General features: G+C 61.3%; 114 protein-coding genes and 4 tRNA genes (1 of these 118 cut by a window edge). 64 read left to right on the forward strand and 54 right to left on the reverse strand.

The window, feature by feature from the left end; genetic code table 11:
• The 6 genes from H8695_RS06990 to H8695_RS07015 form a co-directional block, all read left to right on the forward strand.
• The coding region (locus H8695_RS06990) for a TNT domain-containing protein (RefSeq protein WP_249300277.1) at positions 1-981 on the forward strand (981 nt) is incomplete at its 5' end.
• Between the two features lie 11 nt (positions 982-992).
• Positions 993-1409, forward strand: coding sequence for an Imm63 family immunity protein (locus tag H8695_RS06995; protein WP_249300278.1), 417 nt, complete (start codon positions 993-995; stop codon positions 1407-1409).
• Between the two features lie 202 nt (positions 1410-1611).
• Positions 1612-1998, forward strand: coding sequence for a hypothetical protein (locus tag H8695_RS07000; protein ID WP_249300279.1), 387 nt, complete (start codon positions 1612-1614; stop codon positions 1996-1998).
• Positions 1999-2010: 12 nt separating this feature from the next.
• Positions 2011-2406, forward strand: coding sequence for a hypothetical protein (locus H8695_RS07005; RefSeq protein WP_249300280.1), 396 nt, complete (start codon positions 2011-2013; stop codon positions 2404-2406).
• A gap of 264 nt (positions 2407-2670) precedes the next feature.
• Positions 2671-3087, forward strand: coding sequence for a hypothetical protein (locus H8695_RS07010; RefSeq protein WP_249300281.1), 417 nt, complete (start codon positions 2671-2673; stop codon positions 3085-3087).
• Positions 3084-3419, forward strand: coding sequence for a hypothetical protein (locus H8695_RS07015; RefSeq protein WP_249300282.1), 336 nt, complete (start codon positions 3084-3086; stop codon positions 3417-3419). Before H8695_RS07010 ends, H8695_RS07015 begins: the two co-directional genes overlap by 4 nt.
• Before the next feature lie 343 nt (positions 3420-3762).
• Here H8695_RS07015 and H8695_RS07020 read toward each other — a convergent pair.
• From H8695_RS07020 to H8695_RS07035, 4 genes are all read right to left on the reverse strand, one after another.
• Positions 3763-3839, reverse strand: a tRNA-Arg gene (locus tag H8695_RS07020).
• Positions 3840-3997: 158 nt separating this feature from the next.
• Positions 3998-4510, reverse strand: coding sequence for an ATP-binding protein (locus H8695_RS07025; RefSeq protein WP_249300283.1), 513 nt, complete (start codon positions 4508-4510; stop codon positions 3998-4000).
• 18 nt (positions 4511-4528) lie between these two features.
• A complete protein-coding gene (locus H8695_RS07030) occupies positions 4529-4987 on the reverse strand; it encodes a DUF3795 domain-containing protein (protein WP_249300284.1) in 459 nt (152 codons plus the stop codon).
• 209 nt (positions 4988-5196) lie between these two features.
• Positions 5197-5565, reverse strand: a complete 369-nt coding sequence (locus H8695_RS07035; protein WP_249300285.1) for a hypothetical protein — start codon at positions 5563-5565, stop codon at positions 5197-5199.
• 70 nt (positions 5566-5635) lie between these two features.
• Between H8695_RS07035 and serS the strand changes: the two genes are divergently transcribed.
• Complete coding sequence (gene serS, locus H8695_RS07040) at positions 5636-6913, forward strand: serine--tRNA ligase (protein ID WP_249300286.1); 1278 nt, start codon at positions 5636-5638, stop codon at positions 6911-6913.
• Between the two features lie 69 nt (positions 6914-6982).
• Here serS and H8695_RS07045 read toward each other — a convergent pair whose 3' ends face one another.
• The 4 genes from H8695_RS07045 to H8695_RS07060 are packed head-to-tail and all read right to left on the reverse strand — an operon-like array spanning position 6983 to position 8464.
• Positions 6983-7141 (reverse strand): hypothetical protein, encoded by a 159-nt coding sequence (locus H8695_RS07045; RefSeq protein WP_249300287.1) that lies wholly within the window; start codon positions 7139-7141, stop codon positions 6983-6985.
• A gap of 60 nt (positions 7142-7201) precedes the next feature.
• Positions 7202-7414 (reverse strand): hypothetical protein, encoded by a 213-nt coding sequence (locus H8695_RS07050; RefSeq protein ID WP_249300288.1) that lies wholly within the window; start codon positions 7412-7414, stop codon positions 7202-7204.
• Positions 7411-8079, reverse strand: a complete 669-nt coding sequence (locus H8695_RS07055) for a hypothetical protein (RefSeq protein ID WP_249300289.1) — start codon at positions 8077-8079, stop codon at positions 7411-7413. The genes H8695_RS07050 and H8695_RS07055 overlap by 4 nt, the downstream gene beginning before the upstream one ends.
• Positions 8080-8092: 13 nt before the next feature.
• Entirely contained in the window at positions 8093-8464 is a 372-nt protein-coding gene (locus H8695_RS07060) for a hypothetical protein (protein ID WP_249300290.1), read from the reverse strand.
• Between the two features lie 111 nt (positions 8465-8575).
• Between H8695_RS07060 and H8695_RS07065 the strand changes: the two genes are divergently transcribed.
• Positions 8576-9106 (forward strand): TetR/AcrR family transcriptional regulator C-terminal domain-containing protein, encoded by a 531-nt coding sequence (locus H8695_RS07065; protein ID WP_249300291.1) that lies wholly within the window; start codon positions 8576-8578, stop codon positions 9104-9106.
• A 49-nt stretch (positions 9107-9155) separates the two neighbouring features.
• Here the strand turns inward: H8695_RS07065 and H8695_RS07070 are convergent, their stop codons facing one another.
• From H8695_RS07070 to H8695_RS07085, 4 genes are read right to left on the reverse strand one after another with little or no spacing between them, the layout of a single operon-like run.
• A complete protein-coding gene (locus tag H8695_RS07070; RefSeq protein WP_249300292.1) occupies positions 9156-9590 on the reverse strand; it encodes a NifB/NifX family molybdenum-iron cluster-binding protein in 435 nt (144 codons plus the stop codon).
• Positions 9587-10042 (reverse strand): C-GCAxxG-C-C family protein, encoded by a 456-nt coding sequence (locus H8695_RS07075; protein ID WP_249300293.1) that lies wholly within the window; start codon positions 10040-10042, stop codon positions 9587-9589. The genes H8695_RS07070 and H8695_RS07075 overlap by 4 nt, the downstream gene beginning before the upstream one ends.
• Entirely contained in the window at positions 10042-10866 is an 825-nt protein-coding gene (locus H8695_RS07080) for an Mrp/NBP35 family ATP-binding protein (RefSeq protein WP_249300294.1), read from the reverse strand. Before H8695_RS07080 ends, H8695_RS07075 begins: the two co-directional genes overlap by 1 nt.
• On the reverse strand, positions 10859-11305 hold the full coding sequence (locus tag H8695_RS07085) for a DUF134 domain-containing protein (protein ID WP_249300295.1): 447 nt from the start codon (positions 11303-11305) through the stop codon (positions 10859-10861). Before H8695_RS07085 ends, H8695_RS07080 begins: the two co-directional genes overlap by 8 nt.
• Positions 11306-11433: 128 nt before the next feature.
• Here H8695_RS07085 and H8695_RS07090 point away from each other — a divergent pair, with 128 nt between their 5' ends.
• The 3 genes from H8695_RS07090 to H8695_RS07100 all read left to right on the forward strand — a co-directional run bounded on the left by H8695_RS07090 (position 11434) and on the right by H8695_RS07100 (position 13430).
• Entirely contained in the window at positions 11434-11964 is a 531-nt protein-coding gene (locus H8695_RS07090) for a dihydrofolate reductase family protein (protein WP_249300296.1), read from the forward strand.
• Positions 11965-12004: 40 nt separating this feature from the next.
• On the forward strand, positions 12005-12601 hold the full coding sequence (locus H8695_RS07095) for a GNAT family N-acetyltransferase (RefSeq protein WP_249300297.1): 597 nt from the start codon (positions 12005-12007) through the stop codon (positions 12599-12601).
• A gap of 268 nt (positions 12602-12869) precedes the next feature.
• Positions 12870-13430, forward strand: coding sequence for a hypothetical protein (locus H8695_RS07100; protein WP_249300298.1), 561 nt, complete (start codon positions 12870-12872; stop codon positions 13428-13430).
• Between the two features lie 37 nt (positions 13431-13467).
• Here H8695_RS07100 and H8695_RS07105 read toward each other — a convergent pair whose 3' ends face one another.
• A complete protein-coding gene (locus tag H8695_RS07105; protein WP_249300299.1) occupies positions 13468-14331 on the reverse strand; it encodes a LysR family transcriptional regulator in 864 nt (287 codons plus the stop codon).
• Between the two features lie 111 nt (positions 14332-14442).
• Between H8695_RS07105 and H8695_RS07110 the strand changes: the two genes are divergently transcribed.
• Both H8695_RS07110 and H8695_RS07115 read left to right on the forward strand, forming a co-directional pair.
• On the forward strand, positions 14443-15012 hold the full coding sequence (locus tag H8695_RS07110; protein WP_249300300.1) for a chromate transporter: 570 nt from the start codon (positions 14443-14445) through the stop codon (positions 15010-15012).
• Entirely contained in the window at positions 15009-15554 is a 546-nt protein-coding gene (locus H8695_RS07115) for a chromate transporter (RefSeq protein WP_249300301.1), read from the forward strand. The genes H8695_RS07110 and H8695_RS07115 overlap by 4 nt, the downstream gene beginning before the upstream one ends.
• Before the next feature lie 41 nt (positions 15555-15595).
• On the opposite strand, the gene cysK is transcribed toward H8695_RS07115, so the two are convergent.
• Positions 15596-16528: a cysteine synthase A gene (cysK, locus tag H8695_RS07120; protein WP_249300302.1), complete on the reverse strand. Its 933-nt coding sequence runs from the start codon at positions 16526-16528 to the stop codon at positions 15596-15598.
• 133 nt (positions 16529-16661) lie between these two features.
• Here cysK and epsC point away from each other — a divergent pair, with 133 nt between their 5' ends.
• The 4 genes from epsC (at position 16662) to H8695_RS07140 (ending at position 21390) form a co-directional block, all read left to right on the forward strand.
• Positions 16662-17594 (forward strand): serine O-acetyltransferase EpsC, encoded by a 933-nt coding sequence (gene epsC / locus H8695_RS07125; RefSeq protein ID WP_249300303.1) that lies wholly within the window; start codon positions 16662-16664, stop codon positions 17592-17594.
• A 161-nt stretch (positions 17595-17755) separates the two neighbouring features.
• A complete protein-coding gene (locus H8695_RS07130) occupies positions 17756-18532 on the forward strand; it encodes a ParA family protein (RefSeq protein ID WP_249300304.1) in 777 nt (258 codons plus the stop codon).
• Between the two features lie 237 nt (positions 18533-18769).
• A complete protein-coding gene (locus H8695_RS07135; protein WP_249300305.1) occupies positions 18770-19621 on the forward strand; it encodes a ParB/RepB/Spo0J family partition protein in 852 nt (283 codons plus the stop codon).
• 35 nt (positions 19622-19656) lie between these two features.
• The gene (locus tag H8695_RS07140; protein WP_249300783.1) at positions 19657-21390 is read left to right on the forward strand and encodes an ABC transporter ATP-binding protein; all 1734 of its coding nucleotides are present in this window, start codon (positions 19657-19659) and stop codon (positions 21388-21390) included.
• A 150-nt stretch (positions 21391-21540) separates the two neighbouring features.
• Here H8695_RS07140 and secG read toward each other — a convergent pair whose 3' ends face one another.
• Positions 21541-21795: a preprotein translocase subunit SecG gene (gene secG, locus H8695_RS07145; RefSeq protein ID WP_249300306.1), complete on the reverse strand. Its 255-nt coding sequence runs from the start codon at positions 21793-21795 to the stop codon at positions 21541-21543.
• A 138-nt stretch (positions 21796-21933) separates the two neighbouring features.
• The gene (locus H8695_RS07150) at positions 21934-22641 is read right to left on the reverse strand and encodes a helix-turn-helix domain-containing protein (RefSeq protein WP_249300307.1); all 708 of its coding nucleotides are present in this window, start codon (positions 22639-22641) and stop codon (positions 21934-21936) included.
• Positions 22642-22847: 206 nt separating this feature from the next.
• Between H8695_RS07150 and H8695_RS07155 the strand changes: the two genes are divergently transcribed.
• Positions 22848-24074: a MalY/PatB family protein gene (locus H8695_RS07155; RefSeq protein ID WP_283243643.1), complete on the forward strand. Its 1227-nt coding sequence runs from the start codon at positions 22848-22850 to the stop codon at positions 24072-24074.
• Positions 24075-24135: 61 nt separating this feature from the next.
• Here H8695_RS07155 and gyrA read toward each other — a convergent pair whose 3' ends face one another.
• The 7 genes from gyrA to dnaA form a co-directional block, all read right to left on the reverse strand.
• Positions 24136-26655, reverse strand: coding sequence for a DNA gyrase subunit A (gene gyrA / locus H8695_RS07160; protein WP_249300308.1), 2520 nt, complete (start codon positions 26653-26655; stop codon positions 24136-24138).
• Between the two features lie 14 nt (positions 26656-26669).
• A complete protein-coding gene (gyrB, locus tag H8695_RS07165; RefSeq protein WP_249300309.1) occupies positions 26670-28598 on the reverse strand; it encodes a DNA topoisomerase (ATP-hydrolyzing) subunit B in 1929 nt (642 codons plus the stop codon).
• A 14-nt stretch (positions 28599-28612) separates the two neighbouring features.
• Positions 28613-28885 carry an extracellular matrix regulator RemB gene (gene remB, locus H8695_RS07170; RefSeq protein ID WP_249300310.1) on the reverse strand — a complete coding sequence of 91 codons (273 nt, stop codon included), beginning with the start codon at positions 28883-28885 and terminating at the stop codon, positions 28613-28615.
• A gap of 27 nt (positions 28886-28912) precedes the next feature.
• Positions 28913-30037 carry a DNA replication/repair protein RecF gene (gene recF / locus H8695_RS07175; protein WP_249300311.1) on the reverse strand — a complete coding sequence of 375 codons (1125 nt, stop codon included), beginning with the start codon at positions 30035-30037 and terminating at the stop codon, positions 28913-28915.
• Complete coding sequence (locus H8695_RS07180; protein ID WP_249300312.1) at positions 30034-30252, reverse strand: RNA-binding S4 domain-containing protein; 219 nt, start codon at positions 30250-30252, stop codon at positions 30034-30036. The genes recF and H8695_RS07180 overlap by 4 nt, the downstream gene beginning before the upstream one ends.
• Positions 30242-31354, reverse strand: coding sequence for a DNA polymerase III subunit beta (gene dnaN / locus H8695_RS07185; protein ID WP_249300313.1), 1113 nt, complete (start codon positions 31352-31354; stop codon positions 30242-30244). The genes H8695_RS07180 and dnaN overlap by 11 nt, the downstream gene beginning before the upstream one ends.
• Before the next feature lie 292 nt (positions 31355-31646).
• A complete protein-coding gene (gene dnaA / locus H8695_RS07190; protein WP_249300314.1) occupies positions 31647-32984 on the reverse strand; it encodes a chromosomal replication initiator protein DnaA in 1338 nt (445 codons plus the stop codon).
• 211 nt (positions 32985-33195) lie between these two features.
• On the opposite strand from dnaA, the gene H8695_RS07195 reads away from it, so the two are divergent.
• The 3 genes from H8695_RS07195 (at position 33196) to H8695_RS07205 (ending at position 35486) form a co-directional block, all read left to right on the forward strand.
• Positions 33196-33933, forward strand: a complete 738-nt coding sequence (locus tag H8695_RS07195; protein ID WP_249300315.1) for an HAD family hydrolase — start codon at positions 33196-33198, stop codon at positions 33931-33933.
• 84 nt (positions 33934-34017) lie between these two features.
• On the forward strand, positions 34018-34716 hold the full coding sequence (locus H8695_RS07200; protein ID WP_249300316.1) for an RsiV family protein: 699 nt from the start codon (positions 34018-34020) through the stop codon (positions 34714-34716).
• 200 nt (positions 34717-34916) lie between these two features.
• The gene (locus H8695_RS07205; protein WP_249300317.1) at positions 34917-35486 is read left to right on the forward strand and encodes a hypothetical protein; all 570 of its coding nucleotides are present in this window, start codon (positions 34917-34919) and stop codon (positions 35484-35486) included.
• 230 nt (positions 35487-35716) lie between these two features.
• Here the strand turns inward: H8695_RS07205 and H8695_RS07210 are convergent, their stop codons facing one another.
• Positions 35717-37042 (reverse strand): PepSY1/2 domain-containing protein, encoded by a 1326-nt coding sequence (locus tag H8695_RS07210; protein WP_249300318.1) that lies wholly within the window; start codon positions 37040-37042, stop codon positions 35717-35719.
• Between the two features lie 138 nt (positions 37043-37180).
• Between H8695_RS07210 and polA the strand changes: the two genes are divergently transcribed.
• From polA to tsaD, 3 genes are read left to right on the forward strand one after another with little or no spacing between them, the layout of a single operon-like run.
• The gene (gene polA, locus H8695_RS07215; RefSeq protein WP_249300319.1) at positions 37181-39736 is read left to right on the forward strand and encodes a DNA polymerase I; all 2556 of its coding nucleotides are present in this window, start codon (positions 37181-37183) and stop codon (positions 39734-39736) included.
• Positions 39723-40187, forward strand: coding sequence for a ribosomal protein S18-alanine N-acetyltransferase (gene rimI, locus H8695_RS07220; protein WP_249300320.1), 465 nt, complete (start codon positions 39723-39725; stop codon positions 40185-40187). The genes polA and rimI overlap by 14 nt, the downstream gene beginning before the upstream one ends.
• Positions 40184-41215: a tRNA (adenosine(37)-N6)-threonylcarbamoyltransferase complex transferase subunit TsaD gene (tsaD, locus tag H8695_RS07225; RefSeq protein WP_249300321.1), complete on the forward strand. Its 1032-nt coding sequence runs from the start codon at positions 40184-40186 to the stop codon at positions 41213-41215. The genes rimI and tsaD overlap by 4 nt, the downstream gene beginning before the upstream one ends.
• 323 nt (positions 41216-41538) lie before the next feature.
• Here tsaD and H8695_RS07230 read toward each other — a convergent pair whose 3' ends face one another.
• Positions 41539-41928, reverse strand: a complete 390-nt coding sequence (locus H8695_RS07230) for a winged helix-turn-helix transcriptional regulator (RefSeq protein WP_249300322.1) — start codon at positions 41926-41928, stop codon at positions 41539-41541.
• A 169-nt stretch (positions 41929-42097) separates the two neighbouring features.
• Here H8695_RS07230 and H8695_RS07235 point away from each other — a divergent pair, with 169 nt between their 5' ends.
• Positions 42098-42388, forward strand: coding sequence for a hypothetical protein (locus tag H8695_RS07235; RefSeq protein ID WP_249300323.1), 291 nt, complete (start codon positions 42098-42100; stop codon positions 42386-42388).
• A gap of 34 nt (positions 42389-42422) precedes the next feature.
• Here the strand turns inward: H8695_RS07235 and H8695_RS07240 are convergent, their stop codons facing one another.
• The 6 genes from H8695_RS07240 to H8695_RS07265 form a co-directional block, all read right to left on the reverse strand.
• A complete protein-coding gene (locus H8695_RS07240; RefSeq protein WP_249300324.1) occupies positions 42423-43451 on the reverse strand; it encodes an anti-sigma factor family protein in 1029 nt (342 codons plus the stop codon).
• Positions 43452-43466: 15 nt separating this feature from the next.
• A complete protein-coding gene (locus tag H8695_RS07245) occupies positions 43467-44060 on the reverse strand; it encodes an RNA polymerase sigma factor (RefSeq protein WP_249300325.1) in 594 nt (197 codons plus the stop codon).
• A complete protein-coding gene (gene dusB, locus H8695_RS07250; protein WP_249300326.1) occupies positions 44053-45033 on the reverse strand; it encodes a tRNA dihydrouridine synthase DusB in 981 nt (326 codons plus the stop codon). The genes H8695_RS07245 and dusB overlap by 8 nt, the downstream gene beginning before the upstream one ends.
• Positions 45034-45156: 123 nt before the next feature.
• Positions 45157-45441, reverse strand: coding sequence for a hypothetical protein (locus H8695_RS07255; protein WP_249300327.1), 285 nt, complete (start codon positions 45439-45441; stop codon positions 45157-45159).
• An 80-nt stretch (positions 45442-45521) separates the two neighbouring features.
• Positions 45522-47873 carry a SpoIIE family protein phosphatase gene (locus tag H8695_RS07260; protein ID WP_249300328.1) on the reverse strand — a complete coding sequence of 784 codons (2352 nt, stop codon included), beginning with the start codon at positions 47871-47873 and terminating at the stop codon, positions 45522-45524.
• A 664-nt stretch (positions 47874-48537) separates the two neighbouring features.
• Positions 48538-48613, reverse strand: a tRNA-Thr gene (locus H8695_RS07265).
• Between the two features lie 238 nt (positions 48614-48851).
• Between H8695_RS07265 and H8695_RS07270 the strand changes: the two genes are divergently transcribed.
• From H8695_RS07270 to H8695_RS07300, 7 genes are all read left to right on the forward strand, one after another.
• Positions 48852-48928 (forward strand) — tRNA-Met (locus H8695_RS07270).
• Between the two features lie 4 nt (positions 48929-48932).
• Positions 48933-49007 (forward strand) — tRNA-Glu (locus tag H8695_RS07275).
• A 268-nt stretch (positions 49008-49275) separates the two neighbouring features.
• On the forward strand, positions 49276-51705 hold the full coding sequence (locus tag H8695_RS07280) for a M20/M25/M40 family metallo-hydrolase (RefSeq protein ID WP_249300329.1): 2430 nt from the start codon (positions 49276-49278) through the stop codon (positions 51703-51705).
• A gap of 114 nt (positions 51706-51819) precedes the next feature.
• A complete protein-coding gene (locus H8695_RS07285) occupies positions 51820-52509 on the forward strand; it encodes a response regulator transcription factor (RefSeq protein WP_249300330.1) in 690 nt (229 codons plus the stop codon).
• Entirely contained in the window at positions 52506-53843 is a 1338-nt protein-coding gene (locus H8695_RS07290) for a sensor histidine kinase (RefSeq protein WP_249300331.1), read from the forward strand. Before H8695_RS07285 ends, H8695_RS07290 begins: the two co-directional genes overlap by 4 nt.
• Before the next feature lie 286 nt (positions 53844-54129).
• Entirely contained in the window at positions 54130-55032 is a 903-nt protein-coding gene (locus tag H8695_RS07295) for a PepSY domain-containing protein (protein ID WP_249300332.1), read from the forward strand.
• A gap of 21 nt (positions 55033-55053) precedes the next feature.
• Entirely contained in the window at positions 55054-56133 is a 1080-nt protein-coding gene (locus H8695_RS07300) for a PepSY domain-containing protein (protein WP_249300333.1), read from the forward strand.
• A gap of 92 nt (positions 56134-56225) precedes the next feature.
• On the opposite strand, the gene H8695_RS07305 is transcribed toward H8695_RS07300, so the two are convergent.
• A complete protein-coding gene (locus tag H8695_RS07305) occupies positions 56226-56894 on the reverse strand; it encodes a hypothetical protein (protein WP_249300334.1) in 669 nt (222 codons plus the stop codon).
• Between the two features lie 29 nt (positions 56895-56923).
• On the reverse strand, positions 56924-57499 hold the full coding sequence (locus H8695_RS07310; protein ID WP_249300335.1) for a TetR/AcrR family transcriptional regulator: 576 nt from the start codon (positions 57497-57499) through the stop codon (positions 56924-56926).
• A gap of 145 nt (positions 57500-57644) precedes the next feature.
• On the opposite strand from H8695_RS07310, the gene H8695_RS11665 reads away from it, so the two are divergent.
• Both H8695_RS11665 and H8695_RS07315 read left to right on the forward strand, forming a co-directional pair.
• Positions 57645-57929, forward strand: coding sequence for a hypothetical protein (locus H8695_RS11665; RefSeq protein WP_346726802.1), 285 nt, complete (start codon positions 57645-57647; stop codon positions 57927-57929).
• Positions 57833-58522, forward strand: coding sequence for a DUF362 domain-containing protein (locus H8695_RS07315; protein WP_346726803.1), 690 nt, complete (start codon positions 57833-57835; stop codon positions 58520-58522). The genes H8695_RS11665 and H8695_RS07315 overlap by 97 nt, the downstream gene beginning before the upstream one ends.
• A 109-nt stretch (positions 58523-58631) precedes the next feature.
• Here the strand turns inward: H8695_RS07315 and H8695_RS07320 are convergent, their stop codons facing one another.
• Positions 58632-59396, reverse strand: a complete 765-nt coding sequence (locus H8695_RS07320) for a zinc ribbon domain-containing protein (RefSeq protein ID WP_249300336.1) — start codon at positions 59394-59396, stop codon at positions 58632-58634.
• 329 nt (positions 59397-59725) lie between these two features.
• On the opposite strand from H8695_RS07320, the gene H8695_RS07325 reads away from it, so the two are divergent.
• Entirely contained in the window at positions 59726-60367 is a 642-nt protein-coding gene (locus H8695_RS07325; RefSeq protein ID WP_249300337.1) for a bactofilin family protein, read from the forward strand.
• An 83-nt stretch (positions 60368-60450) separates the two neighbouring features.
• On the opposite strand, the gene pap is transcribed toward H8695_RS07325, so the two are convergent.
• The 4 genes from pap to H8695_RS07345 all read right to left on the reverse strand — a co-directional run bounded on the left by pap (position 60451) and on the right by H8695_RS07345 (position 63389).
• Positions 60451-61938, reverse strand: coding sequence for a polyphosphate:AMP phosphotransferase (gene pap / locus H8695_RS07330; protein WP_249300338.1), 1488 nt, complete (start codon positions 61936-61938; stop codon positions 60451-60453).
• Between the two features lie 15 nt (positions 61939-61953).
• On the reverse strand, positions 61954-62262 hold the full coding sequence (locus tag H8695_RS07335) for an AzlD domain-containing protein (protein ID WP_249300339.1): 309 nt from the start codon (positions 62260-62262) through the stop codon (positions 61954-61956).
• Positions 62259-62981: an AzlC family ABC transporter permease gene (locus tag H8695_RS07340; RefSeq protein ID WP_249300340.1), complete on the reverse strand. Its 723-nt coding sequence runs from the start codon at positions 62979-62981 to the stop codon at positions 62259-62261. The genes H8695_RS07335 and H8695_RS07340 overlap by 4 nt, the downstream gene beginning before the upstream one ends.
• 84 nt (positions 62982-63065) lie before the next feature.
• The gene (locus tag H8695_RS07345) at positions 63066-63389 is read right to left on the reverse strand and encodes a thioredoxin family protein (RefSeq protein WP_283243645.1); all 324 of its coding nucleotides are present in this window, start codon (positions 63387-63389) and stop codon (positions 63066-63068) included.
• A 217-nt stretch (positions 63390-63606) separates the two neighbouring features.
• Between H8695_RS07345 and H8695_RS07350 the strand changes: the two genes are divergently transcribed.
• The 6 genes from H8695_RS07350 to H8695_RS07375 all read left to right on the forward strand — a co-directional run bounded on the left by H8695_RS07350 (position 63607) and on the right by H8695_RS07375 (position 70918).
• A complete protein-coding gene (locus tag H8695_RS07350) occupies positions 63607-64404 on the forward strand; it encodes an amidohydrolase family protein (RefSeq protein WP_249300342.1) in 798 nt (265 codons plus the stop codon).
• A gap of 21 nt (positions 64405-64425) precedes the next feature.
• Positions 64426-65811, forward strand: a complete 1386-nt coding sequence (locus tag H8695_RS07355; RefSeq protein ID WP_249300343.1) for an MATE family efflux transporter — start codon at positions 64426-64428, stop codon at positions 65809-65811.
• A 91-nt stretch (positions 65812-65902) separates the two neighbouring features.
• Positions 65903-67387: a DUF1846 domain-containing protein gene (locus H8695_RS07360; protein WP_249300344.1), complete on the forward strand. Its 1485-nt coding sequence runs from the start codon at positions 65903-65905 to the stop codon at positions 67385-67387.
• Positions 67388-67480: 93 nt separating this feature from the next.
• Positions 67481-68029, forward strand: a complete 549-nt coding sequence (locus tag H8695_RS07365; RefSeq protein ID WP_249300345.1) for a pyruvate kinase alpha/beta domain-containing protein — start codon at positions 67481-67483, stop codon at positions 68027-68029.
• 33 nt (positions 68030-68062) lie between these two features.
• Entirely contained in the window at positions 68063-70093 is a 2031-nt protein-coding gene (locus H8695_RS07370) for a hypothetical protein (protein ID WP_249300346.1), read from the forward strand.
• Between the two features lie 174 nt (positions 70094-70267).
• Positions 70268-70918: a CatB-related O-acetyltransferase gene (locus H8695_RS07375; RefSeq protein ID WP_249300347.1), complete on the forward strand. Its 651-nt coding sequence runs from the start codon at positions 70268-70270 to the stop codon at positions 70916-70918.
• A gap of 83 nt (positions 70919-71001) precedes the next feature.
• On the opposite strand, the gene H8695_RS07380 is transcribed toward H8695_RS07375, so the two are convergent.
• Genes H8695_RS07380 through H8695_RS07395 form a run of 4 tightly spaced genes read right to left on the reverse strand, consistent with a single transcriptional unit; the run spans position 71002 to position 74590 of the window.
• Positions 71002-71508, reverse strand: coding sequence for a hypothetical protein (locus tag H8695_RS07380; protein WP_249300348.1), 507 nt, complete (start codon positions 71506-71508; stop codon positions 71002-71004).
• Entirely contained in the window at positions 71505-72041 is a 537-nt protein-coding gene (locus tag H8695_RS07385) for an NAD(P)H-dependent oxidoreductase subunit E (protein ID WP_249300349.1), read from the reverse strand. The genes H8695_RS07380 and H8695_RS07385 overlap by 4 nt, the downstream gene beginning before the upstream one ends.
• 21 nt (positions 72042-72062) lie before the next feature.
• The gene (locus tag H8695_RS07390; RefSeq protein WP_249300350.1) at positions 72063-72989 is read right to left on the reverse strand and encodes an RluA family pseudouridine synthase; all 927 of its coding nucleotides are present in this window, start codon (positions 72987-72989) and stop codon (positions 72063-72065) included.
• Positions 72989-74590 (reverse strand): NAD(P)/FAD-dependent oxidoreductase, encoded by a 1602-nt coding sequence (locus H8695_RS07395; RefSeq protein ID WP_249300351.1) that lies wholly within the window; start codon positions 74588-74590, stop codon positions 72989-72991. Before H8695_RS07395 ends, H8695_RS07390 begins: the two co-directional genes overlap by 1 nt.
• Positions 74591-74786: 196 nt before the next feature.
• Here H8695_RS07395 and H8695_RS07400 point away from each other — a divergent pair, with 196 nt between their 5' ends.
• Positions 74787-75452, forward strand: a complete 666-nt coding sequence (locus tag H8695_RS07400; protein WP_249300352.1) for a trimeric intracellular cation channel family protein — start codon at positions 74787-74789, stop codon at positions 75450-75452.
• Here H8695_RS07400 and H8695_RS07405 read toward each other — a convergent pair whose 3' ends face one another.
• Positions 75453-76376 (reverse strand): DMT family transporter, encoded by a 924-nt coding sequence (locus H8695_RS07405; protein ID WP_249300353.1) that lies wholly within the window; start codon positions 76374-76376, stop codon positions 75453-75455.
• A 438-nt stretch (positions 76377-76814) separates the two neighbouring features.
• Here H8695_RS07405 and rlmD point away from each other — a divergent pair, with 438 nt between their 5' ends.
• The 4 genes from rlmD (at position 76815) to H8695_RS07425 (ending at position 80758) form a co-directional block, all read left to right on the forward strand.
• Positions 76815-78206 carry a 23S rRNA (uracil(1939)-C(5))-methyltransferase RlmD gene (gene rlmD / locus H8695_RS07410; protein WP_249300354.1) on the forward strand — a complete coding sequence of 464 codons (1392 nt, stop codon included), beginning with the start codon at positions 76815-76817 and terminating at the stop codon, positions 78204-78206.
• A 78-nt stretch (positions 78207-78284) separates the two neighbouring features.
• Complete coding sequence (locus H8695_RS07415; protein ID WP_249300355.1) at positions 78285-78866, forward strand: hypothetical protein; 582 nt, start codon at positions 78285-78287, stop codon at positions 78864-78866.
• Between the two features lie 63 nt (positions 78867-78929).
• A complete protein-coding gene (locus H8695_RS07420; RefSeq protein WP_249300356.1) occupies positions 78930-80222 on the forward strand; it encodes a hypothetical protein in 1293 nt (430 codons plus the stop codon).
• Positions 80223-80368: 146 nt separating this feature from the next.
• The gene (locus H8695_RS07425; RefSeq protein ID WP_249300357.1) at positions 80369-80758 is read left to right on the forward strand and encodes a VOC family protein; all 390 of its coding nucleotides are present in this window, start codon (positions 80369-80371) and stop codon (positions 80756-80758) included.
• Between the two features lie 6 nt (positions 80759-80764).
• On the opposite strand, the gene H8695_RS07430 is transcribed toward H8695_RS07425, so the two are convergent.
• Positions 80765-81430 (reverse strand): Crp/Fnr family transcriptional regulator, encoded by a 666-nt coding sequence (locus H8695_RS07430; protein ID WP_249300358.1) that lies wholly within the window; start codon positions 81428-81430, stop codon positions 80765-80767.
• 91 nt (positions 81431-81521) lie between these two features.
• Here H8695_RS07430 and H8695_RS07435 point away from each other — a divergent pair, with 91 nt between their 5' ends.
• Entirely contained in the window at positions 81522-82223 is a 702-nt protein-coding gene (locus tag H8695_RS07435; RefSeq protein WP_249300359.1) for a 4Fe-4S binding protein, read from the forward strand.
• 80 nt (positions 82224-82303) lie between these two features.
• On the opposite strand, the gene H8695_RS07440 is transcribed toward H8695_RS07435, so the two are convergent.
• Complete coding sequence (locus H8695_RS07440; protein ID WP_249300360.1) at positions 82304-83560, reverse strand: glycosyltransferase family 2 protein; 1257 nt, start codon at positions 83558-83560, stop codon at positions 82304-82306.
• A 108-nt stretch (positions 83561-83668) separates the two neighbouring features.
• Here H8695_RS07440 and dcd point away from each other — a divergent pair, with 108 nt between their 5' ends.
• The 3 genes from dcd (at position 83669) to H8695_RS11670 (ending at position 86944) form a co-directional block, all read left to right on the forward strand.
• Positions 83669-84190, forward strand: coding sequence for a dCTP deaminase (dcd, locus tag H8695_RS07445; protein WP_249300361.1), 522 nt, complete (start codon positions 83669-83671; stop codon positions 84188-84190).
• Between the two features lie 96 nt (positions 84191-84286).
• Entirely contained in the window at positions 84287-85858 is a 1572-nt protein-coding gene (locus H8695_RS07450) for an amidohydrolase (protein WP_249300362.1), read from the forward strand.
• Between the two features lie 117 nt (positions 85859-85975).
• Positions 85976-86944, forward strand: coding sequence for a diacylglycerol kinase family protein (locus H8695_RS11670; protein ID WP_249300363.1), 969 nt, complete (start codon positions 85976-85978; stop codon positions 86942-86944).
• Positions 86945-87009: 65 nt separating this feature from the next.
• On the opposite strand, the gene H8695_RS07460 is transcribed toward H8695_RS11670, so the two are convergent.
• Entirely contained in the window at positions 87010-88155 is a 1146-nt protein-coding gene (locus H8695_RS07460; protein ID WP_249300364.1) for an aminotransferase class I/II-fold pyridoxal phosphate-dependent enzyme, read from the reverse strand.
• Positions 88156-88549: 394 nt separating this feature from the next.
• On the opposite strand from H8695_RS07460, the gene nifJ reads away from it, so the two are divergent.
• The 9 genes from nifJ to H8695_RS07505 all read left to right on the forward strand — a co-directional run bounded on the left by nifJ (position 88550) and on the right by H8695_RS07505 (position 98087).
• On the forward strand, positions 88550-92095 hold the full coding sequence (nifJ, locus tag H8695_RS07465; RefSeq protein ID WP_249300365.1) for a pyruvate:ferredoxin (flavodoxin) oxidoreductase: 3546 nt from the start codon (positions 88550-88552) through the stop codon (positions 92093-92095).
• 98 nt (positions 92096-92193) lie between these two features.
• Positions 92194-92820, forward strand: coding sequence for a flavodoxin family protein (locus H8695_RS07470; protein ID WP_249300366.1), 627 nt, complete (start codon positions 92194-92196; stop codon positions 92818-92820).
• 368 nt (positions 92821-93188) lie between these two features.
• Complete coding sequence (locus tag H8695_RS07475; RefSeq protein ID WP_249300367.1) at positions 93189-93689, forward strand: QueT transporter family protein; 501 nt, start codon at positions 93189-93191, stop codon at positions 93687-93689.
• Positions 93686-94561 (forward strand): UTP--glucose-1-phosphate uridylyltransferase, encoded by an 876-nt coding sequence (locus H8695_RS07480; RefSeq protein WP_249300368.1) that lies wholly within the window; start codon positions 93686-93688, stop codon positions 94559-94561. Before H8695_RS07475 ends, H8695_RS07480 begins: the two co-directional genes overlap by 4 nt.
• Positions 94562-94569: 8 nt before the next feature.
• Positions 94570-94761: a DUF951 family protein gene (locus tag H8695_RS07485; RefSeq protein ID WP_249300369.1), complete on the forward strand. Its 192-nt coding sequence runs from the start codon at positions 94570-94572 to the stop codon at positions 94759-94761.
• A 7-nt stretch (positions 94762-94768) separates the two neighbouring features.
• Positions 94769-95842, forward strand: coding sequence for a peptide chain release factor 1 (prfA, locus tag H8695_RS07490; protein ID WP_249300370.1), 1074 nt, complete (start codon positions 94769-94771; stop codon positions 95840-95842).
• A gap of 46 nt (positions 95843-95888) precedes the next feature.
• Positions 95889-96935, forward strand: coding sequence for an L-threonylcarbamoyladenylate synthase (locus tag H8695_RS07495; protein WP_249300371.1), 1047 nt, complete (start codon positions 95889-95891; stop codon positions 96933-96935).
• The gene (gene coaE, locus H8695_RS07500) at positions 96932-97552 is read left to right on the forward strand and encodes a dephospho-CoA kinase (RefSeq protein ID WP_249300372.1); all 621 of its coding nucleotides are present in this window, start codon (positions 96932-96934) and stop codon (positions 97550-97552) included. Before H8695_RS07495 ends, coaE begins: the two co-directional genes overlap by 4 nt.
• Positions 97536-98087, forward strand: coding sequence for a lytic transglycosylase domain-containing protein (locus H8695_RS07505; RefSeq protein ID WP_249300373.1), 552 nt, complete (start codon positions 97536-97538; stop codon positions 98085-98087). The genes coaE and H8695_RS07505 overlap by 17 nt, the downstream gene beginning before the upstream one ends.
• A gap of 131 nt (positions 98088-98218) precedes the next feature.
• Here H8695_RS07505 and mgtE read toward each other — a convergent pair whose 3' ends face one another.
• The 7 genes from mgtE to H8695_RS07540 all read right to left on the reverse strand — a co-directional run bounded on the left by mgtE (position 98219) and on the right by H8695_RS07540 (position 106811).
• Complete coding sequence (gene mgtE, locus H8695_RS07510) at positions 98219-99565, reverse strand: magnesium transporter (protein WP_249300374.1); 1347 nt, start codon at positions 99563-99565, stop codon at positions 98219-98221.
• Positions 99566-99937: 372 nt separating this feature from the next.
• Complete coding sequence (locus H8695_RS07515) at positions 99938-101209, reverse strand: peptidylprolyl isomerase (protein WP_249300375.1); 1272 nt, start codon at positions 101207-101209, stop codon at positions 99938-99940.
• Positions 101210-101310: 101 nt separating this feature from the next.
• On the reverse strand, positions 101311-101679 hold the full coding sequence (locus H8695_RS07520) for a VOC family protein (protein ID WP_249300376.1): 369 nt from the start codon (positions 101677-101679) through the stop codon (positions 101311-101313).
• Positions 101679-102527: a prephenate dehydrogenase gene (locus tag H8695_RS07525; RefSeq protein WP_249300377.1), complete on the reverse strand. Its 849-nt coding sequence runs from the start codon at positions 102525-102527 to the stop codon at positions 101679-101681. The genes H8695_RS07520 and H8695_RS07525 overlap by 1 nt, the downstream gene beginning before the upstream one ends.
• Positions 102528-102541: 14 nt before the next feature.
• Positions 102542-103384: a putative RNA methyltransferase gene (locus tag H8695_RS07530; protein WP_249300378.1), complete on the reverse strand. Its 843-nt coding sequence runs from the start codon at positions 103382-103384 to the stop codon at positions 102542-102544.
• Positions 103359-105275 carry an NAD(+) synthase gene (locus tag H8695_RS07535; RefSeq protein WP_249300379.1) on the reverse strand — a complete coding sequence of 639 codons (1917 nt, stop codon included), beginning with the start codon at positions 105273-105275 and terminating at the stop codon, positions 103359-103361. The genes H8695_RS07530 and H8695_RS07535 overlap by 26 nt, the downstream gene beginning before the upstream one ends.
• 177 nt (positions 105276-105452) lie before the next feature.
• Complete coding sequence (locus tag H8695_RS07540) at positions 105453-106811, reverse strand: MATE family efflux transporter (protein ID WP_249300380.1); 1359 nt, start codon at positions 106809-106811, stop codon at positions 105453-105455.
• 95 nt (positions 106812-106906) lie between these two features.
• On the opposite strand from H8695_RS07540, the gene H8695_RS07545 reads away from it, so the two are divergent.
• Positions 106907-107242 (forward strand): Smr/MutS family protein, encoded by a 336-nt coding sequence (locus tag H8695_RS07545; protein WP_249300787.1) that lies wholly within the window; start codon positions 106907-106909, stop codon positions 107240-107242.
• 343 nt (positions 107243-107585) lie between these two features.
• Here the strand turns inward: H8695_RS07545 and H8695_RS07550 are convergent, their stop codons facing one another.
• Positions 107586-108134, reverse strand: coding sequence for an NUDIX domain-containing protein (locus tag H8695_RS07550; RefSeq protein ID WP_249300381.1), 549 nt, complete (start codon positions 108132-108134; stop codon positions 107586-107588).
• A gap of 249 nt (positions 108135-108383) precedes the next feature.
• Between H8695_RS07550 and H8695_RS07555 the strand changes: the two genes are divergently transcribed.
• From H8695_RS07555 to H8695_RS07570, 4 genes are all read left to right on the forward strand, one after another.
• The gene (locus H8695_RS07555; protein WP_249300382.1) at positions 108384-109298 is read left to right on the forward strand and encodes a M14 family metallopeptidase; all 915 of its coding nucleotides are present in this window, start codon (positions 108384-108386) and stop codon (positions 109296-109298) included.
• Positions 109299-109473: 175 nt separating this feature from the next.
• The gene (locus H8695_RS07560; protein WP_249300383.1) at positions 109474-109929 is read left to right on the forward strand and encodes a MarR family transcriptional regulator; all 456 of its coding nucleotides are present in this window, start codon (positions 109474-109476) and stop codon (positions 109927-109929) included.
• A gap of 1 nt (position 109930) precedes the next feature.
• On the forward strand, positions 109931-112177 hold the full coding sequence (locus tag H8695_RS07565; RefSeq protein ID WP_249300384.1) for an ABC transporter transmembrane domain-containing protein: 2247 nt from the start codon (positions 109931-109933) through the stop codon (positions 112175-112177).
• Between the two features lie 35 nt (positions 112178-112212).
• On the forward strand, positions 112213-113053 hold the beginning of the coding sequence (locus tag H8695_RS07570) for an ABC transporter ATP-binding protein (RefSeq protein WP_249300385.1). 947 nt of this gene lie beyond the right edge of the window; only the first 841 of its 1788 coding nucleotides appear in the window; its start codon is at positions 112213-112215; the stop codon falls past the right edge of the window.

Consider the following 113053-nt stretch of genomic DNA (forward strand, 5'->3'; position numbering starts at 1 on the left):
GGCTTTGCCGTGGGCGGCCCCGCAGCGGCAAATGTGATCTTCTCCAGCAAAAACGCCGCGCAAACTGCCCATGAGATCGCCGGGCGCGGCGGTACTCCCGAACAGGTATTGTTGGGGGCTTCTACCGGCTTTCTGGTCGAAACCATAACCAATGCTGTGCCACTGGGACAACTCGGTAAGCTCACAACCGCAGCCAGCCAGTTGGAGTTTCAAGGGATGCTCGGCGGCATTCTCAAACAGGCAGGCCTGAGCTTCACCAGCACCAGCGCCGCAAGCGCCATGGAGCGCTTTGCCGATGACCAGATCATGGGTGGAAAATCCTATGTGAGCCAGATGGAACAGGAACTGCGCAAGCAGGGATACACCGCCGAAGAGGCACGGGACAGAGCTGCGCTGTGGAATTATATCGCCCTGCCGGCTATGAACGGAGCGTTGGGAGCGATGGGTTCGGTGGCAACTTCGATAGGGCTGATAACGATAGCGGGGCTGCGGGGCAAATATGCCCAGACCATTGCTCTCGATGACCAGCTCAACCAGATTCAACAGAACCAGCAAGACCTGCAGGACCCGCTTGCGCAGAGCCAGTCCGGTGATATAATGAAAGAAGATAAAGGGAAAAGCCCTCAAACAACTTCATGGTTCAACAACGATGGCTCTATAAACTATCCTCCAAACGATGGCGCTGTTTTAAACACAGAGCAGACAATATCTTTAAAACCGGGAACTGTTTTAGGCAGATATGGTCATATTGGTGATAACAGTAACTTTGTTACACAGGCTGGAGCAGATCCAGACAAATTATCATTACCACCTAATACTGATCCTGCGATCTATCAAGAATTTATTGTTGTAAAAGAGATACCACAAAGTGTACAGGCCGAAATAGCGGCATGGGGCAATTCTAAAGGTGGAGGATTACAATACAAGTTGCCTATGCCTATAAAGGAATTAATCAGACGAGGCTATATAGTGCCAAGATAGGAGTGAAAGATATGCTGAAAACACATCAATTGGAAAGAGAAATAAAAAATTGTATTTATGACGTGTTGCCGGGTGTCAACATGGAGCGATTTAAATTTTCTGTGGGTACAGATAATAGCCCAGAAGGAATATATATCTATAGTCAAGATGGCGCATATCATTGGATATTTACTGAGAGAGGAAAAGTGAGAGATCATAAAATTCTAAACTCTGAAGAGGATGTGCTGTGGTATGTTCTGGATGAGATTCTTTTTGATATTGCTTTAGATTTTGCAGAAAAAAATATGATAAAAGGAGAGGATTTTCGAAGACAATTATTTAAAAAAGAGATTGAATTATATTCAAAGTTTGGAGATTTTTTTAAAAAAAGAAAAATAGCTGAGATCGAGAAAATCTTAAAAAGCGATCCATATCGTGATACTCTATAAATGACTATAGGAAAAGAATAGTACTGCTATTTTTCCTTAAAAAACAAAAGAAATAATTCGTTGATTCTAAGAAAAGAGCGGCAAATCCGCTCTTTTCTGATCAATATGGCATAAAGAGAAGTGCCCCGAGTTGCGGGACTGCTATAAATGTTTTGGCATCACTACGAAGCTGTTCAGCTTAGCTTGTCACAGTAATGGTATAATGAATGGAGAGAAGTTGGATATTGGCAGTACGGCAGATGACTTAAAGCCCCCAGAACTAATGAAAGAACTAGAAAATAGCGAGGTAAAGTGTAACATTGACAAAGTAATTGCTATATCAAAAACTAGAGAAAATAAAATTATCTGGCTAGAAAAAGGAAATAGCCAATCAGGGTATACTCACATTGTGGAAAGACATTTAAACGATTTTGCAGAAAGAGGCATAGCCGATATTCCTAAATTTCTAAATAAAATACTGGAAACTGAGCCAGTAAAATCAGGGACAAATAAAAAAGGAAATTTTGCTGATTATGTTTTTAACGGTAAAAAGTTTAGACTAGCTTATGGTAATAATGGCTATATCGTTTCGTTTTATCCAATTGATTAAGGAGTGAATAAAATGTATGAGCTTTTAGAAATTTCTGAAAGTGCTGCTACACGGTTTTTAACATTAAAGAATATGGAAACAAATACAGTTGAGGAATGTTTTGACGATTCCGCACTGGTGAGCGACAAAAATTTTGAATTTATGAAAACTGGTCGGCAGTATGATTGCAAAATAAAACTGTTTGGAACGCCCGTTAATTCAAAAGTCCCCAACAGTGTAAACTGTAAGATACTCGATACCAATGTGGTGATTGGCAATACCCCCTTTGTTGAAGTTATCGTTAACAAAAACAAATATTATATAGTAAGACAAAAAGCAATGCGCTTTGAAAAAGAAGATTTTATAAGCTTTCTGTTTACACGAAAAGATCTTATTCAGGTTGACAGTGTCATTCATCCTGACCTATAGGAAAGAGAATTAACAAAAATGCAAACCGAGACTGTAATGCGTAAAAATGGATAGATGAAGTCAGGGAATTTGATGGGGAGGGATACCCCCACTAAAAGAGCTGATTCACAAGCCCATGAAAGAAAAAGATAAAAATATACAGAAAATAACATAGTTACAGAGGAGAAGGGAGCAATTTTTTGCTCCCTTCTCCTCTTTCTGAAAAACAGACAGGACCTACAGGACCAGCAAGACCTGCTTGCGTAGCATAAACCTGATGGTATAATGAATGGGGATGCAGTAGAACTCTCACCCAGATTTTTAAACAAACATGATCAGCTTTATAAAAATATCGAACAGGTCAAACCATTGGAGGGTTATCAGGATATTGTCTGCCATGGTGATGCATATGGTTTTGTAATCAGAAATGCAGATGGGGTAGAAACACATTTGACCTTAAGGGAATTCGGGGAGATTTTACAGCAGACACCCGGTTTTGAAAAAGGCAAGCCAATTCGACTGATGGCATGCGAGGCAGGAGCAGGCGACGGATTGCCAGCGCAATATATTGCTGATCTATTCGGGGTTGAGGTTCTTGCCCCAACTGATATTTTAATTGTTGCCCCAGATGGGACTATGAAGATTGGAAAAAACAACGATGGAGTATGGAAAAAATTTGAGCCGAGGAGGAAATTCCAGTGAAAGAACCGGAAAACTTCATTTGGATTGGTGAGACCAAAGAATTCGATGGGGATGGATATCCCTCGATAAAAGAGCTGATACACAAGCCTATAAAAGAGAAAGAAGCGGTTATTCAGTATTTAAAAAATGGAAAAGAGATTGGTTATGCCCCAGCTATTGTGAGAGATGTATTAAATCCGGAAGTACATCTTCCCTACTTGGAATTCATGCATGATGGGAAATATGGTTGGCGTTCTGATCTAATTTACTATGTAGAGAAATACGACATGGAGCTGCCTCAGGAGTTCATCGACCACGCACTGGCACAGATACAGGCAAAGAAAGAGAAATAAAAGAGAAAGAGAGCGGTAAAACCGCTCTCTTTTCTCTCTTATGGGTCAGCAGGCAGCAAAAACGCCGCGCAGACTGCCCATGAGATCGCCGGGCGCGGCGGTACTCCCGAACAGGTATTGCTGGGGGCCTCTACCGGCTTTCTGATCGAAACCATAACCAATGCCGTGCCGCTGGGACAACTTGGTAAGCTCACAGACGCAGCCAGTCAGCTGGAGTTTCAAGGGATGCTCAGCGGCATTCTCAAACAGGCAGGCCTGAGCCTCGCAGGGGTCATACAGCGGATGGCATTTTTTGCGCCAAAGGCAAAAAAAATGCCGGAGCAAAGTGGACTTTGCTCCGACGTGGTACGCCCAGAGGGATTCGAACCCCCGACCTTTTGGTTCGTAGCCAAACACTCTATCCAGCTGAGCTATGAGCGCGTACCGAGATAGCTCATCTATAATAACACAAAAGAATCGAAAATGCAACAGGTTGCCGCACTGTTTTTTCGGTGTGCGCAGCGAGCCGCCCCGAAGCATCCCGTCAAAGTCTATCAGTTAATCCTTTATCCCGGTTTCCCCGTGCGGGCTGCCCGCTCTCACAGCTCCAGGTTCACCTCATAGTGGTCGTCGATCCGGACACAGGGGTAGCCGTATTGCCGGCACAGCCTGTCATAGCGCGCGTTTTCGGCGAGCAGCAGCTCCACGGTGCACCACGAGTCGTCCGCGCGGCGCTCGATTGCGTGCGCGCGGCTTTTGATCTGTTCGAAGTGCTCCCGGATATAGCTCTCGCTCATCACAAGACAGCAATAGCGGATCTCGCGCAGATACTCCTGTGGGAAGTCCTCGTGCCAGCCAAAGGGAATGTAGCAGCCCTCTATGATGAGATTCTGCCCGTTCTCAATGGCCGTCTTTGCCATCTCGCGCACAATGGGCCACAGATATGCCTCGAGCTCTGCGTCCTCTTCGACCGTCAGATCGGTGTTGCCGCTTCGTATCAGCCCCATCTTCAGATGGTCGATGGAGAGATAGGGATATCCGTACCTCTCAAGGAGCTTCTGCGCCAGCAGCGTCTTGCCGGTGTGCGAAGCGCCCGTAATCAAAACAACCATACCGCGCAGTTCCCCCGGTCAGATTTGTCCGCCGCTGACGGCAGACCTCTTTTTGTACACAATGATCTGCGGGTCGCTGCCGCCGCAGCCGTACTCGCAGACCAGAAGATACTCTTCATCCGCCACCAGGCCGTAGCAGCGGTCGCTGCCCTCTCTCTCGAGCTGCCAGCCGAGATACACCCGGCTGTCGTCGAGCAGCTTGACTCTCTGGCCGTTCGCGAGCGGATACTCCAGATTGACATAGGCGCCGTTGAGCTGGCAGAGCTGTGTGACCGACGGCATATCTGCAATGCCCAGCGCGTTGAACTCCCGCAGCAGCTGTTCGCAGCACACGCGAAAGGCCTCTTCCCCGCCGGTCTTATAGCACTCGGCACAGACGCAGGCCCCGCCGAATGGGCGCCCGCCCGTCTTCGCGCAGCCGCCGCAGCTCTCCCGCAGGGCGCACGCCCCGCAGTCCGCACCGCACAAAGTCTCCATAGCCGCCCCTCCCCGATCCGTCAAAATTTTACTGAGTATGCCATGAGCGCGAAGCGATCACGGCATAAGATGTGGCCATATTTTTCAGCCGTCCCGCAGGGACTTGCCCCGCAAGGGGCGGGAGCCTGGCCTGAATTCCATATAATGGCCGCAACGCAGCTATCATATCATGAACGCAAAGCGATCATGATATGATGTGGCCATATTTTTCAGCCGTCCCGCAGGGACTTGCCCCGTAAGGGCAAGAGCACGGCCATTATATCACACGGAATCATCCGCTTCAACCGGGTGAATTTTGCCGCGTCGCCGCGCGGGCACTTGATTTTTCGCCGCCCGCCTGCTATACTGTGCATGAAATCCCGCGGGCGCATGATTATCGTCGTGCGGGGCAAGATAACCACAATCTGCGTCAGAGCGGGACTGTGGCCGCGGCGAACCGACAGAGAGCCGGTGGCTGGTGAAAACCGGCGGTGAGCGCGACCGTTCCACCCCGCGAGCAGGCGGCGATGAGCCGCAAGGGTGACGCCCTCTGCAGCGTCGGCGAGAGGCCGGGTCTGTCCCGGCAATTTGGGTGGCAACACGGAGACCTCCGTCCCATTTCGGGCGGGGGTCTCTTTTTTCACGAAAAATCAAAAGGAGGCGTTTTCCATGATTGACATCGCTCTCATCCGCACCAATCCCGAGCTCGTCAAGGAGAACATCAAAAAGAAATTTCAGGATCAAAAGCTCGTTCTGGTCGACGAGGTTGCCGAACTCGACCGGCAGTTTCGCGAGGCGCGCTCCAAAGGCGACGGCCTGCGCGCCAAACGCAACACGCTGAGCAAGCAGATCGGCGGTCTCATGGCCAGGGGCCAGCGCGAGGAGGCCGAGGCGGTCAAGGCCGAGGCTGCGGCCATCGGCCAGGAGCTCGTTGCGCTCGAGGCGCTCGAGGGCGAGCTCGAGGCAAAGATTCGCGAGCGCATGCTCGTCATCCCGAACATCATCGACGAGTCGGTGCCCATCGGCCGCGACGACAGCGAGAACGTCGAGGTCGAGCGCTTCGGCGAGCCCGCCGTGCCCGACTTCGAGGTGCCCTACCACGTCGACATCATGGAGCGCCTCAGCGGCATCGACCTCGACAGCGCGCGCAAGACCAGCGGCAACGGCTTCTACTATCTCAAGGGCGACATCGCGCGGCTGCACTCGGCGATCCTCTCCTACGCGCGCGACTTCATGATCGACCGGGGCTTCACCTACTACATCCCCCCGTTCATGATCCGCTCGGACGTGGTCACGGGCGTGATGAGCTTTGCCGAGATGGAAAACATGATGTACAAGATCGAGGGCGAGGACCTCTACCTCATCGGCACGAGCGAGCACTCGATGATCGGCAAATTCATCGACACCTTTTTGAATAAGGAGGAGCTCCCCCAGACCCTGACGAGCTACTCGCCCTGTTTCCGCAAGGAGGTCGGCGCCCACGGCATCGAAGAGCGCGGCGTCTACCGCATCCACCAGTTTGAAAAGCAGGAGATGATCGTCGTCTGCGAGCCGGAGGACAGCCCCGCCTGGTTTGTCAAGCTCTACACCAACACCGTCGACTTCTTCCGCTCGCTCGACATCCCCGTGCGCACGCTCGAGTGCTGCTCGGGAGACCTCGCGGATCTCAAGGTCAAGAGCATCGACGTCGAGGCCTGGTCGCCCCGCCAGAAGAAGTACTTTGAAGTCGGCAGCTGCTCGAACCTCGGCGACGCGCAGGCCCGCCGCCTGGGCATCCGCGTGCGCGGCGAGCGCGGCAACTACTTCGCCCACACCTTGAACAACACCGTCGTCGCCCCGCCGCGCATGCTCATCGCCTTTCTCGAGAACAACCTGCGCGCCGACGGCACTGTCGCCATCCCCGAACCGCTTCGCATGTACATGGGCGGCAAGGATCACATCGGCTAAATCGTATATTTTTGATTTAAATTTACAATATGTATACAAAAGAGCCCCCAAATGGGGGCTCTTTTGCCGTTACAGGTCGTCCGCGTCCTGCACCGGGACCTCGCGGCGGTTGACCGGCTTTCCGGTGTAGCTGCCGTTCGGGTCGGTTTCGGGGCTTCGGTTGCTCTCGACGAGCTCCTCCAGCCGCGCGGACAGTTTTTTGCCGCCTTTTTTCTTTTCGGGTTTCACAGCGATCACCTCACGGCTATTGTTCCACTGCGCGGCGGCTGTTATGCGCCGCAGACGCGCTCATTCGCGCGGCAGTCTCTGCTGTGCGGCGGCGTCTTTCAGGCGCTGTTTTGCCTGCTCCAAAGTCTCCCCGTCATGTAGGAGATAGCGCTCGACAAAGGCGTCTTCGATTTTGGTGTAGCCGCCGACTGCGGCGCGCTCGATTCTGCCGAATGTGTCGGTGACCGTCCGGGCAATTTTCTCATTTGTCTCGACAAGTTTGCTGCGCTTCACGCTCCTCCCCCCTTTCGCCCACTTCGCATCATCGCGCCGCCGAGCCCCACGACAAACAGGCAGACGGCGGCGCCGGTCAGTGTCATCATCGTGCGCGACTCGGCGCTGCTCACCGTGCCGAACGTGGCGAGCATGGACCGCTCCAGCGTCAGAACGGACACCGCGACCTCGGTGTAGCCGATGTTGCAGATCACCCGCAGCAGCGGCGAGGGATTCTTTCGCTGCTTCACGGCGCGGTTCACCGCAAGGGCGATTTTGGCAAACGTGTAGGTCGCAATGGTAATCATGACAATGGTTCCGTGCCCTGTTGCGATGCCCTGCGCCAGACTGATGTGGAGCATCCCCGCGAGCACTGCGCCCATGGGGACAAACAGCGCGCCCGACAGCCTCATCACAAACAGCTCGCCCGCGCCGCCGCGGCGCTCACACAGAATTGCGCCGAAGCGCAGCGTGCTCAGCATGACGTAGTAGACGCACATGGTGAGAAACCAGAGCGACCGCCCCATGACGCCGAGCACCCCGTTGTAGAGGGCGTACAACAGGTTGACGCCGAAGCTGATGCAGGCCGACAGCACCATTCTGCGGCGCTGCTGCACCACAAGATGCCCCCATGGCTGCCGGCTCACAGCGTTCACGGCGCGCTGCCGCAGTCCGGTGCCGCTCATCGCGCCGGACCCCTCATTCCCGGATGCCCCGCGCGAGTGCAATCAGGCCAACCAGCGCCCCAATGCCCACAAAGCCGATGAGAATGCCCACGGCCATGTTTCCCCACACCATGCAAAAGCACATGCCGACCCCGAGGGCCAGCGCGCCCGCAGCGCCGACCAGCGCGCAGAGCACGCCCCGGCCGGAGAACGAGACGGGCGGGCGGTGCTCCATCCGGCGCCAGACGAGAAGTGTGACAAGCCCGAGCACCAGCCCCGCCGCGCCCAGCGCGACGCCCGGCCGGAGGGCATTCCACTCCTCGATAAGCGCCATGCACATCCCGAGCGCGAACAGCATCCCGCTGAGCGTGCCCAGCACCATAGCTGCAAAACTGCTTTTTTTCATCAAAAACACCTCACTCAATGAATCAACACTTGTTGTTTTAATGCAAATTCAGTATACTGGTCTCACAGCACAAAAACAACCATCAATAATAAGACAGGTGTTGGATTAATCGTGAATACAAAGAACAACCGCCGCCGGCGCGAGTCGGTCGAGCGAATGGAGCGCACATTTGTCGAGCTTTTGCAGACAAGGGAGCTCGGCGAGATCACGGTCTCGGAGCTCTGTAAGAAATGCGGTCTGAACCGCAGCACGTTCTACGCCAATTTCGTGGACCTGTACGCGCTCGCCGACCACGTCCGCGAGCGCCTCGAGCAGGAGGTGAGCCGCCTGTATGAGGCGGAGGTCACGCAGGGCTTCAACAGCAACGACTATTTGAGACTGTTTCGCCACATCAGCGAGAATCAAATCTTTTACCGAACGTATTTTAAACTGGGTTATGACAATCAGTACAAAATTAAGGTGTATGACACCCGCCAGGCGCAGCGGGATTTTGACAACCGGCATGTGGCGTACCACATTGAGTTTTTCCGCAGCGGCTTCAACGCCATTGTGAAGATGTGGCTCGCCGGCGGCTGCCGGGAGACGCCCGAGGAGATGGACGAGATTCTGCGCAGCGAATACCGCGGCCGCGGGGAGCTTTAAGGCGCAAAAAAGCCGCCGGAACAGTTGTTCCGGCGGCTTTGCCGTCTCTTCAGTGGCTGCCGCACTGGCAGGTATGGCCCTCACCGTGGTCGTGGCAGTGGCCCTCGCCGTGGCCGTGGCAGTGGCCCTCGCCGTGCTCATGGCCGTGGTCGTGATGGTGGCCGCAGGTCACGCCGCCGTCTGTGAGCGTACCGGCGACATAGGCGCGCACCGCCTCGTCGGCAGGGCCCGTCACGCCGCTGACCGCCTTGATTCCCACAAAGCCGAGGCCGTTTCTCGCGCCCTCGCCCATGCCGCCGCAGAGCACAACCTGCGCGCCGTGCTCCTTGAGAAAGGGCGGCAGAGCGCTGTGGCCGTGCGCCGCGGTGACAAGCTCCTCACGGCCGGTGATGGCGCCGTCCTCCACCGTGTAGAGCAGAAAGCGCCCGCATTTTCCAAAGTGGCCGAAGACCTCTTCGGTCTCGGCTGCAACTGCAATCTTCATTTTGATTCCTCCCAATTTTCCTCCAGTATCCGCACCGCGCCAGCGACAAGCCGGGCGCAGGGGCGGCTGCTGTAATAGTGTGAATCCCGCTTTTCGGGCGTCGGCGGCTCCGCGCCGGCCCGGCCGAGAAGCTCCCGGCAGATGATGGAGCCGAACTGCGCCTCAAAGCGCTTACAGAGCGCCTGAACCCGCGCGTACTGCGCGGCTTTCCGGTCGGGGTCGGGACTGTCCGGCCCGTGGCGAAGGCCGTCGATGAGCAGCATCGATGTCACCGCCCCGCAGACCTCGCGCAGACGGCCCATGCCGGCCCCCATCGAGGAGGTCATGCGCAGCAGCGCCGAGCGCTCAAGCGGCAGATCGTCGGCAAACGCGCCCATGACCGCCTGCGCGCAGCTGTAGCCCTCGCCGAAGAGGGCAAGCGCCCGCTGCTCGCGCGCGCTCATCTCGCTCATCAGAGCGCCTCGATGGCGTCGGCGGCGGCCTCGAGGTAGTCGCCCTCGAACAGCTCGACCTCACCCGCGTCGCACTGGCGCGCGAGCGACGGGTCGATCGGAATCCGGCCGATCACGTTCAGGCCGTACTTCGCGGCATTCTCCTCCACGTGGCTGTCACCGAAGATTTTGACTTTTTTGCCGCAGTCCGGGCACTGGAAATAGCTCATGTTTTCCACAATGCCCACAATCGGGATGTTCATGATCTTCGCCATGTTCACGGCCTTGGCCACGATCATGCCCACGAGCTCCTGCGGCGACGCGACGACCACAATGCCGTCCACCGGCAGCGACTGAAACACCGTCAGCGGCACGTCGCCCGTTCCCGGCGGCATGTCGACAAACAGGTAGTCCACGTCCTGCCAGACCACGTCGGTCCAGAACTGTTTGACCGTGTTGCCGATCACGGGACCGCGCCACACGACCGGCGCGTCCTCCTGCTCGAGCAGAAGATTCACGCTCATCACGCGGATGCCGCTTTTGGTCTCCACCGGCAGAATGCCGAACTCACTGCCCTGCGCCTTTTCGTGCAGACCGAACACCTGCGGCATGGACGGGCCCGTGATATCCGCGTCGAGCACGCCGACCGACGCCTCGCGCCGGCGCATGGTCACCGCGAGCATGGCCGTCACCAGCGATTTGCCGACGCCCCCCTTGCCGCTGACCACGCCGATCACCTTTTTGATGTGGCTGTTGGCGCCCGGCTCCTCCAGAAAGCTCTGGGGCTGCTGTCTCGATTCGCAGTTCTCCCCGCAGGAGCTGCAATCGTGGGTACATTCACTCATGGTCTGATTCCTCACTTTTCCATTTCATACAGCCGCTGCACGGCCGTTTTTCACCGCATCCGCCGGTTGAGACGCTGTAGTTTCCCCCGCCGATGACGAGCGCCACACCCTGTGTGAGCGCCTGCGCCGTCTTTGCGCGCGCGCTGTAGAGCATGCGCTGAAGCGTCTGACGCGAGACCTCCATGCGCCGCGCCGCCTCATCCTGGCCGAAGCCCTCGAGATCGCACAGCCGCAGACTCTCCAGCTCCTCCACACTCATCACCAGCCCCTGCGGGGCCCCTGCGGGGCGGCTTTCCCCTGCGGGATAGCTACTCCCTGCGGGGCGGCTTTCCTCTGCGGTTCCAGTCGCTCCGGCACAGCCGGGCCCCGGCGCAGCCGGAAGAAAGCACCGGCAGACCGGCTCCATACAGACCCGTCTGCACTTTGGCACACGTGCCATCGTCTCACCTCCCAAATGGGCGTATGCCCATATTATAAGCCCGGCCGGCTGACCTGTCAAGGCCGTTTGTTGCCAAGTGTCCGCCGCTGTGCTACACTGTTTGGCAACAGCGGGAAAGGAGATTTTATATGAGACGCGTGACGCTCTATCTCGGCATCAGCCTTGACGGCTTTCTCGCCGACCGCAGCGGCGGGGTGGACTGGATGACAGGCGAAGACCCCGACGCCGGCGACGCAGGGGCCTACGACCGCTTTGTCGCCGGTGTCGACACGGTGGTAATGGGGTGGAACACCTACCGCCAGATCACGGAGGAGCTCTCCCCCGGCCGCTGGGTCTACGGGGGGCTTACAAGCTATGTCATCACGCACCGGCGCCTGCCCTCGACGCAGGAAATACACTTTGTGGACGAAGACCCCTGCGCACTGGTGCGCCGGCTTCGCTCGCAGCCCGGGCGGGACATCTGGATCTGCGGCGGCGCCGGCGTTGCCCAGCCGCTCATCGCGGGTAATCTGATTGACCGCTATCAGCTCTCGCTTCTTCCCATTGTGCTGGGCGGCGGCATTCCCCTCTTCGGCCGCACCGACGCGCCGCTGCCGCTGCGGCTCATCGGCTCAAGCAGCGTGAACGGTATTGTCGAGCTCACCTATGAGCGGCGCTGATACAGCGCGGGCGCCCCGTTTGCAAACGGAGGAAAACGCCATGAAGATCAGAGCGGCAAACCAGGCCGACCTGGAACTTCTGTGCCGGTATGACCGGCACATCTCCCGCGAGGAGCTCATCCACGCCATCGCCCGCGGCAGAGTCTATCTCGCCGAGGTGGATGGCCTCTTCGCCGGCTGGCTTCGCTACCAGTTGTTCTGGGACAACACACCCTTTCTCAATATGCTGTTTCTTCTAGAAAACCAGCGGGCGCAGGGCTATGGAAGAGCCCTTGTTTCGCACTGGGAGCAGCAGATGCGGGCACTTGGCTACACCTGCGTCATGACTTCAACCGCCTCGGACGAATATGCGCAGCACTTTTATCTGAAGCTTGGCTATCGGACCATCGGCGGATTCACGCCCGCCGGCGAATCCTATGAAATCATTCTGGCAAAGTCTCTTTACCCTCCGGCTTGCGCCGGGCCACCACATGCGGTGGAGCAGCCACCTGCGGTGGAGCAGCCACCTGCGGTGGGGCAACCACCTGCGGTGGGGCAACCACCTGCGGTGGGGCAACCACCTGCGGTGGGGCAACCACCTGCGGTGGGGCAACCACCTGCGGTGGGGCTATATGGATATTCCACAAAGCCCGAATGAAAAAACAATACTGCCGTCCCGCCAGGGCCTGCTGCCCCGCTAGGGGCCTGCCGCCCCGCTAGGGGCCTGCCGCCCCGCTAGGGGCCTGCCGCCCCGCTAGGGGCCTGCCGCCCCGCTAGGGGCCTGCCGCCCCGCTAGGGGCCTGCCGCCCCGCTAGGGGCCCTGTGAACAAATTTCAACATTTTTGTAAACAGTGGGCGGTTTTGCTTCCATTTGCCGATTCCTGCGCTACAATAGAGTCAGACACATTCCTGGAAAGGAGAATCCCATGCGAACCATGCTCCACTCAGCAGGCGCCCTTGCGCTGCTCCTGCTCATTGCCGCGCTCACCGGCTGCGCGGGTGCGGCCTCCCCGCCGGCTGCCCGCACCGAGGCCGCCATTCCGGGACAGAAGCTCGACAATCCTCTGACTCAGACCGCCGCGCAGGCGGTGGAGGGCACCTCGATCAGCGATCTGATGGCCGCTACTCTCGGCTGGCGGGAGAATGATCTCACCGCCGAGCTCGGCCCCGGAACGCCGACCGAGATCACGGTCAGCGACGAGACGGTCGTCACCGCCCGCGCCTACGAGGGCACCCTCTTCGGCTGTCGGGCCGAGTCGACTTTCTCCTTTGACGGCGACCGGAAGATTGATTTGATCACCCACGCGCTGCCCACCACGTTTGAGACACTGCGCGAGGATCTTCGTGAACTATTCGGCGGCGACGGCGAGCAGACCCCCGCCTCGGACGACGAGCCCGAAACCGTCCGCTGGCAGGTGGAAAAGGCCTGCTACACCCTGACCAACATGCAGTCGGACAATGTTCTGCTGCAGATAACGCTCAAATAGAAGAGCGCGGCGATGTTCGCCGCGCTCTGTTTCTGTCTCACAGCAGCCCGAGCAGCGTTTCAAGCGCCGGGGACAAACGCTTGTCCCTGTGCCACACAGCAAACATCTCGTTTTGCAGCGAAAGCCCACGCACCTCCACCTGCGCGAGTCTGCCCGTGCACAGCTCCCCGTCAAGCATCCCCTGCGGCAGCACAGCGATGCCAAGCCCGGCTCGGGCCGCCTCGAGCAGCGCGGCGGAGTTGACACTCTCCCACACGGGGTCTGCTGTGTAGCCAAGGCGCAGAAGCTCGCTGTCAAGCGCCTCGCGCACGGCACTGCCCGGCTCGCGCAGCAGAAGCGGCTGCTCGCAGAGCTCACCAGGATCGAGTACACGCCCGGCGAGCGGGTGGCCGGGCGCACAGACGAGCTTGAGAGCGTAGCGGGAGAATGGACGGCAGACAAACGGCCCCTGTGGGCGTGCGCCCTCGAGCAGAGCGAGATCTGCTCTCCCCTCGCGCAGTGTGGTCGTGGCCTCGCCCGCGCTCACCACCCGCACCCGCACCGGCACTGCGGGCAGGTACTGTTCAAAGCGGCGTAGCGCATGGGGAAGATGCAGCGCCGCGATGGTGATACTCGATACGATGTGTACCGGAGCACGCTGTTCAAGGTGCGGCAATCGGCTCTCGAGCGCCTCACAGGCCGCCAGAATCGGCATTGCCTCCTCGAGCAGAAGTCGCCCCTGAGGGGTCGGCTCCACACGCTTGGCATATCGGTCGAACAGCACTGTGCCCGCACTCTGCTCAAGCTCCCGTATGGTATGGGACACAGCGGACTGCGTGAGATACAGCCGCCGGGCTGCAGCGGTAAAGCTACCTGTCTCACATACGGCCCGCAGCACCGTGAGCTGACGCAGTGTGAGCATGCCCTCTCCTCCAGTCATGAATTTTATTCATGGATATTGCAAAATTATATCGCTTTTCAGATTTCTTTGCAAGTGATATGATGAACGGGCTTGTTTGAGAGGAGAGAAAACATGAGAGAAAAGTGGAAGCTCTGCTGGTGGCTTGCCAGAACCAATCTGTTTATCAGTACATTCACCTTTGGCGGGGGCTATGTGGTCGTGCCGATGGTGCGCCGGTACTTTATTGAAAAGCACCACCTGTTCACCGAGCAGGAGCTCGCCGAAATGGCGGCCATCGCCCAGTCCACCCCGGGGGCGATCGCGGTGAATCTGGTCTCGCTCGCGGGGTACCGAGTGGCTGGGCGGGTCGGCATGGTGCTCAGCTGCGTCTGCGCGGTCATCCCGCCACTGGTTATTCTCGCGGTGGTGTCACTTTGCTATGCGGCGGTCATCTCCAACACATTGGTCGCCGCAGTGCTGCGGGGTATGCAGGCGGGCGTAGCTGCTCTGATTGTGGACTTCGCCGTGGACATGACTGCCATGATACTGCGTGAACGCTCACCGCTGCTCACTGCCCTTGTCGTCGGCTCGTTTGTTGTGAGTACATTTACCCGCGTCAACATCATTCTGGTGCTGATGGCGAGTTGTCTGCTCTGTGCGGCGCGGGTCTGGACAGCGCGCAGAAAGCAGGCGCTGCGATGAAAACGCTCTTTTCTCTGCTGACCGTCTTTTTCAAAATCGGTCTGTTCAGCATCGGTGGGGGCTATGCCATCATCCCGCTGATTCAGTCGCAGGTGGTTGACCAACTTGGCTGGGTCTCCCAAAAGGTGTTTACCGACATCATCACCATCTCACAGATGACTCCCGGGCCGCTCGCCGTCAACGCCTCGACTTTCATCGGCATCCAGATTGCCGGCATTCCCGGTGCTCTGATCGCGACAGTCGGCTGTGTGGTCTCGGGCATCTGCATCTCGCTTGCACTGTATCTGCTCTTTCGGCGGTTCAACCGCTCGGCCTATGTACTGCAGGTTCTCAGCGGTCTCAAGGCGAGTTCGCTCGGGCTGATTCTCTCGGCCGCAGTTTCTCTTTTGCTGCTGGCCTTTGGCAGCCCCGTCGGGACACTGCCCTTTGACTGGGTAGCGGTGCTCGTCTTCGGCGGCGCCCTCTTTGCGTTGCGCCGGTGGAAAATCAATCCCATTCTCATGATGGCGCTCACCGGCGTCATCGGCATACTGATCTACTGAGGTAAAGGGCGCGCGGCGATGGGCCGCGCGCCCTTTTGATTCTATTCGGTGTAGAGGCCGGTTGAGAGATAGCGCTCACCTGTGTCGGGCAGCAGCGTGGCGACGACCTTGCCCCGGTTTTCCGGCCGCGCGGCGAGCGCAGCGGCGGCCGCTGCCGCGGCGCCCGACGAGATGCCGACCATCAGCCCCTCGGTTCGCATGAGCTCGCGGCTCGCCGCGCGGGCGGCAGCCGTGTCGATAGGAATGATCTCGTCGATCAGTGAGCGGTCGAGCACCTTGGGCACAAAGTTTGCGCCGATGCCCTGTATGCCGTGCGGTCCGGGCTCGCCGCCTGCGAGTACGGGAGACTCGGCGGGCTCCACCGCGATGATTTTGATCTCCGGCAGCTTCTCTTTGAGATAGCGCCCGGTCCCGGTCAGCGTACCGCCGGTGCCGACCGTGGCGACAAAGAAGTCGATCTCCCCGCCCGCGTCGCGCAGCAGCTCGGGCCCTGTGGTCTCATAGTGGGCGCGGGCATTTGCCGGGTTATCAAACTGGCGCGGGATAAATGCGTCGCCGAGCTCGTGCGCAAGCTGCTCCGCGCGCTCAATGGAGCCCGCCATGCCCTTTGCCCCCTCGGTGAGCACCACCTCGGCCCCGAGCGAGCGCAACAGGTCAACCCGCTCGCGGCTCATGGTGTCCGGCATGGTCAGAATGATGCGCCGCCCCTCGAGCGCGCAGAGAAAGGCAAGGCCGATGCCCGTGTTGCCGCTCGTCGGCTCGACAACGGCCGTGTGTGCGCCGAGCAGACCGTCTTTTTTCGCCGTCTCGAGCATAGAATAGGCTGCGCGGTCCTTGGCGCTCCGCATGGGGTTGAAACTCTCGAGCTTCGCGAGAAGCTCGGCTTTGCACCCGCGCGCCTCACCGAAGCGCGACAGGCGCAGAAGCGGCGTGTTGCCAATGAGCTGGGTCAAATTGTCCGCAATCTGTTTCATTTCATACTCCTTTTTATGGCTGTGAATCTATTCTATTCCAACCATACTCCCAAATACTCTCATTGACAAGATTTTTTCGCGGGTATACACTAACAAAGTATCAAAATACCCGGCCCCGGCCGGAGGAAAGGATGTGTTTGTCATCAGTATCCACGAGTGGCTCAAACGGGACTCCCTCTCGCTCGCCGAACAGCTTGTCGCCATCAACGATGAGCAGATTCTGCAAAACCACATCAGCGGCTTCGGCATGAAGAAGAAGATCGTCGACACCATCTTCACTCTGCGCGCGTCGCTGTTCCCCTCCATCTACGAGAAGGACACCACCAACCACGCCTTTTTGCAGACCGTCGTCAACCGCCGTCTCTGCGAGGCTGCCATCTCCCTGCGCACCAACATCGAAGAGGTGCTGCGCAACATCTGCGAACGCGAAAACAAGGGGGCGAACGACTGTACCGTCTGCAGCGACCGCGCGGATGCGATCACACAGGCCTTTATGAGTAAGCTCGGCGACATTCGCGAGAAGCTCTCCTCCGACATCGAGGCCGCCTACAACGGCGATCCCGCCGCGCGCTACTTTGAGGAGATCGTGCTCAGCTACCCCTCCATCGAGGCCGTCACCATCCAGCGCATGGCCCACGAGCTCTATCTGCTCGGCGTGCCGCTGATTCCGCGCATCATGACCGAGTACGGTCATGCCACCACCGGCATCGACATCCACCCCGGCGCGCAGATCGGCGACCACTTTTTCATCGACCACGGCACCGGCGTCGTCATCGGTGAGACCTGTGTCATCGGCAACAACGTCAAGCTCTACCAGGGCGTGACGCTCGGCGCGAAGAGCTTTGAGCTCGACGCGGACGGCAACCCCGTCAAGGGCATCAAGCGCCACCCCAACATCGAGGACCGGGTCATCGTCTACTCGGGCGCCACCATTCTCGGCGGCGACACCACCATCGGCCACGACTCGGTCATCGGCGGCAACGTCTGGCTCACCCAGTCGGTTCCCCCCTACTCCAAGGTCTACCAGCCCCCGTTTGATCCGGTCATCAAGCCCGGCTCACTCTAAACCTGCGACCCCGGTTGTTTCACGTGAAACAGCCGGGGTCTTTCTCTGTCGGGAGTGTTTCACGTGAAACACCCCTTTGAAAAAGCGGCTCGCTATAGTATAATAGAGAGAGCCACCGGCCGCCCGCCGGTGGGATCAACACAGAAATGAGAGAACAGCGAATGGGTAAAATCATCGCCATTGCCAATCAGAAAGGCGGTGTGGGCAAGACCACGACCGCCATCAACCTCTCCGCCTGCCTTGCGCAGAGCGGCAAGTCCGTGCTGCTCGTCGACATTGACCCCCAGGGCAACACCACAAGCGGCGTGGGCGTCAACAAGAAAGACCTGCCCCGCTCGAGCTACGACATGATCATCGGCCAGTGCCCGCCCGACAGCGTCGTGGTGCACACGGCGGTGAAGAATCTCGACCTCATCCCCTCCAACGTCAGTCTGGCCGGAGCCGAGATCGAGCTTGTCGATCTCGGCAGCCGCGAGGGGCAGCTCAAGCGCAGCCTCGGGCTTCTGCGCCACAAGTACGACTTTCTGTTCATCGACTGCCCGCCGTCTCTGGGGCTGCTGACCATCAACGCCCTCACCGCGGCCGACAGCATTCTCATGCCCATTCAGTGCGAGTTCTTCGCGCTCGAGGGGCTTTCCCAACTGATGAACACCGTGCGGCAGGTCAAGCGGGTCTACAACCCCGCCCTCGCAGTCGAGGGGGTTTTGCTGACCATGTTCGACGGCCGGCTGAATCTGACGCTTCAGGTCACCGAGGAGGTCAAGCGGTTCTTCCCGGGCAAGGTCTTCAAGACTGCCATACCGCGCAACGTGCGCCTGAGCGAGGCGCCGAGCCACGGCGTGCCCATCACACTCTACGACAGGTACTCGCGCGGGGCCGACGCCTATCAGGCGCTGGCCAAGGAGTTTCTCAAAAACAACAAAAAGCCCCGCCCCTAGGTGCCTGCGGCACGGCAGTGCCTGGCGGGGCGGCAATATTATTTTTTCAATCGGGCTTTGTGAGACATTCAAATTGCTCCACCGCAGGTGGTTGCCCCACCGCAGGTGGCCATCGCAGAGCCCCTGGTGGGGCGGCAATATTATCTTTTCAATCAGGCTTTGTGAGACGTTCAAATGCCCCACCGCAGGTGGTTGCTCCACCGCAGGTGGCCATCGCAGGTGGAAAAGGAGATTGTGATGAAAAAAGGACTGGGCAAGGGACTCGATTCCCTGTTTGCCGACAACACCATGGATATCAGCGTCGAGACCGGCGTCAAGACGCTGCGGCTCTCTGAGATCGAGCCGAACAAAAACCAGCCCCGCAAGGACTTTGACGAGGACGCGCTCGGCGAGCTCGCCGACTCCATCGCCGAGAACGGGGTTCTCTCCCCGCTGATCGTGCGCCCGCTCGAAAACGGCCGCTACCAGATCATCGCGGGCGAGCGCCGCTGGCGTGCGTCGCGGCTGGCGGGCCTTGCCGAGGTGCCCGTCGTCATCATGGAGGCCGACGACCGCCGCACCATGGAGCTTGCGCTCATCGAGAATCTTCAGCGCGAGGATCTCGGCCCGCTCGAGGAGAGCGAGGGCTACCAGCGGCTGGCCGCCGACTTCGGCCTGACCCAGGAGCAGATCGCAAAGCGGGTCGGCAAGTCCCGCCCGGCGGTGGCGAATGCCCTGCGTCTGCTCGCGCTGCCGCGCGAGGTACTCTCGCTTCTGCGCGAGGGCGCGCTCACGGCGGGCCACGCGCGGGCTCTTCTGGCTCTGCCCGACGACGACGCCCGCCGCGCCGCGGCCGAGCGCATCGTCAAGGGTGAGCTCAGCGTCCGCGAGGCCGAGCAGCTCGTCAAGCGGCTTTTGAAGCCCGCGCCGGCCGCCGAGCCTGCGCCGCGCGAGAACTACGCGCTCGCACTGCAGAGCAAGCTCGAGCAGAGCCTCGGGCGCAAGGTGCGCCTCGCCCCGCGCGGCAAGGCGGGCAAGCTCGAGCTCTACTACACTGACAACGACGACCTCGCGGAACTGCTCGCCCGCCTCGGCGTCGACAACGACTGAAAAGGCAGGCGATTTCTCCCTTGACCAGAGACCAGATGAAGCGCAGCGGCACTCTTCGCATCTTCGCTTCCTACTATAAGCCCCACCTGAAGCTCTTTGTTCTCGACATGGTCTGCGCGCTGTGCATCTGCGCGGTGGATCTGCTCTTCCCCGTCGTGTCCCGCTACGCCATGCAGTCCCTGCTGCCGGGGCGTCTCTTCGGCGCGTTCTTCGCCGTGATGGCCGCGCTCGCGGGGGCCTATGTGCTCAAGAGCGTGTTCTACTACGTCGTCACCTACTGGGGGCACCTGCTCGGCGTGCGCATGGAGGCCGACATCCGCCGCGACCTCTTCTCCCACATGCAGCAGCTCTCTTTCTCCTTCTACGACAAAAACCGCACCGGCCAGCTTATGAGCCGCGTCACGGGCGACCTCTTCGAGATCACCGAACTCGCCCACCACGGGCCGGAGGACCTGTTCATCTCCGCCGTGACCATCCTCGGCGCGTTCGCGATCATGCTCACCATCCAGTGGCAGCTCGCCCTTGTGGTGTTCGCGGTCATCCCGCTGTTTCTGCTCTTCACCACGCTGAGCCGCCGGCGGATGATGAGCGCCTCGACCGCCGTCAAAGAGAAGCTCTCGGGCATCAACGGCGAGGTCGAGTCCTCCCTGTCCGGCATGCGCACCGCCAAGGCCTTTGCCAACGAGGCCGCCGAGAGCCGCAAGTTCGCCGCCGCGAACGACGAGTTCCGCGGCGCCAAGCGCGGCTACTACCGCACCATGGCGCGCTACATAGCGGGCATGGAGTTCTTCATGGGCTTTCTGCCCGTGGTGGTCATTGCCGTCGGCGGCGGTCTCATCATGGCCGGCCGCATGGACTTCATTGACCTGACCACGTTCACCCTCTATGTCACCACATTCATCACGCCCGTTCGCAAGCTCTCGGCCTTTGTCGAGCAGTACATGCAGGGCATGGCGGGCTTCAAGCGCTTTGTGGAACTCATGCGCGTCGAGCCCGACATCAAGGACGCTCCCGATGCTGTGGAGCTGAAAGACGTCAGAGGCGACATCCTCGTCGACGACGTCACATTCCGCTATGACGCGGAGCCCGTGCTCGAGCATGTGACGCTCCATGTGCGCCCGGGCGAGACCGTCGCGGTTGTCGGCCCGTCGGGCGGCGGCAAGTCCACGCTCTGTCAGCTCATCCCCCGCTTCTACGACGTCACCGACGGGCGGGTCCTCGTGGACGGGCAGGACGTGCGCACGCTCACACAGCACTCTCTGCGCGGGCAGATCGGCATTGTGCAGCAGGATGTGTTCCTCTTCGCCGGCACCATCTACGACAACATCCGCTACGGCCGGCCCGACGCCACCGAGGCTGAGATCGTCGAGGCCGCCAGGCGCGCTGAGATCTACGACGACATCCTCGCCATGCCGGACGGGTTCCAGACCCAGGTCGGCGAGCGCGGCGTCATGCTCTCCGGCGGGCAGAAGCAGCGCGTATCCATCGCGCGCATTTTTTTGAAGAACCCGCCCATCCTCATTCTCGACGAGGCGACAAGCGCGCTCGACTCGGTCACCGAGGCGCGCATCCAGTCCGCTTTCGACGACCTGGCACGGGGCCGCACCACCCTCATCATCGCCCACCGGCTCTCCACCATCCGCTCGGCCTCCCGCATCGTCGTCATCGACGGCTGCTCCATCCGCGAAGAGGGCACTCACGAGGAGCTTCTGGCCCTGGGCGGCGAATACGCACAGTTGTATGAAGCTCAAAAATCAGTTTCCGTATAATATTAAGATTGAGAGAGGGCGCTCCGCCGCGGCGGAGCGCCCTCTCTGCGCAGCCGGAAGCGCCCGCATGACGGGCGGGCAGCACGAACTCCAGCTGGTTTCTCACGCAAAAAAAGAGCGGACGCCTCAGCGTCCGCTCTTCTCTCTGCTTTAGATTCCGAATTTCTCAAAGGCATCCAGCGCAAGGGTCAAGCCGACAAAAACCACACCCGCGAGAATGGTGATCTTGCCGAGCATGGCGCCCTTTGTCTTGCCCTTGTTGCGGCCAAAGAAGCTCTCACTCGAGCCGCCGGAAATCACACCGGACATGCCGCCCTCTTTGTCATCCTGCATCATCACCGCGACAATGATCGCAATGGCGCAGATGAGCTGTATAATCGAAACAATCAACTTCGGTGTGGACATAGTCACGTCTCCTTACAAAAATCAGGTAAAATCATATTACCACAGGCAAATTGCAAATGCAAGTCCTCCCTTTGCCCAAACGCCAATTTGAGGGCCTTTTTCATACGCGCAGTAATATTTTATCCTATTATAACTCTTTTATGTGACTGCCATCATGTTATAGAGCCGGCAGAGCCGGATATCCTCGCGGGAGATTTTGAGCCGTGTGATGAGATGCTCATCCTCGCGCAGCCGTTCGCGCGCAAAGAGCATCTTTGCCGCGATGGGCATCATCGGCCGCGACGAGAAGCCGTTGAAGAGCCCCCATTTCGTCTCGGCTTCCAGGTAGGGTGCGAGAATCTGCACACTCGCTTTCTCCATGGGGGTGTCGCGGTTGGTCAACTGAATATTGGTCAGCGCGTCATAGTGTTCGATGTAGCCCCAGTAGGTGTTCTCGCAGTTCTGGTAGCTGGCAAAGGAGTGGAAGTTCATATACATCAGCAGCCGGCAGCGGTTCTCCTCCACCGGTCCGACCAGGTCAAACACACAGCGGATGAGCTGATTGCTCCGCCCGTCAAAGAGATAGCTGTAAAATTGGGACACACCGTTGAAAAAGGCCGGGCTTCGGCCGCTCAGATCGGGTGTGCCGCTCTCTCTTCCCCGGCAGAGCAGCTGCTCCACATGGATGTGAAGCGCCTGCGCGACGGCATAGAGGGTCTCAATGTCCATGGCTATTTCCCCGGTCTCATACTTCGAGACGGTGGACGGACTTCGGTACAGCAGCGCCGCGAGCTGCGTGAGCGTGAGCTTTCTCATCCGGCGAAAGCTGCGCATGCGCCCGCCGATCTCCCGCGCTATCTCGCCCACTGCGGCCGCCCCCTTTCCTGAGAATCAAAAAATTGCTGGTTTTCCGCGCTCTTTTCCTCTTTTTTTCTATTTTACCATAAAAGTTGCCTGAAATTTATTTACAGTCAAAAAAATCTTTCAAAATTTTCGTCTCACGAAAACAAGACCTCTTTGACGCGGGCGGCATGGACAGTGTAAGCTGACAAAAAAGACAAGGGGGCCTTAGCTTGTACAACTTTGACGAGATCATCGACCGCCGCCACACCAACGCCATGAATACCGACGGCTTTCGAAGCTACATCTTTCACGCGGACGATAGCATGACCTTTCCCTACCGGGATGAGGAGTTCATCCGCATGTGGGTCGCGGATATGGAGTTCGCGACGCCTGACGTCGTCATCGACGGCATCCGCGAGCGGCTTGACCGGCGCATCTTCGGCTACACCAGAATCTTCGGCGACGACTACTACCGCGCCTTTTCCGGCTGGTGCCGCCGCCGCTACGGCTGGGACTTCCCCCGTGAGCAGCTCGTCACGTCAAACGGCATCATTCCCGCGCTCTACGAGCTGGTGGACTACATCTGCGCGCCCGACGAGCGCGTGCTCTTTCTCACGCCCTCCTACGCCTACTTTCAATATGCGGCCGATTTCAACCGCCGCGAGGCCGTCAAGTGTGATCTGATCTATGATGAGGGCCGCTACACCATTGATTTTGAAGATCTGGAACGCAAGGCGGCGGACCCGAAGACCACGCTGTTCATCCTGTGCAACCCGCACAATCCCACCGGGCGGGTGTGGCGCGAGCCGGAGCTGCGGCAGATGGCACAGATCATCGAGCGGCACCGGCTCTGGGTGATCTCGGATGAAATTCACTGCGATCTGCTGCGCCGGGGCGAGTCTCACACTCCGCTCGGCAAAGTCATGCCCGATTACTCCCGCCTTGTCACCTGTATGGCGCCGAGCAAGACATTCAACATGGCCGGTCTCATGTTCTCCAACGTCATCATCCGCGACGGGGCGCTGCGCCGCCGCTGGCTCGAGCGCCACTACAACTTTGACAACCCCCTGAGCGTCGCCGCGGCGCAGGCCGCCTATGAGCGCGGCGAGCCCTGGCTCGAAGAGCTGCGCGCCTATCTCGATGAAAATTTCGCCCTCACAGCGGCGACGCTGGCCGAGAAGCTTCCCCGCGCGGTCTTTCATGTCTCAGAGGCCACCTACCTCGCCTGGGTCGATCTCTCAGCCTACTTTGAGCCGGACGAGAACCTGCCGCTCTTCTTTGCCCACCGGGGCGGCGTGCTGCTCGAGGGCGGCGACATGTTTGTCCAGCACTCCGACGGCTTCATCCGGCTGAACCTCGCCTGCCCGCGCGCCACGCTCGCCGAGGGACTGCGGCGCATCTGCGAGGCGGTCAACACCAAACACAGCGAACCATTCACAGCGCCCGATCCGCAATAGGAAAAAGGAGCCTCCCCAAGGAGGCTCCTTTTTTTCCTGTTAGTATATTCTTCCCTGTAAATTACTCTTCTGCGGATTCCACGGCCTGCGCTGTGTCTGCGCTCTGGCCGTCCGGCGTCTCGTCCGGCGCGTCCCCGCCGTCCTCCTCGGGCTCCTCGTGGTCGGTGCGCGCGAGGGTCACGACGGTGACGCCCTCCTCGAGGCGCATCACGCGCACGCCCTGGGTCACACGCGAGTAGACGGGAATCTCGCTTGCCGCCATGCGGATGACCACGCCGTCGGACGAGATGAGAATGATGTCCTCCTCGTCCTCCACGACCTTGACGCCCGCGACAAGGCCGGTCTTGTCGGTGAGATTGTAGTTTGTGATGCCCTTGCCGCCGCGGTTTTGCACCTTGTACTCGCTGATCTCGGTGCGCTTGCCATAGCCGTTCTCGGTCACGGTCAGAAGCCGCCCGCCCTCGCGGCAGTTGCAGATGCCGATGACATAGTCGCCGTCGCGCAGCTCCATGCCGCGCACGCCGTGCGAGGGCCGCCCCATGCGGCGCACGTCGCTGACCTTGAAGCGGATGGCACGGCCGTTCTTCGTCGCGAGCAGAAGCGTCTCATCCTCGCCGGTGAGCTTGACGCCGACGAGCTCGTCGTCGTCCTCGAGCAGAATGCCGATGACGCCGCCCTTTCTCGCGGTGTTGTACTCCATGAGCGCGGTGCGCTTGATGGTGCCGTTTCGGGTGACCATCGTCAGATACTTGTCCTCCTCGAACTCGTCGAGGTGGATGACCGCCGAGATCTTCTCATCCTGCCGCAGCTGCAGCAGGTTTACAATGTTCGTCCCCTTGGCCGTGCGCCCGGCCTCGGGAATCATGTAGCACTTGAGCCGGTAGACCTGGCCGCGGTCGGTGAAGAAGAGGATGTAGCTGTGGGTCGAGGCCACAAAGAGCTCCTCGACAAAGTCCTCCTCGCGGGTGGTCATGGCGGTGATGCCGCGCCCGCCGCGCCGCTGGGCGCGGTAGGCCGACACCGGCTGGCGCTTGATGTAGCCGAGGTGCGTGCGGGTGATGACGCAGTCCTCCCGCTCGATCATGTCCTCGTAGTCGATGTCGTCGACAAAGGGCTCAAAGGCCGTGCGGCGCTCGTCGCCGTACCTGTCGCGGATGGCGATGAGCTCGTCTTTTACGATCTTGAGCACGAGCTGCTCGTCGCCGAGCACCTCGTTGTAGTATTTGATCTTCTCACAGAGCTCGTCATACTCGCCCTGAATCTTCTCGCGCTCGAGCCCCTGCAGGCGGGCGAGGCGCATGTCGAGAATGGCCCCCGCCTGAATGTCGGACAGATCAAAGGTCTCCATCAGGCGGGTCTTTGCGTTGTCGTAGCTCGTGCGGATGATGTGGATGACCTCGTCGATGTGGTCGAGCGCGGTCAGAAGCCCGAGCAGAATGTGCTGGCGCGCCTCGGCCTTTTTGAGGTCGTAGCGCGTGCGGCGCACGATGATCTGCTCCTGGAACTTGATGTAGTGGGTGAGAATCTGGTGCAGATTCAGAACGCGCGGCTGGGTCTGGTTGTCGACCAGCGCCAGCATGATGATGGAGAACGTGTCCTGCATCTGGGTGAACTTGTAGAGCTGATTCAAGACCACCTGGGGGTTCGCGTCGCGCTTGAGCTCGATGACGATCTTCATGCCCTCGCGGTCCGACTCGTCGCGCAGCCCCGAGATGCCCTCGATGCGCTTGTCCTTGACGTGGTCGGCGATGTTCTCAATGAGCCGGGCCTTGTTGACCTGGTAGGGGAGCTCGGTGACCACGATGCGGAACTTGTTGTCCTTCTCCTCGATCTCGGCGCGGCAGCGCACGATCAGCTTGCCGCGGCCGGTGGCGTAAGCGCTGCGGATACCGGACTTGCCCATGATGATGCCGCCCGTCGGAAAGTCCGGCCCCTTGATGTGCTCCATGAGCATCTCGAGGTCGGCCTCGGGGTTGTCGATCAGGCAGATGACGCCGTCGATCACCTCGCGCAGATTGTGCGGGGGGATGTTTGTCGCCATGCCGACCGCGATGCCCGACGAGCCGTTGACCAGCAGACTCGGAAAGCGCGACGGCAGAACGACCGGCTCCTTGAGCCGCTCGTCGAAGTTCGGCATGAAGTCGACGGTCTCCTTGTCGATGTCGGCGAGCATCTCGTTTGCCAGGCGCGACATGCGCGCCTCGGTGTAACGGTAGGCCGCGGGCGGATCGCCGTCGACCGAGCCGAAGTTGCCGTGGCCGTCGATCATCGGGTAGCGCAGCGAGAAGTCCTGCGCCATGCGCACGAGCGAGTCGTAGACCGCCGCGTCGCCGTGGGGGTGGTACCGGCCGAGCACGGCGCCGACCGTGGTGGCCGACTTGCGAAACGGCTTGTCGCTTGTGAGCCCGTCCTCGTACATGGTGTAGAGAATACGCCGGTGAACGGGCTTGAGCCCGTCGCGCACATCGGGCAGCGCACGGCCGACAATGACGCTCATCGCATAGTCGATGTAGGACTTCTTCATCTCCTTTTCGAGATCGACATTGATGATATTCTGAAGCTCCTGGTTTTCAAAAGACATCTGTCACGCCCTCCTTATATATCGAGGTTGACAACGTATTGGGCGTTGCTCTCAATAAATTCCCGTCTGGGGTCGACCTTGTCGCCCATCAGGATGGTGAAAATCTCGTCGGCCGCCACCGCGTCCTCAAGCTCCACGCGAAGCAGCGTGCGCTTGGCGGGGTCCATGGTCGTCTCCCAGAGCTCGTGCGAGTCCATCTCGCCGAGGCCCTTGTTGCGCTGGATGTCGATCACGGCGTTTTTGTCCTCGCCGCGAAGCTCGGCGCTCATCCTGTCGCGCTCGGGGTCGCTGTAGGCGTAGCGCACCTGCTTGCCGCGCACGAGCTTGTAGAGCGGCGGCTGGGCGATGTAGACATGGCCCTCGGTGATCAGCGGGCGCATGAAGCGGAAGAAGAAGGTCAGAAGCAGCGTTCGGATGTGCGAGCCGTCGACGTCGGCATCGGCCATGATGATGACCTTGCCGTAGCGCAGCTTCGACAGGTCGAACTCGTCGCCGATGCCCGCGCCGAGCGCCGTGATGACCGGCTGGAGCTTGTCGTTGCCGTAGACCCGGTCGATGCGGGCTTTCTCGACGTTGAGCATCTTGCCCCACAGCGGCAGAATCGCCTGGTATTTGCTGTCGCGGCCGCCCTTGGCCGAGCCGCCGGCCGAGTCGCCCTCGACGATGTAGATCTCGGTGTACTCGGGGTTCTTCTCGTAGCAGTCGGCGAGCTTTCCGGGCAGCGACGCGCCGTCGAGCGCGGACTTTCTGCGGGTGAGCTCGCGGGCCTTTCGCGCGGCCTCGCGCGCGCGCGACGCGGTGAGCGACTTTTCGAGAATCATCTTCGCGACCGCAGGATTCTCCTCGAGGAAGTAGCTCAGCTTCTCAGAAACCATGCTGTCGACAAGCGAGCGCATGGGAGCGTTTCCGAGCTTGGTCTTGGTCTGACCCTCAAACTGTGGCTCGTGGAGCTTGACGCTGATGATGGCCGTGAGTCCCTCGCGCACGTCCTCGCCCGAGAGGTTCTTGTCGCTGTCCTTGAGCATGTTGTGCTTGCGGGCATAGTCGTTTAACACCTTGGTCAGCGCGGCCTTGAAGCCGATCTCGTGCACGCCGCCCTCGGTGGTGTTGATGTTGTTGGCAAAGGAGAGGATGGTCTCGTCATAGCGCTCGGTGTACTGCAAGGCCACCTCGGCCTGCATGTCGTCCCTGCTGCCCGAGACATAGATCACATCCGGGTGGATGGGCTCCTTGTTCTTGTTGATGTGCTGCACGAAGCTCGTGATGCCACCCTCGTAGTGCATGGACTTCTCGACCGGCTCCTCCCCGCGGTGGTCGCGCAGCGTGATGCGAAGCCCGGCGTTGAGAAAGGCCTGCTCGCGCATGCGGTTCAAGAGCACATTGTAGTCGTACTCCACCGTGTCAAAGATGGTGTCGTCCGCGAGAAAGCTGACCGTGGTGCCCGTGCGGTCGGTCTCACCGATGATCTCGACCGGCCCTTTCGGCACACCGCGCTCAAAGCGCTGAAAGTGGATGTGCTTCCCGTCGCAGACTCTCACCTCGAGCCACCTGCTCAGGGCGTTGACCACCGAGGCGCCCACACCGTGCAGACCGCCCGAGACCTTGTAGCCGCCCGCACCGAACTTGCCGCCCGCGTGCAGAATAGTGAAGACCACCTCGAGCGTCGAGATGCCCATCTTCGGGTGGATGCCCGTCGGAATGCCGCGCCCGTCGTCCGCCACGGTGATGGAGTTGTCGGCGTTGATGTCGACCTCAATGTGGGTGCAGTAGCCCGCGAGCGCCTCGTCGATGCCGTTGTCGACAATTTCGTAGACCAGGTGGTGAAGTCCCCTCGCGGACGTTGAGCCGATGTACATGCCAGGCCGCTTGCGCACCGCCTCAAGGCCCTCGAGCACCTGAATTTGAGTTTCGTCATAGACCTGTGTTACTTTTTCTTCCGTCATACTGTCCTCCCAATTTATACCGGATTCACAAGGTTTCCCATGCTGTTTTTGCGCTTTTCGAGCGTCGCCGGGGAAATCTGTGAGATATAGACGGTCCGCTTGTCCTCTCTCTGACAGAGAATAAAGGACTTTGGCAGATCATCGAGCACGTTGACCACCTCGCCGCGCGCCTGCGCGGTATTCAGAAATTCCCGTGTGGTCTTCGAGATCGTCGTGTTCTCCAGATCAAAGATGCCGATGATGTCGCGCTCGGCGACCATGACATCCTGGCCGAGGTGCAAAAACATGTGATTCCCCCCTGTATCGTAAGGCCGTCAGAGACCCTGCTGCCGTCGGATGGTTCCGTTTTCCACCTCAAAGAGATTCTGCTGGGCGAGGCCGGCGAAACGGTCGCGGTCACAGGTGGTGATGACCACCTGCTTGCCGCTGATGTGGTGCAGGATGTAGCTCTGGCGCTGCGGGTCGAGCTCCGAGAGAATGTCGTCGAGCAGCAGCACCGGATACTCGCCGAAGACGGCGCGCGCCGCCTCGCACTCGGCGATCTTCATCGAGAGCACAGCGCTTCGCTGCTGGCCCTGCGAGCCGAAGATGCGGCAGCTCTCGCCGCCGATGAGAATGTCAAAGTCGTCGCGGTGGGGGCCGACCAGGCTCACCCCGGCGCGGATCTCCTCGCTCTCGCGCTCTTCGAGCGCGCGGCGAAAGGCCTGCGTGATGGCGCCGAGATCGCGGTAGCCGCTGTCGTCAAGCCCCTCGTGAAAGCCGAGATAGCGCAGCGACAGCTCCTCTCTGCCCTCTGAGAGATCGCGGTGAATTCCCGCCGCGAGGGTGTTGATGCGGCTGAGATACTGGTAGCGGTTCATCACGAGAAACGCGCCGTTTGCCGCGAGCTTCTCGTTCCAGACCCCGAGCGTGTCCCCGAGCTGCGGAAAGCGCGCCATGTCCTTTAACAGCGCGTTCTTCTGAGCTACGGTCTTCTGGTAGGCCGAGAGCACGGCGTAGTAGCGGGGCTTGAGCTGAGAGAGCGCAAAGTCCAGAAACCGCCGCCGCTCGCCCGGGCCCTCCTTGACGAGATTTAAATGCTCCGGCGCGAACAGCACCGAGGAGAAGCTGCCGAGCATCTCGCTGGTCTTGAGCTTGACGCCGTTGAGCGTGACCTCTTTTTTGCGGCCCTCGCGAAACAGGCGAATCTGCGCCTGCTGCTCGCGAGCCTGAAACTGAAAGCGCAGCGTCAGCGTCGCCGCGTCGCACCCGAAGCGGATGAGATCCCGCTCGCGCCCGGCGCGAAAGGACTTGCCGGTCGAGAAGAGATAGATCCCCTCGAGCAGATTCGTCTTCCCCTGGGCGTTGCTGCCGAAGAGCACGTTGCTGTGCTCACCGAGCGTCAGCGTACAGTCGGCGATGTTGCGAAAATTTTGAAGCGACAGCTCCCGAACAATCATGTCGCCGCCGTCACCACCAGGGTCTGCTCTCCGACGGTGACCTCCATGCCGGGCGTGATCTTGCGCCCACGCTGGGTGCAGACCCCGCCGTCAACGAGCACTTCCCCGCTCTGTACCAGCTCTTTCGCCTCGCCCCCTGTCATGGTGAGCCCAGCGAATTTCAAAAGCGCGTCGAGCTTGATAAAGGCCGTTGTGATTGCAATCTCAGTTCTCATCGCTCTTCAACCTCACCGGCAGCACGAGGAAGATGAAGCCCTCCCCCTCCACCGGGCGCAGCACCAGCGGCGCGAGCGGCGAGGTCAGTTCGACCATGACCTCCTCCTGCTCGCAGTAGCGAAACGCATCGAGCAGGTACTTGTTGTTGAAGCCCATCTCGAGCGATCCGCCCGAGGAGGCCGCCGCAAACTCGTCGTACACCCGTCCGAGAGGGGTCGAGCAGTTCATAACGACCGTGTCATCGTGGAACTGAATGCGAATGGGGCTTCTCTGGCGCTCGCTGATGAGAAGCGAGGCGCGCTCGATGGAGTCGACGAAGTTTTTGACCTTTGCGCGGATTTTGATGGTGGCGTTTGCAGGGATCGCCGCTTTATAATTGAGAAATTCACCCTCGAGCAGCCGCGAGACGAGCTGCTTGTTCTCGAGCTCAAAGATGATGTGCTTTCTCGACAGGCTAATGCTGATGGGGTTGTCGGTGTCGTCCATGAGCTTGACGATCTCGCTGAGCGCCCGCCCTGGCACGACGAACGAGAAAGCCTCGCCCGTCTCGGTGTCGATCTTCTCCTCGCGCAGCGCGAGGCGGTAGCCGTCGACGCCGACCACCTTGAGGCTGTCGCTCGCCACGTCGAACAGGCAGCCCGTGTGAATGGGCTTGTTCTCGTTGGTCGAGACGGCGTAGACCGTCTGGCGGATCATGTTTTTCAAGAGGTTCTGCGGGAGCTTCAGCGAGCGCTCCCGGTCGACTTTCGGCATCTCGGGAAATTCGCCCGATGAGGTGCCGAGAATGGTGAACTCCGACATGCCGCACTTGATGGTGATCTTGAGCTTGTCGTCCACTTCAATGGTGACCACATCGTGGTCCATCTTTCTGAGAATCTCCGAGAACGTGTGGGCGTTGATCACCACCGACCCGGTGCCGTCGCACTCGCAGGGAATGACCGATTCGATGCCGATCTCGAGGTTGTACCCCGTGACTTTCAGCTCCCGCCCGTACTCGAGGAGCACGCCCTCGAGCGCGGCGAGCGACGTCTTTGACGACACGGCCCGCGAGGCGCAGAGCACCGCTTCGAGCAGATCTTCGCGGTTGCACGATAAATACATGGAAATTCCTCCTTAACCAGAATTGGTTTATTCACAGTAGTAATAGTAGGGGGCGTTGAAACTGTTGAAAAGGGAAAAACCCGCGCAGACAGGCGGGTTTTCGCCGGTTTGACGCCCCGGAATGCCCGATGATGAATTGTGGACAACAGGCCCTTCTTTTTTTGTGCTGTTGAGAGTGTGGAGAGTCGGCTGTGGAAAACGGACAAGTCTGTGGAAAACTGACCGGTCTTTCGGGTTATGACAACCGCCTGTCCCCCCGGCTGTGAAAAAGCTGTCAGCGGGTGTGGATAACTCAGGCGTTGAGACTGGCCATCACGTCGGTGATCATGTTCTTCATGCGCACGTCGCGCTCGAGATGCCCCTCCACCTCGCGGATGGCGTAGAGCACGGTCGCATGGTTGCGCCCGCCGAACACGTCGCCGATGTCGGTCAGCGACAGGTCGGTCCCCTCGCGGATGATGTACATGGCCACCTGCCGCGCGAGGGCCACCTCGGCCGTGCGCTTCTTGCTGCGAAGATCGTCGGGCTCGAGATTGTAGTAGCGCGCCACGTCCTCGACGATGCGCTCAACGAGAACCGAGACCGGCACCTGGTCGGAGAGGATGTCGCGGATGGCGGTCGCCGCCAGGTCGACGGTGATCCGCTCGCCGAGCGCCACATAGGCCGAGATCTTCTTGACGGCGCCCTCGAGCTGGCGAATGTTGTTTTTGAGCTTTCCGGCGATGTAGTCGGTCACATCCGCCGGCAGGTCGAGCCCGAGAGTCTTGGCCTTGCGGATGATGATGGCGCTTCGCGTCTCGAGATCCGGCGGCTGAATGTCGGCGATCAGGCCCCACTCAAAGCGGGTGCGCAGCCGGTCGTCGAGCGTCTGAATCTCTTTCGGCGGCCGGTCGGAGGTGAGCACAATCTGCTTTTTCTCGGCGTGCAGGGTGTTGAATGTGTGGAAAAACTCCTCCTGCGTGCTCTCCTTGCCGCCGATGAACTGGATGTCGTCCATGAGCAGCACATCCGCAAAGCGGTACTTGTTGCGAAATTCCACCACCGTGGAGTTGCGGATGGACTCGATGAGCTCGTTTGTGAAGACCTCGCCGCGCAGATAGACGACTTTGAAAGCGGGGTACTTCTTTTTGATCTCGTTTGCGATGGCATAGAGCAGATGGGTCTTGCCGAGGCCCGAGCCGCCGTAGATGAACAGCGGGTTGTAGGCCGCGGCGGGCGCGTTTGCGACCGCCACCGACGCCGCGTGGGCGAACTTGTTGGCGTTGCCGACAATGAAGTTGTCAAAGGTGTACTCGCGGTCGATCTGCGCGGTGAGATTGGCGGCGGGGGCCGCCGGCTGCGCCGCCTCGGGGGCGGAGAAAGCCTCCTCCGCCTCGAGGCGGTCCTCCTCGGTTTCAATCTCGATTTCCACCGGGAAGCCGAGGGTGTCGGCCAGATAGTTCTTGATGGTGTCGAGGTAGCGCGAGACGATGATCTCTTTCTGGAAATTGGAGGGAACCAGAAACAGCGCGCGCTGCATGTTGAGTTCGAGCGGCTGCATGCAGCTGATCCAGGTCTTGACCGCCACGGCCGAGAGGTTCTCGCTCATTTGCTGGTAGGCCCTCTGCCAGACCTCTTGAAAGGAATTCATAGGCTCCTCCTGCGTTTACTTCAAAACTACCATTAAGTATATCAAAATTTCCGATCTCGTTCAATTCTTTCTTCTGATTTAAGTATATTTATTTATATTAATAATATAATATATATTTAATATATAAAAGGGCGGCGGACCCACCGGTTTTTTTCGGTGAAGTTCACGATTGATTCGCGGGTGTTTTTTCCACTATGATGAGAGTGCAAAAATGCGAAAGGAAACAACCGATATGTTTACAACCGCCCTGTTCGATCTCGACGGCACTCTTCTGCGTATGACAAACGAGGACTTCTTTGACATCATGCTCGCCTCCTATCGGCGCATGTTCGCCGACCTCATGCCGGTCGACAACATCCGCGAGGTCTTCTTCAAGGTGATCGGCGAGGTTATCAACCACATGTCCGAGCGCACAAACGAGCAGGTCTTTTACGACGGCTTTGCGCGCTACTGCGGGCAGGAGAACATCGCCGAGTTTCGCCGGCGTCTTCTCGACTACTACAAAAACGACTACGGCGAGCTGCGCGCCGCCACCCACCCGAACGCCGAGATGATCGAGGCGGTGCGCCTGCTCAAAGAAAAGGGTTTCACTCTCGTCATGGCGACAAATCCCGTCTTCCCCGACGAGGGCGTGGCGCAGCGGGTGAGCTGGGCCGGGCTCTCGCTCGACGAGTTCGACTATGTTACAAGCTTTGCAGAGGACCGCTATGCAAAGCCCCACGTCGAGTTTTTCTACGACATTTTGAAAAAGCTCGGCCGCGATGTCTCGGAGTGTCTCTACGTCGGCAACGACCGCTACGAGGACATGGCCGCGACCGGCACGGGCATCACGACCTGGCTGATCGACGGCTATGTGCGCACCCGGCCCGACCGCAATTTCGACCACAGCTACCGCGGGCGGCCCAAGGCCTTTTTGCAGTTTGTGCGCGAGCTGCCGCCTGTGCGCTGATTTTGAAAAACGCACCAAAAAAAACCTTTCTCATACCATAGAGAGAAAGGTTTTTTTGTTTTTTTGAGAAAAGGAGCGTTTTGTATGCAGACAGAACAGGCTGCGGCCCCGGCGGAAATCACGACCAAGACTCTCGAGGCGGCCCCTCTGCTCGACGGGTGCGAGCTCGTGCGCATCACGGCGGACTACCCCGCTGTGGAAAGCGGGCTGACCCGCCCGCTGCGCGAGCGCATCAACCGCTACTACCGTCGGCTCGCGGGGGACTATGTGCGCTCGGCTCAGAGACAGCTCGGCGCCGTCGCAAAGCAGCGCGCGCTCGTCTGTGCGGCGGGCGGGGAGCCGTTTGTGCCCTTTACAGCTCGCATGAGCTTTGAGGTGCTCTTTTCCGGTCGGTGCATGTGCGTGCTCTACGAGCAGCAGGAGATCTGCGGGCCGCTCGTGCGGCGCACGCGCTTTTCGGATGTGTTCGATCTCGGCACCGGCGACCGGCTGCGTCTGCGGGATCTGTTTGTGCGCGGCAGGCGGGCTCTGCGGCCGCTGCGCGCGCTTCTGCTGCGCGCGGCGGATGAGCGGTTTGACTTTGCCGGCCGGCGGGACGGCGCGGCTCTTCGCCGGCGCATCGCGGCGCTCTGGCAGCCGGAGCAGTTCTATCTGCTGCCCGACGGGCTGGTGTTCTACTACCAGCCGGGCGAGATTCTTCCCGCCGCGCGGGGCGATTTTATCATAAAGCTGTCTTACGACAGCTTTGAGAAAGCGCTGCGCCGCGTAAAACGCGGCGTCTAGCCGCCACCGAAGCGGCGGCTAAACCTACCCCGCTCCCATGAGTACCCCCCAAACGTCCAGCTATCTCCAAAGCGGCAGCGAGGCCATCCTCTCCCCCTCTGAGAGGGAAAGCTCTACGGGGTCCAGGGGTCACTGACCCACTGGCCGTTTGTGTAGGGGGTTCAAAGGGGGGAGGAATCGGAACCTCCCCCCTGCGTTCTTTGGTTACTTTCTCACGTGAGAAAGTAACATTCACCCCGTTAGGAACACCTATGATTTTGCCACCACAAGGCCGAGGCTTTGCCAACACCAAAGCGACAGCAAAGCCCAATCCCTCAAAGGCGAATCTCCGTCGTTTCGCCATGATTGAAGTGACGGCAAAGTCATTGCCTCCGCTCCTGGGAGCGAAAGCCCGTAGAGTTCAAAGTGCGCTGTTCCGTTGGCAAACAAAAGACAATAAACAACAAGGTCGAGGTTTTGCAACCCCAAAGGGTTTTGCAGGACCTCGACCTTGTTTTAGAAACAAGCGCTCAAATTTTATGTGTGCCTGTGAAAAATCATATACATATTGTAATATCTATAAATCTTTCAACAAAATTGATCTCAAGACACTCGCTGAAATAGAAAGATTTTCACAGGGAACTTTCTTGCTGTGGATAACTGCGCCGATCTTTTTCGTTTTTAAAACAGGGGCGTTGAGGGTAGGAGGCTTGGCAAAGCCTCGGCTATGTGGTGGCGAGGTCTTCGGCACGCCTAACGGGGAGATGTTACTTTCTCACGTGAGAAAGTAACCAAAGAACGCAGGGGGGAGGTTCCGATTCCTCCCCCCTTTGAACCCCCTACACAAACGGCCAGTGGGTCAGTGACCCCTGGACCCCGTGGAGCTTTCACTCCCGGGGATGGAGGGGGATGGCTTTGCCGTCGCTTCAATCGTGGCTGGACGCCGGGGATTTACTCATGGGAAGCGAGGTAGGTTTAGCTGCCGCTTCGGTGGGGGTTAAACGCTGCCGCTTGCGCGGCATCAAAACAGACCGGCGGGAAAATTCTCCTCGGTGAGAATCCTCTGCTCGCCGGCGGCGCCCTCGTAGAAGCGCATCGCCGCGCCGTCCGTATCCGTGCAGCAGGTCTCGGTGACAAGCGTCTCAAAGCCGCCCGCTGTCGGAATGACCGCATACCCCGCCGAGACGGCCGTCAGCCCCTCGGGCAGCGTCCCCTCCCCGAGCGTGCTGCTCTTGAGCCCCCGCGCGTCAATGTGGTTCATCAGATAGGCCGTCGCGTCGTAGCGTACCACATCCCCCCGGTCGAGACCGATTCCCACCTGAATCAGATCGGGGTAGCAGAGGATGTCGCCGTCGCGGTAGGCGAAGCTGTAGAGCCCCATGCCGCCCTGCTGGCGGCTTGCGGCCAGCTCCATGCCGGCGTAGCCCTGCGCCGTGAGAAAGTCCGCCGCGAGCTGTCCGCCCTGCTCGAGGGAGAGCTCTGGCTCGCCGAGCGCGCGCTCGTTTGCGCAGGTCATCACCACGCCGCCCGCTTTCGTCACACAGATCTCCCCGCTTTGAAACGTGAAGCAGTGCGCGGCGAGAGCGCCGCCGAGGTCGCTGTCGTCTGCGAGGGCCGAAGCCTCAACGCCGAGAAAGGCCGCGGCCGCCCCGCGGGCCTCGTCGCGTGTCACTTCGTTTTGCCCGGCCAGATAGACGCTCTTGCGCCCCGTGAGATGGGACGAGTAGGGCCCGTCATACAGCAGCTCCGGATAGCCCTCAAAGACGCCCATCAGCTCGCCCATCGCGTCCGCGACGTCGGGCAGAGCCGCGCGGGAAAAAATGAGTGTCGCCGTGGGGCGGCTGCCCGCGAAGTAGTCGAAGTCCATCGCGCTCGCCGCGTACTCCCCCTCGAGCTCATAGAGCCGCGCCGAGAGCTCCCGGGTGTAGCCGTAGAGCGCGTCGACCGCCTCGCGCTCGTCGGCTGCCGGGGACTGGCCCGCCGCCGCCTTTCGCGCGAGAATGTCCGCGTAGTCGCCCGCCTGGCAGAGATACCGCTCGAGCATGCTCAGATCGGCCGATGTCAGCGGCAGCTCGCCCAGACAGGCCTTGGCTGCCCCGGCCGCCTCGGCGACCTCGTTTGACACCGCCACGAGCGAGGCGGGGCTCGTGGTGTAGCTGCCGCGCTGCATGGACTGCTCCATCGCGGCGACGTGGTAGGTCAGATCCCCGAGCGCCCGCGCATAGCCGCCGCGAAGCTGGCGCAGATAGAGCGCCGCCACACGGCTCTGGTAGAGGACAAGTCCCCCGAGCACCAGAATGAGCGCAGCGGTGAAGCTGATGATTCGGATGAGTGTTCTTCGTTTCATGGCGCACCTCGAAAAAGTATTGTCAGCTCTATTTTCCGCCGCCGCGTCGCAATTATGTCATGGCTGTGAGAATTTTTCCATTTGTGGTATACTACACAGAGAATCACAACAGGGCCGCGCGCCCGGACGGGAGAACTCATGAAACTACTTGTCTTTGACGGCAACAGCATCATCAACCGCGCGTTCTACGGCATCCGTCTGCTGTCGACCAGCGACGGGGTCTTCACCAACGCCGTCTACGGCTTTTTGAACATTCTGGAAAAGGAGCTCACGGCGGAAGCCCCCGACGCCGTGTGCGTCGCGTTCGACCTCGCGGGGCCGACGTTTCGCCACGAGCAGTTCGCCGAGTACAAGGCGGGCCGCCGCGGCATGCCCGACGAGCTCGCCTCGCAGCTGCCCGTGCTCAAGCAGGTGCTCGACGCCATGCACATCGCCCGCCTGGAGCTGCAGGGCTACGAGGCCGACGACATCATCGGCACCATCGCGGCGCGCTGCGAGAGCGCGGGGGACGACTGCGTCATCGTCACCGGCGACAAGGATGATCTGCAGCTCATCGGCCCCCACGTCGCGGTCAAGCTCGCCGTCACGGCCATGGGCCGCAGCGAGACCACCCGCTACGACCGCGACAAATTCGTCGAGGTCTACGGCTTTGAGCCCCGGCGCATGATCGACTTCAAGGCGCTCCAGGGCGACGCCTCCGACAACATCCCCGGCGTGCCCGGCATCGGCGAGAAGACGGCGAAAGCCCTCCTGCAGGACGGGCGCACCCTCGAGGACATCTACGCCGACCTCGACGCCCTGCCGGTCAAGCCCGGCGCGAAGAAGAAGCTCGCCGAGGGCCGCGAGTCGGCCTTTTTGAGCTATCAGCTCGCCACCATCGACTGCCATGTGCCGCTCGAGCTCGACTTTGAGGCCATGCGCCGCCGCGACCCCGACTTTGAGGCGCTTCTCGCGCTCTATGAGAAGCTCGAGTTCAAGAGCTTTGCCGACCGCCTGCGCGAGCGCCGCCCCGAGGCCGCGCCGCCCGCCTTCGAGGCCCCGCCGGTGCAGAAGCTCACGGGCGAGGCCGAGGTGCGCGCGCTGCTCGCCCCGGGCGGGACGCTCTGTCTCGACTACGACCCCGAGTCGGTTCTGGTGCTCACGGGCGGCGCGCTCTTTGAGCTGAACCGCTTCGAGTGCATGGCGGGCTTCGACGAGTGCATTCGCCTGCTCTTTGAGAGCCCCAACGAGAAAGTGATGGCGGCAGGCAAGCACGCGCGAACCGCTCTCGCCGCCGAGGGGATCGAACTGCGAAATCTCGTCTTTGACGCGGAGCTTGCGGGCTATGTTTTAAACCCCTCGGCGAACAGCTACACCCCGGCGACGCTGGCGCTCGGCTATCTCACGCTCTCCATCGGCGAGGGCCGCGCCGAGGCGCTCGCGGTGCTGCCGCTGCTGCGCCCCGAGCTGCTGCGGCGCATGGGCGAAAGCGGCGAGGACCGGCTCTACTTCGACATTGAGCTGCCGCTGTCGGCGGTGCTCTCCGCGATGGAGCGCGAGGGCTTCGCCGTCGACACCGCGGCGCTGCATGCCTACGGGCAGGAGCTCACCGGGCGCATCGCCGAGCTCACACAGGAGATCTTTGCCATCTCGGGGTACGAATTCAACATCAACTCCACCAAACAGCTCGGCGAGGTGCTCTTTGAGCGGCTCGGGCTGCCGGTGGTCAAAAAGACCAAGACCGGTTACAGCACCGACGCCGACGTGCTCGAAAAGCTGCGCCCGGCCCACGAGATCGTCGATCTCGTGCTGCGCTACCGCCAGCTGCAAAAGCTCAAGTCGACCTATGTCGACGGGCTCTTAAAACTCACCGATCCCCACACCGGCCGGGTGCACACCACATTTCGGCAGACCGTCACCCAGACCGGGCGCATCAGTTCCACCGAGCCGAATCTGCAGAACATCCCCGTGCGCGAGGAGGAGGGGCGGCGCCTGCGGCGCATGTTCGTCGCGCGCGAGGGGTGCACCCTCGTCGACGCCGACTACTCCCAGATCGAGCTGCGCGTGCTCGCGCACATCTCGGGCGACGAGACCATGCTCGAGGCGTTCAACCAGAACGAGGACATCCACACCGTCACGGCATCCCAAGTCTTCGGGGTGGAGCGCTCGGCTGTCACGCCCCTCATGCGCCGCCGGGCAAAGGCGGTCAACTTCGGCATCGTCTACGGCATCTCCGACTTCTCGCTCTCGCAGGACATCGGCGTGAGCCGCCGCGAGGCGCGCGAGTACATCGACCAGTACTTCGCCACCTACCCGAAGATCAAGGCCTACCTCGACCGCACCGTGGAGCAGGCCAAGGCTGACGGCTACGTCACCACGCTCTTCGGCCGGCGGCGCTATCTGCCGGAGCTGAAGAGCGGCAACTACAACATGCGCATGTTCGGCGAGCGGGTCGCGATGAACACGCCCATTCAGGGCACGGCCGCCGACATCATCAAAATCGCCATGGTGCGCGTCTACAACCGCCTGCGCGCCGAGGGGCTCCGCAGCCGCCTGATTTTGCAGGTGCACGACGAGCTCATCATCGAGACCGAGCGCGACGAGCTTGCGCGCGTGCGCGCGCTCTTAAAGGAGGAGATGGAGGGCGCGGCGAGCCTGTCGGTCGTGCTGCGCGCCGACGTCTCCGAGGGGGAGAGCTGGTATGACGCGAAGTGAGCTCACTCTCACCGGGCTGACGCCCGCCCTCGTGCCGGTGGTGCACGGGATGGAGCAGCTCTGCTTCCCCGCCGATGGGTGGAGCCGTCAGCAGTTCTACGACGAGCTGACAAATCCGCTCGCCGTGTGGCTCGTGGCCCTCGACGGGGACACCCCTGTCGGCTATGCGGGGGGGCTTGCAGTGTGTGATACCGGCGAGGTCACCGACATCGGCGTGCCGCCCGCCCACCGGGGCCGGGGAATCGGCCGGGCGCTTCTCGGGGCGCTGCTTTACGAGCTTCGCGCGCGCGGGTGCGCCGCGGTGCACCTCGAGGTGCGCGAGTCGAACGCGCCCGCCCGCGCGCTCTACCGGAGCCTCGGCTTTCGCGAGGTGGGCCGCCGCCCGCGCTACTACCGCGCGCCCGTGGAGGACGCGATTCTTCTCACTCTGGAAGAGGGGGTAACACCATGAACATACTCGGCATTGAGACCTCCTGCGACGAGACGTCGGCCGCTGTCGTGCGCGACGGGCGCGAAATCGTGTCGCTGGTGGTCAACACCCAGATTGATTTACACCGGGTCTACGGCGGGGTCGTGCCCGAGATCGCCTCGCGGCTCCACATCGAGAGCATTGACGAGGTGGTCTCCCGTGCGCTCAGGCAGGCCAAAATGACCATGCAGGACGTCGACGCCGTCGCGGTGACTGCTTACCCCGGCCTGATCGGCGCGCTGCTTGTCGGGGTCAATTTTGCCAAGGGGCTGGCCTACTCCTGGGACAGGCCCCTCGTGCCGGTGCACCACATCCGCGGCCACATCGCCTCGAACTACCTCACCCACCCGGATCTCGAGCCGCCCTTTCTGTGCCTGATCGCGTCGGGGGGCCACACGAATCTCGCCGTGGTCGAGGACTACACCCGCATGCGCCTGGTCGGCCGCACGCGCGACGACGCGGCGGGCGAGTGCTTTGACAAGATCGCGCGTGTGCTCGGCATGCCCTACCCCGGCGGCGTCGAAATGGACCGCGCGGCGCAGCGCGGCAGCGTCGGAGCCTATCATTTCCCGCGGGTCAAGGTCGAGGGCAGCCCGCTTGACTTCAGCTTCTCGGGGCTCAAGTCGGCGGCCATCAACCTGCTGCACAACCTCGAGCAGCGCGGCGAGACGGTCGCCGTCGACGACTTTGCCGCCTGCTTTTCCGACGCGCTCGTCGGCGAGCTCATCGACCGCCTCGCCCTCGCGCTCGACGGGACGGGGCTCAAAAAAGTGGCGCTGGCTGGCGGCGTGTCGGCGAACACCCTGCTTCGCGCGCGCGCGGGGGCGCTCTGCCGTGAGCGCGGGTGCGAGCTCTTTTTGCCCGAGCTGTCGCTCTGTGGCGACAACGCGGCCATGATCGCCTCGCAGGGCTACTACGAATTTCTCGCCGGCGCGCGGGCGGGGCTCGATCTCAATGCCGCCGCGACAAAAGCTCTGACGTGGGAGCAGTCGCCCCGCGCCGGTGTGTAAAAAGTTGTTATGTAAACGACGGGGCGCGAAATTGTCCTGTTGATAAGCGGCGCAAAAACCGCCCCAAAAAGAGAAAAAACAGGCTGTTTGTGCCTGTTTTTTTCTTTTTTTCTCTGTTGATAACTCTGTGGAATGTGTTGATAGATGCGGCAAACTCACCTGATTATGGAAACGTCAGCCCGCAGACCGCCTCCGGCGGACGCCCGCGCGAAAAAATCCGAAAAACTTTTGGCAGCAGTGCGTTTGCGGGCTTTTATACCGCAGGGAGAATGGAAGAAACCATCCAAATACCGCCGGTAATGCGATGGCGGGCCCGCCGGTGCTCAGGGCTCGCCACCGGGGCCGTAGTCGCAGCGCTGACAGCGCGCGGGCGTGTGCTCACCCACCTGACGGTGGTACGCGCCCGCCCAGCGGCAGATGCTCTGTAAAATCGGCACGACCGAGGCGCCCTTGGCGCTGAGCGAGTACTCCACATGGGGTGGAATCTCGTCGAATTGGCGGCGTTCGACCAGCCCGTCGCGGATGAGCTCCTTGAGCGTCGATGCGAGCACCGCGTCCGAGATGTTTCCCATCTCACGGCGCAGGGTGCTGTAGCGCAGCGTCTCGCGCTCCGACAGCACGCAGATGATGCGCGACTTCCACTTCCCCCCGAACAGTTCGAGCCCGTACTCCAGCGGGCAGCGGATGTCCGGCGCCAGCTTTCTCTGATACATGGCGACACCCCCTTTTTACAGCCATCATACCACGGATACTCAATAGATAAAAGTAACTATTAAAATATTAAGTAACTTATTTATTCATTAATATATTGTTTTGTCCGAGTGTGGTGAGTACCATGGAATACAAGCTCACCAAGAGCAAAAAGCCAAAGGAGGAATACAGATGAAACCCGGAGCGTATTTGGAAATCACGATGACAATTGACCCGGCGAACCGGCCGGCCGCCGCGAAAGTCTACCAGGACTACCGCGGCCCTTTCCTGGAGGACATCGAGGGCGCGCTGACCAAGGAGCTTCTCGTGCGCGAACAGGATGTGCAGGTGCTGCACGGCTTTGACACCGTGGAGCACGCCCAGGCGTATCTGCAGAGCGAGCTGTTTCGCCGCGATGTCTCCGCGGGACTCAAGCCCCTCTGGAGCGAAGAGCCGCAGCTGAAGATCTACAGCGTGGCCTGAAAAAACCCCGTGCGATTCTCTCGCACGGGGTTTTTTACTGCGGTTCGTCGTAGAGCAGCACTGCGCCGTACTCGGCCGTCTCGTCGAGACGCAGGGTGCCCTCGGCGGTCTCGACCGGCTCGCTCGCGCGCTGCAGCCCCTCGGCGGGCAGCTGCGCCTCAAGCTCAGCGCGCAGGTAGTAGGCGGTGTAGCCGTTGAACGCGTAGCGGTAGACCGCGCCGCTGGTGATGCTCTGGTCACGCTCCAGATTCTCGAGCGCCTCGGCGCTGTCGCCGGCACTGCCGGTGTACACAAAGGCAAAGCCCGTCTGGTACAGGGGCACCATCTCGGCGAGAATCTGCCCGTCGGTCGGGTCGGGCAAGACCAGAAGATTGTTCGGCGTCACGCCAATGTCAACCGGCGGAAGCCCGGCTTCGGAGGAGCCGCCCAGAGCCCGGTCCTTGCCGTCGCCCTTACTCTGTATTTCGTCGCTCTGCGCCCCGCCGTCGACCGCGTCATCTGGCGCGGTGCCGGTCGGCGCAGACGGTTCCGCCGAATTGGCGGCACCACCGCTTTCGGCGCCGGTCGCGGCGTCCTGCATCTTCGCGTTTTCGTCGCTGTTGCGATAGAACTGCGCCTCGCTGCCGGGCAGGCAGTCTGTCAGGGGAAGATCTTCGGCGCTGCGCGGCTCGAGAGCGGGGGACGCCACACTCTCGGGCTCGGCGACCCTGTCCATGATGGGCGCCGCCCAGATGCGGCTGCCGGCAAAGAGCAGCACCACCGCCGCCGCGGCCACGGCCGTGAACGGGTAGCGGAATTTCCGGCGCGGTGCCGTGGGCGCGCTCAGCTCAATGACATTGTCCCGCTCGAGCGCGTCGATTTTTTCCATCACAGCGTCGCAGAAGCCCTCGGGCGGATTGCACGGACTGTCCACCGAGAGGTCGTACAGCGCCCAGAGGGTGCGATAGCGCTGGTCGCAGGCCGGACAGCTCTCGCGGTGCCGCTCAAGCTCGGCCGCAAGCGTCTCGGGCAGCGTTCCGCCGACGAGCGCCTCCAGATGGTCCTCAAATTGTCTGCAGGTCATATCGCACCTCCTCTCTCATACCCCTTTAGACTTCCCGGCGGGAAAAAAGTTCCCGTTTTTTACAAGTTCGCGCCGCAGCGCCTCGCGCGCGCGGCTGATGCGCGATTTGACAGTGCCCTCGTTGCACTGCATGACCCGGGCGATCTCGTCGTAGCTCAGACCGCTGAGATCGCGCAGCACGATCATCTGCCGGTGCCGCTCGGGCAGCGCGGCGATGCACCCGAGAAGAGCCCGGCGCTGTTCGCGGCGCTCGGCGAGCTCCTCGGGCGAGCCCGAGCGGTCGGGCAGATTCAGCTCATACTCCTCGCCGTCCTCCCCCTGATAGAGCGAGACGTCGCCCTGGCGGCGGCGGTTTTTTCTCATGAAGTCGATCGACAGATTGACCGCCACGCGGTAGAGGTAGGTCGAAAAGGTGCTCTCGCCCTTGAAGGAGTGAATCGAGCGGTACACGCGCAGAAAGACCTCCTGGGAGACGTCGTTTGCGTCCTCCGGGTTCTGGCACATGCGAAGGGCGATGTTGTAGACTTTCTTCTCATACAGGCGCACGAGGTGGGCGAACGCATCGCGGTCCCCCTGCTGCACGAGTTTGATGTAGTCGAGGTCAGTCACGCTCTCCCTCCTCTCCGGCCGCGCGCAGAATATCATAAATCAGCTCGTCGAACTGCTCCGCCGTCTTCATCTGGTTGCAGCGGGCCTTGTAGGCGGCCGCGCCGCGCACGCCCTTGAGATACCAGGCGAGATGCTTTCGCGCCTCGAGAATGCCGATGTGCTCCCCCTTGAGCGCCACGAGCGCGCGGATGTGGCGCGAGGCGACCGAGAGCTTCTCGCGCAGCGTGGGCGGCGGGCAGGCGCGCCCGGCCAGATACGCCGCGATCTCGCGAAAGACAAAGGGGTTTCCGAGGCTTGCGCGGCCGATCATGACGCCGTCGCAGCCGGTCTCATCAAACATGCGCCGGGCGCTCGGTCCGTCGGCCACGTCGCCGTTGCCAAAGACCGGCACGCGCACGGCGGCTTTCACCGCCGCGATGGCCGCATAGTCCACCCCCGGCGCGTAAAGCTTCTCGCGGGTGCGCCCATGTACGGTGATGGCCGCGGCCCCCGCGTCCTCGGCGTACCGCGCGCACTCGACGGCGTTTTTGCTCCCGTCGTCCCAGCCGGTGCGCAGCTTGACGGTGACCGGCACGGGGCTCGCTTTCACCACGGCCGCGACGATCTCGCCGATCAGGCGCGGGCGGCGCATGAGCGCCGAGCCGTCGCCGCTCTTGACGATTTTGGGCATGGGGCAGCCCATGTTGATGTCGATGACGTCGGGCTCGTGGCGCAGCACCGGCTCCACCGCCCAGGCCATGACGGCCGGCTCGCTGCCGAAGATCTGCAGCGCGACCGGCCGGTCGGCGCGGCTCGTCCTGAGCAGGGCGTCGGTCTTTTTGTCGCGGTAGTAGAGGGCCTTGGCGCTGACCATCTCCGATACGGCATAGCCCGCGCCGAATTCGCGGCAGAGCTCGCGAAACGCAAGATCCGTCACCCCGGCGAGCGGCGCGAGCGCCAGATTCGATTGCAGTGTCACAGAGCCTATCTTCAAGGGAAATTCCTCACAGCCAAAAGAAATTCGCATGGAGCCTGTCCATACCCCGTTATCATACCATAAATGACCGAAAAAGAACAGAAAAAAGGCGTACCATGCGGTACGCCTTTGCGGTTCGGGTCAGACGAGCAAGCCGATGAGCACCAGCAGAGCCACCGCCGCGACGCCGAGGGCGAGCAGCCCCGACGGGGAGAGCAGCCACCGGAGTATGCGCGGCCGGCCGGCCTTTGCCCCGTAGTGGCGGCGGATGCAGTCGGAGACGATGTTCTTCGCCTCCTCGGCCATCTGGGCCTCGCTCTTTGCGGCCGTCTCCTGCGAGGGGCGCACAATGAAGATGGCCTCCTCGAAGAGCGGGCTTCCCGTATCCTTGACCACGACGATCTGTTTGTTGATTCCCCTGAGCATGCGCGTTCTCCCCTGTCATGTACTTTGCAGACTGGTCTGCGAGCTTAGTTTTGACAGCGGGCGGGGCGATTATACGAAGTTTACGAATCGAGTTTTTGAACCGTCAAAACCGCGCAGCTCATATCGTCCTCACGGCCGAGCGAGAATTCGCGCGCCTTTGCGATGATGTGCTTGGAGAGTGACAGCCCGTCGCCGGGCGTGTAATTCGACACGATTTCGAGAAGCCACTTGCCGTCCTCCCCGGCCGAAACCACGCCGTCCGACACCATGAGAACGATGTCGCCCGGCTCCAGCTTGCAGCGGTTCTCCTCCATGGGCGCGCCGGCGAGAATGCCGGCGGGCAGCGAGCTGCTCTCAATTTTGTAAATTTCGCCGCCGCGTATGACAAAGCTCGGCGCGGCGCCCGCCTTGACGAATTCGGCAGCGCCCGTGTAGAGGTCGAAGACCCCCACGTCGAGCGTGGCGAAGCAGGCGTCGCCCGATTTGATGCAAAGCGCCGACGACAGCAGCCGCAGCGCCGTATCGCGCTTGAGCCCGGCCTCGAGCAGCCCCTCGAGCGTGGTCAGCGCAAAGTCGCTCTCGGCTGCCGCCTCCCGGCCGCTGCCCATGCCGTCCGACAGGGCGACGATGAACTTGCCGTCGTCGCGCAGGTAGCTCTTCATGCTGTCGCCCGAGAAGCTCTCGCCCTGCTTGACGGCGATGCTCTTGTCGCAGAGAATGCGAAGATTCTCCCGCTCGCGCAGCTTGAGCGACACGCCGGAGCCGACCTGGGTGACTGACACGCCGCCGAAGCGCCGGCCGGACGAGGCCTCCACAAAGCCGCGCAGCTCGTCGCCCGAGAAGTGGGCGTGGGAGGCGGAACTGAGCAGAATTTCGACCATCATGTGGCCGCCCTCGTTCTCGTAGGCGAGCACGTTTTTCACCGGCGCGCGCCGCTCTCTGAAAAAGGAGGCGACTTTCTTCTCAAGCGCGCTGTCAAAGCGGTAGGAGGTGTCGAAGTCCTCGGCGATCTCCTCCATGCAGGCGGCGAGACTGCCGTACATCTCCTCGAGAAGATCCCGCTCGCCGGTCATCTTCTCGCGCAGCCGCCGCGTGGAGAGAAGAGTCCGGTACTGGGTGTTGATGCTCTCGACGAAGCCGTCGAGGTGGATGCACTTCTCCCGCAGGGGCGCGGCGATGTCCGCAGGCGTGAGAGCCCGGTTTTTGAGAAGCGCCGGGGTGCTGTCCGACAGGGCGGCCATGGTGGTGTTGTAGTCGCGCCCCCAGCAGTAGACGTTGAGCCCGCAGCTCTTGCAGGTGGCCGAGGCCGCTGCGTTGTAGATCGACGAGAGGTCGTCCGGCGTCACGTCGCCGCCGCGCGGCGCGTGAAAGAGCCGCTCGGACATGTCGCGGATCGACGAGACCGTGCGCTGCAGCTTCACCTTTGCTGTCTGGCGTTCCCGCCCGGTGCGGGCGGCGGGGGCGGCCTCCCGCACCGGGGGGGTCAGAAGATCGAAAAACGGCGACGCCAGTTTCGCCGGAATCAGCATGAAGCAGACCGAGGCGATCATCGCCTCAATGAGCAGAATGAGCATGCTCTCCTCGCCGAAGTAGGCCGTGACCACCGAGTGGGTCAGCACAAAGCAGATCGCAACCCCAAACTTGCCCGAGCCCCGGCAGGCGCCGGCCATGAAGCCCGCGAAGCCGTAGCTCGCGGCGATGAAGCCGAGCGTGGGCGAGGCCAGCGACAGGGTGATGCCGATGATGACGCCCGCGACCGAGCCGCCCGCAATGCCCTCCTCAAACGCCGCGAAGAGCAGAATGAGAAGCCCGAGTATCCGCGCCGCCGAGAGGGAGAAGAGCCGTATGGGCGACACGGCCAGAAGACCGATGCAAAAGACAAGCAGAAGACTGATGATCTCGTGCTCGCCGGGGCGCTCGCGCTCGCGCAGCTTTGCCGCCGCCGCGCGCGAGAGCTTGAAAAACACCACCGACAGGCCGCACAGGGCCGTCTCCACGGCGAGAAAGATCATCAGCGCCGGCGAGTAGGTGTTCTGAATGAGAACGGCGATGCCCGTCGTGCCGCACACGCAGGCCGCGAGCAGCGGCTCGAGGTAGGGCATGGCGGCAAACTGCGCGATCTCGGCGACAAAGTAACGCACCCCGACAATGACCAGCACCCCGGACAGGTAGCGGATCGACTGCATGTCGTTGTACATGGTCAGATAGCCGAGCAATGACCCCGCCGCGCCGAAGAGGGCGCCGCCGCCCAGCGGCACCGAGGCGGTGTAGGTCAGCCCAAAGGGCGTGAAGAGGCCGAAGATGGTCGTGCGCGATAGAAAGAGCCCCACGAAAAAGCTCAGCGCGCAGCGCAGAGCCGCGCGGCCCCGCTCGGTGATGCCCGCGAGCGGCGACAGCTTGTCCCGCTCGCCCGCAGCAGTCTGTTTTGTCATAAAAGCAACCCCCTGGAAATCTTTGGATAATACCTGTACCGATAAGTATAGGAAGCGGGGGCGGAAAAAAAGGTCGCAATACGAGGGCTTGTCCGCAAACCGTGCGTCAGGGTTCGTCAAACTCCAACAAAAGGCGGCGGCGCGGCGGCGTATTTTGGAACAAACGGGGATATGAGACAAAAAAACCGCCCCAGGCGACAAGGTCTGGAACGGTCAGCCCCTAGCGGGGCGGCAGATGGCCCCTTGCGGGGCAGGTCACGGACGTGACAGCTATTGAAAACCCCACCGAAACGGCAGTTTCGGTTGAGTGATCGCGGCAGCGCGAACTGGCGCGTTAGCGCCCAGGCGGCCCGGGTTTCCCGGGTCGCCGCACATCAAAATAAAGGGGCCCCCACGAAAACCGCAGTTTTCGTGGGGATAAGGAGGAGCAGCGCAATGAGCGCGCCGATGACTTTTTGAAAAAAGTCGTCGCAAGCGATATGGAGCTTGCGACGGACTACGGCAAGAGAAAAAAGATTACACACCAAGGCAGACCCAAGTGACTATTATCGGGGCCCCCGCCGAAACCGCAGTTTCGGTGGGGAGAGGAGGAGCAAGGGAGCACAATGAGAAAGCGCCGCCCATTTGGGCGGCGCTTTTGAATGGAGCGGACTTTGCTCCGACGTGGAGCTACTGGCCGGACTTGAACCGGCGACCTGCTGATTACGAATCAGCTGCTCTACCAGCTGAGCCACAGTAGCGTACGGAATAAAACATGCAACGTGTCAAATAATAAGAGCGCGAGAGTGTTTTCCACGGCGGACCTTTTGGTTCGTAGCCAAACACTCTGTCGGCGCCTGCGGGTAACGTCCGTTGCCTAAAGATGATACCATGAATGGCCCGCCCCGTCAAGAGCGGGGAAACGGAATTTTATTTTTTGTATTGACAAACCCCTGCCTTTCTTATAAAATAAGCTTTGCCTTGTAAAGGGGCGTATATGGCGGCATAGCTCAGTTGGCTAGAGCATTCGGTTCATACCCGAAGTGTCGTAGGTTCAAATCCTACTGCCGCTACCACCCTGGCCCGTTGGTCAAGCGGCTAAGACACGGCCCTTTCACGGCTGAAACGGGGGTTCGATTCCCCCACGGGTCACCAAGTCGGAGCAAAGTCCACTTTGCTCCGTTTTTCTTTTCTATGGAAAAATCGCCGCCTTTTGCCACTCCGCCGAGCAGGACAGCCCCGCCGGAGAGCAGAGGCAGAGCTGCCGCTCTCTCCCACCCTATCGGGGTGGGATTTTTTTCGCCCGCCAATGGGAGGCCGGTCTTTTTCGACCGGTTTTCCCACAGATGACTCATCTGGCGGTTGTCTTTTTCCGCGGGCGGTACTAATATTAAATGGAGATAAAAAATAAGGAGTGTTTCCCATGAAAAAATGGTTGTCCCTGCTGCTTGCGGCGCTGCTTGCGCTCACACCGCTCACAGCCAGTGCCGGGTGGCCCGGCTGGGCCGGACCGGCGCTCGGCTGGGCGCAGGAGCTCGGCGTGAGCGAAGCGCTGCTCGGCGACCCCGATACCGCGCTCACGCGCGCGGGCGCAGTCCGGCTGATCTATGAGGCCGCCGGCCGGCCGGCGGCCTCCGGCGGCGAGACGTTTGCCGACGTCGCCGGGGAGGACGCGCAGGCCGTCAGCTGGGCCGCCTCGGCCGGCATCGCCGGCGGGATCGGCGGCGGCCTCTTCGCCCCCGATGCGCCCGTCACCCGCCAGGAATTTGCCGCCATGCTCCACCGCCGTGCGGGTACGCCCGCCGCGGCCGGCTCGCTTGACGGCTTCTCCGACGCGGCGTCGGCCGCCGTCTGGGCGCGGGACGCGCTCGCTTTCTGCACCGAGACGGGCGTGATGGGCGGTGTGTCGGCGCACGAGCTGCGCCCCGGCGATCCCGTCACGGCGGCGCAGGCGCTGACCATGCTGTACCGCGTAGCGCTGCTGCCCGACTTCGATGCGCTCAGCAGAGACCTCGAGACCCTCACCGCCGCCACCCGCCCGGTCGGCTCCGAGGGGGAGGCGGCCGCCGTGCGCTACCTGCGCAGCCGCTTTGAGAGCATGGGATACACCGTCACGCTGCAGCCCTACACCAGTGAATCGGGCGCCCAGGGCAGCAATGTCGTCGCCGTGAAGAGCGCGGTGTCCTCCGGCGCTGACATTCTTCTCATCAGCGCCCACCACGACAGCGTGCCCACGGCCCCCGGCGCGAACGACGACGCCTCGGGCGTCGTGGCGATGCTCGCCGTGGCGCAGGCGCTCAGCGGCGTCGAAACCGACACGGAGCTGCGCTTTGTCAGCTTCACCGACGAGGAGAACGGCAAAAACGGCTCGCGCCAGTATGCGCAGAGCCTCACCGACGCCGAGCGTGAGCGCATCATCGGCGACATTCAGCTCGATATGCTCGGCGGGCTCGGCTCGAGCGGGCTCATGGTCTGCACCACCGACGGCGAGGGCAACTGGCTTGTCGATCTGCTCGCCTCGCTGGCCGCCGACCTGCCGCTCGGCGCCGAGACGGCCAGCGACCACACGTCGCTTCAGATGGTGGGCGTGCCCTCGGTGCTGCTGATGCAGCAGGGCCGCGGCTATCTCTACCACTCGGCCGCCGACGTGGCGTCGCAGCTCGACCTCGCCGCCATTGCGAGCGCGGCCCGGCTCGTGTCGGCCGCGGTGCAGACTGTCGCCTCGCCCGGCACCGCCTCCTACCGGGAGATTGCCCGCGAGCAGGGCAGCGGCTACACGTTTTTGCAGACCCGCCAGAATGTGATCTACTTCGGCAGCTCCCTGCGGGACACCGAGGCCTTTGTCGGTGCGGCGGGCGAGCTCGTCTCCCACGAGGAGATCAGCGGCGACGGCTGGAGCGACTCCTACGACGCCTACCGCTACGCCATGCGCTGGTTCGGCGGCCAGACGCCCATGAACACCTACTACAACTACCGAAACGGCTTTCTGGAGAACATCGAGATCCGCCCCGCTGAGACCGGCTACACAATCGAGCAGGTGCGCGATCTGATAACGGCCATGTACGGCGAGCCCTCCTCCTCGGGCGGCGGGGCGGAAAACTGGGAGGACGTCATCTACAGCAAGTACATCTCCCTTGTGCAGGCGGAGGATGGCGGCTTCACCGTGGGCGTGTACAACTACGCCGGCACCATCTCCAACGTCCTCGCAAGCTACCCGGTCGTGCAGGGCGACGCGGCTATTTCGGATGCGCACCACGAGGCGGTGTGGGAGTATCTCTGCTCCATCCTGCCGCGCGAGGCGCGCGAGCGGATCGCGGAGTTTCGCCTCTTCACCGACGGCACGAGCAACATCCTCGCCTACACCACCCCCATCACGGCCGACGACGGCTCAACCGACAACACCCGCTTTGAGATCGCGGTCGACTACTACGACGTCTACGACGAGAACGGCGCGCCGCGCGACTGGAGCAAGCTGACCTACACCATCATCCACGAGTACGGCCACGCGCTGCTCGAGGACGCGACCCAGATCGATCTGACAGTCGGCGAGAACACCCACGACCCCGCGGGCTTCATCCCCGGCTCTTTCCGCTGGCGCTACTACGAGCGCTTCTGGAAAGAGCTCGAGGCCTCCGCTGTGAACGACTATGAGAAAAACCCCACGCACTATGTCAGCCGCTACGGCGCAAACTACTTCCACGAGGACGTCGCCGACACCTTTGCGGTCTTCGTGCTGGGGGCAAAGCCGCAGGGCGACACCGTGGCCGAGCAGAAGCTGCTGTTCTTCTGGCAGGAGCCGCAGCTCGTGGCGCTGCGTGAGGCAATCCGCGAGAACCTGGGTCTCTCCGACTAGCGCAGCCGGGCCCGCAGGAAACTCCTGCGGGCCCTTTTTCGCCGCAGGGAGTTGACGAATCCCCCCGCGGCATCTTATGATGACGGTGAACAAACACCGACAAAGGAGACGACAATGCGTATTCTGGTTGTGGAGGATGAGAGGGATATGAACCGTCTCATCGTCAAGACGCTTACCAAGGCGGGCTATCAGGTCGACGGCTGCCACGACGGGGCGGCGGCGCTCGATTATCTCGCGGGCGCCGAGTACGACGCGGTGCTGCTCGATGTGATGATGCCGAAGATGAGCGGCTACGAGCTGCTCGAGACGCTGCGCGCGCGCGGCTGCGAGACGCCGGTGCTGCTGCTGACCGCCCGCGACGCCGTCGAGGACCGGGTTCGCGGCCTCGATCTGGGGGCGGACGACTATCTCGTCAAGCCCTTTGACTTCGACGAGCTTCTCGCGCGCATCCGCGCCATGACCCGCAAGCGCGCGGGCAGCCGCAGCAACCGGCTCACGGCAGGCGATCTGACGGTCGACATCGAGCGGCGCACCGTCACGCGCGCGGGCAGAGAGATCCCACTTCTGCCCAAGGAGTTTGCGGTTTTGGAGTTCATGGTGCGCAATCAGGGCATCGTGCTCTCGCGCGAGAAGATCGAGGACCGCATCTGGAACTACGAGTACGCGGGCAGCTCCAACAACGTCGACGTCTACATGAGCAAGCTGCGCCGCAAGATCGACGGCGACGCGCCGGTGAAGCTCATTCACACCATCCGGGGCGTCGGCTGGGTGCTGCGTCCGGACGGCACGGAGGAGAGGCCATGAAAAACTGGTCGGTCAAGCTGCGCATCACCGTGTGGCTTCTGGTGGTCATGGCCGTCATGGCGGCGCTGCTGCTCGCATTCATGCTCACCATCAGCAGCGCGGTCGTCGCCCAGAGCGCCCGCGCCCAGCTCACCGCCGTGGTGCAGAGCAACCTCGGACATGTGGATATGCAGCAGGGAAAGCTCACGCTCGGCGACGGCTTCGTCTTCCATCAAAACGGGGTGACGACGCTGCTCTACAGCAAAAACGAGGCGCTGCTCGCAGGCCAGATCCCCGTGTCGTTTGCGGCGGACGAGCCCTTTGAAAACGGCGTGACCCGCACGGTGCAGAGCGCCGCGGGCGACTACTATGTGCTCGATCTGTGGCGGCCCGTCGGGTGGGACGACGGCGTCTGGGTGCGGGGGCTTCTCGAGGCGCCCGAAAACCAGAGCGCCGCGCGCAATCTGCTGCGCGTGGCCGTCATCACGGCGCCCGCCTTTGTCGCGCTCGCGGCGCTGGGCTGCTGGTGGATCACCCGGCGGGCCTTTCGCCCGCTTGAGAGCATCACCGCCGCGGCCGACGCCATCAACGAGGCGCGCGATCTCTCGGGGCGCATCAATCTGCCCCCCGGGAAAGATGAGTTCTCGCGCCTTGCGCAGACCTTTGACGGGATGTTCGAGCGGCTCGAGCGGTCCTTTGAGGCAGAGAAGCAGTTTGCCTCCGACGCCTCCCACGAGCTGCGCACGCCGGTGTCGGTCATTCTGGGGGCGTGCGAGTACGCCGAAAAGTTCGACGAGACGCCCGAGGAGCGCCGCGAGACCATCGAGATGATCCACCGCCAGGCAAAGAGGATGTCGCAGATGATCGAGCAGCTTCTGAGTATGACCCGCATGGAGCAGGGCACCGAGAAGACCACCCTCGAGCCGACCGATCTCACCGCTCTCACACGCGCGGCCTGCGCGGAGCTCGGCTATGAGCCGGAGCGCCTGATTCTGGAGCTCGAGCCGGACGTCACGGCCCGGGTGGACAGCGTGCAGATGACGCGGCTGATCGTCAATCTCGTGACCAACGCTTTCAAATACGGCCGTCCCGGCGGCCACGCCTGGGTTGCGCTGCGCCGCGACGACGGGGAAATTCAGCTCAGCGTGCGCGACGACGGCATCGGCATTCCCGAGGGCGAGCGCGAGAAGATCTGGCAGCGCTTCTACCAGGTTGACCCCTCGCGCAGCAGCGAGGGCGGCGCGGGCCTCGGCCTTGCGCTGGTGCAGCAGATCGCGCGCGCCCACGGCGGGCACATGACGCTCGAGAGCGTGACCGGCGTCGGCAGCGTCTTCACGCTGCATCTGCCCGAGTAGACAGCGCCGGAGAAAACGAAACAAAGAGCAGAGGGGACGGCAGAGCTGCCGTCCCCTCTCTGTGCCCGACAGCGTGAGCCGATGCCGGCTGTGCACACGCCGCCGGGCGGCATTTTGCAGGTTGTCAAAAAAATATACTAATTTCATGTAGATTTCATAAAACGGCGCTATTCTGTTCCCAGAGACGGGCGATCGGCCCGCGGGAAGAAAAAATTTTTTCAAATTTCATCTTCCTTTCACAATCGAGTGGCAAAATAGAGCCATCACACAGAGAGGAGAACCATCTATGAGACGAACCACAGGAATCTGCGCTCTCGCGCTTGCAGCGCTGCTGCTCTTCGGCGGCTGCGCGCAGCAGGGGGGGCGCATGGATTATATCGGCGCCCAGGCGGCGAAGACGCTCGCGCTCGAAGCGGCGGGCGTGTCGGCCGCGCAGGCCCAGTTTGAGGCGGTCGACATGGACAGCCGCGACGGCCTCGACTACTACACCATCGCCTTTCAGGCGCCGGACGGCCAGTACACCTACAGCATCGACGCGCTCACCGGAACCGTGATCGACAGCGTGACGCCGCTGGCCAGCCAAAACGGCAGCACCGTCACCGACGCGGACACGTTTGGAGAGACCGGCAGTACCGTCACCGACGCGGATACCTTTCAGGGGAGCAATTCCGGCGGCGACACCACGCCGTCACAGCCCGTGACCCCCACCACGCCGCAGACCGGCAGCCAGAGCTCGGGAAACAAGACCATCACCGCCGACGAGGCGAAGAAAAACGCCCTCGCCCACGCGGGGCTCAAGGCCGCCGACGTCACCTTTGTCAAGAGCAAGCTCGACTGGGAGGACGGCCGCCAGGTCTACGAGGTGGAATTCTACACCGCAGACTACAGGGAGTACGACTATGAGATCGACGCCGTGACGGGCGATGTGATCAGCTTCGACTACGACGCCGAGGGCTACACCCCGCCGAAGACCGGCGGCGAGCTCACCGCCGACGAGGCAAAAGCGCTGGCGCTCGCGCAGGTGCCCGGCGCAAAGACGAGCGACATCCGCGAATTTGAGGTGGACTACGACGACGGCCGCCTCGAGTACGAGGGAAAAATCTACTACAACGGCATGGAGTATGAATTTGAGATCGACGGCTACAGCGGCGCCATCCGCAGCTGGGAAGCCGAGCCCATACACGACTGAATATAGCAGGAGGAATGCGTTATGAAAACAGGAATCAGAAGAGCCACAGGCAGGCGTCTTACGGCGCTGCTGCTGTGCACCGTGCTGCTCGCGGGCGTTCTGGCGCTCAGCGCCGGGGCCGCGAACACGACCGTGACCGCACAGCTCTCCCCCCACTTCACCATTGAGATCGACGGCGCCGAGAAGACCTTTTACGACGCCGGCGGCAACGAGGCCCACCCCATTGTCTACAACGGCACCACCTATCTGCCTCTGCGCGCCATCGGCGAGCTGATGGGCAAAAACGTCAACTGGGATGAGGCAAACCTGACCGTCACACTCGCAGGCAGCCGCATCACGGCCGCGGTCAGCGGCACGCCCGACACCGCCGCCAAAAAGCAAAACATCTCCGCGCAGATTCGCCGCGATTTCACCATTGTGGTCGACGGCGTCACCCGCACCTTTGCCGACGGCGCGGGCAACCGGGTCTATCCCCTGCTCTACAACGGCATCACCTATCTGCCGCTGCGCTCGGTGGGCGAGCTGATGGGCGACAGCGTCTCCTTTGACAGCAAGACGAGCACCGTCATCCTCAAGAGAGACAGCCTCGTCACCGACGCCGACAGCTTCAACCAGGGTTCGCAGGGCTCCCAGACGACCACCCCGTCCACAGACGGCGTGATCAGCGCCGAGACCGCAAAAGCCAAGGCCCTCGCCCACGCGGGGCTCAAGGCCGCCGACGTCACCTTTGTCAAGAGTAAGCTCGAGTGGGACGACGGCCGCCGGGTCTATGACGTCGAGTTCTACACCGCAGACTACAGAGAGTACGACTACGAGATCGACGCTGTGACCGGCAGCGTTCTGAGCTTCGACTACGACGCGGACTCCTATACGCCGCCCTCCACCGGCGAGCGCATCAGTGAGGCAAAGGCCAGAAGCATTGCGCTGGCGAAAGTACCCGGTGCGACGGCGAGCCACGTCAAAAAGCTCAAGCTCGACCGTGACGACGGCCGCTGGGAGTACGAGATCGAGATTGTCTATAAGGAGATCGAGTACGACTTTGAGATCGACGCTGTCACCGGCGCCATTCTCAGCTGGGATGCGGAGTCCATCTACGACTGATCGGTAAAAAAACAGCCGCGAGAGCGGCTGTTTTTTCCTGCGAAATGAGAGCCCGGGGGCAGCGCCCCCGGGCTCTCTGTGTCAGACGGCGGTCAGGCCGTGCGGTGCGCGCGCCAGTCCCGGTAGCCGATCAGAACGGTCCAGACATAGGCGCAGGTCTTGGGAATCATCAGCATGCCGATAAGCGGCACCGCATCGGCGAAGAGCACCACCGGAATGTAGAACGCAAAGCTCAGCACAATGGTCAGCCACATGTGGCGAAAGGCGCGGTCGCCGTGCTCGCGCGCGCTGCGATAGAAGAGAACGATCACCACAAGCCCGAGCGCCGCAAAGGGCAGATTGCGCCAGATACCCCACGAGAGCGGCGCGTCGGGGCTCAGCCAGTCGTTGTGCGGCAACAGGCAGAGCCCTGCGCGCAGCGCCGCGAGCGCATAGACCGCCGCCGTCAGGCCGCGGCGCCCCTGCACCCGGTAGCGCAGCCGCCACACATGGTAGAGCAGCACATAGAAGACGGTCATGGTCAGCGATGTGATGAACTTGCCCGCGCCGAGCGCCTGCGGAAAAGCGTCGAGCCCCGCCGTGCAGAGAGCCCAGGCCCGGGGCACCAGGTGAAATGCGTCGCCTGCGCCGAGCGTGACGGCCATGATGCCGAAGAGCAGCACCTCGCGGCTGCCGCCGCTGCCGCGGATCATCTTCACCCCGAGCGTGATGACGGTGGTGAGATAGACAAGATCAAAGAGTGTTTCCATTACTGCTTGCATAAGCATACCCTTTCTATACGTTATGGATTTTAATAGAGGAGCCGGCGGACAACCTCGATGAGCAGCGTGCAGGACTGCTCTCCCCGCGCGAGCAGCGCGATGAGATGGGTAAAGACAAAGTCCACCAGCGCCTCACGGGTGAGAGCGCCGTGAAAGCGGCTGTCGTCGACCGCGGCGTCATCGGCGAGCGCGGCGAGAAGCCCCTGTCTGACATGGGAGAGGGCCTGCTCCATGACCCGGCGGCCCTGTTCGCGCTCCTGCGCGGAAAAAGCGGCCGGGTGGGTGGTGAAAAAGTCCGGGTTGTCCCGCGCGCCCTGCCGCAGACGCGCATAGAGCCACGCGATGCAGCCGGGGAACCCCTCTTCCCCGCTGAAGCCGCCCGCACCGTGGAAGATCTCGCGCCAGGTCTGCTCCACCGCCGCGGCGATGAGCGCGCCCTTTGACGGAAAGTAGTGGTAAAGAGATCCCACGGCGACGCCGCACCGGCGCGCGACGGCGCGCATGCTGACGCCGCCGGGCCCGCTCTCGGCGGCGAGCGCGCGGGCGGCTGCGAGAATTTCCCCGCGGGATGTTGCCTCGGGCTTCATGGCTTCGCCTCCTGTCATAAATGAACACTGTTCATTATAAATGCATTCCCGCCCGCTGTCAAACACACGCCATCCGGTGAAAATTTGGAAAAACCTCTTGACTTGGAGTGCGCTCCAAATGATAGAGTATTTGTAACAGATAAAATAACAGAGGAGGATCAACATGTCGACCGTCTATTTTACCAGAGACATTTCGCCCGAGGGGCTGATGCGTGCCTACGACGCCCTCGGGGCCACGCTGCGCGGCTCGGTCGCGGTGAAGATTTCGACCGGTGAGCCCGGCGGCCACAACTTTTTGCAGCCCGCGCTGATCGCGCCGCTGGTCAGCAAACTTGACGGCACCATCGTCGAGTGCAACCGGCCTACGAGGGGCGGCGCAACACCAGTGAAGCCCACTGGCAGGCCATCCGGGAGCACGGCTTTGCGGCCATCGCCCCCTGCGACCTGATGGATGAGCAGGGCGACATGCCCCTGCCCGTTGAGGGAGGGTTCCATCTCCGGGAGAACTATGTGGGCGACCACCTGAAAAACTATGGGTCCATGCTGGTTCTCTCCCACTTCAAAGGCCATGCCATGGGCGGCTTCGGCGGGGCGCTGAAAAACATGTCCATCGGCGTTGCCTCTGCGCGCGGAAAGGGCCACATCCATTGCAGCGGCGGGCCCTTTACTAAGATGCAGGACATGTTCGACGCCGACCACAATTCCTTTCTCGAGTCCATGGCCGACGCCGATAAGAGCGTGATGGACTTTATGGGCCGCGAGAACATTGTCTACGTCAGCGTCGCGAACCGCCTGTCGGTGGACTGCGACTGCGATGCCAACCCCCACGAGCCCGAGATGGCCGACATCGGCATCTTCGCCTCGCTCGACCCGGTGGCGCTCGACCAGGCCTGCGTCGACGCGGTCTATGCCTCGCCCGACCCGGGCAAGGCGGCTCTCATCGAGCGCATGGAGAGCCGAAACGGCATTCGCACCATCGAGGCCGCGGCCGAGCTCGGTCTCGGCAGCCGCAGCTATGAACTGGTGTCTCTCGACGAATGAGGCGAAAAAGAGAGTCCCACGCAGCAGCTTCCCATAAGACAGAAAACCTCCGTATGATCGCGGTCATACGGAGGTTTTTGCATATTTGCATCAAATGCGATTTCGGGCTCTATCTCTTTTTATAGACAATCAATTCGGGATTGGCGCCCTTTTCTTCATATGTGCACACAAGGAGAAAATCCATATTGGAAAGGATTCCAAAGCACCGATCTGCATCATAATCACACGGAAGCTGATTTCCAAGATAGGTCACGCTATCGTCTAAAAATTTGGTTTTTGTCCCATTGGGAAGCGTATATTCAAAATTGACAAATTCCCCGACGAGGGCGTTGAGTTCTCTGACCTCTGGCATCCCCTCGATGTGCAGCGCATTGAATTCGTCAACAATCTGTTTTTTAAACTCATCGAATTTTTCTTCGCCGCCGATCGCGGCATACCGCTTCCAATAATTCAGCCCGGGCAGCGTCTCTTTCAGATACGCCCGTATCTGTTCGCAGGAAAAAGAGTCATTTGCCATATGCGCGGCACAGTAGTCGATCAGATCATCCATGCTGTCATAGGTGTATGTGCCGTCGGCATAGCACCACTTGCAATACTCTTCATTGAATAGGCCGTCGACTTCTCTGCTGATTGCAGAATCCTCCATGGGCATGCCGCAGCACTGGCAAATCAGCTGCCGCGGAGAACCCAAAAGTGTGTTGATGGAGACATCAAACAGCTTAGACAACAATTTCAAAGTTTCGGTGTTCGGCGTGGTTTCTCCATTTTCCCAACGGGATACAGCCTGGCGTGTAACGTGTACTTTTCCGGCAAGTTCATCCTGAGATAACTCTGCTCTATTTCTCAATTCCAATAGGATATCCTTTGTTTCCATCGAAATGTTCACCTCGCAGGATATTATATATCCGAAAGATCAGCTTGCAAAGCAACTCTCTGTTTCCCCCGGGCAGGAATGTCAGGGGCGATTTTGAAAGCGATCCGGCTAAAAGGGGTAAAATTACGAGTTAATTGGTCGAGTTTCTCCGGCGGACACCCTGCGCTGGTATAATGAAAAAATCAGTGCTGTCCGCAACAGGGGGCGGCAGGGCGTTGCGCGTTGTCTGTGTCCGACTGACCGCCGGGCACCGGTTTCGGCCCTGCCTTTTGGCGCCCCTGTCCGTGGCCGGTGCGGCTTTCCGTGAAAGAAAAGGGGGCTGGAGCAACATGGAAAAGAGAAAGAGACCACCCGCGCGGGGTGCGCAGAAGAGCGCCGCCGAGCTGCTCAGAGAGCTGCGGCTCAAGGAGAATGAGCCCATCGACTTTGTGACGACACCCACCGCGCCGCCGCCCTCTGAGGCGGCGGACACCCCCGAGCCGCAGGCGGCGCAGCCGGCTTCGGAGACCTCCATTCCCCTGCCGGCGGCCCGGCAGAGTACGCACATTGCAGCGGGCACCGCCGTGGAGGGCAGGCTGCGGGCCGAGGGGAACCTGGAGTGCAGCGGGTCGGTGCGCGGCAGCCTCGAAGCGGACGGCACGCTTCTGCTGCAGGGCGTGCTCACGGGCGACGCCGCCGCGCAGCAGATGCGCCTTTGCGGCGGCCGTGTCGAGGGAAACCTCACCGCGCAGGGCCCTGTGGAGATCGACCGCGATTCGGTTGTCGAGGGCGACATCAAGGCGGCGGCTCTCACGCTCAGCGGCCGGGTGCGCGGCGACCTCCATGTGCAGGGCACGCTGCGGCTGCTCGCCACGGCGGTGGTCGTGGGGAATCTTCACTGCGGCGACTTCTGCGCCGAGACGGGAGCGGTCATCCGCGGCGAGATCCACATGGCCGCGGCGGAGGATCTGGCGGCATGCTTTGCCCGGTAGCGCAGAGAAAAAGGGACGCGAAAACAGTGGTTTTCGCGTCCCTTTTTGCTGCCGGGTCTGGCCGGTACACTCCGCCGGCCGGGTCATTCGCCGCCGTCGAGCGCCTGTTCGAGCGTCTTGACAATCAGCGAGAGAGTCTTGATGCGCGCGAACTTCTTGTCGTTTGACTCGATGATATGCCAGGGTGCGCGCGCGGTCGAGGTGTAGCGCAGCATGTCGCGCAGCGCGGCCTCGTACTGGGGCCACTTCTCGCGGTTGCGCCAGTCCTCGTCGGTGATCTTCCACTGCTTTTCGGGAGTGTTCTGCCGGTCCTCGAAGCGGCGCAGCTGTTCGTCCTTGTCAATGTGTACCCAGAATTTCAAAATCACGGCGCCGAAGTCCATCAGCTCGCGCTCAAACTCGTTGATCTCCTGGTAGGCGCGCCGGTAGTCGCGCTCGGAGCAGAAGCCCTCCACCCGCTCGACGAGCACGCGCCCGTACCAGCTGCGGTCAAAGATGCCGATGTGACCGTTGAGGGGCAGCCGGGTCCAGAAGCGCCAGAGGTAGTGGTGGGCGATCTCGTAGGGGTTCGGCGCCGCCACGGGCACCACCTCGTAGCCGCGCGGGTCGAGTGCCGCCGCCACGCGGCGGATGTTGCCGCCCTTGCCCGCGGCGTCATAGCCCTCGTAGACCAGAATGACAGGCATCTTCCGGTGGTAGAGTACGCTGTGCAGCTCCGAGAGCCGCCCCTGCAGGAGCTTGAGCCGGCGCTTGTACTCGTCTCTGTCCAGCGTGAGCGACAGGTCGATTTCGTCCGGGTCGGGCGCGGGCAGCAGATCAAACGGCCCGCCGAGGGGCAGCGCGGCGTCCGCGCCGCCGACGCCCTCCTCGAGCGCGCGGCGCATCTCGGCGACCACGATCGAGTAGACGGCGAGAAGCCGCTCGGTGCGCTTTTCGGCGGCAATGACATGCCACGGCGCACACGCGGTGTCGGTCGACTCGAGCATCTCGTCGAACAGGCGGTAAAACGCCTTGTAGTGCTCATTCTGGTCGCGGTCGCGCTCGGTCACGCGCCAGCGCGTCACCTCACTCGCCGCGAGCTCGTCGAGCCGGTGGGCCTGCTCGTCCCGGTCGATATGTAGGAAGAATTTCAAAATCAGCGTGCCGCCGTCGGTGAGCTGGCGCTCCATGGTGTTGACCGCGCGCACACGCCTGTAAAACTCGTCGTCGTCGAAGCCCTCGTCACGGCGGTAGATCGAGAGATCCTGGTACCAGCTGCGATCGAAGATGGCAAAGCGGCCCTGGGCCGGAAGCTCCGACCAGTAGCGCGCGAGAAAGGGCCGGCGCCGCTCGCGCGGCTCGGGCGGGGTGGTCGAGTGGACCTTGTAGTTTCTCGGGTCAATGTTCAAAATGAGCTTCGACAGGACGCTCCCCTTGCCCGAGGCGCTCCACCCCTCAAAGAGGATGACCACCGGGATCTTCGCATCCTTGATCCGGCGGGAGAGCAGCTCGATCTCGGCCTCGAGCGCGGCGATGCGCTCCTTTCGTTCGGCCTTGGTGAGCTCCGGCAGCGAATGGGTGTGTTCCAGCATGGCAATACCTCCTTTTTACAGTAGCGCGAGCAGACGCTCCACGACAAACACCGCCCCGCAGGCGGACAGGGCCACCGGCAGCAGCCCGCACCCGCGAAAGGCCAGCACAACGGCGACTGCGGTCCCCGCGAGGGCCGACCAGAGCGACCCGGTCGAGAAGAAGACCGCCGGGAAAGTCATGGCGCCGAGCACCGCGTAGGGCACATAGAAGAGAAAGGATCTCACAAAGCGGCTTCGGATGGGCCGCTGAAAGAGCACAAGCGGGACCATGCGAATGAGGTAGGTCGTGCCCGCCATGACGAGGATGTACCAGACGTATCTCATGGTGCGCCCTCCTCATCCACGGGGAAGAGAGCGGCCCCGAGCGCTGCGGCCGCGAGGGTACAGAGGATGATGGCAAAGCCCGACGACACCTCTCTGAGCCCCGGCACAAATCGAAACGCAAAGCCGAGCCCCGCCGCGAGCAGAATGACCTTGCAGACCGCCGGCATCCGCCGCGCCGCGGGCACCAGAATGGCGATGAACATGCCGTAGATGGCGATGCCGAGCGCCGAGATCACCATCTCGGGCAGCAGGGAGCCCGCCGCGGCGCCGAGCAGCGTGCCGCCGCTCCACCCGAGAAAGGGCACGAGGATCAGCCCGTAGAGATAGGCCGCTCTGACTTTGCCCGGCCGGGCGCTCGCGAGGGCGAAGATCTCGTCGGTGTTGCCAAAGGCAATGACAAGGCGCTGGGGCGTCGTGACCGACGCGTCGAGCTTCTGGGAGAGGGACAGACTCATCAGCGCGTAGCGCAGATTGATCACGAGCTGCGTCAGCGCCATCTCGGTGAGCGACCCGCCCGCAACGATGAGCCCGAGCCCGGCAAACTGTCCGGCCGAGGTGAGGTTGGTCATGGAGATGACCACGCTCGCCCACACCGGCACGCCCTGCGTGGCGGCCATCATGCCAAAGGTGAACGCGACCGACAGGTACCCAAGCGCAATGGGCACGCCGTCGCGGCAGCCGCAGAGAAAATCCTGTTTTTTCGTCGTGACATCGGACATGTGGCGCTCTCCTGTGTTCCGTCTGGCGGCAGGGCCGCCGTCTGGTTTCAGTCTACCACAATTTGTCCCGCCCGACAACCGCGCTCAGGGCAGCTCGCTGTAGAGGATGTCCTGCAGCACGTCCTTCGGCTTGTAGCCGACCGACTTTGTGACAAGCTCGCCGTCTGCGTAGAGCATCACCGTCGGAATGGAGGTGACCGAGAGCTTTCGCGCGAGCTCGCGCTCACGCTCGACGTTGATCTGATAGAAGCCGATTCTGCCCGCCGCATCGCGCGACATGGTCTCGAGAATCGGCGAGAGAAGCTCACACGGGGCCGAGTGCTCACAGGTAAAGTCGATCACAACCGGGCGGGCCGAAGTCTGTATCATCTGCTGAAATTCTCTACTGGATAGAGGTTGTAAACTCATCGTACTTCGCTCCTTGTCTTTTTGTGTGTAACATCTATAGTATGGCCTGCCCCGGAAAAATCATGTCGAAAGCGGGCCGCGCCGGCGGGAGGAAATAATTGATAAACCGAACCTGCAGGTCTATAATATAGAACAGCGGCGGTTACAAAACGGCCGCCCGCAGACGCTCTTCCGCGTGGGAGAGCGGATTTTTCAGGCGAAAGGAAACTCGGTATCCATGCTCATTGACTTTCACATTCACGCGTTCCACGAGAAGATCGCGGCGCGCGCCATCGAATCGCTCGAGGAAAACATCAAGGTAAAGAGCCTCACCGACGGCACGCTCGCCGGCGCAAAACGCCTGCTTCGCGAGTGCGGCGTCGACCAGGCGCTGGTGCTGCCCATCGCGACGAAGCCGTCCCAGCAGACGCTCATCAACGACTGGGCGGGCTCAATCAACGGCAGAGACGGCATCTGGGCGCTCGGCTCAGTCCACCCGGCGGCGCCCGACGCGCTCGACGAGCTCGATCGCATCCGGGCGCTGGGTCTGCGGGGCGTCAAGCTCCACCCGAATTTTCAGGACTTTTTCATCGATGACAAGCGCGCCTTTCCCATCTATGAGAAGTGCGCCGCGCTCGGCCTGTTCGTCGTCTTTCACGCGGGCTTTGACCCGCTCACACCCGACACCATCTACGCCTCGCCCGAGGGGCTGCTCAGGATTCACCGGCAGTTTCCGAAGCTCACCATGGTCTGCGCCCACCTCGGGGGCCTTGCCCTGTGGGACGAGGTCGAGCGCACTCTCGTCGGCGAGGACGTCTACCTCGACACGGCGGTCGTCGCGCGCTACATCGACCGTGAGCAGTGCGAGCGCATCATCAAAAACCACGGCGCGGACCGCGTGCTCTTCGGCAGCGACCTGCCGTGGAGCCGCCCGAGCATGGAGTATGAGCTGGTCAACAGCTTTGATCTGACTGAGCCGCAAAAGCAGAGCATCTTCCACGGCAATGCAGAGAGGCTGCTGGGACTTTCCGAATAATCCATTCAGGAGGCGATTCTCATGGCACAGGACCGCGAGGCCCGCTACATCCGCATGACGACCGAACCCGTCACGAAGCTGATCCCGTCGCTCGCCGTGCCCACCATCATCAGCATGCTTGTCACCTCGTTTTACAACATGGCCGACACGTTTTTTGTCAGCAAGCTGGAGACGAGCGCGACGGCGGCCGTCGGGGTGGTCTTCTCGCTGATGGCCGTCATTCAGACTATTGGCTTCACCCTCGGCGTGGGCTCGGGTGCCTACATCTCGCGGCTGCTCGGCCGCCGCGAGGAGGAGCGCGCCGACCAGGCCGCCTCGACCGCGTTCTTCACGGCCATCGCGTTCGGTGTGGTGCTCGCGGTGTTCGGGCTGCTCTTTCTGGAGCCCTTTATGCGGCTTCTCGGGGCGACTGAGACGAGCCTGTCCCACGCCTGCGACTACGCGCGCTACATTCTGCTCGGCGCGCCGCTGATGACGGCGTCCTTTGTCATGAACAACAACCTGCGCAGCGAGGGCAGCGCCCTGCTCGCCATGGCGGGCATCGGCGCGGGCGCGGTGATCAACATCGCGCTCGACCCGCTGTTCATCTTCACTTTCAACATGGGCACGGGCGGCGCGGCGCTCGCGACTGTCATCAGCCAGACGGTGAGTTTTTTCATTCTGCTCTCCCACTTTCTCTCCGGGCGCAGCGGCATCCGTCTGTCCATCCGGCGGGTGCGCCTGCAGATGGAGATGTTCCGCGAGATTCTCAGAAGCGGCTTTCCCACGTTCTGCCGGCAGGGGCTCGCGTCGACTGCGTCGATCTTTCTCAACAAGGCGGCCCACCCGTTTGGCGACGCCGCGCTCGCTGCCATGAGCATCACGTCGCGCGTGATGATGTTCGTCAGCTCGGCGCTCATCGGCTTCGGCCAGGGCTTTCAGCCGGTCGCAGGCTTCAATTACAGCGCCGGCAAGAAAGAGCGTGTGCACGACGCCTACTGGTTCTGCGTCCGGGTGGGAACAGTGGCGCTCGCTGTGCTCGGCGGGCTTGTGGTGGCGTTTGCCCCCGGCATTGTCGCGCTCTTCCAGGGGGAGGATGCCGCCGTTGTCAGCCTGGGTGCGGCGGCGCTGCGCGCGCAGGCGATTGTGCTGCCGCTGCAGGCCTTTGTCATCATGTCGAACATGATGCTCCAGTCCATCGGTCAGAGCCTGAGCGCCACCATTCTGGCGCTCGCGCGGCAGGGACTTTTCTTCATTCCGCTGATCGTGATACTGCCGGGGCTGATTCTGGAGCCGGGGCTCGTTCTCAGCCAGCCGCTGTCGGATATTCTGACTTTTGCAATCTCCATTCCCGTCACCCTCGGCATCCGCCGCGAGCTGAGGCAGGCAAAGCGCGCGCCGGCCGCCGAAAAATTGCCGAACGGGTGAGAAAACAGTTGAAAAAACTGGCTGGTGTGATATTCTATTATGGAATGTAAAAAGCTTTCTTGGCAGAAGTGCAACAGGGAGGAATGGGGCAATGCAGATCGGATTCGACAACAAAAAGTATGTTCAGATGCAGACCGAGCACATCCGCAGCCGGATCAGGCAGTTTGACAACAAGCTCTATCTGGAATTCGGCGGCAAGCTCTTTGACGACTACCATGCGGCGCGCGTGCTGCCGGGCTTCGACGTCAACGGAAAAATTCGGCTGCTGCAGGAATTTCGCGACCAGGCCGAGATCATCTTCTGCATCAACGCGGCCGATATTGAGAACAACAAGATTCGCGCCGACTTCGGCATCACCTACGATATGGACGTGCTGCGCATCATCGACAATCTGCGCAGCATGGGGCTCTACATCAACAGCATCGTCATCACCCAGTACCGCGGCCAGAGCTCGGCGGACACCTTTCGCAAGAAGCTCGAGCGCCGCGGGGTGAAGACCTATCTGCACTACCCGATCAAGGGCTACCCGACCGATGTGGATCTCGTCGTCAGCGACCAGGGCTACGGGGCCAACGACTACGTTGAGACCACGCGTCCGCTGGTGGTGGTCACAGCGCCGGGCCCGTGCAGCGGCAAGCTCGCGACCTGCCTGTCGCAGCTCTACCACGAGTTCAAGCGGGGCGTGCGCGCGGGCTACGCAAAGTTTGAGACCTTCCCCATCTGGAATCTGCCCTTAAAACACCCGGTCAACCTCGCCTACGAGGCGGCGACCGCCGATCTCAACGACGTGAACATGATCGACCCGTTCCACCTCGAGGCCTACGGTGAGACGGCGGTCAACTACAACCGCGACATCGCGACGTTCCCGGTGCTGCAGACCATCCTCGAGAAGATCACCGGCGACAGCAGCGTCTACCAGTCCCCGACCGACATGGGGGTCAACATGGCGGGCTACGCCATCTTTGACGACGAGGTGGTGCGCGCCGCCGCCTGTCAGGAGATCATCCGCCGCTACTACAAGGCCCGCTGCGACTACAAGCAGGGCCGCACCGATCAGACCACGGCCCAGCGCGTGGAGCTGATCTTAAAACAGCTCGATCTCAAGCCCGAGGACCGCGTCGTGGTCGAACCGGCGCTTGTGAAGTCAAAGCTGCTGGGCGTGCCGGTCATGGCCATGCAGCTGCCCGACGGGCGGCTTGTCACCGGCAAGGCGTCAAATCTGATGTCGGCCGCGTCGAGCTGTACGCTCAACGCCATCAAGGAGCTCGCCGGCATTGCGGACGATCTGCATCTACTCTCCCCGGTGGTGCTCGAGCCTATTATCAATCTCAAAAAGAATGTGCTCGGCAGCCGCCGCGGCATCCTCAGTCTCGACGAGGTTCTCATCGCGCTGTCGATCTGCGCCGCAACCAACCCCATGGTGGAGCTCGCGACGGGTAAGCTGGCCGAGCTCAAGAGCTGCGAGGCCCACTGTTCGTTTCTCATCGGGCGCACCGACGAGACGGCGCTTCGAAAGCTGGGGGTCAATCTCACCTGCGAGCCGGAGTTTCCGACAAAGGATCTCTACTTTATCTGAAGTTTCCAAAGACACCCTGCGGGTGTCTTTTTCTTTTCAAGAGGGGAAAATCCTGCTATAATAGGCCATAGAATCAGAGAGGGAGGGTTTTGTATGGTCGTATTTGAGAAACCCGGCCGCGAAAATTCGGCCGAGACACTGCGCATTGCCCTTGAGGCGGCGCGCAGCCGCGGAATTCGCCACGTCGTGGTCCCCACGAACACGGGGGATTCCGCCATGTTCTTTCAGGACTGCAAGGATTTGAATGTGGTCTGTGTGACCCACGCCAACGGCTTTCGCAAGCCCGGCGAGCTTGAAATGCCCCTTGAGAGAGTGCGCGAGCTCGAGAGCCACGGAATCAGGGTTCTGACGACGTCTCATGTGCTCAGCGGCGCCGAGCGCGGCCTGTCGACGAAGTTCGGCGGCGTCGGGCCGGTTGAGATGATCGCCCACACGCTGCGCATGTTCGGGCAGGGGATGAAAGTCTGTGTGGAGATCGCCGTCATGGCGCTTGACGCGGGACTGATTCCGTTTATGGAGCCGGTTGTCGCCCTCGGCGGCACCGGTGTGGGCGTCGACACAGCGGTCATTCTCAAGGCGTCCCACGCGAGCAGCATCCTCGACACCCGGGTCTGCGAGGTCCTCTGCAAGCCCGGCTTCTGAGAGACGAAACAGGGAAAATGGAAGGGAGACAATATGGACGAGAATAAGAACACCGTGCCCGCCGAAGAGCAGGCCGGGAACCCGGCGCCGCAGGAGACCGCGGCGCCCGCACAGGAACCCGTAAAGGCGCAGGCAGAGGCGCCGCAGGCCGAAACCGTGCCGCAGGAGACTGTGCCGCAAGAAGCCGTGCCGCAAGAAGCCGTGCCGCAAAATGCCGTGCCGCAGGCACCACCGCAGGCACCTACGGCGGTCATGGACCCGCCCGCGGCGTCCGGCGCATCTGAGACCGGCACTGCTCAGCAGGAGACTGTGCCGCAGGAAACCGTGCCGCAAAATGCCGTGCCGCAGGCACCATCGCAGGCACCCACGGCGGTCATGGACCCGCCCGCGGCGTCCGGCGCGTCTGAAACCGGCGCTGTCCAGCAGGAGACTGTGCAGCAAGAAGCCGTGCTACAAAATGCCGTGCCGCAGGCACCGCAGGCACCGCTCAAAAAGAAGAACAAGGGGCTCATCATCACCATTGCCGTTCTGGCGGCGGCGCTCATCGCGCTGATCACCGCAGTTGCGACCGGGGTACTGCCGGTATTCGGCAACGGCCATCTCGCCTACATTGAATCGGCCTTTGAGGCAACCGCCGCGCAGAAGAAAGATGTTCACGCGGCGTTTCGCGAGAGCAATCCGGAGTATGCCGCATGGGCTGACTATAAGAGCGGCGACTTCAGCGAGACCACATTCGATTTGACGCTGCGCTCCATCGACGGCTTTGACGGCGCGCAGGAGCTCTCGTCGCTGCTCGCGGGCACCGGCATCAGCGGCACAACTGCCACTGACGTGACGACCCACAGTGTCGAGTTTGACGCGACGCTGCTCTTCTCGCACACGCCGCTTCTCGAGCTCTACGGCCACTTTGAGCCGGAACTTGCGGCGCTCGGCATTCCGAGCATGAGCGACACCATCTTCTCGGTCAATCCCAAGACCATGTATGATGACGTTGAGGGCAGTGTGTTTTCCCAGCTCTTCGGCATCACGGCAGATGATCTGCGCGGCATGTTCGGCGAGCTTGACGGCTCCGCCGATCCCGCCGAGATGGACATCGAGAGCATGGAGAAGATGGGCGAAGAGTTCGCCGAGATCTTCAAGGGGGCGCTCGCCGAGGCCAAGATCACCAAGGGTGATACAACCGCCGGGCTGACCGCCTACACGCTCACTTTCACGAGTGAAACCATCAAAAAATACACCACTGAGAGCGTGAAATACCTGTTCCTTGACTCACCGCTTGCCGCGGTTTACCGTACGACCTTCGCCGCCCAGGCGGCACAGTCCGGCATGAGCTACGATCAGTTCATCCAGCAGGAATTGCTCGGCGCACTTGAGGAGGAAAACTTCAACATCCAGGGTGAGCTGACCCTCGGCATTGATAAAGAAAAGATCATCCGCGAGATGGTCATGGTGCTCACGCCGAAGCTCGCGGCCAAAGAGGGCGGCTCGTTTGATGAGTTCCGCCTGACCGGTGTGAATGAGCAGGATGAGACTACATTCACCGCCAGCTTCACCATGCACGACGACTACAACGAGACTCTGGAGATGGCGCTTACATTCTCTGAGATCGCGGCTGACGACACCTACAACATCTATATGTGCTTTGACGTCGCGGCCTATGAGATAGCCGGAGAGTTCAGCTTTGACTTTGTGCTCGGTGCGGACGGCACCATCAGCACGGAGCTCGCCGTCACGGCGGACGAGGGCTACGGCGAGAACGGCTTTGTACTGAGCTCGGACGCTGTCTGTGCCCTGAAGACCGGCGGCAGGACGCTCGCCTTTGATCGTCTCGACCTCGATATTCTCGACGAGGGAGAAAAGATCAACATTCACCTCGACGGGACATTTGACACCAACGAGTACACGAGCTCGCAGCTGCAGAACCGGCCCACGAGTGATCTGTTTGACATGACCGAGAAGGATTTTGTCGACGTGGTCACCGAGATGGAGGACGGCGCAAATGAGCTCCAACAGGTCTTCTACGGCGTGCTCTTCACGCTGATGTACGGCGCGATGCCCTACTGAGCCGCCGGAACCTGACCGGTACAGCGAAAAAGCCCCCGCCGAGAGCGGGGGCTTTTGGCCTCTGCGGCCCTTTGATGGAGGAGTGATTCTGTGAGAGAATTCAGAGAGAAGAGATCGGTTGCCGTCTGTTCGGCGGCGGAGAGGAGATGAGAAAAAAGAAGAGGAGAACAAAACATGAAATTGCCAAACCCAAATGAGGTCTTTCCGAACGAGTACGGCACGACCTGCTTTTTGAAAAATGTCATCACCGCCCCCAACATCTCGGTGGGCGACTACACCTACTACGACGACCCGGCCGACCCCACAGGCTTTGAGAAGAACAATGTGCTCTTCAACTGGCCGGAGTTCGGCGACCGGCTCATCATCGGCAAATTCTGCGCCATTGCAAGCGGCGTGAAATTTGTCATGGGCAGCGCGAACCACCGTCTCGGCAGCGTGAGCACCTACCCCTTTCACGTCTTCGGCGGCGCGTGGGCCGAAAACACGCCCGACCATCTCGCCCAGCTCCCTTTCAAGGGCGACACGGTGGTGGGAAACGACGTCTGGCTCGGGCGCGAGAGTGTTGTCATGCCCGGCGTGACGATCGGCGACGGCGCGATTGTCGCGGCCTGCTCAGTGGTGACGAGGGATGTGGAGCCCTACACCGTGGTGGGAGGGAACCCGGCGCGGCTGATCCGAAGACGCTTCGACGCGGAGCTAACACAGCTTCTGCTGGCGCTGCGCTGGTGGGACGTTGAGCCGGAGCGCCTGGCGGAATTTCTGCCGGTGCTCTGCGACGAAAACCTCGAGGCCGTGCGGCAGACGCTCCGGCAGCTCGCGCGCTGAGCGGCGGCGGGTGCGCGCACCCGCCTGCGAAGTGAGCCGCGTGAAAAAGCTCCCCGTCGCCATTTGGCGATGGGGAGCTTTTTTCACTGCACTGTGAGCTCGAGGCCGCCGGGGCCTATCTCAAGCGAGCCGTCTTTCAGGGAGAGAAACGGCGAGAACTCCGCTTCGCTGTCGCCGTAAGTCAGCCGGATGGTGGCGTCGGCGAAGATGTCGCTCGCGTTGCACTGCAAAATGAAGGGCTCGCAGTCCGGGTCCTCGTACACCAGAGTGGGCTGCGACGAGTTGAGGTCGTTTTCGTAGAGTTTGAGCTCCATGCCGTCGTATCGAGGAATCACCAGATAGTAGTCGCCCGAGGAGAGGTAGAAGACCGGCGGGTTGTCGCCGCTCAGATACTCCCGGACGTAGTGCTCGAGATGTTCGATTTTCTGGTATCCCAGATGGGCCACGGCGTACAACTGGCCGTCCGAAAAGGGGATGGCCTCCCGCCCGCTGCCCTCCCCGGAGTTCCGCTCGGAGCACCCGGCGAAAGAGAAGAGAAGCGCGGCCAGAAGCAGAGCGGCCGCCAGACGAAAGAGAACGCTTTTTTTCATGAGTTTTCCCCGCTTTCCGATTGATGGGCGCCGCCGCATTGGACGGGCCGCTCCGTCTTTGGCTGTGACAGCTGTTTCCCCTCGACGAGCTGGCGCACGGTGCGCTCGTCCGCACGGGATACGAGTTCCCCGTCCCACCTGAGACTCGGGCCCGCGCCGCAGTTCTTCATACAGCCGGTCACCCGGTAGGAGAAGCCGCCCCGGGCGCTGACGCCGCCGCTTTTGACCGCGTAGGTGCGCTCGATGAAAGAGGCGAGCTGCGCCGCATGCCGCGCGCCGCAGCGCTGGCCGCCGCAGAGCTCGAGCCGGTGGGGCGCCTGCTGCGTGCGAAGACTCGGGTAGCGCCGGATGACGGCGGCGAGAAAGCTCTCCCTGCAGCCGAGCGCGGCGGCCGTCTGCGCGAGAGCTCCGGCCGGGATCACCCCGCCGCTCTCGCGCTGCACCTCGCGAAGAAGCTCCACGAGAGCCTGCTGGTCGTGCGGTGCGCCCTGCGAGCGGTAGTGGGCGACAGCCTCGTCGAAATTCCAGTCCATGGTCATACCTCCTGCCGGTTACTATACAGTATGTGCAGCCAGGCGCTCTTTATCACAGGCGCGCCAGAGGCGCAGCATGTCGGCGGGCAGCGGGGCGCGAAAGGCGAGCGCGCGGCCCGTGATGGGCTGTGTCAGCGAGAGCGCCGCCGCGTGAAGTGCCGTCCGGTCGATGAGCGCGCGGTTCTCCTCGCCGTAGAGAAAGTCCCCCACGAGCGGATGGCCCATGTGGGCGAGGTGCACGCGAATCTGATGGGTGCGTCCGGTCTCAAGGCGAAGCCGCAAAAGCGTGAACGCCCCGCGCTCGGCGAGCACCTCGTAGTGGGTGCGCGCCGGGTCGCCGCTGGGCGAGACCTCGCGGCGCAGCACCGAGCCGGGTGCCCGGGCGATGGGCGCGTCGATGACACCGGTGCGCTGCGCAAAGCGGCCGCAGGCAATGGCGAGATACTCCCGGCGCAGACCGGTGTGGAGCGAGGCGATGAGCCGCTCGTGGCAGTAGGCGTTCTTGGCCACGGCCATGAGACCCGAGGTGCCCCGGTCGAGGCGGTTGACCGGGCGAAAGACAAAGTTCTGCCCGCGCCGGGCGTAGTGGTACACGGCGATGTTCGCCAGACTGTCGCCGTAGTGCCCCTGAGACGGATGCACGGGAATCCGGGCGGGCTTGTTGAGAATCAGCAGATCCTCGTCCTCGTAGACGATGTCGAGCTCGCCCTCGGCGGGGATGATGTTGGGCGAGGCGCTGTCGGCGCGCTCGAGCTCCAGCTCGAGCACATCGCCCGCGTGGAGCACGGCACGCACCGTGGCCCGCCGGCCGTTGAGCAGGATGCCGCGCTCGCTCTGCTTGAGACGGGCGAGCAGCGCCGACGAGAGGGCGAGCCGCTCTCTGAGATAGCCGCGCAGAAGCACTCCCTCGGCCTCCGGGGGGATGCTCATGCGCCAGATGCGCTCCATCAGAGCGCCGGCGCATACTGCGCCAGCACAGCCTCGGCGCAGCGCATGCCGTCCACCGCAGCCGAGGTGATGCCGCCCGCATAGCCGGCGCCCTCCCCGCAGGGGTAGAGGCCCGCCACGGGCGAGCAGAAGCCGCCGCCGCGCAGGATGCGCACCGGCGAGGAGGAGCGGGTCTCGACCCCGGTGAGAACCGCGTCGGGGCGGTCAAAGCCCTCGATGGAGCGCGCGAAGATGCGCACGGCGCGCCGCAGGGTCTCGGCCGCGTAGCCGGGCAGACAGCCCGAGAGGTCGCCGAGCGTCACCCCCGGCCGGTAGCTCGGGACGACGTCGCCGAGCGCCGCCGATGGGGTGCCGCGAAGAAAATCCCCCACGAGCTGGGCGGGCGCGCGGTAGCTGCCGCCGCCGAGCGAAAAGGCCAGCCGCTCCCAGCGGCGCTGAAAGTCGACGCCGGCGAGCGGCCCCGCCCCGGCGAAGTCCTCCGGCCCCACGGGGACCAGAAGCGCGCTGTTGGCGTTGACGCCGTCGCGGCGGAAGTTGCTCATGCCGTTGACCACGATCTCCCCCTCCCCGGAGGAGGAGGCGACCACGCTCCCGCCCGGGCACATGCAGAAGGTGTAGGCGCTGCGCCCGTCGGGCAGATGGCAGGCGAGCTTGTAATCGGCCGGCCCGAGGGCCGGGTGGCCCGCAAACGGGCCGTACTGGCTGCGGTCGATCATCCGCTGCGGGTGCTCGGCGCGCAGGCCGATGGAAAAGGGCTTCGCCTGCATGGGCACACCGAGGCGCTCAAGCATGGCAAAGGTGTCGCGCGCGCTGTGGCCGATGGCGAGAATGAGCGCGTGCGCCTCGAGCCGGTAGACGCTGCCGCCCTCGCGCACGAGCGCAGCGGCGAGCGCGCCGCCCGAGAGCTCGAGCCCGTCGAGGCGGTGGCCGAAGCGAACCTCTCCGCCGCGCTCGCAGATCTCCCGGCGCAGGCCGCGCACGACCATCTCAAGGTAGTCGGTGCCGATGTGGGGCTTTGCGAGATATTCGATCTCGGCGGGCGCGCCCGCCAGAACAAAGTCGTGCAGAACCGCACCGATGCGCGGATCCTTGATGCCGGTGGTGAGCTTGCCGTCCGAGAAAGTACCGGCTCCCCCCTCGCCGAACTGCACGTTGCACTCGGCGTCGAGCGCGCCGCCCGCCCAGAAAGAGTCGACCATGCGCCGGCGCTCCTCCACAGCCCGGCCGCGCTCGAGCAGAATCGGCCGCGCCCCGGCGCGCGCAAGCGTGAGCGCGGCAAAGAGACCCGCAGGTCCCGCGCCCACCACGACCGGCCGCACGGCGGGCGTCTGCACGCGCGCCACGCGCCACGGCCCGCGCGGCTCCACGGCGCGGCAGTCCCGCCCGGCGCGAAGCAGCGCCGCCTGCTCGTCGCCGTGCAGCGAGACGTCAACCGAGCAGACGAAGTGCACGTCGGACTTGTCGCGCGCGTCCACCGCCTTTTTGACCAGGCGCAGCTGCGCGATGCGCCCCGCGCCCACATGCAGCTTTTTCGCCGCGCGGCGCGTGAGCTCCTCCCCGCTCGCGTCGAGCGGGAGGGCAATGTTGTTGATGCGAATCAAAAAAATCCCCCCGCGTTGGTTGTGCCGGACAAGGGTTCCTGCCGTTGTGGAATATCCGGGCCGTGTTCTCGCCCCGGCGGGGCAACAGAAAAATATGGCCGCATGTATGGCATAACGCGGCGCGCCATGCTATAATGATAAACTGCGGACAAGCCTTGTAAAATGTCCGCAGTACACAGACATAGGGAGTACCGGTATGGAAGTCTTCGACCAGATTATTTTTATCATCGAGTCCATCGGCACCGTCACGTTCGCCGTGTCCGGCGCGCTCGTGGCGATGGAGCGGCGGCTTGACCTCTTCGGCACCTTTGTGCTCGCGGCGACCACGGCGGTCGGCGGCGGCATCGTGCGCGACATCATCCTGGGGCAGACGCCGCCCAAGGTCTTTCAGACCCCCTACTACCTCACGCTGGCGCTTGCGGCGGCCGGGGTGATGATTCTCGTCGCCGTGCTGCGCGGCCGGTGGAGGGGCCCGCGTGCGAAGATCAATTTCTCGGCGCTGATGACCGTGTGCGACGCGCTGGGGCTCGGCATCTTCGCCGTGCTCGGCGCGAACACCGCCGTGACGGCGGGCTTCGGCGACAACATCTTTCTCATGACCTTTGTCGGGGTGCTGACCGGCTCCGGCGGCGGTATTCTGCGCGACCTGCTCGCCGACCGCACGCCCGTGGTGCTGCAGACCGACATCTATGCGGTGGCGGCCATCATCGGTACGCTCTTCTATTCCTATCTGCGGCGCACCATCCACGAGTCGGCAGCCATGCTCCTGGCGGCCGGACTCATTGTGGCGGTGCGGCTCGTGTCGGTGCGTCTGCGCTGGCGGCTGCCGGTCGTGTCGCTCAGCCGGCGGGAAGAGCCGTAGTCAGGGCGCGGCCCGCTCCCCCTCGGGAGCCGGGGCCGCCTTTTTTCTGCCGAAGTCGACCTCGGTCAGAACGACCGAGGTGAGAATGATGAGCCCGCCCGCCACCATATTCCAGCGCACGGGCTCCATGCCGAGCGCCACCGAGAAGACACAGCCGAAGAGCCCCTCCATCGAGAGGATGACCGCGGCTTTCGGCCCCGAGGTGTGGCGCTGGGCGTAGGTCTGAAGAAAGAAGCAGAGCCCCGTGCTGAACACACCGAGATAGATCAGCGCCGGGAGCCCCCGGCCGTAGTCGGCCACGGCGATGGCCGGAAAGTCAAACGCGAGCAGAGCCGCGCAGGAGAGAACGGCCGCCACCGCCATCTGCAAAAAGGAGAGAAGCCGGGCGTCCGTGTGCCGGGTCGCGAGTTCGAGAAAGGCGATGTGGCCCGCGAAGAGCGCCGCGCACAGAAGCGTCAGCAGATCGCCGAGGTTGAAGCGAAAGCCCTGCCCCGCCGTGTAGGAGAGAAGCGCCGTGCCGGCAATGCACAGCACCGCCAGAGCGAAGACCCTGTTTTTGGGCCGCTTTTTGAGAAAGATCCACGACAGAAAGGGCACCATCACCACGTTGGTGGCGGTGATGAAAGCGTTGTTGGAGGGCGTGGTCAGGCTTAAGCCCGTGGTCTGGGTGAAAAACGCCAGAAACAGCAGCACACCCGCGGCCGCGCCGTATTTGAGGTCGCTCTTTTTCATGGCGCGCACATCCCGCCAGAAGAGAAGCCCCAGCGCCGCCGTCGCCACGAGCATGCGTATGGCGTTGAGTAGAAGCGGGCTCATGTTGCTGTCGATGGCGTACTGGGTGGCGGCGAAACCCGATCCCCAGATGACCGCAACGAGCACCAGACAGGCGTCGGCGATCAGCGTTGTCCTTTTTGCAGTCGGCATACCGTTCTCCTTTGCGCCGGGCGGCCCGGCCGATAATACCATTTATTCTAGCATTGAAACGCCTCTCTTTCAAGAAAAAGCGTGTTTCGCCCGGCCTGTGTAAAAAAGGAGTAAAATTGTAGAAAAAAGGAAAAAACCGTATTGACAAATAATTAACAAGTGGCTATAATGGGCTTGTAAATCCGACAGGGTTTGCAAATAGGCGGCCCCTCTCCGGCCGCAAACGGAGAGGCCCCATCCCTCCGGCCGCCGCACACTCTTCATTTTCCCACCATTTTTATTCCCTATCCCAATCCTTCCTTAAATGGGATTCCCGCGCGCTGCCGCAAGGCGCGCGGGAGAAACCGCTCTTTGCCGAGAGCGGTTTTTTTCTTTTTTCTTGTCATCCCGCGCCCCATCGCGTATGATAGGGGGTAGAAATCCACGGGAGGCGCTCGCATGCAGAAAAACGAGGAGCACATCATCGACATCACCGGCATGTCCCACGACGGGGTCGGCATCGGCCGCGCCGAGGGGCGGGCGGTCTTTGTGCCGCTGAGCGCGATCGGCGACCGGGTGAGAGCCAGAATCGTCAAAGTGAGCGCAAAGGCGGTCTACGGAAAGCTCGTCGAGCTGCTCGTCCCCTCCCCCGACCGGACCGCGCCGGCCTGTCCGGTGTTTGAGCGGTGCGGCGGCTGTACCTGGCGGCACATCACCTATGCCGCCGAGCTCGACCTCAAGAGGCAGCGCGTGCGCGACACTCTGCGCCGCATCGCCGGGTGGGAGGTGGAGCCGCGGCCCATTCTCGGCTCGGCCGAGACCGCGGGCTACCGCAACAAGGTGCAGTTTCCCGTGCGCCGCGGGCCGGACGGCGAGGCGCAGATCGGCTTTTTCGCGCCGCGCAGCCACCGGGTGGTGCCGGTCGAGAGCTGCGCGGTGCAAAACGATGCCGCAAACCGGATTTTAAAGCTCACCGCAGCGTTTTTAAAGGAGCATCACATCGAGCCCTACGACGAGCTGACGGGCCGGGGCCTTGTGCGCCACATCTTCGTGCGCCAGGCATTCGGCACGGGCGAGGTCATGGCGGCGCTGGTGATAAACGGCGATGCGCTGCCCCATGCCGGGGAGTATGTCGAGCGGCTGCGGGGCGAGGTGCCGGGGATCGCGTCGGTGCTTGTCAACCACAACACCGAGGCGACCAATGTCATTCTGGGCCCGCGCGACACGCTGCTCTGGGGGCGCGCATACATCGTCGACACCCTGCTCGGCAGAAGCTTCAAGGTCTCGCTGCACTCCTTCTACCAGATCAACCGCGCCCAGTGCGAGCGGCTCTACGAGACGGCGCGCGTCTATGCGGCGCTCGGCCCCGGCGACACGCTGATCGACCTCTACTGCGGGGCGGGCACCATCACACTGAGCCTCGCGCCCGAGGGCGGGCGGGCCTACGGCGTCGAGATCGTGCCCGAGGCGGTCGCCGACGCGCGCGAGAACGCGGCGCGAAACCACATGGACCACGTGGAATTTCTCTGCGCCGACGCGGCGCAGGCCGCAAGAGAGCTTCTCTCACGCGGCGTGCGCCCCGACGTGGTCGTGGTCGACCCGCCGCGAAAGGGCTGCGACGCGGCGCTGCTCGAGACCGTCGAGCGCCTCGCGCCGAAGCGGCTGGTCTACGTCAGCTGCGACGTGGCGACCCTCGCGCGCGACATTGCGCTGCTGCGCGGGCGCGGCTTTGCGCCGGTCGAGGTCACCCCGGTCGACATGTTCCCGCGCACGCCCCATGTCGAGTGTGTTTGCTTGCTTTCCAATCTTAAGCCGGATAAACATATTGACATTGAATCTAGAAAAGTTTGATTTGATGGCGGCGAAAGGCAAAGCTACTTATGAAGAAATCAAGGATAATGTTGCTGATCAGAGAGGACTGAGATTAATATGGAATCTAATGATATTTTAAGAGTAAAGTATTATTCTATAAATGATATGAGTGTGGGATTCTATTTAAAAAGAATAGAAGATGTAATTTCTAATTTTGCAGCCGAAGAAAATAGAACGGATATTAATGAGATTATGGAATTATATAATATACAACAATTTTTCCAAAATAGAATATATTCTAAATATTGGACAAGACAACAGATAAACGATTATAGTCGAATTGTAGAAAAATTTCCAAAAGTAATAGGCAAGTCTTTTTTTGAAATCGAAATAAATATGTTGAAAAGTATATTTGAAACTATTAATTACACATACAGAAATGATTTTTGGAAACTCATAGAGAAGTACAAGGTTTATGAAAAAATTCCAGTTGAGGTATTCAAAGATATAATTCTAAGCAAACATTTTATTTTAGGAGATATTTTGGAATGTAAAAAAATAGTGAAGAAATTTTCAAAAGAAATAACTGTATATATGGTAGCGAATCCATTTTGTGCAGAGATATTATTAAATTATTATTTAGTAGTGCATGATAGAAATATAGAACCTTTATATTTTCCTGCTGAATTATCAGAGTAGAAAAAAATATTTATATTGGATAATTATATAGCTAGTGAATCAGCTAATAGTAATTATATTAAATTGATTTTTGAATCTAATAGTACAAATGGCCTGTTTTTACCAGATCGATTAAAATTAAAAGCTAAACGAAAATATGAAGAACATATAAAAACTTTATTCAAAGATAGTCTTGGCACCGGATGCGGTATTCAAGTTTCTTTTTCCGGCAATCAAGAGGAAGAGAAGATATTTAAAATTGGGGAAAATGGAATTTTGTCATTTTCATATAGTTCAAAGTGGATAAAAGAAAATTTAGACTATCCTACATTGTTAAATAATTTTATATATTTGTTTGGTTATACAGATATGCAATATAGATCTCTTCATGTTTGTAGAGAATCGCAAATGAGTATTATAGAAAAGAATATAGGGATTAAAGGAAAAAAAGAATATCCCGCTGGAATTGCATTTCGTCTATACCAAAGTTTAGCAGAAATGCAAATAGTCGGGTATTGCATTGAATTAGAGAAATTCAATATTTATCTAGAAGATATTATAAAATGGTTCTTTTGCAACTATTTGAAAGATGAATTTAATGTAAAAGGATTCAATTTTAATAAATCTTCAAGAACGGCAACTTATCTTGAAAAATGTAGAAATATTGCGGCTGAAATTGATAGTATTTTAAAACAATTTAAATTTTGGTGTGAAGATGGAAAAATTGACGATGAATTATTACGTATATCAACAGAACATATGTTTATTAAAGATATTCCCAGCATGATTGACAAAAAATATATTTATCCGTGTGGAAAAGATTATCAAACAATAACTTTTTTATTGTTTTCAGACCAATCAATAATTAGCTATATTCCAGCATTACCAGAAAATTATAATACTTTTAATGATTTATTAATAGAACATGAAGTATATTATGATATGTTTCAGGAATATCAAATTCCAAGCATTAATTATCTAATTGAGAATAAATTAATAAAATTGGATGAAAGAAGAAGGATAATATCTTATAGAGAAAAATTTAAAATATTGAAAGAGCTACATGAACATAATGTAGTATGTTGGAATTATATAAAACAATATCGAGATGTTATTGTAGAACTGGAGAAATCTGGAACAATACAGTTCTCTTCATCATTATTTTCAAAACCAGAACAGGATTATTATAATTACTTATTTAATAAGTCCGAGTTTGATAATGGACTGGACATCCGTAACCGATATAGTCATGGAACACAAAGGGTGAATGAAAATCAGAATAAACAGGATTATTATATTTTTCTTCGAATTATGATTCTTATAGTAATAAAAATAAATGAAGAATTTTGTCTAAAACATTCTGAAGTGATAGAATAATAAGCAAGGAGTTGGCCTTTATGTGATTTTCGTCTAAAATTAAATTGATGAATACAAGTTAAGATAGAAAATATGAGTTTAGACGATGAGATACATATCGAGTGTGTGACGCTGCTGAAAAATGTTTCTGCAGGGGAGATGTGCAAATGAAGCTACTTTCACTCGACCATCTGGTGCTCACCACGCGCAATGTCGAGGCATGTCTGGCATTCTATACCGGCATCCTGAGCATGGAGCCGGTGCGCGCAGACGGACGCACGGCGCTGCGCTTCGGCGCGCAGAAAATCAACATTCACACCCGGCCGGGCGAATTTCAGCCGGCTGCGGGCAACCCCACGCCCGGCAGCCAGGATTTCTGTCTGGTTGCCGAGGGGGAAATCGCGCAGATCCGTGCCGAGATCGAGGCAAAGGGCTGGCCGATTGAGCTGGGACCGGTCGAGCGCACGGGTGCGCTGGGTCCGATCGACAGCCTCTATCTGCGCGACCCGGACGGCAATCTGGTCGAGATCGCCGTGTACCGAAAGAGAGAGCCCTGACCGAGGTCAGGGCTCTTTTGCATATAGAATAAAGTGGTTTTTCTCGGTGCGCAGAAGTCCGTCGCGGGCCATCTTGCCGAGTTCATGGGAGAGGGCGCTTCGCTCCACGCTCAAATAGTCGGCGAGCTGCTGGCGGTTGAACGGAATGGTGAACTCCCGGCTCCCCTGCCGCGCGGCCTGGGCCGACAGATAGCTCAAAAGCCGTCCGCGAATGGACTTCGACGAGGTGTGAAAGATACGCCGCGAGAGACTTAAGTTCTTCTGGGCGGAGATCGCAAACAGGTTGCGTATGAGAAGCCCGCGGTGCGCACAGTCCTCCCCGCCGCCCTCCAGGATCCTCGCCGCCTGCAAAAAGAGAATCTCCGCCGGCTGGGCGGCCACAACGTTCACCATCAGCCTCTCGCCCGGGATACAGGCATAGGTCTCGGCAAAGACTGCGCCGGGGCCGAGGCTGTCGAGCACACTGCGGTTGCCCCAGAGATCGTCGGCTTCAATCTGCACACGCCCCGTGAGCACGAGTCCGAGGCTCGTCACAAGCTCCCCCGCGCGGTAGATGGTCTGCGCTTTGCCGTATGTTCTGCTCACGGCGCCGAGACAGGCGAGTATCTGCGGCAGCTCGTCGGCCGCCGCGCCGCGAAACAGGGCGGTTTTTGACAAAAAAAGTGTATCCATATCTCCTCCGTGTGGTTATAACAACAGACTTGTTGGCAAAAGCCTATTATACTGTGCTCAGAAAGTCAAGAACATACAGGGAGGAACCGATATGATTCGCAAAATCATTCAAATTGACCAGAGCAAATGCAACGGCTGCGGCCTGTGCGCCGAGGCCTGCCACGAGGGCGCCATCGGCATGGTGAACGGCAAGGCAAAGCTCCTGCGCGACGACTACTGCGACGGGCTGGGCGACTGTCTGCCCGCCTGTCCGACGGGCGCGATCAGCTTTGTCGAGAGGGAGGCGGCCGCCTACGATGAGGCCGCCGTCAGAAGAAACCAGGCTGAAAACACCCAGGGGCAGCCGCTTGCCTGCGGCTGTCCGGGCACCCAGTCGCGCGCCATTGAGCGGGCCGCCGCGCCGCAGGAGCACAGCGCCGCGCGCACCGGCTCCCAGCTTCGGCAGTGGCCTGTGCAGATCAAACTCGCGCCGGTGAACGCCCCCTACTTCGACGGGGCCCATCTGCTCATTGCCGCCGACTGTACGGCCTACGCCTACGGCAGTTTCCATGAGGATTTCATCCGCGGCAAAGTCACGCTCATCGGCTGCCCCAAGCTCGACGAGGGCGACTACACCGAAAAGCTCACCGGGATTCTCACGCGAAACGAGATCAAAAGCCTGACCGTTGTGCGCATGGAGGTGCCCTGCTGCGGCGGGCTGGAGCACGCGGCGGTGACGGCGCTGAAAAACAGCGGCAAGTTCATCCCCTGGCAGGTGATCACCGTTTCGACCGACGGCCGGCTGCTCGACTGAGCCCGCCCGTGCCGCAGGGACATCCCCCAAAGCAGAGAGAACGCAGGAGACACCCCTGCGTTCTCTCTTTTTCTTTGCTGTCACTGGCGGATTTCCTGCACGGATTTGATGACCGTATGGGCAATCGGCTTCCAGGTGACCTTTTTGAAGAGCGCCACCATGGCGATGGGCACATAGGTCAAAATGAAGATGGGGAATGTGAACAGATAGAGAATCTTGCGGTACCACACGCAGTGGATCTGCCGCCACTCGGTTATGGTTGTGACAAGGCCGAAGAGAAACAGCGACAGGTAGACCCCGAAGACCGCGCCGAACACCTGCGCAAGGCAGAGCTCGGCGAGCAGCGTGCGCCCCGACTGCAGGCCGTAGAGAAAGACGGCGCTGTTGCAAACGACGGTCACAAGGGTTAAGATGGTGGCAGGGGCAATGGTCATGAGCATGTCGTAGCACTGAAAGCCCCGCCGGCCGAAGACGCCGCGCGCGAGGCGCGCGCCATAGCGGCGAAAGACCTGGTAGAAGCCCTTGGTCCAGCGCAGGCGCTGGTTCCACGAGTCGCGAAAGCGAATGGGCTGCTCGTCGTAGAGCACAGCGCTGTCGCAGTAGCCGATCACCTCGCCCTCAATGGCGTTTGCGACCGAAAACTCAATGTCCTCGGTGAGCAGGTGGTACTTCCAGCCGCCGTCCCGGGCGATGATGTCGCTCGACACGAGAAAGCCCGTGCCCGAGATGGCGCAGCCCGTACCGAGCAGCATGCGCGAGCCATTTAAGTACTTTGACTCGCGCAGAAACCAGAGCGCGTAGCCCGCCGAGATCCAGTTTGAGTCGTAGTTTTTGGAGTTTCGGTAGCTGGTCACCACGCGGTAGCCCAGATCAAAGGTGCGGTTCATCTCGGCGAGGTAGTTCTCGTCGAGCACATTGTCCGCGTCAAAGACAAAATAGCCCTCGTAGGCGCGAAGCCCGCGCTCGCGCTCAATTGCCTTGAAAGCGTAGTCGAGCGAGTAGCCCTTGCCCACGAGCCGGCTGTTGAACCGCTCCATGACAATGGCGCCGTGTTCGCGCGCAATGCGGGCCGTCTCGTCGGTGCAGTTGTCGGCGACGACGTAGACGTCGTAGCATTCGTCCGGGTAGCTCTGGGCCGCCAGACTGTCGAGCAGCTCGCCGATGACGGCCTGCTCGTTGCGCGCGGAGATGACTACGGCGTAGCGGTGCAGCGCCGGGTTGTCGTTTTTCCGCCTGCGCCGAAACAGCGGTACGGCGACATAGAACGCCTGGTAGGAATAACAGAGCAAAAACAGCGCAAATATAACAAAGTTGAACGTTGTGATAGCCTGATACATAAGTTGCCGCTCCTGAAAGTTTTCTTTCCCCATTATAGTGCCCACAAAATATGAGATGTTAACATACCGTGACGGATTTGTGAAAAATAGAGAAAGGGAGAAACTGCCATGATCCTCTCCGGAAAGGAAATCGCGCGGCGCATGGGCTCCGACATCGTCATCGAGCCCTATGACCCGGCGCGCCTGAACCCAAACAGCTACAACCTCTCGCTGCACGACGAGCTGCTCGTGTACGAGAGCGACAGCCTCGACATGAAGCTTGAAAACAAAACGCGGCTTGTCACCATTCCGCCCGAGGGCCTGGTGCTCGAGCCGAACCGGCTCTACCTCGGCCGCACGCGGGAGTACACCAGAACGGAAAACCTCGTGCCCATGCTCGAGGGGCGCTCGTCCACCGGGAGACTGGGTCTGTTTGTCCACGTCACAGCCGGCTTCGGAGACGTGGGCTTTGCCGGGTACTGGACGCTCGAGATCTTCTGCATCCAGCCCATACGCATCTACGCGGGCGTTGAGATCTGCCAGATCTACTACCACACCATCGAGGGGGACTACGAGCCCTACCGCAGCGGAAAGTATCAGAACAACACCGGCATTCAGCCGAGCCTGCTCTACCGGGACTTTTTAAAATGAGAAAAGCGAAGCTACAAAAAGCACGACCTCAAGTGGGGGGAGCGTTCTTTGCGGCCGGCTCGTTTTATCCATAAGTTCTTTATAAGGAGAAGAGAGATGAAAACCATTTATTTCGGCGGTGATATCGTGACCATGGAGCGGGGGCCCGCTCCTGAGGCGATGGTCGTGGAAGACGGCCTGATCGCGGCGCTCGGCGGGCGCGAGGAGCTTATGCGCCGCCACCCGGATGCCGTGCGCCGCGACCTTGACGGCTGCACATTGCTGCCCGCCTTTCTGGATTCGCACAGCCACATCACGGCATTTTCGACCACACTTGGCCTCTGCCAGCTCGACGGGGTGAAGAGCTTCGACGAGATGGTCTCAAGGCTGCGCGCCTTTGCCGAGACTCTGCCCGCCGGGCAGTGGATCGTGGGCTTTGGCTACGACCACAACACCCTCGCCGAGGGCCGGCATCCCGACCGGGCCGTGCTCGACCGGGTGGCGGACGGGCGGCCCGTGATGGTGTCGCACATGTCGGGCCATATGGGGGTGCTCTCCACGGCGGCCCTCGCCGAGGCGCACATCACCGCGGCGAGCCCCGATCCCGCCGGCGGGCGCATCGGCCGCGGGCCGGACGGCGAGCCCGACGGCTACCTCGAAGAGGCCGCGTTCACCGGCGTCGGCGCCGCCATGCCCGCGCCGACCATGGACCAGCTTGTCGCCCAGCTCGAGCGCGCCCAGCAGATCTATCTCAGCCACGGGGTCACAACTGCCCAGGAGGGCCTGATGAAGCCCGACCAGTGGGCCATTCTCTCGGCTGCGGCCTCATCGGGCCGGCTCAGGATCGACACGGTCTGCTACCCCGATATGCTCCACCACAGAGATCTGATGGACCGCTCCAAAATGCACTACGAAAACCACCTGCGCATCGGCGGCTACAAGATACTGCTCGACGGCTCGCCCCAGGGGCGCACCGCGTGGATGAGCGAGCCCTATGAGGGAGACGACAAAGATTACCGCGGCTACCCCATTCATGAGGACGACGCGGTGGAGGGCTTCTTTGAGACGGCCTATGCCGAGGGGGTGCAGCTTCTTGTGCACTGCAACGGCGACGCCGCGGCCGACCAGATGCTCGCGGCGAGTGAGCGGGCGCGCGCGAAGCTGCCCTCGGCGCCCGCCATCCGCCCGGTGATGATCCACGCCCAACTCGTGCGCCGCGACCAGCTCGCGCGCATGGCGAGAGACGGCGTGATCGCCTCGTTTTTCGTGGCCCACGTCAACGAGTGGGGCGAGGTGCACCGCAGAAATTTTGGCCGGATACGCGCCGCGCACATCAGCCCCGCCGCCTCGGCGCTGCGCGAGGGGGTCACGTTCACCTTTCACCAGGACACCCCCGTGCTGCCGCCCGATATGCTCCACACCGTCTGGTGCGCGGTCAACCGCGTCACAAAGACCGGCGACGTGCTGGGCCCGCAGGAGTGCATCTCCCCTCTCGAGGCGCTCAAAGCGGTCACCATCAACGCCGCGTACCAGTACTTTGAAGAGAACGAAAAGGGCTCGCTGCGCGCTGGAAAGCGCGCGGACCTTGTCATTCTCAGCGCGAACCCTCTCACGGTCGCGCCCGACGACATCCGCTCCATCGAGGTGCTCGAGACCATCAAGGACGGCGAGACCCTCTTTGCAAAATAGACAAGCCGCCGAAGAGAAAATGCGCGCCCTGACAGGGCGCGCATTTTTTCGGTTGTGGCGCGGCGGCGAATCTGATAAAATGGGAAAAAACCGGCTTGTCCCCGGGGGAGGAACACAGTGGCAGAGTTTACACGCATCGTCTTTGTCGTCAACCCGGCGGCGGGCAGAGGGGATTTCACCGCCTCTCTGCGCGCGCGCATCGACGAGTTTTTCGGCGGCCGGGGGCTGCCCTATGAGATCTATGAGACCGCCTCACGCGGGGATGCGACGCGCTTTGTGCGCGAGTATCCCGCGGCTGCCGGACGGCTGCTCTTCGCCGCCTGCGGCGGCGACGGCACGCTCAACGAGGTCGCGCTCGGCGCGCTCGAGCGCCGCGACTGCGCGGTCGCGGTTGTCCCCTGCGGGTCGGGCAACGATTTTGTCAAGGTCTTCGGCGGCGCCGAGCCCTTTCTGCCCTTTGAGAATCTGCTCGCCGGCCGCACCGAGCAAATCGACCTGATCCGCTGCGGCGAGCGCGTGGCGGTCAATCTCTGCAACATCGGCTTTGACGCGCGGGTCGCCAAGAACATGGTGCGCTTTAAAAAGCTGCCCCTCGTGTCGGGCTCGGCCGCCTACACCCTGTCTCTGGTGGGATGCTTTTTCACGGGGCTCTTCTCCCGCATGAACATCCTTCTGGACGGGGAGCAGAGGCTGCACGGCCGCTATCTGCTCGCGGTGGCGGCGAACGGCATCTGCTACGGCGGGGGCTACTACCCCACGCCCGAGGCGCGCATCGATGACGGGCTCATCGAATTCTGCGCGGTCAAAAAGCTCTCGCGGCTCTCCATGGCGCGCCTGATCAAAAGCTACAAGTGCGGCGAACACCTGCACGACGACCGCTTCGCGCCCCATCTGCACTACCGGCGCTGCAGAACGCTCACGGTGGAGGGCGAGCGCGACCTCGTGGTCTGTCTCGACGGCGAGATTTTCACCGCGCCCCGCGTGGAACTTGAAATTCTGCCGGGCGCGCTCGCGTTTCTCGTCCCGGCGGGGTGCGCCCTGCCCGGAGACGGCCAGGCGGCCGCGCTCTGCGGTCAGGCGGTCTGACGGGGACGCTCTGACGCGAAAAAGGGGTTCGCACGGCAAGGTGCAAACCCCTTATCTGCTTTGTCTCAGCGCAGCATGCCACTCTCGCGGATGCGGCGCGCCGCCTCGCGCAGGGCGGCCTCGTCGCGCACGAGCGCGATGCGCGCATAGCCCTCGCCCCCCTCGCCGAACGCAATGCCCGGCACGGCGAGAACTCCCGTGCGGTCGGCGAGCTCCATGCAAAAGCGCATGGAGTCGGTGTGTCCTTCGGGCAGCCGCGCCCACACAAAGAGAGTGGCTTCGGGCGGGGTGATCGGCCAGCCCGCCGCGCCAAAGGACTCGACGAGCGCGTCCCGGCGGCTCTCATAGAGGGCGCACAGCTCCCGCACACAGTCCTGCGGCCCTGTGAGCGCCGCGACCGCCGCGCGCTGCACCGGGCGGAAGACGCCGTAGTCCATATGGCTTTTGAGATTGCGGTAGGCGGCGATCACGTCGCGGTTGCCGAGCGCGAATGAGATGCGCGCGCCGGTGAGGTTGTAGCTCTTGGAGAGGCTGTTGAACTCAATGCCCACGTCCTTTGCCCCCTCGTGGGCGAGAAAGCTGCCGCAGCGCCGCCCGTCGAAGACGATCTCGCTGTAGGCGTTGTCGTGCAGCACCACGATGTCATACTTTTTGGCAAAGGCGATCACCTCGTCGAAGAAGCCCTCCGGCGCGAGAGCGCCGAGCGGATTCATCGGGTAGGAGAGCACCATGAGCCGCGCCTTTCGGGCGATTTCTTCGGGGATTGCCCCGAGGTCGGGCAGATAGCCGCACTCCTCGCGCAGGGGCATGTGCCAGGCCCTTGCCGAGGCGATGTGGGAGCCGTTTTGAAAAATCGGATAGCCGGGGTCGGGCACCAGGATCCAGTCGCCCGGGTCGCACAGCGCCAGCGCGATGTGGGAGAGTCCCTCCTGCGAGCCGCCCATGCCGAGGATCTCGTCGGGCTCGAGGGCGACGCCGTAGCGCCGCGCGTACCAGCCGGCGACAGCCCCGACGAGCTCGGGCAGATCGGTGACGGCGTACTTCATGTTCTCCGGCTCCCGGCAGGCCTCTTCGAGGGCCCGCATGATGTGCGCGGCGGGCGGCGTGTCGGGCGTGCCGATGCTCAAATTGATGACGTCGGCCCCGCGCGAAGCAATTTCCTGCTTCTTGCGGTCGAGCTCGAGAAAAATCGAAGAGCTCAGAGAATTCATTTTTTCAGCAAATTTCAAACAGATCGCGTCCCTTTATGCCAGAATAACGCCACGGGGGCGCCAGTACCAGTATAGCAAAGAAAAGCCGTTTTTCAAGGGCGGCGGCCTCATTTTTTCACGCCATGCATCCGTTTGCCTCAAATTTTTTTGCGGTCGCACAGATTCTCTGCCCGGCCGCGGCGCAAAATGGCACAGATTTTGACGCTGAAATCTGGTCCAGACTATACCAATCGGGCGCAATTGCCAAAGAACGGCGCTTAAAATTTACAAAGACTTCATCTCCGCGCGCGCCTTTTTGTATTTACAGGGGCCGAGTTATCTGATAAAATTAGAAAGGTTAAGAACTTAACACAGTCGAGTCAAGATTAATATATTCAAAGGAGGAAAAAAATCCATGGCTAGACCAATGAAATCCATGGATGGCAACAACGCCGCCGCGCATGTAGCATATGCGTTCACCGACGTCGCTGCCATTTACCCGATCACGCCGTCGTCCGTTATGGCGGAGTATGCCGACAAGTGGTCGGCGGAGGGCCGCGAGAACATCTTCGGCCAGAAAGTGAAAGTCGTTGAGATGCAGTCCGAGGCGGGCGCCGCCGGTGCGGTTCACGGCTCGCTCGCGGCCGGTGCGCTCACCACCACGTTCACCGCCTCTCAGGGCCTGCTGCTCATGATCCCGAACATGTACAAGATCTCGGGCGAGCTGCTGCCGGGCGTCATCCACGTCTCGGCCCGTGCGCTCGCGGCACACGCTCTGTCCATCTTCGGCGACCACTCCGACGTCATGGCCTGCCGCCAGACCGGCTTTGCCATGCTCGCTTCGACAAATCCGCAGGAGGTCATGGATCTCGGCGCCGTCGCCCACCTCGCGGCGATCAAGGGCCGCGTGCCCTTCCTGCACTTCTTTGACGGCTTCCGCACCTCCCACGAGATTCAGAAGATCGAGACCTGGGACTACAAGGATCTCGCCGACATGCTCGACTTCGATGCGGTTGAGGCGTTCCGCAAGAACTCGCTCAATCCGGAGCATCCCGTTCTGCGCGGCACCGCCCAGAACCCCGACATCTACTTCCAGGCCCGCGAGGCGGCCAACCCCTTCTATGAGGCCATTCCCGGCATCGTGGAAGAGTACATGGACAAGGTCAACCAGAAGATCGGCACCGATTACAAACTCTTCAACTACTACGGCGCGCCGGACGCGGAGTATGTCATGGTCGCCATGGGCTCGGTCAACGACACCGCGGAGGAGACCATCGACCACCTGCTCGCCAAGGGCGAGAAAGTCGGTCTGCTGAAAGTGCGTCTGTTCCGCCCGTTTGCGACCGACCGCTTTGTCGCCGCGCTGCCGAAGACCGTCAAGAGAATCGCGGTTCTCGACCGCACCAAGGAGCCCGGCTCCATCGGCGAGCCGCTCTACCTCGACGTCTGCTCCGCGCTCAAGGGCACCGAGTTTGCCAACGTCGAAGTCGTCGGCGGCCGCTACGGCCTCGGCTCGAAAGACACCCCGCCCTCCAACATCATCGCCGTCTATGACAACCTCAAGGGCGAGAACAAGAACCACTTCACCGTGGGCATTGAGGACGATGTCTCCGGCCACTCGCTGAAAGTCGGCCCGGCGGTCGACACCGCGCCTGAGGGCACCGTCGCCTGCAAGTTCTGGGGCCTCGGCTCCGACGGCACCGTCGGCGCCAACAAGAACACCATCAAGATCATCGGCGACGAGACCGACATGAAAGTCCAGGCCTACTTCGCCTACGACTCCAAGAAGTCGGGCGGCGTCACCATCTCCCATCTGCGCTTCGGCAAGAAGCCGATCAAGTCCACCTACTTCATCAACAAGGCCGACTTCGTGGCCTGCCACAACGCCTCCTATGTCGGCAAGTACGACATGACCGACGACCTCAAGGACGGCGGCACGTTCCTGCTCAACTGCCAGTGGAGCGAGGCGGAGCTCGAGCGCCATCTCACCGCCAAGATCAAGAGAGACCTCGCGACCAAAAATGCGAAGTTCTACATCATCGACGGCGTCGACATCGCCAAGGAGATCGGCCTCGGCGGCAGAATCAACACCATTCTGCAGTCTGCGTTCTTCGCGCTGACCAAGATCATCCCGATTGAGGACGCCATCGACTTCATGAAGAAAGCGGCCTACAAGTCCTACGGGCGCAAGGGCGAGAAGATCGTCAACATGAACTACGCGGCCATCGACCGCGGCGCGACCGGCTTCAAGGAAGTCAAGGTTCCCGCCGAGTGGGCGAACGCCAAGGACGAGACTGTCGAGACCGTCGTCACCGGCGACCGTCCGGAGCTTGTGAAGTTCGTCAAGGAGAAACTCATCCCCATGAACGCGCAGCAGGGCGACAAGCTGCCTGTCTCCGCTTTCAAGGGCGCTGAGGACGGCACGTTCCCGCAGGGCTCCGCCGCCTATGAGAAGCGCGGCATCGCCGTCGACGTGCCCGAGTGGATTCCGGCCAACTGCATCCAGTGCAACCAGTGCTCGCTGGTCTGCCCGCACGCCGCCATCCGCCCGGTCGTCATGAACGCCGCCGAGGTGAAAAACGCCCCCGAGAGCATGCTGTCCAAGCAGATGATCGGCAAGGGTTGCGAGGACTACCAGTTCGGTATCGTCGTCTCCACCCTCGACTGCACCGGCTGCGGCAACTGCGCGAACATCTGCCCGGCCAAGGAGAAGGCGCTGGTCATGAAGCCCATGGAGCCCCAGCTGCCCAAGCAGGCCGCTTTCGACTACGCGGTCAAGGATGTCTCGGTCAAAGAGCTTCCCTTTGCGGTCAACACCGTCAAGGGCTCGCAGTTCAAACAGCCCCTGCTCGAGTTCTCGGGCGCCTGCGCGGGCTGCGGCGAGACCCCGTATGCCAAGCTCATCACGCAGCTGTTCGGCGACCGCATGTACATCGCCAACGCCACCGGCTGCTCCTCCATCTGGGGCGGCAGCGCGCCGTCCACCCCGTACACCGTCAACAAGAAAGGCCACGGCCCGGCCTGGGCGAACTCCCTGTTTGAGGACAACGCCGAGTTTGGCCTTGGCATGTATCTCGCCGTCACCCAGCGCAGAGAGAAGCTCGCCGACTGCGCCAAAGTTCTCGCCGACGCCGGCGTGAAAGAGGCCGCGGACTGGGTTGAGAACATGTACTGCCCGGACGGCTCGAGAAAGGCCGGCGACGCGCTCGTCGCTGCGCTCAAGGGTTACAGCTCGCCCGACGCGAAAGCGGCTGAGGCGGCGAAGTTTGTCCTTGAGAACACCGATATGCTCGTCAAGAAGTCCAACTGGATCTTCGGCGGCGACGGCTGGGCGTTCGACATCGGCTACGGCGGTGTGGACCATGTTCTGGCCTCCGGCGAGGATGTCAACGTGATGGTCTTCAACACCGAGGTCTACTCGAACACCGGCGGCCAGGCCTCCAAGGCCACCCCGACCGGCTCGGTTGCGCAGTTTGCGGCGGCCGGCAAGGCGGTCAAGCAGAAAGACCTCGCCGCTATGGCCATGTCCTATGGCTATGTGTATGTGGCTCAGGTCTGCATGGGCGCCGACTACAACCAGTGCGTCAAGGCCATTGCCGAGGCTGAGGCCTACCATGGCCCGTCCCTGATCATCGCCTACGCGCCCTGCATCAACCACGGTATCCGCGGCGGCATGGGCGGCGCGCAGCTCGAGAGCAAGGCGGCTGTCGCTGCCGGCTACTGGCACAACTTCCGCTTCAACCCGACGCTCGCCGACGAGGGCAAGAATCCGTTCTCGCTCGACTCCAAGGAGCCGACGGCCTCCTACAGAGAGTTCATCGAGAGAGAGGTCCGCTACTCCTCGCTGAAGCTCTCCTTCCCGGAGAGAGCCGAGGTCCTCTTCCAGAGAGCCGAGCAGGTCGCCAAGGCCAAGTACAACCATCTGGTCAAACTCCAGAAGTTCTACGAGCCCGAGGCGTAAGCTGATCCGACAGAAAGCCCCCGCGGCAAGCGGGGGCTTTTCTTTGAAATCCCGCGCGGCGCTCAATGGGAGCCCGCGCAGACAGAGGAGGAAAATATATGAAATCTCCAAAGGTCATTCTCATCAACGGCAGCCCCCACCGCAGCGGCTGCACCGCGACGGCGCTCGAGCAGGTCGCGCTCACCCTCCGCGAAGCCGGCGTCGAGACCGAGACCATCCAGGTGGGACATCTCGACATCCGGGGGTGCATCGGCTGCCGCCGGTGCAAAGAGCTCGGAAAATGCGTCTTTGACGACGTGGTAAACGAGACGGCGGCCAAGTTTGAGACCTGTGACGGTATGGTCGTCGGCTCGCCGGTCTACTACGCCTCGGCAAACGGTACGCTGATCTCGTTTCTCGACCGGCTCTTCTACAGCACGCCCTTTGACAAGACCATGAAAGTCGGCGCGTCGGTCGTATCCGCCCGGCGAGGGGGTCTCTCGGCGACCTTTGACGAGCTCAACAAGTACTTCACCATCGCGGGTATGCCGGTGGCCTCGAGCGTGTACTGGAACAGCGTCCACGGCAACACGGCCGACGAGGTGCGCCGGGACGAGGAGGGTATGCAGGTCATGCGGACGCTCGGGCGCAACATGGCGTTTCTCGTCAAGAGCATTGCGCTCGGCGCAGAGCGCTTCGGTCTGCCCGAAAAGGAGCCCCGCGCCTTTACAAATTTCATCCGCTGAAAAAGAGGAGCGCGCAGGCGCTCCTCTTTTGTGCCGAAACAGGCGGGAGTTTTCTCCAAAGCGGAAAAAAACATGGTCCGACGCCTACCATAAATACCACGCATCATGATATAATAGCCGCAGAGTGGCTATTATATGGAATTCAGGCCGTTTTTCTCGCCCTTTGCGGGGCAAGTCCCTGCGGGACGGCTGAAAACATGGCCGCATTATACCATAATCGCTTCGCGCTTATGGTATAATAATCACTAAGGCTTATAATTGAGCTCGGGCTGTGTCCCCCCTTGCGGGGTCTGGCGGAGCGGCTGGGACATGGCCGCATGCACCGCGGGTACGACAGCCGGTAAATCTTAGCAACGGAGACCGACAACATGAGACAAACGACAAGAAAAATCACACAGGCGGCCGTCATTGCCGCGCTCTACGCGGCCATCACCATGGCCATCGCCCCATTCGGCTTCGGACCGTGGCAGCTGCGCGTATCCGAGGCGCTGACGGTGCTGCCCTACTACACAACAGTTGCTGTGCCGGGCCTCTTTGTGGGGTGTCTGCTCGCCAATCTCATCAGCAGCTACGGTCTGCTCGACATTGTGTTCGGGTCGCTGGCCACGCTCGTGGCCGCGGCGCTGACCACCAGAATCAAAAGGCGCTGGCTCGTGCCCCTGCCGTCGGTTCTCATCAACGCCGTCGTCATCGGCGCGGTCATCGCCTACTCCTCGGTCGGCACGCCCGATGAGGGGCCCTTTCTCCTCTTCGCGGCCCAGGTGGGCCTCGGCCAGCTTCTCTCCTGCTACGGGCTTGGCATGCCGCTGATGCTCGTGCTCGACAGACTCAAAGACAAATTGAAATGGACGGAGGAAACAACCAGATGAAAAAAGTTCGCAAGGCCGTCATCCCCGCCGCCGGCCTCGGCACCCGTGTGCTCCCGGTGACCAAGTCCATCCCCAAGGAGATGCTTCCCATCGTCGACACCCCCTCGATTCAGTTCATCGTCGAAGAGGCTGTGAACTCCGGCATCGAGGAGATTCTCATCATCACAAACCGCGGCAAGACGCCGCTTGAGGACTATTTTGACCACGCCGTGGAGCTTGAGCAGCGCCTTACCGCCGCCGGCAAGACCCGCGAACTCGAGTCGGTCACCAGGCTCTGCAATCTCTGCAACATCCAGTATGTGCGCCAGAAAGAGACCCGCGGCCTCGGCCATGCCGTCGGCTGCGCGCGCTCCTTCGTCGGCGACGAGCCCTTTGTGGTGCTCTATGGCGACGACGTCATCCTCGGCGACAAGCCCGTCGCAAAGCAGCTCATCGACGCCTACGAGAAGACCGGCAAGTGCGTCTGCGGCATCAAGGCCGTGCCCGAGGCGGACATTGTGCGCTACTCGTCGCTCAAGGTCGAGCCGCTCGGCGGGCGGCTCTACAACGTCACCGACATGATCGAAAAACCCCGCACGCCCGCCGAGGCCTACTCGCTCTACTCGATTCTCGGGCGGGTGCTGCTCACCCCCGACATCTTCGACATCCTCGAGCGCACGGCCCCCGGCGCGGGCGGCGAGATTCAGCTCACCGACGCCATGAACGAGATTGCCACCACCACTGGCATGACCGGCGTCGACTTTGAGGGCACGCGCTATGACATGGGCAACAAGCTCTCAATTTTACAGGCCTCCATCGAGGTCGGTTTGCGCCACCCCGAGGTGGGAAGCGGCCTGCGCTCTTATCTCAAAGAGCTCGCCGCAACTCTCTAGGAGGGCGTGTGGACCTGCGCGTGGGCGACCGGGTGCGCCTGAAAAAACAACACCCCTGCGGCGGCGAGTGGTGGCGCGTTGAGCGCGCCGGCATGGACTTTCGCATCCGCTGCGAGACCTGCGGCCATGAGCTGATGCTGCCGCGCAAAAAATTGGAGAAGAGCATCCGAACGGTTGACCGGCCGGATGCGGACAGTTGAGGTGCCTATGCTGGACAAATTGGAGGCCGTTGAGGCCCGCTATGACGAGATCGGCGAGCGGCTCGCCGATCCGGGTGTGACCGGTGACCCGAAGACCTATGCCGCGCTCATGCGCGAGTGCAAGAGCCTGACTCCCATCGTCGAGAAGTACCGCGAGTACCGGGAGGCGAACGACACCGTCGTCGAGGCAAAGGAGCTTCTTGACACCAAACTCGACGCTGAGTTCCGGGAGCTTGTCGAGGCCGAACTTCTGGAGGGCCGCGAGCGCATGACAAAACTTGAGGCAGAGCTCAAGATTCTGCTGCTGCCGCGCGACCCGAACGACGACAAGAACGTCATCGTCGAGATCCGCGGCGGCGCGGGCGGCGAGGAGGCGGCGCTCTTTGCCCACTCGCTGCACCGCATGTACAGCATGTACGCTGAGCGTCGCGGCTACCGGGTGGAGCTTCTCAATCTCAACGAGACCGAGCTCGGCGGCGTCAAGGAGGTCAGCTTTCTGCTCTCGGGCGAGGGGGCCTACAGCCGCCTCAAGTTTGAGAGCGGCGTGCACCGAGTGCAGCGCGTGCCCGAGACCGAGAGCGCCGGGCGCATCCACACCTCGACCGTGACGGTCGCCATCATGCCCGAGGTCGAAGAGGTCGAGGTCGACATCAACCCCGCCGACCTGCAGATTGACACCTACCGCGCTTCGGGCGCGGGCGGTCAGCATGTCAACAAGACCGAATCCGCCATCCGCATCACCCACCTGCCCACCGGCACGGTGGTGGAGTGCCAGGACGAGCGAAGTCAGTACAAGAACAAGGACAAGGCCATGCGTCTTCTGCGCTCGCGGCTCTATGAGCGCGAACAGCAGCAGCAGCAGGCCGAGATCGCGAGCACCCGCAAGTCCCAGGTGGGCACGGGCGACCGCAGCGAGCGCATCCGCACCTACAACTACCCGCAGGGCCGCGTCACCGACCACCGCATCGGTCTGACCCTCTACAAGCTCGAAACCTTTTTAAACGGCGACCTCGACGAGATGATCGACGCACTCATCACCGCCGACCAGGCCGAAAAACTCAAGGGCCAGCAGGAGAGCTGACCCACGGTACACAGCGCGGCGCGGGCCGCCGCTGAAAGGAAACAACATGCAGACCACCATTTTGACCATCAACCGCGATCACCCCGATGAGCGCGCCGTCGAAACCGCCGGGCGCGCCCTGCGCGAGGGAAAGCTCGTCATCTTCCCGACCGAGACGGTCTACGGCCTCGGCGCGAGCGCCTACGACGCCGCTGCCGCCGCCGCAATCTACCGCGCAAAGGGCCGCCCGTCCGACAATCCGCTCATCGTCCACATTGCCGATATCGCCGATCTGCCCCTCGTCGCGCGCGAGGTGCCGCCCGAGGCGATGCGGCTCTTTGAGGCCTGCTCGCCCGGGCCTCTGACTGTCGTGCTCAAAAAGAGCGACCGCATACCCGACGCGGTCTCAGCGGGGCTTGACACCGTCGCGGTGCGCATTCCCTCCCACCCGACGGCCCGGGCCATCATCCGTGCCGCGGGCGTGCCGATTGCGGCCCCCTCGGCGAACCTCTCCGGCAAGCCGAGCCCCACGCGGGCCGGGCACATCATCCGCGAGATGGACGGCCGGGTCGACTACATCGTCGCGGGTGAGGACTGCGACGTGGGCGTCGAGTCCACGGTGGTGACGCTCGCCGTCGCCCCGCCCCGTCTGCTGCGCCCGGGCGGCGTCACACTCGCGCAGCTCGAGGAAATTCTCGGCCCGGTCGAGACCGACCAGGCCGTCATGCACGCAATCTCCGCAGGAGCCGTGATCTCATCGCCCGGCATGAAATACCGCCACTATGCGCCCGCCTCCCCAGTTGCCATTGTCGAGGGAAGCGGCGCCATGGAATACATCCGCGCGCATCTCACACCTGACATTGGCGTTCTCTGCTTCGATGGGGAGCAGGAGCTCTTTGCGGGCGCGAAGCGCGCCATCCCCTACGGCGACCCGGCGCGCCCCGAGACCCTTGCGCACAATCTCTTCGACGCGCTGCGCGCCGTCGACGAGGACCGCTACGAGCTCGTCTATGCCCGCGCGCCCGAGCCGCAGGGCGTGGGGCTCGCCGTGTACAACCGGCTGTTGAAAGCGGCGGGTCACACCGTCATTGACGCCCCGGAGGTGACAGAGTGAGAATCATCGGCCTGACCGGCAGAAGCGGCGCCGGCAAATCGACCGTTGCCGGAATCTTTGAATCCGAGGGCATGGTCCACATCGACTGCGACCGGGTGACAGCCCGTGTGCTTGAGAGGAGCGAGGGCTGCAAAAGGGAGCTCGCCGAGCACTTCGGCCCCGGCATCTTCACGCCCGATGGCGCTGTCGACCGCCGGGCGCTCGGCGCCATCGTCTTTTCCCACAGCGAGCAGCTCGAGGCGCTCAACCGCATCACCCACAAGTACATTCTCGAACAGGTGCGCGCGCTGGTCGAGCGCTGCCGCCGCGAGGGCGCGCCCGCCGTGGTGGTGGACGGTGCGACCATCATCGAGAGCGGCTATGACCGCGAATGCGATCTGCTGGTGGCGGTGACAGCCGACAAGGCCTATCTCATCACCCGCATCATGCAGCGCGACCGCATCGGCATCAGCGAAGCCCGGGCAAGGCTCGAGGCGCAGAAGCCGGACGATTTTTACACCGGCGCCGCCGACATCACGCTCTACAACGACGGCTCCGTTCTGGATCTGCAGGCGAGAGCAAAGACCCTTGCCCGCAGAATCATGGAGGAATGCAGCGCCCATGAAGAAGATTCGTAAAGTCCTGCTCACGGTTTTGATTCTGCTGCTCATCGCGGCGCTCTGCGGCTTTTTTCTCGCGCGGCGCTATCTGCCGCTGCGCCACGGCGAGCTCATCGATCGCTATGCCGCCGAGTACGATCTGCCCGCGTCGCTGGTGGCCGCAGTCATCCGCACCGAGTCGAGCTTTCGCGCCGACGCAAAGTCGCGAAAGGGGGCTATGGGCCTCATGCAGCTCACCCCTGAGACGTTCTGGTGGCTCCAGTTCAAGCTGCGCGAGCCCGAGGAGCCGAATCTCGACGTGCTCTACGACCCCGAGACCAACATCCGCTACGGGTGTTACAACCTGGCTCTTCTCTTCAATGAGTTCGAGGATGAGCGCACGGCGCTCGCCGCCTACAACGCGGGCCGCAGCCGGGTGCGCGGGTGGCTTGCCGACAGCCGCTACAGCGACGACGGCGTGACCCTCAAGCGCATTCCCTACCCCGAGACCGACCGGTATGTCAGGAAGATCTCGCTCTACCGGCTCTGCTATCGGATTCTCTACCGCCTGTAACCGGCTTGCGCCGGAGAAGACCGGCTGGCGCCGGAGCGCTGGCTTGCGCCGGAGTTTCGGCTGATATCGAAAGAAAAACAGGAAAAAGAGGCCGTGTATCCGTCAGATACACGGCCTCTTTTGTCATACCATCAGATATTCAAAAGACGCATGGCAATGTTGAAATAGACCAGAAGCGACACCGCGTCGACAATGGTGGTGATCAGAGGCGCAGCCATGATGGCGGGGTCGGCCTTGAGAAACTTCGCCGCCATGGGCAGCACGCCGCCGATGGTCTTGGCGATGACGACAGTTGCAAACAGGCTCAGCGCCACGGTGAGCGCGATCATCTCATTGCCGGGGTAGGTGATGATCAGCCGCACAAAGTTGACCAGCGACAGAATCGCGCCGACGAGCATGCTCACCCGCAGCTCTTTCCAAAGCACCCGCAGAAAATCGCGGTTTTCGATTTCGCCGACCGCCATGCCGCGGATGACGAGCGTCGAGCTCTGCGAGCCCGCGTTGCCGCCCGTGTCGGTCAGCATGGGAATAAAGGTGACCAGCAGCGGCATGGCCGCAAACGCGTGCTCAAACTTGCCGAGTACGCCGCCGGTCAACATGGCCGAGACCATGAGCACCAGCAGCCACACGATGCGGTTTTTGGCCAGCGAGAGGACGCTTGTCTTGAGATAGGGCGTCTCCGACGGGGAGAGGGCGGCCATGATCTCAAAGTCCTCGGTGGCCTCCTGCTCGATGACCTCCACCGCGTCGTCGACGGTGACAATGCCCACGAGCCGCTGCTCGTGGTCGACCACCGGCAGAGACAGAAAGCCGTACTTGGAGAAGAGGTGCGCGACCTCCTCCGGGTCGTCGAGCGTGCTCGCGCAGATGACGTTTCGGTCCATGACCTCCTCAATGAGCTGGTCGTCGCGCGCGAGAAAGAGATCTTTGACTGAGACCACGCCCTCGAGCCGCCGCGAGGCGTCGATGACGTAGCAGGTGTAGACCGTCTCCTTGTCGATGCCGGTGCGGCGGATGTAGGCAAAGGCGTCGCGCACGGTCATGGCCTTTTTCAGATCGACAAACTCGGCCGTCATGATACTCCCCGCCGAGTTGTCGGGGTACTTGAGAAACTGGTTGATGAGTGTGCGCGTATCGGGCTTCGCGTTTCGCAGCACGCGCTTGACCACGTTTGCGGGCAGCTCCTCGAGCATGTCGACCGCGTCGTCGATGTAGAGGTCCTCGATGATGGCTGACAGCTCGCGGTCGGTGATGGCCTCGACGATGTGCTGCTGCACCGGGGCTGACAGGGCGGCGAAGACTTCAGCCGCCATCTCCTTGGGCAGAATGCGGAAGACCACAGTTGCGGGCTCCGGGTCGAGCTCCTCGAGAAAGAGCGCGACGTCGATTTCGTTCTGCTCGGCGAGAATGGTCTTGAGTTCTACATACTTTTTGGCTTCCACGAGCTCCCTGAGCTCGTCGATGTTGTACTGTTCCATTGGAATTCCCTCCTTTGTTTGTTGGCAAAGGAGTATAAAACCCGAAAAACCGCAGCCGAACAGCCCTGCCAAAAGGCGGGGGCAAATTCGCTCTGCGGGTCATAAGCAAATGGAGGGCGGCTCAGCCGACAGGGCTCATGGCCGTCCGCAATCGCTCGTGATCGTCATTATCCGGCTTTATACTTCGGCCACAGTTGTCCACTGATTGTCCCTCCTTGTGTTCAAAATAGACGGTGAAAAACCACCTGTCTCAGTATAGTCGCCCGGCGGCAAAAAGGCAACCCCGGGCGGAGAAAAATCTGTAAATGCTACAAATATGTTTCATTTCATTAAAAAACAGGGGCGGCTGTCTGCCGCCCCTGTTGGGTTCTGCTACTCGCTGTCCGCCGCTTCGCTGTGGAAGAGGTCGGTGTGGATCTCGACGGTCATCCCCTCGCGCCACTCGGTCACAGTGGCATTCCAGAGCTCGACTTTTTTGGAGTTCAGAAGATTGTCCGACACGGTGCTCTTTACCGTCTCAAACGCGATCGGGCCCACAGTGGGCTCGCTGACGAATTTGATGATGTGATAGCCATAGGAGGAGGCCACAAGCTCCGTCGTATCGCCGACTTTGTCAAGAGCCAGAGCTGCGTCCTTGAATTCCTGCACCAGACTTGCATTGGTGTAGACGGCATAGCCCTGAGACTTGTTGGGCTCGGTGGTCATGCCCGGGTCTTCGCCGTACTCCTCGATGAGCTTGTCAAAGTCCTCGCCTGCTTTCACTTTGGCAAGGACCTCCTCGGCCTTGGGCTTGAGCTTCTCGAGCTCCTGCTCGTAGAGCTCGTCGGCGGCCTCCTCGTCGTCGGCGCGCAGCGTGTTGATTTCGGTGTACTGCTCATCGGGAATCTTGATGAGAATGTGCTTGACATACCGGAACCCCGAGGGCACGTAGACGTTGAGCGCATCGCTTGCAAAGTAGTCGCTCACCGCGGTGTCGAGATCCTCTTCGGCGTTTTTCTGCTGCTCGGCGAGCAGCTCGTCGTAGTGGGCCTTGACCTCTTCGTCGGTCACAGTGACCGGGTCGACGATGGAAGCGTAGACCTTCGAGAGAATGGCGCTCTCGGTGTAAACCTGGGTGACATACTCCTCGGTGTAGCCGCTCTGTTCGATAAAGTCGTTGAACCGCTTCTCCACTTCCTCGTCGACGTCGAGCTCGAGAGACTCATCCGCCTCAAGCTCCTCTTCGACTTCGGCCTTGATGCTCTCTTTGATCGAGGAGAAGTAGCCGTCGACCTGCTCTTTCACGTCGGCCTGCTCCTCTTCGGTGAGCGTGTCGAGTTCGAGGGCTTTGCTCTGTTCCAGAATGACTTTCTGGCTGACAAGCTCGTTCATGATGGAGTCGCGAAAATCGTTGGCCTGGTCGCCGAGAAACTGGTCGAGGTACGCGTCTGTCAGGCCGTAGTTCTGCAGATAGGAGTTGAGCACATCGATGTACTCACCGTAGGTGATGGTCTGGTCGTTGACCTTGGCGACAACTGTGTCGTCGGCCACCGTTGACCCCGGGTCGGCGTCGTCTCCGGTGCCCTCTTTTTTCTTACATGCGCCGAGGCTCAAAAGCAGCGTGAGCGCGAGCAACAGCGCCAGGATCTTCTTCAGATGTTTCATGGAATCCTCCCAAAAAGATTAATACGAACTCTATCATAAGGCCGCGCAACATCCCTTGTCAAACAAACCGGGCAAATGTTTACGAAAACGTCACAAACACGCTACCCGCGAAGAGGCAGTATTTCGAGCCAGTAACCGTCGGGATCCTCAATGAAGTAGACGCCCATCGCCTCATTTTCCAGGCAGATACAACCCATTTCGGCGTGCAGAGCGTGGAGCTCGTCATAGCGGTCGGTGACAAAGGCGAGGTGATATTCCCCCTCGCCGAGGTCGTAGGGCTCGGTGCGGTCGCGAAGCCAGGTCAGCTCCAGCGTGAAGCCGGTCTGTCCGTCGCCGAGATAGACAAGGCGAAACGAACCGTCGGGCGCCGGCTTCTCCCGCACGGGGCGAAGCCCGAGCGCCCGCTCGTAAAACGCAAGGCTGCGCTTGAGATCGAGCACATTGAAATTGAAGTGGGCAAAGCTTGTCATCAAAATCCTCCCTGTTCGTCAAGGCTGCGCTCCTTGCGCTCACGTCCGTCGCGAAGCAGCGCGCGCAGCCGGTCGGCATCGTTGTCTTTGAGGGCGTCGCGGTACTCGCCGAGGTGGGCGATGAGCGTGTCCACCTCCGCGAGAAGCGCGTCGCGGTTGTAGAGAAATAGGTCGGTCCACATGTCCTCGTTGAGGCGGGCGACTCGGGTCAGATCGAGAAAGCTGCCGGCGGAGAAGCCCGCCCGGCGTTCAATGGTGGGACTTTTGACATAGGCGCTCGACGCGACGTGCGCGAGCTGAGAGGTAAAAGCGATGATACGGTCGTGGGTCTCGGGCGCGGCGCGCACGGTGCGCGCAAAGCCGATTTCCATGGCGAGGCGCTCGGCCTGCTCGAGCGCGGCAGGATCGGTGAGCGCCGTCGGGGTGACGATGAAGCTCGCGCGCTCAAACAGGTCGTCGACAGCGTAGGCAAAGCCCGAGAACTCCCGCCCCGCCATGGGGTGACAGCCGACAAAGAGCCTGCCCGCCTCGTGCACCGGGCGGTCGACTGCGTCCACCACCGCGCCTTTCACGCCGCAGGTGTCGAGCAGCAGGGCCCCCGGCCGTGTGTCGCCCAGATGGGCGAGCAGGAATTCAATGGTCTGGCGCGGGTGCAGACAGAGGAACACCACATCGGCGGCCGCGAGGCCGGCGGGGGCGATGATCTCATCGACCGCCTCCTGCTCGAGCGCCATGCGGCAGGTCTCGGCGTCGGTGTCGAGACCGAGACAGGTGTAGGACGTGCGCTTTTTGATGGCCTTACACAGGGACCCGCCGATCAGGCCGAGCCCCACAACGGCTATTTTCATGGCAATCACCTCAATCAGACAGCCTGGTAGCTGAGAAAGTCAAATTCGATCTCCGTGTCGAGCCGCGTCGCCTGCCGCAGACGCTGCGCGGCTTCAACGCCGGTCTTCCAGTAGTAGGGGGTCATGGTGAATAGATCCCAGATGAGCCGGGGGTCGTCGAGTGTGAGCTGTCCGCGCACCGGCGTGCGCGAGACATACCGAAACCCCTCGTAGGCCACGTCGCGCACCTCGTTCTCATAGGGGCGCTCGTAGAGAAGCTCCTTGAGGGCGAAGAGATGGCGCGGCCCCGGCACGGCCAGAAGAAACCAGCCGCCCGGCTTTAAAATGCGCCGGAATTCCCCCGGCACGACCGGGGCGAACACGTCGGTGACAAGGTCGGCGCAGCCCGATGCAAGGGGGATGTCATAGCTGCCCGCCACGGCGAGCGCCATGCGGGCCCCGCGCCGTGCGGCGCTGTCCACAGCGCACTTGGCGATGTCGTAGCCGCAGACTGCGGCGTCCGGCAAGGCGCCCGCGAGCGCCGCGGTGTAGTACCCCTCGCCGCAGCCCGCGTCGACTGCGATGCCACCCGGCGGCACGAGGGGCGCCGCGAGCTCGCAGAGCGCCCGGGCAAAGAGCGCATAGCCGCCCGCGTCGAGAAAGCGTCGGCGCGAGAGCACCATCTCCCGGTTGTCGCCGGGGATCTTCGCATGCATCCGGTTTGAGGGCAGAAGATGCACATACCCGCGCGCTGCGCGGTCAAAGCTGTGGCCGGCGGGGCAGACATAGCGCCGCGGCTCCCCGCGAAGAGGAGACTTGCAGACCGGGCAGAGAAAGTGGGCAAAATCCATGTCAGCCCCCGATTTCGTCGAGCTCACTGAGCCAGAGCGCCGCGCTCGCGTCGCTCGGCATGCGCCAGTCGCCGCGCGGCGACAGCGCAACCGAGCCGACTTTCGGCCCGTCGGGCAGACAGGAGCGCTTGAACTGCTGCGCGAAGAAGCGCCGGTAGAACACCCGCAGCCACGAGAGAATCTCATCCGCGGCATACGAGCCCGCAAAGGCGTACTCGGCAAGGCGCAGCACCTTGCGCGGCGAAAAGCCCCAGCGCACGGCGTAGTACAAAAAGAAGTCGTGCAGCTCATAGGGACCGACGAGATGTTCGGTCTTCTGGGAGATTTCCCCGTCCGCCGCGGGCAGAAGCTCGGGGCTGACCGGCGTGTCGAGAATGTCGTCTAACACCGCGCGAAGACCCTCGTCGTCGGCGTCAAGGGCGAAGGTCGCCACCATGTGGCGCACCAGCGTCTTCGGGATGGAGGCGTTGACCCCGTACATGGACATGTGGTCGCCGTTGTAGGTGGCCCAGCCGAGCGCGAGCTCCGACAGATCGCCCGTGCCGATGACAAGGCCGGAGGTCTGGTTGGCGAGATCCATGAGAACCTGTGTGCGCTCGCGCGCCTGGGCGTTTTCGTAGGTGACGTCGAGTTTGGTCAGATCGTGGCCGATGTCCTCAAAGTGGCGGTAGACCGAGGTCTTGATGTCGATCTCGCGCAGACTCACGCCGAGCCTGCGGCAGAGCTCGACCGCGTTGTCGCGGGTGCGGCCGGTGGTGCCGAAGCAGGGCATGGTCACCGCCAGCACATCGGCGCGCGGCCGGCCGAGCAGATCCATCGCCCGCACGCTCACCAGCAGCGCAAGACAGCTGTCAAGACCGCCCGAGATGCCGATGACGGCGCTCTTCGCCCGGGTGTGATCGAGGCGCTTTTTGAGCGCGTGCGCCTGCATCGAGAGGATCTCGCGGCAGCGTTCGGCGCGCTCGGCCTCCCCCTCGGGCAAAAACGGCGTCTTTGACACCGGCCGGGTGAGCGCGGTGTCGGTGGGTTCCATCGAGAAAGAGACCACGCGGCCGCCGTCTTCGCTGCCCGCGGCGAAAGTCGTCATTCGCCGCCGCTCCCCTGCCAGGCGCATCACGTCGATCTCGCTGACGCAGTAGCCCTGCTCAAAGGGCGCGGCCTCGGCGAGAATCGCGCCGTTTTCGGCGATGATGTCGTGGCCCGAGAAGACGAGATCGGTCGTCGATTCGCCCTCGCCCGCGTCGGCGTAGAGGTAGGCGCATACGAGCCGGGCCGACTGGCTTTTGACAAGCTGCCGCCGGTAGGCGGCCTTGCCGACGGTCTCGTCGCTCGCCGAGCAGTTGACGATCACACTCGCGCCCGCCTCGGCCTGGCGCGCCGAGGGCGGGTTCGGCACCCAGAGGTCCTCGCAGAGCTCGACGCCGAAGCAGAATTCGGGCAGCTCTGCACAGCGAAACAGAAGATTTGCGCCGAACGGGCAGTCCCGCCCGCCGAGGCGGATGGCGCTCACCGCGTCGGGTGCGGGGGTGAAGTGGCGCCGCTCGTAGAACTCGCCGTAGTTTGGCAGATGGCTCTTCGGCACCACGCCGAGAATCTCACCGCCGTAGAGTACGGCGGCGCAGTTGTAGAGCTTGCCGCGCCAGAGAAGCGGCGCGCCCACCACCGTGATCAGCGGCAGCCCGGCGCTCGCCTGCGCGAGGCGCAGCAGCTGCCGCTCACAGGCGCCGAGCAGACTCTCCTGCAAAAACAGATCGGCGCAGGTGTAGCCCGTCAGACAGAGCTCGGGCAGGGCGAGCAGCCGCACGCCGTCCGCCGCCGCACGCTCCATCAGCGCCGCGATGCGCTCGGCGTTCGCGGCGCAGTCGGCCACCGTGACGGCGGGGGTGCCCGCCGCGACTTTGACAAAACCATGCTTCATGGGGTTGTCCTCCTTTGGGCCGCCGGGCGGCCCGTCACATTGCTTCTATTATACAGGAATTGCCCGCCCGCGTAAACGTGGCGCGGAGAAAAACAGCGGCAATTGCCCGGGCGGCGCCCCGTGGGGCGCGGGCAGACGGGTCAAAAAAAGCCGCCCCCATCTGAATGGGGGCGGCTGTCACGACCGCCCGGTCTGCGCGCGCACAGTCGACGAGCGCTTCCACCGGCCGCGCAGAATGAACTGCGCATACATGAAAGAGGAGAAGATGGGCCCGAGCATGAGCGCGACCGCAATGCCCGGAAAGCCCCACCACTTCGTGCAGAGAAAGGCGGTCGGAATGCGGATGAGGTACTGTGAGAAGACCACCATGCAAAGGGTGTACAGGGCGTTTCCCGTGCCGCGCAGAAAGCCGATCATCGGGTGGCAGAGCGCGTAGGCAAAGTAGCTGAAGCACGAGATGCGCAGATAGGCCGCGGCCATGCCGACGACCTCGGGGTCGCTGTTGAAGATCGACGAGATGGGCCCGCCGAAAAAGAAGACAAGCGCACACACAGCCGCCGCCACGAGCAGATCGAGGCGCAGCGCCTCGCGAAGCCCCTGCGTGGCCCGCTCGGGCTTGCCCGCGCCGATGTTCTGCGAGGTGAACGAGGAGACCGAGAGGTTGATCGCATCGCTCGGCAGCAGCGCGAAGCTGTCGATCTTGACGCCCACGCCGTAGCCCGCGCTCGCCGCGAGACCGAAGCTGTTGGCGATACCCGAGAGCGTGGTCAGCGACACCTGCAGAAGGAGCTGCTGCCCTGCCGACGGAAGCCCCAGGCGCAGAAGCTGCCCGAGCTCGTCGCGGTGGATGCGGATCTCGAGGGGGTTGAATGTGATGATGTGCTTTTTGATGCGAAAGTAGCACACGCCCATCACAAAGGAGAGCGCCTGCGAGAGTACCGTCGCAAAGGCCGCGCCGAAGGCGGCCCAGTGCAGATGCGCGATGAAGACATAGTCAAGCAGAACATTGACCCCGGCCGCGACCATCACGAACATCATGGAGCTGCGCGAATCGCCGAAGCCGCGCTGAAACGCGCCGATCAGGTTGTAGCCAAACAGAAAGACCACGCCGGCAAAAATGGTGCGCAGATAGCTTACCGCCTGCGAAAAGGCGGCCTCGGGCGTCTGCACCAGACGCAGAATCTGGGGGGTGAGCAGGACGCCTGCGGCCGTGACCAGCGCAGCCGCAATGAGATAGAGCGCAATCGCCGTGTTCGCGCTGCGCTTGACGCGCTCCGCGTGGCCGCTGCCCCAGTGGTTGGCGATGACGACCGTCACGCCCACTGAGAGCCCTGAAACCGTCATGATCATGATGTTCATAATCGGGCCGCTGACCGACACGGCCGAGAGCCCGGCGGGGCCGGTGTACTGCCCGACAAAGATCATGTCGACGGCGTTGTAGAGCGCCTGAAACAGGTTTGAGAAGATCAGCGGAAACGCGAAGCGCAGAATCTGCGAGCGCACGCTGCCGCTGGTGAGATCGTTTTGCAGAGCCATATGTTCGCCTTCTTGTCAGTGGAGTCAAAACCGATTATAATACTTTTTGACCCAAAAGAAAACGGCAAAAAAAGGAGGGCGCGCCTTTGGCGGGCATGAAGACGGCAAACATTGAGCAGGGAATGCCCCTGGTCGACCAGGCCATCCGGCGGCTGACCTATGAGATTCACGCGGCCCGCGCGGGCGGCTTTGCGGTGCTCAAGGTGATTCACGGCTACGGCTCATCGGGCACGGGCGGGCGCATCCGCGTGGAGGTGCGGCGCTATCTCGACAGCCTCGTGCGCCGCGGCCAGATCCGCGGCTACGCGCCGGGCGAGCGCTTCTCCATCTTCGATGAGATGTCGCGAAAGATCATCACCGGCTGCCCCGATGCCGCGCGGGACCGGGACCTCGACCGCTCGAACAACGGCGTCACGTTCGTACTGCTCTGACACACGGAAAAGACCCGCCTTTTTCAAGGCGGGTCTTTTCTTAGCAGTAAATGAAATAAAAGGAAGGGGGTGGGGTATTGCTTATCTTCTTGGCAATTGTAGTATAGCAAGACATTATTAACAGGCAATAGATAAAATGTGAACAAATTGTATCTTTTGAAAAAAGCCCGCCCGGACGTGAAAAGAGAGCGAATGGCAAGTTCGCTCTCTTCTCCGGGTTCATATAGAAGGGGGTGGGAAATGAAAAAATGTTTTGGACATGTGTGCGCTTTCTTCTCAACGACTTTAGTATACCGCCGAGCTGTGAATGGGGTGTCACAAAATTGTAACGAATTTGTGAATTTCAAATTTCGCCGCGCTCGCCAAGAAGCTTCACCTTGAGCACAGCCGCGACAGTCTTCGCGTCGACGAGCTCCCCGGCGAGCGCCGCGTCGACAAGCTCGTCGAGCGGGCGCCACTCGGCCTCGAGAAATTCCCCCTCGTCGGGGCGGGCCTCGCCCTCATGCAGCCCGGTCGCGAGATAGAGCGCAATTCGCTCGTTGGCAAAGCCGGGCGACGAGTAGATTTCGCCGAGGCTGCGCCACTGCCCGGCGGTGAGGCCGGTCTCCTCCTGAAGCTCGCGCCGGCCGCAGGCGAGCGTGTCCTCCCCGCCGTGGTCGAGCTTACCCGCGGGGATCTCGGTGAGCACCTCGCCGAACGGGTAGCGGTACTGGCGCACCAGCGCGACGCGGCGTCTGTCGTCAAGCGCGAGAACCGCGACGCCGCCCGGGTGCTCGACCACCTCGCGCGCGGAAGTTCTGCCGCCGGGCAGCTCGACCCGGTCGCGGCGCAGATTGATGATTTTTCCCTCGTAGAGCCGCTCGGTGGAGAGCGTCTTTTCCGTGAGTTCCATTTCGGTGCCTCCTCTGGTCTCAAATCTGATGCTATTGTACCACAGGGGTACGAAGTCATACCAGTCTCGCCGCCGAAAGCGGCTCGCTAAGGATGACTGCTGTACCACAGGGGTGCGAATTCATACCAGCCCCGCTGCCGGGGGTGCGCTGCGGGTGACTGCGGTCATGCCGGGCGCTCCACCGAAACGACTAATGCGCCGCCTGGGTGAATATACATAGCAGTACCGACACAGCAAAGGGGAATGGTAATGGAGAATATCGTCAATTCCAAGGCGCCCCTCGACCCGCGCCGCATGGGCCGCATGATCGACCGGCTCTGCACGCGCTACGGGAGCCTTTCGCGTTTTTCCATCGGCCGGAGTCTCTTCGGCCGGGAGATCGAAGCGCTGCGCTTCGGCCGCGGCGAGAAAGAGGTGCTCTATGTGGGCGCCCACCACGGCATGGAGTGGATCACCTCGCTCGTGCTGCTGAAATTCTGCGAGGATCTGGCAAAGTACCACGCCGCCGGGCGCACGCTCAAAAACTGCGATCTGGCCTATCTCTACGACACGAAGAGCATTCTCGTTGTGCCCATGCTGAACCCCGACGGGGTCGAGCTGCAGCTCAACGGCCCCGCGGAGGATTTGATTCTGCGCGAGCGGCTGCTGCGCATGAACGGCGACTCAGCGGACTTCTCCCACTGGCAGGCAAACGGCCGCGGCGTCGACTTAAACCACAACTACGACGCGCTCTGGCGCGAGGGAAAAGAACACATCGCGCGCGCCGACGGCATTCTCGGCGGCGGGCCCACAAAGTACAGCGGCGAATTCCCCGAGAGCGAACCCGAGACCAGGGCCCTGTGCGACTTTATCCGCATGCGGGACATCCAGCTTCTGCTCTGTCTGCACAGCCAGGGCGAGGAGATCTACTACGAATTCGGCGACGACACGCCGAAGAAGAGCCGGGCGCTCGCCGAGGTGTTTGCCCGCCTAACGGGCTACCGCGCCATGCGCACCGAGGGAAGCGCGAGCTTCTCCGGCTGCAAGGACTGGTTCATCCGCGAGTTCGGTCGGCCGGGCTTCACCATCGAGGTGGGCCGCGGCGAGAATCCTCTGCCCGTCAAAGATATGAACGCCATCTACCGAAAGCTTCTGGAGCTTCTGCTCATTGCACCGGTTCTCTGACAGGGCGCCTCCCGCGGGAGGCGCCTTTTTTGTGCGCAGTTAAAATTAAATAGGTAGCGAAGTAAAAACTTGTGAACGGAGTGTTAATTTTATGAGAATTACCCAAAAATAGGTTGCAATGATTGCACAATATGACTAAAATACATTTAGTCAACTAAGAAAGGAAAGTGAGCCAGTGGACTGGGATAACACCGTGCAGGCCCCGATGATGCAGATCTTCCGCCTGTACTTTCAAATCGCCTTTCACCGCATGGAGAAGCTCGGAATCCACCCCGGCCAGGTGCCGCTGTTTCAAGCGCTCGCCGCGCACGACGGACAGTCGCAGCGGGAGCTTGCCGACAGCCTCTGCATCAAACAGTCGACCATGACGGTGATGATTCAGAGACTCGAGCGCTCGGGCTTTGTCGAGCGCCGCGCCGACGAACACGACCAGAGGGTCTCGCGGGTCTACCTGACCGACGCGGGCCGGGATATTGCCGCACAGTGCGCGCAGATTCTGCATGGGATACAGCAGCAGCTTCTCGAGGGGTTCACGCCCGAGGAGATCATCCTCATGCGGCGCTTTTCCAAACAGATCAAAGAAAACCTGGTCCGCGCGGCCGAAGCTGCGCAGAGGGGAGGAAGACCATAACGTGCTGAAGACTCTCAAGTATCTCAAAAAATCATGGGCGGCGATTCTGCTGATCGTGGCGCTGCTCGCCGTTCAGGCGACCTGCGATCTGTCGCTGCCCTCCTACACGTCCGACATCGTCAACGTCGGCATTCAGCAGGGCGGCATCGAGTTTGCGACGCCCGAAGTGGCGCGCGCGTCAACCATGGAAAATCTGCTGCTCTTTGTCAGCGACGCCGACCGGCAGGAGATTCTGTCCCACTACGAGCTGCTCGACCAGAGCACGCTCGACGCGGCGGATTACGCGGAATATGTCAAAAAGTACCCGGCGCTCGGCCGTGAGCCCCTGTATCTGCTGCGTGACCGGGACATGCTCGAGGAGCTCTCGGGGCTCTTCGACAGACCCATGCTACTTGTGGCGGCATTTGACGGCAGTTCGGAACTGGGCGCCGCGGTCACGCAGCAGATGATGGAGAATCTGCCGCCTGAACTCACTCAAAACGGGGCGGCGGATCCCCTGACCGTCTTGAAGAATCTGCCCGATGAGATGCGCCGGGAGCTTCTCGACTCGGCGCAGGAGCAGCTCGCCGCTCTGCCTGACACCATTGTCTCTCAGAGCGCCGTCACGACGCTCAAGGGGGAGTATGAGGCCATTGGGGTCGACGTCGGGAGCATGCAGACCCGCTACATTGTCAGGACGGGCCTTACCATGCTCGGCATCGCGCTGATCGCACTCGCCGCCACAGTCTCGGTGGGCTTTCTCGCGGCGCGTGTGGCGGCCTCGCTCGGGCGGGAGCTGCGCCGGCGGGTCTTTGAGAAAGTGGTCAGCTTCTCGAGCGCCGAGATGGATCGCTTCTCCACCGCCTCGCTCATCACGCGCAGCACCAATGACATCCAGCAGGTGCAGATGCTCATGGTGATGCTGCTGCGCATCGTGTTCTACGCGCCGATTCTCGGCGTGGGCGGCGTCGTCAAGGCGCTCGGCACCAACGCCTCCATGGCGTGGATCATCGCCGTGGCCGTCATGACAATTCTGATGCTCGTCATGGTGCTCTTCTCACTGGCCATGCCCCGTTTCAATGCCGTTCAGCGCTTTGTCGACCGGCTCAACCTCGTCACCCGCGAGATTCTGACGGGCCTGCCGGTCATTCGCGCATTCAGCACCGAGAAGCACGAGGAGCAGCGCTTTGACAGGGCGAACCGCGACCTGACCAGGACCCAGCTGTTTGTCAACCGTCTGATGGCCTGTATGATGCCGGTGATGATGCTCGTGATGAACGGCGTCACGCTGCTGATTGTGTGGTTCGGCTCCCACAGCATCGACGGCGGCCTGATGCAGGTCGGCGACATGATGGCCTTTATTCAGTACACCATGCAGATCATCATGGCCTTTTTGATGATCTCGGTCGTTTCGGTCATGCTGCCGCGCGCCGCCGTTTCGGCAAGGCGCGTCGACGAGATCATCAGCGCCCCGCTGAGCATCCGCGACCCCAAGGCACCCAAGACCCCCGATGCGGCGCAGCGCGGTGTGGTCACATTCGACCATGTGAGCTTCCGCTACCCCGGCGCCGAGGAGAATGTTCTCACCGACATCTCGTTCACCGCCCGCCCGGGCCAGACAACGGCCATCATTGGAAGTACGGGCAGCGGCAAGTCGACGCTCGTGAGTCTCATTCCCCGCTTTTACGACGCGACCGAGGGAAGCATCACAGTCGACGGCGTCGATGTGCGTGAGATGAGTCAGCACCAGCTTCGCGATCTGCTCGGCTATGTGCCGCAGAAGGGCGTGCTCTTCTCGGGTACCATCGCCTCAAACATCGACTACAGCGGAAAGTCCCCCGAGCCGGAGCAGATCAAAAGAGCCGCAGCCATCGCCCAGGCGACCGAGTTCATCGATCAGAAGCCCGAGGGGTACGACAGTGAGATCTCCCAGGGCGGCACAAATGTCTCCGGCGGCCAGAAGCAGAGGCTGTCCATCGCGCGGGCCATTGCGGGTCACCCGGAGATCTACCTCTTTGACGACAGCTTCTCCGCGCTCGACTTCAAGACCGATGTGGCGCTTCGCCGGGCGCTCGCGCAGGAGACCGGCGACAGCACGGTCATCATTGTCGCGCAGCGCATCAGCACCATTTTAAACGCCGAGCAGATCCTCGTGCTCGATGAGGGGCGCATCGTGGGCCGCGGGACGCATCAGCAGCTTCTCGAGTCCTGCGAGGAGTACCGACAGATTGCGCTCTCGCAGCTCTCAAAGGAGGAATTGTCCAAATGAGCAACGCACCGAAAAAAACGATGAGAGGCCCCGGCATGAAACATCTCGCGGGTGAGAAAGCCAGGGACTTCAAGGGCACCATGGGCAAGCTCGCGGGCTATCTCTCCCGGTTCAAGGTCGGCATCATCCTCGTGGTGATCTTCGCCGTCGGCAGCGCCGCTTTTTCCATTGTGGGGCCGAAGATTCTCGGCCAGGCGACCCAGGCCATCTTCGAGGGCCTTGTCAGCAAGATCACCGGCGGCGCCGGCATCGACTTTGGCCGGGTCGCCCAGATTCTGCTCTTCCTGCTGGCGATCTACGGCGTGAGTTCCCTGTTCTCGTTTGTTCAGGGCTTTATCATGAGCGGCGTCTCGCAGAAGGTTTCCTACCGGCTGCGCCGCGACATCTCTCAGAAGATCAACCGCCTGCCCATGAAGTACTTTGACACCAAGACCCACGGCGAGGTGCTCTCGCGCGTGACAAACGACATTGATACGCTCAGCCAGAGCCTCAACCAGAGCATGACCCAGATCATCACCTCGATTACCACCGTCATCGGCGTGCTGATTATGATGTTCTCCATCAGCTGGCTGATGACCATTGTGGCGCTGCTGATTCTGCCGCTGTCCATGCTGCTGATCTCGCGCATCGTCAAGCGCTCTCAGAAGTACTTCAAGGCCCAGCAGGAGTACCTCGGCCATGTAAACGGCCAGGTCGAAGAGGTCTACGGCGGTCACAGCATCGTCAAAGCGTTCAACAACGAGCAGCGTGTCACCGACGAGTTCAACCACCTCAACGACACCCTCTACAACTCCGCGTGGAAGTCGCAGTTTCTCTCCGGTCTCATGCAGCCCATGATGCAGTTCATCGGCAACATCGGCTATGTGGCGGTCTCGA

The sequence above is a fragment of the Feifania hominis genome, from assembly GCF_014384765.1.
Lineage (GTDB): Bacteria > Bacillota > Clostridia > Oscillospirales > Feifaniaceae > Feifania > Feifania hominis.

Excerpts from the sequence above, each read along its gene's own strand:
- H8695_RS06995 (WP_249300278.1), top strand. The coding sequence starts at position 993 with ATGCTGAAAACACATCAATTGGAAAGAGAAATAAAAAATTGTATTTAT.
- H8695_RS07000 (WP_249300279.1), top strand. The coding sequence starts at position 1,612 with ATGAATGGAGAGAAGTTGGATATTGGCAGTACGGCAGATGACTTAAAG.
- H8695_RS07005 (WP_249300280.1), top strand. The coding sequence starts at position 2,011 with ATGTATGAGCTTTTAGAAATTTCTGAAAGTGCTGCTACACGGTTTTTA.
- H8695_RS07010 (WP_249300281.1), top strand. The coding sequence starts at position 2,671 with ATGAATGGGGATGCAGTAGAACTCTCACCCAGATTTTTAAACAAACAT.
- H8695_RS07025 (WP_249300283.1), bottom strand. The coding sequence starts at position 4,510 with ATGGTTGTTTTGATTACGGGCGCTTCGCACACCGGCAAGACGCTGCTG.
- H8695_RS07030 (WP_249300284.1), bottom strand. The coding sequence starts at position 4,987 with ATGGAGACTTTGTGCGGTGCGGACTGCGGGGCGTGCGCCCTGCGGGAG.
- serS (WP_249300286.1), top strand. The coding sequence starts at position 5,636 with ATGATTGACATCGCTCTCATCCGCACCAATCCCGAGCTCGTCAAGGAG.
- H8695_RS07055 (WP_249300289.1), bottom strand. The coding sequence starts at position 8,079 with ATGAGCGGCACCGGACTGCGGCAGCGCGCCGTGAACGCTGTGAGCCGG.
- H8695_RS07060 (WP_249300290.1), bottom strand. The coding sequence starts at position 8,464 with ATGAAAAAAAGCAGTTTTGCAGCTATGGTGCTGGGCACGCTCAGCGGG.
- H8695_RS07070 (WP_249300292.1), bottom strand. The coding sequence starts at position 9,590 with ATGAAGATTGCAGTTGCAGCCGAGACCGAAGAGGTCTTCGGCCACTTT.
- H8695_RS07075 (WP_249300293.1), bottom strand. The coding sequence starts at position 10,042 with ATGAGCGAGATGAGCGCGCGCGAGCAGCGGGCGCTTGCCCTCTTCGGC.
- H8695_RS07080 (WP_249300294.1), bottom strand. The coding sequence starts at position 10,866 with ATGAGTGAATGTACCCACGATTGCAGCTCCTGCGGGGAGAACTGCGAA.
- H8695_RS07085 (WP_249300295.1), bottom strand. The coding sequence starts at position 11,305 with ATGGCACGTGTGCCAAAGTGCAGACGGGTCTGTATGGAGCCGGTCTGC.
- H8695_RS07090 (WP_249300296.1), top strand. The coding sequence starts at position 11,434 with ATGAGACGCGTGACGCTCTATCTCGGCATCAGCCTTGACGGCTTTCTC.
- H8695_RS07095 (WP_249300297.1), top strand. The coding sequence starts at position 12,005 with ATGAAGATCAGAGCGGCAAACCAGGCCGACCTGGAACTTCTGTGCCGG.
- H8695_RS07100 (WP_249300298.1), top strand. The coding sequence starts at position 12,870 with ATGCGAACCATGCTCCACTCAGCAGGCGCCCTTGCGCTGCTCCTGCTC.
- H8695_RS07105 (WP_249300299.1), bottom strand. The coding sequence starts at position 14,331 with ATGCTCACACTGCGTCAGCTCACGGTGCTGCGGGCCGTATGTGAGACA.
- H8695_RS07110 (WP_249300300.1), top strand. The coding sequence starts at position 14,443 with ATGAGAGAAAAGTGGAAGCTCTGCTGGTGGCTTGCCAGAACCAATCTG.
- H8695_RS07115 (WP_249300301.1), top strand. The coding sequence starts at position 15,009 with ATGAAAACGCTCTTTTCTCTGCTGACCGTCTTTTTCAAAATCGGTCTG.
- cysK (WP_249300302.1), bottom strand. The coding sequence starts at position 16,528 with ATGAAACAGATTGCGGACAATTTGACCCAGCTCATTGGCAACACGCCG.
- H8695_RS07130 (WP_249300304.1), top strand. The coding sequence starts at position 17,756 with ATGGGTAAAATCATCGCCATTGCCAATCAGAAAGGCGGTGTGGGCAAG.
- H8695_RS07135 (WP_249300305.1), top strand. The coding sequence starts at position 18,770 with ATGAAAAAAGGACTGGGCAAGGGACTCGATTCCCTGTTTGCCGACAAC.
- H8695_RS07140 (WP_249300783.1), top strand. The coding sequence starts at position 19,657 with ATGAAGCGCAGCGGCACTCTTCGCATCTTCGCTTCCTACTATAAGCCC.
- secG (WP_249300306.1), bottom strand. The coding sequence starts at position 21,795 with ATGTCCACACCGAAGTTGATTGTTTCGATTATACAGCTCATCTGCGCC.
- gyrA (WP_249300308.1), bottom strand. The coding sequence starts at position 26,655 with ATGTCTTTTGAAAACCAGGAGCTTCAGAATATCATCAATGTCGATCTC.
- gyrB (WP_249300309.1), bottom strand. The coding sequence starts at position 28,598 with ATGACGGAAGAAAAAGTAACACAGGTCTATGACGAAACTCAAATTCAG.
- remB (WP_249300310.1), bottom strand. The coding sequence starts at position 28,885 with ATGTTTTTGCACCTCGGCCAGGATGTCATGGTCGCCGAGCGCGACATC.
- recF (WP_249300311.1), bottom strand. The coding sequence starts at position 30,037 with ATGATTGTTCGGGAGCTGTCGCTTCAAAATTTTCGCAACATCGCCGAC.
- H8695_RS07180 (WP_249300312.1), bottom strand. The coding sequence starts at position 30,252 with ATGAGAACTGAGATTGCAATCACAACGGCCTTTATCAAGCTCGACGCG.
- dnaN (WP_249300313.1), bottom strand. The coding sequence starts at position 31,354 with ATGTATTTATCGTGCAACCGCGAAGATCTGCTCGAAGCGGTGCTCTGC.
- dnaA (WP_249300314.1), bottom strand. The coding sequence starts at position 32,984 with ATGAATTCCTTTCAAGAGGTCTGGCAGAGGGCCTACCAGCAAATGAGC.
- H8695_RS07195 (WP_249300315.1), top strand. The coding sequence starts at position 33,196 with ATGCGAAAGGAAACAACCGATATGTTTACAACCGCCCTGTTCGATCTC.
- H8695_RS07200 (WP_249300316.1), top strand. The coding sequence starts at position 34,018 with ATGCAGACAGAACAGGCTGCGGCCCCGGCGGAAATCACGACCAAGACT.
- H8695_RS07210 (WP_249300318.1), bottom strand. The coding sequence starts at position 37,042 with ATGAAACGAAGAACACTCATCCGAATCATCAGCTTCACCGCTGCGCTC.
- polA (WP_249300319.1), top strand. The coding sequence starts at position 37,181 with ATGAAACTACTTGTCTTTGACGGCAACAGCATCATCAACCGCGCGTTC.
- rimI (WP_249300320.1), top strand. The coding sequence starts at position 39,723 with ATGACGCGAAGTGAGCTCACTCTCACCGGGCTGACGCCCGCCCTCGTG.
- tsaD (WP_249300321.1), top strand. The coding sequence starts at position 40,184 with ATGAACATACTCGGCATTGAGACCTCCTGCGACGAGACGTCGGCCGCT.
- H8695_RS07230 (WP_249300322.1), bottom strand. The coding sequence starts at position 41,928 with ATGTATCAGAGAAAGCTGGCGCCGGACATCCGCTGCCCGCTGGAGTAC.
- H8695_RS07235 (WP_249300323.1), top strand. The coding sequence starts at position 42,098 with ATGAAACCCGGAGCGTATTTGGAAATCACGATGACAATTGACCCGGCG.
- H8695_RS07240 (WP_249300324.1), bottom strand. The coding sequence starts at position 43,451 with ATGACCTGCAGACAATTTGAGGACCATCTGGAGGCGCTCGTCGGCGGA.
- H8695_RS07255 (WP_249300327.1), bottom strand. The coding sequence starts at position 45,441 with ATGCTCAGGGGAATCAACAAACAGATCGTCGTGGTCAAGGATACGGGA.
- H8695_RS07260 (WP_249300328.1), bottom strand. The coding sequence starts at position 47,873 with ATGACAAAACAGACTGCTGCGGGCGAGCGGGACAAGCTGTCGCCGCTC.
- H8695_RS07280 (WP_249300329.1), top strand. The coding sequence starts at position 49,276 with ATGAAAAAATGGTTGTCCCTGCTGCTTGCGGCGCTGCTTGCGCTCACA.
- H8695_RS07285 (WP_249300330.1), top strand. The coding sequence starts at position 51,820 with ATGCGTATTCTGGTTGTGGAGGATGAGAGGGATATGAACCGTCTCATC.
- H8695_RS07290 (WP_249300331.1), top strand. The coding sequence starts at position 52,506 with ATGAAAAACTGGTCGGTCAAGCTGCGCATCACCGTGTGGCTTCTGGTG.
- H8695_RS07295 (WP_249300332.1), top strand. The coding sequence starts at position 54,130 with ATGAGACGAACCACAGGAATCTGCGCTCTCGCGCTTGCAGCGCTGCTG.
- H8695_RS07300 (WP_249300333.1), top strand. The coding sequence starts at position 55,054 with ATGAAAACAGGAATCAGAAGAGCCACAGGCAGGCGTCTTACGGCGCTG.
- H8695_RS07305 (WP_249300334.1), bottom strand. The coding sequence starts at position 56,894 with ATGCAAGCAGTAATGGAAACACTCTTTGATCTTGTCTATCTCACCACC.
- H8695_RS07310 (WP_249300335.1), bottom strand. The coding sequence starts at position 57,499 with ATGACAGGAGGCGAAGCCATGAAGCCCGAGGCAACATCCCGCGGGGAA.
- H8695_RS11665 (WP_346726802.1), top strand. The coding sequence starts at position 57,645 with ATGTCGACCGTCTATTTTACCAGAGACATTTCGCCCGAGGGGCTGATG.
- H8695_RS07320 (WP_249300336.1), bottom strand. The coding sequence starts at position 59,396 with ATGGAAACAAAGGATATCCTATTGGAATTGAGAAATAGAGCAGAGTTA.
- H8695_RS07325 (WP_249300337.1), top strand. The coding sequence starts at position 59,726 with ATGGAAAAGAGAAAGAGACCACCCGCGCGGGGTGCGCAGAAGAGCGCC.
- pap (WP_249300338.1), bottom strand. The coding sequence starts at position 61,938 with ATGCTGGAACACACCCATTCGCTGCCGGAGCTCACCAAGGCCGAACGA.
- H8695_RS07335 (WP_249300339.1), bottom strand. The coding sequence starts at position 62,262 with ATGAGATACGTCTGGTACATCCTCGTCATGGCGGGCACGACCTACCTC.
- H8695_RS07340 (WP_249300340.1), bottom strand. The coding sequence starts at position 62,981 with ATGTCCGATGTCACGACGAAAAAACAGGATTTTCTCTGCGGCTGCCGC.
- H8695_RS07345 (WP_283243645.1), bottom strand. The coding sequence starts at position 63,389 with ATGAGTTTACAACCTCTATCCAGTAGAGAATTTCAGCAGATGATACAG.
- H8695_RS07350 (WP_249300342.1), top strand. The coding sequence starts at position 63,607 with ATGCTCATTGACTTTCACATTCACGCGTTCCACGAGAAGATCGCGGCG.
- H8695_RS07355 (WP_249300343.1), top strand. The coding sequence starts at position 64,426 with ATGGCACAGGACCGCGAGGCCCGCTACATCCGCATGACGACCGAACCC.
- H8695_RS07360 (WP_249300344.1), top strand. The coding sequence starts at position 65,903 with ATGCAGATCGGATTCGACAACAAAAAGTATGTTCAGATGCAGACCGAG.
- H8695_RS07365 (WP_249300345.1), top strand. The coding sequence starts at position 67,481 with ATGGTCGTATTTGAGAAACCCGGCCGCGAAAATTCGGCCGAGACACTG.
- H8695_RS07370 (WP_249300346.1), top strand. The coding sequence starts at position 68,063 with ATGGACGAGAATAAGAACACCGTGCCCGCCGAAGAGCAGGCCGGGAAC.
- H8695_RS07375 (WP_249300347.1), top strand. The coding sequence starts at position 70,268 with ATGAAATTGCCAAACCCAAATGAGGTCTTTCCGAACGAGTACGGCACG.
- H8695_RS07380 (WP_249300348.1), bottom strand. The coding sequence starts at position 71,508 with ATGAAAAAAAGCGTTCTCTTTCGTCTGGCGGCCGCTCTGCTTCTGGCC.
- H8695_RS07385 (WP_249300349.1), bottom strand. The coding sequence starts at position 72,041 with ATGGACTGGAATTTCGACGAGGCTGTCGCCCACTACCGCTCGCAGGGC.
- H8695_RS07390 (WP_249300350.1), bottom strand. The coding sequence starts at position 72,989 with ATGGAGCGCATCTGGCGCATGAGCATCCCCCCGGAGGCCGAGGGAGTG.
- H8695_RS07400 (WP_249300352.1), top strand. The coding sequence starts at position 74,787 with ATGGAAGTCTTCGACCAGATTATTTTTATCATCGAGTCCATCGGCACC.
- H8695_RS07405 (WP_249300353.1), bottom strand. The coding sequence starts at position 76,376 with ATGCCGACTGCAAAAAGGACAACGCTGATCGCCGACGCCTGTCTGGTG.
- rlmD (WP_249300354.1), top strand. The coding sequence starts at position 76,815 with ATGCAGAAAAACGAGGAGCACATCATCGACATCACCGGCATGTCCCAC.
- H8695_RS07415 (WP_249300355.1), top strand. The coding sequence starts at position 78,285 with ATGGAATCTAATGATATTTTAAGAGTAAAGTATTATTCTATAAATGAT.
- H8695_RS07425 (WP_249300357.1), top strand. The coding sequence starts at position 80,369 with ATGAAGCTACTTTCACTCGACCATCTGGTGCTCACCACGCGCAATGTC.
- H8695_RS07430 (WP_249300358.1), bottom strand. The coding sequence starts at position 81,430 with ATGGATACACTTTTTTTGTCAAAAACCGCCCTGTTTCGCGGCGCGGCG.
- H8695_RS07435 (WP_249300359.1), top strand. The coding sequence starts at position 81,522 with ATGATTCGCAAAATCATTCAAATTGACCAGAGCAAATGCAACGGCTGC.
- H8695_RS07440 (WP_249300360.1), bottom strand. The coding sequence starts at position 83,560 with ATGTATCAGGCTATCACAACGTTCAACTTTGTTATATTTGCGCTGTTT.
- dcd (WP_249300361.1), top strand. The coding sequence starts at position 83,669 with ATGATCCTCTCCGGAAAGGAAATCGCGCGGCGCATGGGCTCCGACATC.
- H8695_RS07450 (WP_249300362.1), top strand. The coding sequence starts at position 84,287 with ATGAAAACCATTTATTTCGGCGGTGATATCGTGACCATGGAGCGGGGG.
- H8695_RS07460 (WP_249300364.1), bottom strand. The coding sequence starts at position 88,155 with ATGAATTCTCTGAGCTCTTCGATTTTTCTCGAGCTCGACCGCAAGAAG.
- nifJ (WP_249300365.1), top strand. The coding sequence starts at position 88,550 with ATGGCTAGACCAATGAAATCCATGGATGGCAACAACGCCGCCGCGCAT.
- H8695_RS07470 (WP_249300366.1), top strand. The coding sequence starts at position 92,194 with ATGAAATCTCCAAAGGTCATTCTCATCAACGGCAGCCCCCACCGCAGC.
- H8695_RS07475 (WP_249300367.1), top strand. The coding sequence starts at position 93,189 with ATGAGACAAACGACAAGAAAAATCACACAGGCGGCCGTCATTGCCGCG.
- H8695_RS07480 (WP_249300368.1), top strand. The coding sequence starts at position 93,686 with ATGAAAAAAGTTCGCAAGGCCGTCATCCCCGCCGCCGGCCTCGGCACC.
- prfA (WP_249300370.1), top strand. The coding sequence starts at position 94,769 with ATGCTGGACAAATTGGAGGCCGTTGAGGCCCGCTATGACGAGATCGGC.
- H8695_RS07495 (WP_249300371.1), top strand. The coding sequence starts at position 95,889 with ATGCAGACCACCATTTTGACCATCAACCGCGATCACCCCGATGAGCGC.
- H8695_RS07505 (WP_249300373.1), top strand. The coding sequence starts at position 97,536 with ATGAAGAAGATTCGTAAAGTCCTGCTCACGGTTTTGATTCTGCTGCTC.
- mgtE (WP_249300374.1), bottom strand. The coding sequence starts at position 99,565 with ATGGAACAGTACAACATCGACGAGCTCAGGGAGCTCGTGGAAGCCAAA.
- H8695_RS07515 (WP_249300375.1), bottom strand. The coding sequence starts at position 101,209 with ATGAAACATCTGAAGAAGATCCTGGCGCTGTTGCTCGCGCTCACGCTG.
- H8695_RS07520 (WP_249300376.1), bottom strand. The coding sequence starts at position 101,679 with ATGACAAGCTTTGCCCACTTCAATTTCAATGTGCTCGATCTCAAGCGC.
- H8695_RS07525 (WP_249300377.1), bottom strand. The coding sequence starts at position 102,527 with ATGAAAATAGCCGTTGTGGGGCTCGGCCTGATCGGCGGGTCCCTGTGT.
- H8695_RS07535 (WP_249300379.1), bottom strand. The coding sequence starts at position 105,275 with ATGAAGCATGGTTTTGTCAAAGTCGCGGCGGGCACCCCCGCCGTCACG.
- H8695_RS07540 (WP_249300380.1), bottom strand. The coding sequence starts at position 106,811 with ATGGCTCTGCAAAACGATCTCACCAGCGGCAGCGTGCGCTCGCAGATT.
- H8695_RS07545 (WP_249300787.1), top strand. The coding sequence starts at position 106,907 with ATGAAGACGGCAAACATTGAGCAGGGAATGCCCCTGGTCGACCAGGCC.
- H8695_RS07550 (WP_249300381.1), bottom strand. The coding sequence starts at position 108,134 with ATGGAACTCACGGAAAAGACGCTCTCCACCGAGCGGCTCTACGAGGGA.
- H8695_RS07555 (WP_249300382.1), top strand. The coding sequence starts at position 108,384 with ATGGAGAATATCGTCAATTCCAAGGCGCCCCTCGACCCGCGCCGCATG.